This is a genomic window from Polaribacter sp. 20A6, from assembly GCF_011378915.1.
GTDB lineage: Bacteria > Bacteroidota > Bacteroidia > Flavobacteriales > Flavobacteriaceae > Polaribacter > Polaribacter sejongensis.
The window spans coordinates 57,672-173,014 of the sequence record NZ_WTPZ01000006.1 but is presented as its reverse complement, the minus strand read 5'-3'; the positions used below and the strand labels follow the sequence as shown (position 1 = coordinate 173,014).

Below are 115,343 nucleotides of genomic sequence, written 5' to 3'. Positions count from 1 at the left end.
AGTAAGCAAAAAGGAATTAAAAAAGTTAATTAAATTTTACGAAAATAAATAATGAAATACATTCTTTCCCTATTTTGTGTAGTGCTATTTTCTTCTTGTGAATTTTTTACAATGAAAGAAAAAGAAGTTAACACCTCAGAAGTTGTGGCTTCTGTTAATGCGGAAAAACTTTTTAAAGAAGACTTAGCAAATGTATTACCTAAAAATATAAGTAATGTAGATAGCTTAGTGTTGGTAAAAAGCTATATTCAAAATTGGGCAATTAAAAGACTCTTGTTAGAAAAAGCAAAGAATAATATTTCTTTAGAAACGGTAAACCAAATAGACAATCTAGTAAAAGATTATAAAGAAAGTCTATTAATTAATAACTTTAAAGAACAACTTGTAAAACAACAATTAGATACTGTTATTTCTGAAGAGGAATTAGCTGAATATTATATGTTGAATAAGGAGAATTTTAAACTAAATGAAGAGCTAGTTAAAATAAGGTACCTTCATGTAGATAATAATATTAAAGATAAAAAGAATATTTTAAAACTTTTTAAATCGGATGATATTACTGATTTAGAAAAATTAGAAAAACAAGAGTTGAGTTTTAAATCACATCAATTTAACGACTCTGTTTGGACGCAATTAGATAACATTTTGTTAAAACTTCCTTTTTCCAAGGATAAACTGTTAAAAAAAACAAAATTCATCGAAAAACAAGACTCAATAGGTTTATATTTGGTGGCTATAAACGACGTGTTAGAGCGTAATTCTATTGCGCCATTAAGTTATATTACACCAACCATAGAACAAATGATTTTACATAAACGTAAAATTGAATTATTAAGAGAGATAGAAAAAATAATAGTAAAAGATGCAACACAGAACAACAATTTTAAAATATATTAAATCATCAATTTTTGCATTATTCTTATGCTTTTTAGGACTGCAAACTTCGGCGCAAAAAGTAAAAATAGATGGTGTAGCCGTTGTTATTGGTAAAAACATTGTTTTAGATTCTGATATTGCTAAATTTAAGCAAGAAGTAGAAGTAAGAAGCGAAGGTAAAGTCCAAATTACAGATTGCGAAATGCTAGAAGAATTAATGCAACAGAAATTAATGGCACATCACGCAGTTGTAGATAGTGTTACCGTTTCAGATGCAGAAATTTCAGAAAAAGTAGAGAGAAGTATCCAGTATTTTACACAACAATACGGTGATGTAGATAAAGTAATTAAAGCGTATGGTTTTAATGATTTAGAAGATTTAAAAAAGGAATTAACAACGGTTCAAACAGAAAACCTTTTAATTGAAAAAGAGCAATTAAAGATTACTGAAAAAATAGATGTTACTCCAGAAGAAGTTCGTTTGTATTTTAATGGATTAAAAGAAAAAGAGGAATTACCTCAGTTTCCTGCAGAAATAGAATTAGCTCAAATAGTTTTAACAGCAGTGCCTACAAAACAAGAGGTAGAGAGAGTTATTAATAAACTTAATGAACTAAAAAAAGAAATAGAAGACGGTTCTAACTTTAGAATGAAAGCGATTATTAATTCTGATGATCCAGGAGTTACTACTAATGGTGGTGAATATTCGGTAACAAAAGAATCTGCTTTTATTAAAGAATTTAAAGAAATGGCTTTTACTTTAGATATTGGTCAAGTTTCTAAACCATTTAAGTCAGAATTTGGTTATCATATTATGCAATTGCATGCCGTTAAAGGAAATACAAGAGTTGCTTCTCATATTTTAATGCAACCAGAAGTTCCGGATTCTAAAATGAATGAACTTAAAGTAAAAGCAGATAGTATTGTTCAAAAAATTAGAGAAGGAGCTTTAACTTTTGAGGAAGCTGTTAAAAAATATTCTGATGACGAAGACACTAGAAATAGTGGTGGACTTATTATTAACCCATCTACAGGAGAATCTAAATTCGATTTAACAAGAATGGATCCTGCTTTTTATGCAAGAGTTAGTGATCTTAAAAAAGGTGAAATGACAGACCCTTTTTATGATGAAGAAAGATCTGGAGATAAAATGTTTAAATTCATTTTAATGAAAGGTAGAACAGATACGCATGTTGCAAATATTATTGATGATTACGTTAAAGTACAGCAATTAGCACTTCAGAAAAAGAAAGAAGAAACCATTACAAAATGGTCTAAAGAAAAAATAAAAGATACTTACATTAACATTGGGCCTACACATAGTAAATGTACGTTTGATAAGAATTGGAAAAAAGCAGTAAATAAATAATGTCTGACGTTAAAGCTGTAAAAGATTTAGTAGACAAATACAACGCGCTAAAAACAGAAATAGGTAAAGTAATTATTGGTCAGCATGAAGCTGTTAATTTTACTTTACTATCTATTTTATGCGGAGGTCACTCATTATTAGTTGGTGTACCTGGTTTGGCTAAAACTTTATTAGTAAATACAGTGTCAGATGCTTTAGGATTGGGGTTTAAAAGAATTCAGTTTACTCCAGATTTAATGCCTTCGGATATTTTAGGGAGTGAAATTTTAGACGAAAACAGGCATTTTAAGTTTATTAAAGGCCCTATTTTCTCTAACATTATTCTTGCTGATGAAATTAACAGAACTCCACCAAAAACACAGGCAGCTTTATTAGAAGCAATGCAAGAGCGTTCTGTAACGGTTTCTGGAAATCATTATAAATTAGATTTACCATTCTTTGTATTAGCAACGCAGAATCCAATAGAGCAAGAAGGAACTTATCCTTTACCAGAAGCTCAATTAGATCGATTTATGTTTTCTATTTATTTAGAATATCCTTCATTTGAAGAAGAAGTAGCAGTTGTAAAAAGTACAACAGGCAATAAAAATGCCACTATAAATCCATTATTTTCTGCGGAAGAAATTGTTGAAATTCAAAAACTAATACGTAAAATTCCTGTTGCAGATAATGTTATAGAATATGCAGTTGGTTTAGTTGGTAAAACAAGACCAAAATCTAAAGAAGCAACAGATTTAGTAAAATCTTACTTAGATTGGGGAGCAGGACCAAGAGCTTCTCAAAACTTAATCTTAGCAGCAAAAGCACATGCAGCTGTAAATGGAAAGTTTTCTCCGGATATAGAGAATGTGAAAGCAGTGGCAATCCCTATTTTATCGCACAGAATTGTAAAAAATTACAAAGCAGAGGCAGAGGGAATTACGGTTGCAGATATTATAAAGTCTCTTTTGTAGATATATTATATTTTTCAAACATAAAAAAACACGGCATTTTCCGTGTTTTTTTATGAGTAAAATTTTAATTGATGAGAATTATTCGTTTTCAAAGAAACTAAATACATTTCCTCCGTATCGCTTATCATAGCTGTGGTTTTCATGTTTAGAAAGGTCTGTATGTTTAGAGTGTTCAACAATTAAAACACCTTCTTCCTTTAGTAGTTTTCTAGTAAAAACTAAATCTACTATTTTTAAAAATTGTTCTTCTTCAAAATCGTAAGGTGGATCAGCAAAAATAACATCTGCTTGTAAAGAAGTCTTTTCTAAAAACTTGTAAACATCACTTTTAAAAGTATTTATTGGCAGTTCTAAAACTTTAGCTGTTTCGTTGATGTATTTTATACATCCAAAGTGTGCATCTATAGCGTAAATATCTTTTGTTCCTCTAGAACCAAATTCGTAGCTAATGTTTCCTGTACCAGAAAAAAGGTCTATTACAGCAATACTATCAAAGAAATACGTGTTGTTTAATATGTTAAACAACGATTCTTTTGCCATATCTGTTGTAGGGCGAACAGGTAAGTTCTTAGGCGCTGATAAACGTCTACTTTTGTGTTTTCCAGAAATTATTCTCATGAATTTAAAAGTATATAATTAGAATGTTTAGAAGCATCTAATTCATTAAAAATTTTGTTATTGCTTTCTAAAAAGGAAACATTTCTAATGTATTGATACGTTATTTTGTAAATTTCAGATTCTGGCTCAATATCTCCCGTAAAAAATAAACCTATTTTCTCTACATCTAACTTTAATTGTTCGAATGTAAATAAGATATAATAGATAAAATCTTCTTTTGTTTGAAAATTAAATGAATTTGAAAATTGCAATTGTTTATTTTCTAGTACAACAATGTCGTAATTTTCTTTAGAAACATTTACAAATACCTTTTTATCATCAGAATTATTAGCTGAAATTAATTTTTCAATTAAAATAGTTAAATGATGTTGGTATTCAAACTCTCCAAAATTTTGAAATAAGTAATTATTAATATTTACATAAGGCACATATACATTTTTTGCATTGATGCTTTCTATGTCATCATATGCAATAAAATCTGTAGCTAATGTTTTAATATTAAAGTTAAGATATTCAGAAAGTACGTCTTCAGAAAAATATTGATTAGGTACTAATGAAAATAAATTGTTTTGATGAATAACTAAAACAGAAGAAAAATCTTTTTGTAAGTGTATATCTGTTTTAAATATTTCTTCTATTTTCTTTAATAGGTTCTCTGGAGTTAATTGTTTTTCTTTAAAAACATATTCAGAAAAGTAATTAGTTTCTTTTGTAGTATTGTTTATGATACAAAAAGAAAATCCATCCAAATTAAATTGGATGGATAACTTTGTATCTTTTGAGTGTGTTACAGTATTTCTACTATTCTTCTTGATCACGATCTTTTTTATCATAAGCAGGAGGCCAGTTACCACCAGTTGAAACTTCGTCTAAAGAACCTACAGAAACATATTCTCCTTTAATTTGATCTGTAGCTACTTGCTCTAATTCTTGTTTTAAAAGAGATTCATTCATTCCTTTTAAAATGTCTTTTTTATCTGTTTTCACATAGAAAGTTGGTACCACCATTCCAGGTACTTTTTCTACTGTTCCTACTTCAATATCAAACTCTTTTCCGTCTACACCAGGTACTTTAAACATCTCTTTGTAGTTTTTACCTTTAAAGTATTTAGAAACTGGCTCGTAACCGATAGTATCTACTTTCTTTTTTTCTACATCAATGATAATTCCACCACCTCTATCTTCTTTTTCAACAACAGTTTTTGTTTCTGTTAAAGCTAATCTAGCAGTGTCAATAAATTTCAATAAAGCATTTTTGTCTTTAGTGTATGCTCCTGTTACTTCAAAATGTTTAACTTCTGCATCTCTAATTATTTTTAATTTATCAACAACTTTGCTGTACTTAACAACTTTGGTTTTGTTAAAAATAATTGGCTCCATAATACCGTAGTATATTTTAGAAACTAAAAAAGCGGTTAATGCCAAAAGTAATATAGAGGCAATCCACCTTAGTTTTAATGGTAAAAATTTAACTATAATAAAAGCTAGTAATATTGCAACTAAAACAGCTGCCAAAATCATTCCAAGTAATCCCATTGTTAAGTATTTTTTTTAATAGTCCTTAGGCAAATCTACAATTTTTTTTTTATGATAAAAACTTTTATTTACAAATCAATGTATCTTTGTTGTATTAATTTTTATATGATAAATAAAAGAGCCGATTTTTACGTAGAATTATTGAAAAAATTTCAATTTTCACCAACAACGAAGCAGAATAAATTATTAAATCTTTTAAGCGACTTTAGCTTTACGGAAGATACAGATGCGTTGTTTTTATTAAAGGGGTACGCTGGTACCGGTAAAACAACAAGTATTAGTGCTTATGTTAATAGTTTGGGAGCTATTGGCAAGAAAGCAGTTTTACTAGCGCCAACAGGACGAGCTGCAAAAGTAATTTCTGTATATTCTAAAAGACCTGCATTTACAATTCATAAAAAAATATATTTTCCTAAAAAACAGTCAAATGGAGGTGTAGGTTTTGTTTTGCAGCCCAATAAGCATAGAAATACTATTTTTATAGTGGATGAAGCTTCTATGATTCCAGATAGTAGACAAAACCAGCAATTATTTGATTCTGGTTCATTATTAGACGATTTAATTAGATATGTGTACTCTGGTCATCAGTGTAAATTGATATTTATAGGTGATACTGCTCAATTACCACCTGTAAAGTTAAATATTAGTCCTGCTTTAGAAGAAGATACTTTGGTGTATGATTATCATAAGAATGTAACAGAAATTGAATTAGATGAAGTTATGCGTCAGCATGAAGATTCTGGAATTCTTGCAAATGCTACCTTATTGAGGTTGATGATTCAGAATGATGCTATTAATTTTAAGTTTGATGTCGATTTTCCAGATATTGTTAGATTAGATGATGGTTATGATATAGAAGATGCATTGGTTACTGCTTATGAAAGTGATGGGGTAGAGGATACTGCGTTTATTGTGCGTTCTAATAAAAGAGCGAATGACTACAATCAACAAATTAGAATGAAAATTCGTGGTCAAGAAAATGAAATTTCTGCTGGTGATTATATAATGGTAGTAAAAAATAATTATTTCTGGTTAAAAGAAAATTCCACCGCAGGTTTTATTGCTAATGGAGATATTTGCGAGGTCTTAAAAATATTTTCTATTAAAGAATTGTATGGTTTCAAATTTGCAGAAGTAGAAGTAAGTATGATTGATTACCCAGAAATGCAGCCTTTTGAAACCGTTTTATTGTTAGATACTTTAACGAGTGAGACCCCTTCTTTAACTTATGAGGAATCTAATAAATTGTATCAGGCAGTAAAGGAAGATTACGCGCACTTAAAATCGAAGTCTAAACAGTTCTTAGAAATTAAAAAGAATTTGTTTTTTAATGCATTACAAGTTAAGTTCTCTTATGCTATGACCTGTCATAAATCTCAAGGAGGGCAGTGGAAAACAGTATTCATAGAACAACCTTATTTACCAGAAGGAGTGTCTAAAGAGTATTACAGGTGGTTGTATACGGCATTAACTAGAGCGCAAGAAAAATTGTATTTAATCGGTTTTAAAGATGAGTTTTTTAAGGAGTAGTTGCGAGCTCTTTTTTTTTGTTAATTGAAATTAGGCTATTTCAGTAGGTAATTAATTGCGATGCGACCGTATCTATGTCCATTTGTAAATCGTAAATCTTTAGATTTGCTTGTGTTGTAATGAAATGAGTATCCAAAGTTAAAGCGGTTTGCGGTAAATTTTAATCCTAATTCTAGGTGAAAGACAATTGGCTTTAAATCGTTGGTAATTGGGCTTGTTTTGTTTAGGAAACTTCCCTGTAAAGTTGCGTCATAAACTGCGTAACTCAACATTGGTTTTATGTAGAAAAAAGATTCAACTTCTCTAAAGTAATTAGTTTGTTCGTTATTTAGGTTTGTATCAAATGCAATTGAATTAGCTAATTTCTGAAGAGGTTTTAATCCAATTCTACTATAAACTCCTGTAGAAATATTTGTGTAGACAGAACCTAAATTTACATTGTTGGTCCAAGTGATGTCAAAAAGCTGGTTTTGGTTGTTTACAATCGTTTTTAAATACTCCGCATTAAAATTTAAAGCTAAAGCATTTTTTATTTGATATTCCCAACCTATTGCTTCTTTAAAGCCATAAACATTATGTATCAATTCTTGTAATTCTTCTGCGTAAGAATTACTGCCTATTACTCCAATTTGAGCAGTAGTGTTAAAAATTTGATTGTTCTTATAGATTCTTTTTATGCCGAAGCTCCCATATAGATAGCCCGCAAAAGGTCTGTCGTGATTGCTAGCGTTTTGAACTGTAGCTTTAAAAGGAGTATACATTTCTTGATTTATTTTCCATTCTAAAATTCGTTTATCCAAAGACTCTTTTTTATTTATAGAAAGATAGCTGTAGCTTAAGAAAATTCCACTTGTATAATATCGATCTCTAACGGTAGAAACGTATAAATCGTTATCTGTGATTAGGCTAATTTCTTTTGAGAATTTTTCTTGAGCAATAGTATATGACGATATAAAGACAACTAGACTAAGTATAAAGTATTTCATAAGTAACAAATATAAAATAACTTATTTAAAATGATTTTTTTTTAATGTATTTCTAAAAAAAAGTAGTTATTTTAGTCCGAGTAAATAGAATTTATGGAAATTAAAGAAGGATTAAGTTCAGAAGACTTTCAGAATGTTAAAAGCAATCAAGAGTTATTAGCACTTATAGGTGAAAAGAATGCTGCTTGTAAGAAAGTAAAGAAAACAATTATTTATAATGAAGAGCTAAGGTTACTTCAAATAGAGCTTGTTAAATTACAAAGATGGATTTCTAATAACAACAAGCGTGTTGCAATTATTTTTGAAGGAAGAGATGCCGCTGGTAAAGGTGGTAATATTCGTAGATTTATGGAGCACCTAAACCCACGTTCTAGTAGATTGGTGGCTTTAAACAAACCTACAGAAATAGAAAAAGGACAATGGTATTTTCAACGTTATATAAAGGAGTTGCCAAACCCAGGTGAAATTGTGTTTTTTGATAGAAGCTGGTATAATAGAGCGGTTGTGGAACCTGTAATGGGGTTTTGTTCAGACCAACAATATAAAGAGTTTTTAGTGCAAGTGCCCGAGTTTGAGCATATGATGTACGAAGACGGGGTTGTTATTATTAAATTTTGGTTATCAATTAGTAAAGATGAGCAACTAAAGCGTTTTGAAGGCAGAAAAGAAAATCCATTAAAAAGATGGAAATTTAGTCCTGTGGATAAGCAAGGTCAAATTCTTTGGGACAGATATACACATTATAAGGGTGAAATGTTCTCAAAAACTCATACCTCGTACAGTCCTTGGATGATGATAAAAACGAATGATAAAAAAGTAGCAAGGTTAGAAGCTATTAGGCACGTATTATCTCAGTTTGATTATGAGGATAAAGAAGCAAAAACAGTATTAACCCCAGATCCTAATGTTGTAATGCGTTATTATAGATCTAATACTAATATAGATTAAATTTAATATGGAAATATCACCTAAAAATTTAAAAAAACTAAATTCTAAGAAAGGTTTGTTAGCGCTTTTGTCTAAAGAACCTTTAAATATAGAAAGAGCCATTAGATATGTAGATTATCAAAGGAAGCTTGAGGACTTGCAAGTAGAATTGATTCGTTTACAAAAATGGGCCATTAATAATAATGAAAGGATAATTATTGTTTTTCAGGGTAGAGATGCTGCAGGTAAGGGAGGAGCAATCAGGAGATTAACAGAACGTATCAATCCGCGTCACATGCGTATTGTTGCGCTGCCCAAACCGTCGGAAGATGAGCAGTCTCAATGGTATTTTCAGAGATATGTAGAACAGTTTCCAAAAGCAGGGGAAATGGTGTTTTTTGATAGAAGTTGGTACAATAGAGCGGTTATAGAGCCTGTTAATGACTTTTGTACACAAGAGGAATATAAAATCTTTATGAATCAAGTAAATGATTTCGAAAGAATGATTTTAGAGTCGGGAATTCATTTGGTTAAAATATATATGTCTATTTCTAAGAAAGAACAAGCAAAACGTTTTGCAGACATAAAAAGTGATCCATTAAAGCAATGGAAAATGACTAAGTTAGATGAAAAGGCGCAATTGCTTTGGGACGATTATACAGAGTACAAAAAGGCAATGTTTGAGAAAACAAATACAGCTATTTCTCCTTGGAAGATAATTAGAGCAAATAGAAAAACAGAAGCGCGTGTAAATGTAATTAATCACATTTTAAATCGTATTCCTTATGATAAAGATTTAGAGGTTTAAAAACCTCTAAATCTTTTTTATTTTTTAAGCAAAAAAAAGACTTCATATTTTAATATGAAGTCTTTTGAGCGAAAGACCGGGTTCGAACCGGCGACATTCAGCTTGGAAGGCTGACGCTCTACCAACTGAGCTACTTTCGCATTATTGGTAAGCGGTTGCAAATATAATATGTTTTTTGAGTTCCGCAAGCTTTTTTTTTGAAAAAATTAATAAAATTTTTTATCGGCTCTTAATACCTTTAAAAAATGAAAGCCATAAATGTCGTATCCTTCATTATAATAGAATTTATGAGACTTCGTATTACCTGAGTAAGCATTTAATTCTATAGCTTCACAACCTTTGTTTTTAACATGGTTATCTATCCATTTAAAGAGTTGTTTACCAAGTCCTTGTCCGCGGATAGAGTCGTCTATAATTACATGATCTGGTTCTGCAGACTTCCCTATATAATGTCTGGTGGTGTACCAAAGTCCAGATATTCCCACTAATTTTTCATCAACATATAAGCCAATGCATTCGTAATTTGTGTTTTTTGAAGTTTCTACAACTCTCTCTTTTAATATTTCTAAAGGAGTTTTTGAATTTAATTTTGTTAAAAGCGGAATTATTGTCAAAATTTCTTCTGCTTCAATTACTTTTATTAGCGTATTCATGCTTTATAATTTAATGGTAAATGTATTGTTGGGTTTTATTTGTGGTTCAAATTTATCAATAAGATAGATTCCTGTCTATTGCTGAGTTTAATTTGTTTGTAAATAAAAAGCCTCAAACGAATGTTTGAGGTTCTTTATATGTCTTTAAATTGATTCGGTGTACAGTTTTTAAAAGTCTAAAATAAATAAACCTATAAACGTTCTTCAATCCAAGTTTTAAAGCTGTAAAAATTCTGAGGTGCAACTCCATGACCTACCGGATATTCTGAGTATGCGTTTTTAAAATCTAAATTATCTAAGAAAGGTTTGCTTTTTCGAGCCCATTCTATAGGTAAAACTTGGTCTACAGAACCATGAGAGCAATAGTAGTCTGTTTTAATCTCTTTAGGAATAGATGCAGGTAGTAGTTCTGTGTTAATGTAACCACTTAATGCAATTACATGCTGTACTTTATTTGGGTAGAAAAAACTTAAAGAATAACTTAATATAGCACCTTGACTAAAACCTAATAAAAAAGTTTTGTCTGAGGCTGTATTGTATTTTTCTTTTATCTCATCAATAAAAATGGCAATTTTATCTATAGATTCTTTTGCTTGTTTTAAATCTGAGAACTTACCATTTACATCATCAAAATTAATAGCGTACCAAGCATAACTACCGGCACCCAGTGTATTAGGTGCTTGTGCGCTGATAATTAAAAATTCATCTGGTAATTCTTCAGCAAAAGAGAATAAATCTTGTTCATTACTTCCGTAACCATGTAATAAAATTAATAATGGCGGGTTTTCAGCTATTGTTTTTGGTTGCCTAACTATGTATTGTAAATCGCTCATTTATATTCCTTTTTAATCTAATTATATGTTCTTAAACCATTCTTGAAACTGATCTCCAACTACAGGAATAATTTTTTCTTCACCTTTAACAGCTCCCATTAATGAAATAACCCATAAAACCAATAAAATAGTACTTACAATTATTCCTGCTGTATTTCCTAGGTAGTTATAGATAATCCATCCGTTTAAAAATTGAATTAAGTTTAAGCCTATCATTTGTCTGATGTAAAAATTAGCAAAAGAATTCTTTGTGCTGTTGTTCATGAAAAAAGCGATGATTAAACCTATAATCCAAAAATGACTTATAATTGCCATTGTTTTTCCTTCGTTTGCTGTTTGATTTTGCATGCTGTTTATTTTAATATTAATTGATTGTTAGCGTAAATTCCGTAGGCTTTTCCTTTTAATTTTTTATCTAAAAAAGCGCTGTTTTTAGAGGTTGATAAAATATCCTCTTTTGTAAAAGTGTAATTCTGTTCAGGATTGAATAAAGTAATTTCAGCTTTATTGTTTTCTTGAATAGTAAGGTTTTCTATACCAAAAATAGCTTTTGGTTTGCTTGTAATATTTTCTATGAAATCTTCTAAACCTAAAACTGAATTAATTGCACCAAAAGCACTTTCTAACCCAATGGTTCCGTCTTTTGCTTCACTAAATTCTAATTTTTTATGCTCTATGTCAATAGGATTGTGGTCTGAAGTGATAATATCGATAACTCCAGATTTAATTCCTTTTATTAGGCTTTTTAAATCGGTTTTAGTTCTCAAAGGAGGGTTAACCTTAAAGTTACTGTCAAAACCATGTAATTCGTCGTCAGATAAAGTTAAGTGATGTACAGAGACACTGCAGGTAACTTGCAATCCTTTCTTTTTAGCTTCTTTAATTAGCTCAACAGATTTTGTGGTAGAAATAGTTGGAATATGTAATTTTCCACCTGTATATTCTAATAAATATAAATCTCTTGCAATTTGTATGTGTTCAGCTAAAGCAGGACTTCCTTTTAATCCTAATCTGGTGCTATTAACGCCTTCATTTGCAATTCCTTCTCCTGCAATAGAGTTGTTTTTAGGAAAGCTAAAAATTAAGCCGTCAAAATTCTGAGCGTACAAAAGTGCAATTTTCATCAAATTATCTTTTGCGATTGGTTTGTTGTAATCTGCAAAAGCAATGGCGCCAGATTGTTGCATATCATACAATTCTGCCATATCAACTCCTTCGCTGTTTTGCGTTAGCGCTGCAATAGGGTAGAGGCTTGTGGCGAATCCGTTTGCTTTGTGTATTAAGTACTCAACAGCAGCCTTGTTATCTATTACCGGGTTTGAGTTTGCATTTACTGCTACAGCGGTAAAGCCACTTTTTGCAGCTACGTTTAGGCCGTTTTTAATATTTTCTCGTTCTTCATAGCCAGGTTCTCCAAAAGAAACACTCGTATCGAACCAACCACAAGAAACATGCAAGTTATCTAGCGTTACCACTTGATAATTGTTGTCATCTATAGAATCCTCAATTTTAGTAATGATTCCGTTGGTAATTAAAATATCTTTTTGTTGATGATGATATGGGCTTGAAGTGTCTATAATCGTTGCCGATTTTAAAAGCGTAGTCATGGTTTATAGAATTTTAAAATCAAAATTTCTAAAAGCAAAGATACAATTGCCAACGATAAAAACCATTTCCAAAGCCAATGAACTTCATTTTTTTTGTTGATTTTTTTAAAAACGTCTGCAACTGAATTAGAAACTGTAATATTTTGATTGGTTTCCTTTAGTTCATTTAAATCCAGAAAATTTAACAAACTTTCTTCCTTGGCATAATTGTATGCAATTTTTTGAATGGTATCTGTATTTTGTAGGATGCTATATATGCCAGATTTTAATGGTTGTTCTTTTGTAGTGATGCTTACTTTATTTTGAAATTTCTTTTGCAACGGAATAAAAGAATTTTCATGATTTGCAATTTTTAACACTTTGTCTTTTTCAATATTTGTTTCAATATCAATGGTGTTTTCTGATGCAATTCTATAGAATAATTTAGGGTGTTTAAAACTCATTTTTCCGAAGTTGTAAAACATAGGAACTATTAAAGGAGAATTTATAAAATTGCTGTTTTTTATATCAAGAGAACTCGAAATCCAGAAGGTGTTATTTTCTCCATTTTTAATTTGAGAAATAAAAGAACTTCCGTTCTCAAAAGCTACAATTGTACTTTTATTATTTGAAGAGAAAGGATAATAATGTTGCACTGTTGGGTATTGAAAATTTGTCACTTTTTTTGAAAATACATTTTGAAAAAATGGATGCTTGTAATTGATGTTTGTAATTTTTAAACTGTCTGTTTTTTTAGGTTGAATTTTCCCTAAACTTAAATTTTTAAACAGAGAATTGTAGGAGTTAATATTCAAGTTTTTATGTGGAATAATTACAAGACTTCCTCCGTTTTTAGAAAATTCAATAATTTTTTTAGATAGTATTTCAGATATATTTTCTACTTCATTTAGAATAATTAATTGCTGTTTTAAAATGGAATTGTAGTTGGTGTTTTGGACTATAGATTGTGTGAGGTTAAATTCGTTTTCTGTGTAAATTTTTGAAAGAAAATCTGCCTGAGATCCTATTGATAAAATATTGATTTTTTGGTCGTTTTTTAAGGTGAAATAAAACACATTATCAAAGGCAAAAGTATCGCTAAAATTAATGACTATTTTACCGTTAAATTCTGCTTGATTTTGGACTTTAAATTGAATGGTTTCTAAAGTGTCTTTTTTAAAAGAGGAGGAGAGTTTACTAATTAGTTTATTGTTGTTGTAAACAGCAACAGGAATGTTGTTTTTTGCTTCTCCTTGGTTTTTTACAAGAACATTGAGTGTGAAATTATTGCCGCTATAATCAGTAGCGAAAACACTGTCTATAGAAATGTTGTTTTTTATGGAAGATTCTAGATTTATTGCTGAAATAAGGGGTGTTACATTTGTAAACTCATTTTTATAAGTATTCTGAAAATCAGATATTAGTATTATTCTATTTAGAGTGTTGGTTTTACTTTTTGTTTTTGAGTCGAATTTTAGTAAAACAGTCGGTAAATCTAATTTTTTTGAAGTTTCTTTAACCTGTAATAGAACGTTTTTTAGTTCGGACTTTGTTATTCTGTCGTAGAAATTAGAATTTGTTTGCAGCGAATATACATCTTTTTCTGATACGTTTTCTATAATTTCTTGAGCTGCTATTTGTAATAAATTCCCTCTTTCTCCTTTTGTATTTGTACTTAAAGAATTGTCTAAATAGATGAAATTATGTTGTTTTTTGTTCGCTGTTTTGTTACTGAAATAAGGTTGTGAAAAAGCAAAAATAATGGCGGTAAATAAAAGCATTCTTGTACCTAGGATTAACCACTTTTTTATATGTGAACTTTTACGTGTTTGTTGTGCTAGTTTTTGTAAAAAAGCAACATTTGTAAAAGGCACTTTTACGAACCTTTGTAGTTGAAAAAGATGCACTATAATCGGTATGATTAACAGTGCTAAAAAGTATAATATTTCTGGGTTTTTAAATTGCATTTATCATGTTTAGATGTGATTCGAAAAAAGTTAAATTTAAAAAATAGATTTAGAAATGTGAAAGATAATCTTTTGAAATTAAAACGAAATAATAGCCTTTAATTTGAAAATAGAAATAGCAGCACAAGGGATGAAAAGGAACTTTAAATTAGGTGTGCTAAATTGCTTTATTTATCTTTTTTAAGAGTTTTAAGAGTTGTTAAAACTTTTCAAAAACACCTAAGCCAAACAAAGCAAAATCATATTTTACAGGATCATTTGGATCTAGTTTTCGCAAGTTTGTATCTAATTCAGAAAGTGCTTTCCAGTCATTTTGTTTCCTTAAAAGTAGTTTTAATTTACGTGCAACATTACCAGAATGTACATCTAATGGACATGATAAATTTGCTGGTTTGTGGGTTTTCCAAATGCCAAAATCTACCCCGGAATTATCGTTTCTAACCATCCATCTTAAGAACATATTTATCCTTTTTGCGGCCGAATTTTTTAATGGATCTGAGATGTGTTTTTGAGTTCTTTGCTGATGGTCAACTTCAAAAAAAACTTGTTTTAAATGATGAATTGCATGCTTATAATCTGTCTGTTTCTCATCAACTAATAACACGTTTTCTAATCCTTGATGATGTGTGTAAATGTGTTTTAAAGACTTTATAAATTGTTGTAAATCGATTGCATTAAAAGTTCTGTGCACGAAATTTTCAAGAGATTTTAAATCATTTTCTTGATGATTCATCACAAAATCAAAAGGAGAATGATCAAAATAATCCATCATTTTAGTGGCATTTTTAATAATCATGGTTCGGTTTCCCCAAGAAATAGTTGCCGTTAAAAAGCCTGAAATTTCAATATCTTCCTTTTTTGTGAACAAATGCGGAATCTGAATTGGGTCAGATTCAATAAAATTAGGGGTGTTATATAGAACTACCTTCTCGTCTAAAAACTCTTTTAATTCTGATTTCTTCATATCTATCTACTCAAATAAAAAACTTATTAAAAATAAAAAACCATTATAACTTCCATGAAGTAACATCGCCCATAATAAGCCAAATTTTACTCTTATATATCCAAAATAACCACCAACTAATAATTGTGGTAAGATTAATATAGGAGAGAGTAATAAAACGTTTGTGGTGATTTCAAAATTGCTAATATGTATGAAACCGAAAATTAGTGTAAAAATATAAAAAGAGTATTTAAACGATTTTGGTTTTACAAAAATAGTAATTGGTGCTCTAAAGAAGGTTTCTTCTAAAATAGGAGTAAGGACAGAACCCAATAATAGAATTTTAATAAAAGACATGTCTTTAAACATTTCTTCTAATTTATGCGTTTCAAAATCTACCAGTTGTAGTTCTTGAATTAAACTGAATAAAGGAGTGATTATAATGCTAGTTACTATGCTAATAATAAATAGGTGAAAGAGTATTTTAATGCGATACCCAGCATTTTTATTGGGATCTTCTCCTGGTATTGGGTTTTTTAAATAGCTAATTACATTGTTAAAGGTTTCTTTCATTATCTAGGTTTATTTATAAGTAGTATTAAACTTAGAAATGTTACACTATTCTATAATTTTACCGTCAATCATGGTTAATTTTCTATCTGCCATGTCTGCCAATTCTTCATTATGCGTAATAATTACAAAGGTTTGTCCAAATTCATCACGTAATTTAAAGAACAGCTCGTGTAAGTTTTTTGCAGACTCGCTATCTAGGTTTCCACTAGGTTCATCAGCTAAAATAACAGAAGGATTGTTAATTAATGCTCTGGCAACGGCAACTCTTTGTTGTTCTCCTCCAGAAAGTTCGTTGGGTTTGTGGCTTATTCTGTGCGATAATCCTAAAAAAGTAAGTATTTCTTTAGCTCTTGTCTCTGTTTCTAATTTCGATTTTTTAGCAATAAAAGCAGGAATACAAACATTTTCTAATGCTGTAAACTCTGGCAATAATTGATGAAATTGAAAAATAAAGCCAATATGTTGGTTTCTAAAGGAAGAAAGCTTTTTGTCTGCAAGGTTCTTTAATGAAACATTATTTAGTTTCAATTCGAAGTTTTCGTCCTTTTGAGGTTTGTCTAAAGTACCTAAAATTTGAAGTAAGGTTGTTTTTCCTGCTCCAGAAGGACCAACAATAGCAACAATTTCTCCTTTTTTTATGTGTAAATCTACTCCTTTTAAAACTTCTACATCCCCATAATATTTGTGAATGTTTTTACCAATTATCATACATATAACTTTGTTACGAATGTATAAAAAAGACTTTAATTTTACTCATAAAAAAACGGATATCCTTAGTTGTTAAGAATATCCGTTGTCTTTATAAGGTACGAAGTTTTAAAATATATTTTTCAATTTATTATAATCAATAAAATAAACGAGTCTTAAAGAAAATGTATGTCTTTGTGATTCCTCAAACAAGTTGTCTAGATTTTTGCTGAAATTTAAGTCTGCGTTTGTGTCTTCATTAAAAATTGCATTTCTGTAAAAAGCAATTAACTGACTTCCAGGAGCAAATTGCCAAATGTAACTCAAGTCTAAATTCCAGCTATTAAAGTTTACATTATCGCTATTATAGGTTGCGTTTGAGTTTAATCCTCCGTTTGTGTTAAGATTGTAGTAATCGTTATAGTTCACAGCGCCCCAATAATGTCTAAAACTAAGAGATAACGAAGAATTGGTGCTAAAACTATATTTACCAGCAATGGTGTTGGTGTAGTTTTTCCGATCTCTTTTACCGAAGATAATATTTGTATTTACTTCGTCTACAAAACCTAAATCGTTATTCGTTTTATTATAATCTAATTGATATTGTAAAGAAAACTGATTTGTAAATCTATAACGAGGTGCAATGCTAAAGCCGTAAGCTGCTTTGCTATAATTATTATAAGCAGAATAATAAACATCAGCATTTACTTCTAGTTTTTTTTGAGAGTTGGTAGAAATCCAAATATTTATATTTTTTCTTTCTGGTTGTAGAAAATAAATGCCACTTGTAGATCCTTGCCTAGGTTCAAAGAAGTCTTTTTCTTCTGTGTTGTAATTTAAGTTTCCTCCAAAAGTAAATCGATTCCTTGTTTGGGCTTCAATTCCTGCGCTAGCAGTAAAACCAGTATAAATGCCTGAATAATGTTGAAAATTAGCATTGTTGTAGTAGTAAATATTATACCAATTGTAATTTTTGGTTGGTTGTAAAGTTCGCCAACCTGCGCTACCATAAATAGATTGTTCGTTGTTGCTAAAAAGAATTCCTAAATCGTTCGGGTTAAAATCTTTGTTTTCAAAATTATAACCCAATTCCCAATTCCAGTGATCAGAATTATATCCGAAGCTATTATCAAATGTATACCCAGTGTTTGGGTTGTTAACATCGTCGGAAATGTTACTCATTTTAACAGAACCGTCCGCATTGTATTTACTATCTTTTGTTTCTATGTGCCAATCTAAAGCAGTTACATTCGCATCTCTAAACCTGCCATCTCTTGTAACATTTGTGTTGATTAATGTTACCGTAGAATTCTGATTAAACTGTTGGTCTAAAACTAAAATATTGTAGTTTGTAAAAGGGTCTATCACTTCCTTTCTTGAATCTCCAGTAGCATTATTTTTTATAGTTGCTTCTGTTTTTTCTGTAATGGCATTAAAAAATCCAATTCCCAGTCCGCCTTTTGTTCTTCCAGAAACCTTAATAGCATTTAACATGGTTACTTTACTAGGGTAATCTGTAATTTCTTCATCGGTAGATAAAGTGTTTTCTACATTAAATTGATCGATAGGTGAACTTCCAATTCTTCTGGAATAAAAAAGATTTGCTTTGTTAAATAATTCGGTTCCTTCTGTAAAAAATTGTCTTTGTTCTGTGAATTGTTGTTCAAAAGGACCTAAATTTAATTCAACATTATCAAAACCAACCTGACTAAAATCTGGAATTAGTGTCGCATCTAAGGTGAAATTTTCAGTTAAACCATATTTAATATCCATTCCAACACTCCAATCATATTTTGTATGTCCTTCAAAAGTATTGGCAGTTGCAGAAGCATATGGGTAAAGGTTTAATCTTGTTGGTGGTTTAATGTCCCTAAAATCTTCAATTAAACCATCGTATTGCGTCCATCTTCCAACAGCATTGTCAATGTGCGTCCAGGTATGTTGGGCGTTTAATTTTTCTAACCTTCGGTGGAAATTAAATCCCCAAGATTGTATAGGTCTGTTAGCAAAACGAATTGCTCTGTAGGGAATTTTCATTTCTACTGCCCAACCTTTATCATTAATTTTTGCAGCACTTTCCCAAACAGCACTCCAATTAAAGTCTTCATCTCCGTTAGAAACTTTAGCATCAGCTTGGTTTCCGGTAGTTTGTACTAGAAATTCAAAAGGATTCTGACCATCGTCGTTAGGGTTTATGGTAACCAAAAAGAAGTCTGAAATACTAAAATTATCTCTTGTTGCAAACTCTTGCGGAATGCCTTCTGGGTCTGGATCGTTCATTTGAGCAGAAATATAGATGGCATCATCATCATAAATAACTTTAACAGTTGTTTGATATTCTTCTGAAACCAATTTACCATTATTAGGTCTTAAGTCAACAAAGTCAGTACAAACTTCTGCCATTTCCCATACTACATCATTTAAAAGACCATCTATTTTAGGCGTCTTTTTAACCCTTGTGGTTTTAATAGTTTTTCTGTTTTTTTTATTTTGAGCAGATAGCTGAGCTATTGATAACACTGCAATAAGTAGTAAAATAATTCTTTTAAACATATAATTTTTGGTTGATTATCTGTACGTACAAAACCAATATCTTTTTTCTGTTTTAGATACATGAGTCTATTTTGCTCGTTATTATAAAGACGTGTATCGTGTTAAAATGTTACACTTATTTGTAATAAAATATCTCTAGAAAATTTAAGATAAATAGCATTAATAAATTTTTAATAGAAACTTTGCACCTTTTTATATATGAATTTGTATTTTTGATTCCGTTTTAAACATTTACAGATGAACTTACACGAATATCAAGGAAAAGAAATATTAAACAGTTTTGGCGTTAGAATACAACGTGGAATTGTTGCAAGTACTCCTGCTGAGGCAGTAGAAGTTGCGAAAAAGCTTACAGAAGAAACAGGAACTGGTTGGCATGTAATTAAAGCACAAGTTCACGCAGGTGGTCGTGGTAAAGGTGGTGGAGTTAAGTTGGCTAAAAACTTAGACGAAGTAAAAAGTATTTCTGATGATATTTTAGGAATGATGTTAGTTACTCCTCAAACTTCTGCAGAAGGAAAATTAGTGAATCAAGTTTTAATCTGTGAGGATGTATATTATCCTGGAGATTCTGAGCCAGATGAGTACTATATGTCTGTCTTATTAAACAGAGCAACTGGTAAAAACATGATTATGTATTCTACAGAAGGTGGAATGGATATTGAAACTGTTGCAGAAGAAACTCCGCACTTAATTTTTACTGAAGAAATTGATCCTTTATTAGGAATCATGCCTTTTCAAGCACGTAAAGTTGCTTTTAACTTAGGTTTATCTGGAGTTGCTTTTAAAGAAATGACAAAATTTGTTACCAATTTATACAAAGCGTATATTGGTTCAGATTCTGCTATGTTTGAAATTAATCCAGTTTTAAAAACATCTGATTCTAAAATTATGGCAGTTGATGCTAAAGTTTCTTTAGATGAAAATGCATTATACAGACATAAAGATTATGCAGCAATGCGTGATTTACGTGAAGAAAACCCAATTGAAGTTGAAGCAAAAGCTGCAGGTTTAAACTATGTAGATTTAGATGGAAACGTTGGTTGTATGGTAAACGGAGCTGGTTTAGCAATGGGAACTATGGATTTAATTAAAGAATCTGGAGGAGAGCCTGCTAACTTTTTAGACGTTGGTGGTACTGCAGATGCAGCTAGAGTTGAAACTGCTTTCGGTATTATCTTAAAAGACCCGAATGTAAAAGCAATTTTAGTAAACATTTTTGGAGGTATTGTACGTTGTGACAGAGTTGCACAAGGTGTTGTAGATGCTTACAAAAGTATGGGAGACAAAATTACTGTGCCAATTATTTGTAGATTACAAGGTACAAATGCTGTTGAAGCAAAAGAATTAATTGACAATTCTGGAATGGAAATTATTTCTGCTACAGAATTTCAAGAAGCTGCAGATAAAGTTGCTGAAGTTTTAGGAGCTTAATATTTAAAGTTTTATAAATATTTAAAACGCCTCATGTAAATGAGGCGTTTTTTTATGCTTAAAAAGTGTATCTTCATCCGATTATTTAAAATTAAAATATGAGAAAATTAGTGTTTCTATTATTGTTACCAATTCAATTATTAGCACAAGGTGTGCCAAATTCTGTAGTGTTTTGGGATGCTTTAACAACACATTGTGGCAAATCTTATGAAGGAGAAATTGTTGCAGGCGGAAAAGAAGGCGATGGTTTTACTGGTGAGAAATTAGTAATGCATGTGCGTTCTTGTGAAGAAAATACCATTAGAATTCCTTTTTTTGTGGGTGATGACAAATCTAGAACGTGGGTTTTTACAATGGATAAAGATAATTTGATTCAGTTAAAACACGATCATAGGCACAAAGATGGATCAGAATATAAAATTACACAATATGGAGGTATGAGTTCGAATGTTGGATTAGCGAATCTTCAAGTTTTTCCTGCGGATAAACTAACTGCAGATTTAATTCCGGCAGCAGCAACCAATGTTTGGTGGGTAACTATTGATAAAACAAGTTTTACATATAGTCTAAGAAGAATTGGTTCTGAAAGGTACTTTTCTGTAAAGTTTGATACCACAAAAGAAATTGAAACACCTTCTGCTCCTTGGGGTAGTGAAAACTAAACTTAATAGTAGAGACTATAAAAGTTAAGAAGTTTAAAGGTCTTTAAAAACGTCTCAAAGAAAATGAATTAAGTTTCATTTCTTTGAGACGTTTTTTTTGAAATAAAGTGAAGAATATAATCTTTAATCCCAATGCATTTTTTGCAATCTAACAGCGTTTAAAATTGCTAGTAAAGCAACACCTACATCAGCAAAGACAGCTTCCCACATGGTTGCCAAACCTCCAGCACCCAAAATCATTACAATTAATTTTACACCAAAAGCGAGTGCAATGTTCTGCCATACGATTTGTCGTGTAGAACGTCCTATTTTTATCGCTTTTATTACTTTAGAAGGTTGATCTGTCTGAATAATAACATCAGCTGTTTCAATGGCAACATCACTCCCTAAACCGCCCATGGCAATACCAACATCACTTGTAGCTAAAACGGGTGCGTCATTAATACCATCACCAATAAAAGCGATTTTATTTGCAGGATTTTGCTTTAAAAGCTCTACTTCGTGTAATTTGTCTTCTGGTAATAATCCGCCTTTGGCGATTTTAATACCTAATTCTGATGCTACTTTTTGAGTAATAGAATCTTTATCACCAGAAAGCATTATAATGTTTTCAATACCAATTTTATGTAGGTTGATAATGGTTTGTTTTGCATCGTTTTTTAATTCATCTGCAATTACTACATAACCAGCAAAGACTCCGTCAATAGCAACTAAAACGATCGATTCTACAATGGTTTTAACTTCTTGCGGAACTTCAATTTTATGAGTAGTCATTAAAGCTTTGTTTCCAACCAAAATATCTCTTTCATTAACGGTTCCTTTTAAACCTTTTCCTGCAATTTCCGAGACTTCAGTTGCTTTAAAATGTGGAGTATCTGCTTTATATTCTAAAATAGCTTTGGCAATTGGGTGTGTAGATTGTTCTTCTATGGCAAAGAGGTATTTCATAAATTCCTTTTCTTCCCAACCAATTGTTTTAATGTTTGTTATTTTAAAAACACCTTTTGTTACAGTTCCTGTTTTGTCTAAAACTAGCGTATTTATTTTAGTCATAGTATCTAGAAATGAAGCTCCTTTAAATAAGATTCCGTTTTTAGAAGCAGCCCCTAATCCGCCAAAATAACCTAACGGAATAGAAATAACCAAAGCACAAGGACAAGAAATTACTAGGAAGATTAAGGCTTTATATAACCAATCTGTAAACACATAATTAGCTACAAAAAAGTACGGTAAGAATGTTACGGCAATCGCTAAATACACTACAATTGGTGTGTAAATTCGTGCGAATTTTCTGATAAACAATTCCGTTTTAGATTTACGGGCTGTCGCATTTTGTACCAAATCTAAAATTCTAGCAATAGAACTGTCTTTAAATTCTTTGGTTACTTCAACTTCAATTACGTTTTCTAAATTAATACTTCCAGCAAATACAGTATCACCTTTTGTAAGGGTATTCGGTTTGCTTTCTCCAGTTAACGCTGCAGTATTTAAAGATGCTTTTGTTGAAGTTAAAATACCATCTAATGGAATTTTCTCACCAACTCTAACCTGAATTCTCTCTCCAATAGCTACTTCTTCAGGAGTTACGCTTTCTATTTTTTCGTTTCTAAAAACATTGGCTTCTTTAGGGCGGACATCTAACAATGCTTTGATGTTTCCTTTTGCGCTATTTACTGCGGCACTTTGAAACAATTCGCCAACTGCATAAAATAACATTACCGCAACACCTTCTGGATATTCGCCAATAACAAATGCTCCAACAGTTGCGATAGACATTAAGAAAAACTCGGTAAAAACAGCTCCTTTTTTAATACTTTCCCAACCTTCTTTAACTACGGGAAGTCCAACCGGTATATATGCGATTCCGTACCAAATAATTCTGACCCAATCTTTAAAAAAAGAAATATCAAAATAATCAAAGGTAATTCCAGTCATCAACATTGTAAAACTTACAATTGCCGGAATATAGGCTTTAAAACCACCTGTATCTCCATCGTGATTATGGCCGTCATCATCATGGTGGTGATGATGCTCTTTATCTGAACTTGGTTTTATATCTCTTAAATTGAGTTGCTTTTTTTTCATAATGCTTTTAATTATAACTCAAAGATGCTATAAAATTCAATGCAACGGAAGTGCATTTATTGTCCGCTACATTTATCACATATCCCTTTTACAACGAGGTTGATGTTTTCTGAAATAAAACCATCGGGTACTTTTACTTGAGGAATTTTATGATCTGTTAAGCAAACTGTTTCATTACAATGATTGCAATGAAAATGAAGGTGTAAATCGGTTTCAATTTCACAATTACATCCTTGTACACAAAGGGCGTATTTAGTAATCCCCGTTCCATCATCAATTTGATGTACAATTGTCTTTTCTTCAAAAGTTTTAATAGTTCTATATAAAGTTGTTCTGTCTGCTTTTTCAAAAGCATTTTCAATATCCGTTAAGGTAACAGCAACTTGCTTTTTTGCAAGAAACTTGTAAATAAGCAAGCGCATTGCTGTGACCCGAATATTGTTAGATTCTAAAAAATGTTCTATTGTTTGCGTCATTAATGTGAATGTTCTGCGTCTCCTTTTTTCATTTCTGCAATAAGGTAATACGCATTGTTATAAGCAAATTTTGTATTTGGGTTTATTTCATTCGGAAAAGTTATTGCCACCCAATCACCATCTTTTTGGCCTGGAATAACCTCTAAAGGTTTAAAACTCCAAGCATCATTTTCTTTTTCAACAGAAAAAACATAAAAACGATCTCCTTCTTTTGTAATAGCACTTTCTGGCAATGCCGTTGTTTCTGTGTTTTCTACCTGAATTCTTCCTTTAATATACATTCCCGGAATTAAATTTCCTTCTTTGTTTTCTATTTCTGCGTGTATGTGAATAGCTTTTGGATTTTCTTCAAAAGTTTTACCTACCGAATAAATTTCTGCAGTTAATTCTTGATTAGGAACCGATTGAACATCAAACGTTATCTTCTGGCCTTTCTTTATTTTGTAAACATCTTTTTCGAAAACCATTAAATCTGCATGCACGTGATGTATGTCTACAATTTCGAATAATTCTGTTTGTGGCTCTACATATTGTCCCATTTTTACTTGAACTTTTTGCACAAAACCTTCAATTGGAGTTCGCAATGCAATACGTTGAAAAATAGTACCATTTCTAACAGAAGAAGTATTTATATTTAACAGTTTTAATTGTGCAGCCATTCCATTAACTAATGCTTTTGATGCTTCATACTCAGCTGCTGCTTTTTGAAAATTAGCACCAGAACCAACGCCAGCCTTGTATAGTTTATCTTGACGCTCAAAACTTTTTTGTAGAAAATTACGATTGCTATAAGCATTTAAATATTCCGTTTGCATTTTTATAATATTTGGATGTGATAGATACGCCACAACCTGCCCTTTATTTATTTTATCTCCTTCAATCACTTTAATAGAAACCACATTTGCACCTACAACTGTAGTTATTGCTGCTTCATTTTGTGGTGGAACCTCCAAGGTTCCATTTGCTTCTACAAAACCACTCATTTGTCTTGTTGCTATAGTTGCTACTTTCATTTTTAAAGCATCAAATTGTTGTGCAGAAAGCATCGCTTCTTCAAGATGTTCTTCTTGCTTTACTTCTGTTTTAACTTCTATATCATGTGCGTGTGCATCTACTTTTTTATCACCGCATGAAGTTAGTAAAACTGAGAGAATTAATACTGCTAGAATGTTATATATTGTGTTTTTCATCGTCTTAATTTTTAAAATATTGTAATTCAAAAGTACTTTCTAAATAATTTATAAATGCATCTTGTGCGTCTAATTCAGACTGTATGGCTTCCTTTATAAGTTGTGTAAATGAGGTGTAATCAATCTCTCCTTCTTTGTAAGCAAATAAAGCACCTGTTTTTTGACTCTCTACAAGGGGTAAAACTTCTTCTTTATAAAACAACCAAGAAGTTTTCCATTTTTGATAATTTTCTTTTGTCTGAAATAATTTAGATTTAATTTCCTTTTGTTTGAATTTTAAATTTGCTTTGGCAATTTCTGTATCTATTTTTGCTGTCTTAATTAGTGCTTTTGTTTTACCTGATAAAAAGGGGATAGAAATACCTATTTGATAGTTGTAGAACCCAGAAATTCCTTGTACTTCCTGTAGGCCTCCTTGAAGATTTAGTTTAGGCAAGTTTTCTGCTTTTGCTACTTTATAGTTCGCCTCTGCTTCTGTTACTTGCAATTGAGAAAGACTGTATAATGGATGTAATTCTGGGTTAATCGTACTGATATCAATAGTATTTACGTCTTCAAATTTATCTGATACGGTAAACAGTTCATCAGAAACAAACCATAAATTGAATTGTTGTATTGCAATAATATACGCACTGTAGGCTTGTTTTGTTTTATTCTGAATTTGTAACTTTTGATTTCTAGCCGCTAAATATTCTAATTTAGAGATCGCTTCTACTTCATAATTTAACTTTACAGATTTTTCGAAATTAGTATAAATTGAGTCTAACTCTTTATATAAATAGTAGTTTTTCTTTGTCTGAAATACTTTTGACCAAGCTTTTTTAACTTCTAGCTCTAAATCTAACTCAGAAAGTTGATAGGCCTTTTCTGCCAATTGAATACGTTGTTTATTTAATTTTCGTTTAGATGAAATTCCAAAAACATCAATATTAGATTGACCTAAACCGATAGTTGTGTAAACACCAACACCATTGTTTAGTTCTTCTCCGCCTGTATAAATTTGAGTAGTACCAAAATCGAAAGCAGTACTTTTTAATAGTTGCTGTTTTTCAATTTCTAACTGTCCTTCTTTTAAACTAGGATAATTTTCTTTTGATAATTCTAGAGCATTTTGCATTGAAAGTATCGGTAGCTTATTTATAGACTCTTGGGCATTTCCTGCAATAGGTAATAAGAATATAAATACTAAAATAGCGGTATTCGTAATCAGTTTTTTATTCATCTTAAAATTAAAAGTTTTGTTTTCTACCCAATGATATAAAATAGGTAAAACGAATAGTGTTAATAGGGTAGAGGTCAATAAACCACCAATAACAACGGTTGCTAAAGGTCTTTGTACTTCTGCACCTGCAGATGCGGAAATTGCCATTGGTAAAAAACCTAAAACATCTGTAAGTGCAGTTAACATTATAGGTCTAATACGTCTTTTTGTACCTTCTATAACTCTGTCTTTTAAATTGGTAACACCTTCTTCTTTTAGTTCATTTAAACCACTAATCATTACTAGTCCGTTAAGAACAGCAACACCAAAGAGCACAATAAAACCAACACCTGCAGAAATACTAAAAGGCATGTCTCTAAGCCATAATGCTACAACACCACCAATGGTTGCCATGGGGATTGCTATGTAAATCATTAAGGTTTGTGGTAACGATTTTAATGCAAAATAAATCAATACAAAAATAAGTAACAAGGCAATGGGAACAACGGTTTGTAAACGATCACTAGCACGTTCTAGGTTTTCAAAAGCGCCGCCATAGCGGATAAAATAACCCGCAGGTAATTCTAGCTTCTCATCTAATTTTACTTTAATTTCTTCGACTAAAGATTTTACATCACGTCCTCTAACATTAATACCAACATAAGTTCTTCTATTGGTGTTGTCTCTACTTATTTGCATAGGACCTGATTTATAACTCACATCTGCAACTTCGCGAAGCGGAATTTGTATTCCAGAAGGCAAGTTGATAAATAAGTTTTGAACGTCTGAAATGTCTTTTCTATTTTCAGAATTTAAACGAACTACTAAGTCAAAACGTTTTTCACCTTCAAAAATAATACCTGCGGTTCCTCCTGAAAATGCAGATTGCACAATTTGGTTCAGCATGTTTATTTGCAAGCCGTATTGCGCTAGTTTACTTCTATTATATGTGATGGTTATTTGTGGTAAACCTGTGGTAGCTTCCGTTTTCATATCACCAATACCTTTTGTACCCGCAATAATTTTAGAAATTTCTTCCGCTTTTTGAGAAAGAATATCAATGTCTTCACCATAAATTTTTATAGCAATATCTTCACGAACACCTTCTAGCAATTCATTAAAACGCATTTCCATAGGTTGCGTGAATTCGTAATTTACTCCTGGAATAATTTCTACGGCTTCTTTTATTTTTTCAATTAATTCATCTTTAGAAGTTACAGTTGTCCATTCACTTTTAGGTTTCAGAATAACAAAAACATCAGCAAGATCCATTGGCATGGGATCTGTAGGTATTTCTGCAACCCCTATCTTACTAACAATTTTTTTAACTTCTGGAAACTTAGACATTACAATTTGCTCAACTCGAGTTGTCGTTTCAAGTGTTTCTGTAAGAGAACTACCAGGTTTTAGAATAGCGTGAAATGCAATATCTCCTTCATCTAGTTGTGGTATAAATTCTCCTCCCATTTTAGAGAACATAAATACAGTTATACCAAATAAAACGACCGAGATACCAACAATTAGCTTTCCATTTTTTAAAGCTTTCTCTAATATTGGTTGGTATTTTCGCTCTGTCCAAAGCACAAATTTATCACCATACGATTTTTTGTCAGATTTAGGTGCTCTTAAAATTAAGGCAGACATCATTGGTACATATGTTAAGCAAAGAATCATGGCACCAATCATGGCAAATATGAACGTTAAAGCCATTGGCTTAAACATTTTTCCTTCGATACCTTCTAACGCTAAAATGGGTAAAAACACAATTAAGATGATAAGTTGACCAAAAAAGGCAGCATTCATCATTTTTTTAGAAGCATTTGCTGCTACACCATCCCTTTCTTTTTGCGATAATTTCTTCTTTTTTAAGACTTGTGTCGCTATAATAAAAACAGTGCTTTCTACAATTATTACGGCACCATCAACAATAATTCCGAAATCTATGGCTCCTAAACTCATTAGGTTTGCCCAAACACCAAATGCATTCATTAAAATAAAAGCAAATAATAATGATAATGGAATTGTTGAAGCCACAATTAAGCCACCTCTCCAATTACCTAATAAAAAAATGAGGACAAAAATAACGATTAAAGCGCCTTCAGTTAGGTTTTTTGAAACTGTAGATGTTGTTTCTTTAATCAGTTTACTTCTGTCTAATAAAGGTTCTATACTAACACCTTCTGGTAAAGATTTTTCAATCTCAGCCATTCTTTCCTTTACATTTTTTATAACATCATTGGAGTTGGCGCCTTTAAGCATCATTACCGTTCCGCCAACAACCTCACCATTTCCATCTTGAGTCATAGCACCATACCGAACTGCAGCACCATATTGAACGGTTGCAATATCTCCAATGATAATTGGAATATTATTAGTGTTTTTAATAACAATTTGTCTAATATCGTCTAAACTTCTTGCCAATCCTTCTCCACGAATAAAGTTGGCTTGATGGTTTTTTTCGATGTAAGCACCTCCTGTATTTTGATTATTAGCTTCCAAAGCTTCAAAAACATCGGTAATGGTTAAGCCAATTGCTCTTAATTCATTCGGATCTAGGGCAACTTCATATTGCTTAATTTTTCCGCCTATGGCGTTTACTTCAACAACACCTTTTACCATGGCCATTTGACGTTGTACAATCCAATCTTGCATGGTTCGTAAATCGGTAATTGAGTATTTGTCTTTAAATGCTGGCTTTACTTTTAAGGTGTATTGATAAATTTCTCCTAAGCCAGAAGATATTGGTCCCATAGATGGTTCACCAAATCCTTCGGGAATTTGAGCTTTAATATCGTTTAGTTTTTCTGCTACTAATTGACGTGGCAAATACGTACCCATATCGTCATCAAAAACAACTGTAACCACAGACAGTCCGAAGCGAGAAATAGAACGAATTTCTTGAACATTAGGCAGATTACTCATGGCAATTTCTACAGGGTAGGTTACTATCTGCTCAATATCTTCTGTGCCCAAGTTTGGCGCTTGGGTAATTACTTGTACTTGGTTGTTGGTAATATCTGGCACAGCATCTATAGGTACTTTGGTCATACTCCAAATACCTGCTGCAATTATGGTAAGCGTAAGCAAACCAATAATAAACTTGTTATTGATTGAGAAATCAATGATTTTATTAATCATAAAAAAAGATTTAATTCAGTGAAACGTCTCGATATAATTCAATTATAATAATAGAATCATTCGAAATAAAAAGAACCTAAAAGATTCAAAATGGGATATAAGTATCCTGTAAAAGAATTAAATTATGCTATTGGAGGCTGTAAAATTGAAGAAGTATACTCTTTTTCTGAGCCGTTTAAAAAGAAAAAATCTTGTGTAGAAATTTCATAAACTTCAATTTTGATAAAAGTTAATTGAAGATCTGTTGCGTTTACGTGGCAACATTGACAAATACAAAAAGGCGAACATAGATCTGAGTCTTGATGTTGATGGTTGTCGGTAATTTGTGAAATTTCGGTTTGTACATGATCATTAGGCACAATAAAATCTGCACAAGGTGTTAAGTTGAGTGCAAAAATATAAATAGCTAATAAAAATATATAAAATTTCATTGATGCAAATATAGGAACTTATTGTTGCAATGGTATTGCAAATAGATGATCGAATTCAATATGCTTTAAATTGGTGTAAGATATCAGTGTTTTTCAATTTTATAAGACTAAAAAAGGTTGGTTCTTATTCCGTTCATATCAGAAGTTTTAGAAAGAGTTAAGGTTGTTTATATAAATATGGCTACTTTTTTTTACTCGGTTACATTTTCACTATAACTCATTCCGTATTTATTAAATACGTCACAAACTTCTTTTATACTGTGATCATTGTCTAATAATATAACAAGCGTATCGTTTGCTTCAATAACAGTTGCACCTCCTGGGCGTACAAATTTACCATCCCTTTTTATCATACTTATAAAGGCACAGGTTGGAAAGTGTAAATCTACAATTCGTTTATTAACAGCGGTACTGTCTGCCGGAATTTTTAATTCCTTCATAGCAGATTTTGGTAAATTCAAAATATAACGATCATTTTCTGCAACAGGGCTTAATTTTTCTGGCAGAGCAACATTTAACCATTTAGAAAAAAGAGATAATGTGGTACCTTGAATTAATACAGAGGTTACCGAGATAAAAAAGACAATATTAAAAATAACATTTGCTTTGTCTATTCCCGCTAAAAGCGGATAGGTAGCAAACACAATAGGTACAGCGCCACGTAAACCAACCCAAGAAATGTAGAGACGTCTACGAAGTTTCATTTTAAAAAATAGTAAACTAATAAAGACGCTTATTGGTCTCGCAATTAAAATTAAAAAGATAGAAATTAAGATTCCAACGCCCATATAAGGGATTATTTCTGAAGGAAAAACAAGCAATCCTAAGGTAAGGAACAATACAATTTGCATAAGCCACGCCATACCATCAAACATTTTTAGAATGGTAGATTTATGTATTAAATCATGATTTCCTAAATAAACAGCACAAATGTAAATTGCTAAAAAACCGTTTCCGCCCACAGCACCTGTAGCCGAAAAAGTAATAAACATAAGGGCAATGACTAAAACAGGATACAAACCTTCGAAGTCCAGTTTTATCTTATTGATGATAAATACGCTTAATTTTCCAAAACCAAAACCTGCAATTCCACCAAAAATCATTTGTTGAAAAAATGTTGGAATTATAGAAGCAATACTTAAATCTTGATTGATTACTAAAGTTAAAAAAGCCAAGGTTAATACATAAGCCATTGGGTCGTTACTACCACTTTCTAACTCTAAAGTTTGTCTTAAGTTATTTTTTAAAGCTAAATTTTTAGATCTTAAAATAGAAAAAACCGCTGCTGCATCTGTAGAGGAAACAATAGAGCCTAAAAGCAAACTTTCGTATATCGTAAAATCTGTAACAAACCAAACAAAAGTACCTAAGGAAAGTGCTGTAAGTAAAACACCTACGGTAGATAAAACAAGTCCTTCTTTAAGAATTGGTTTTATTGCTTTAAAATTGGTGTCTAAACCACCAGAAAACAAAATAAAGTTAAGCGAAACAATCCCTATAAATTGTGCCATTTTTGGATCATCGAAATTAATACCGCCAATCCCTTCCGAACCAGCCATCATTCCAATAGCTAAAAAAAGTATTAAAGTTGGTACTCCAAATTTATAGGAAGTTTTACCAACAATAATACTTATAAAAAGGAGTATAGATCCTACTAATAGTATGTTTTCAATGGTTAAATTCATTTATGTGATTTCTTAAGGTGGTTTTACACAAATTTAACTCATTATATAGTAAAATGTTTACAAAACTAGGCTTTATTGTAATATTTTTTCTTCAACCAAAAAGAAACACGTACTAATAGAATTAATGCAGGCACTTCTACTAAAGGTCCTATTACACCTGCAAAAGCTTGCCCGGAGTTTAAACCGAAAACAGCAATGGCAACTGCTATTGCTAATTCAAAATTATTACCCGCTGCTGTAAATGCTACGGCTGCAGTTTTATCATATTCGGCCCCTGATGCTTTGGTAAAGAAAAACCCGATAATGAACATCAATGTAAAGTAAATTAATAAAGGAACAGCGATGATTAATACATCCATCGGTATTTCTACAATTAATTCTCCTTTTAAAGAAAACATGACTACAATGGTGAATAACAGTGCAATCAAGGTTAACGGAGAAATAGTTGGAATAAATTTATTTGTGTACCATTCTTCTCCTTTTAATTTCACTAAAATCAATCTACTTAAAATTCCTAATAGAAACGGAACACCTAAGTAAATAGCCACACTTTCTGCAATGGTTGCAACAGAAATATCTACAATTGCACCTTCAAAACCAAAATAGGGTGGAAGCACGGTGATAAATAGCCACGCATAAAAACTGTATGCAAAAACTTGAAAGATACTGTTTAACGCTACTAATCCAGCTCCGTACTCAGCACTTCCTTCTGCTAAATCATTCCAAACTAAAACCATTGCAATACAACGAGCTAAACCAATTAAAATAAGTCCGACCATGTATTCTGGATAGTCACGTAAAAATGTAATTGCCAAAACAAACATTAAAACAGGACCAATAATCCAGTTTAAAATCAGTGAAATGGATAAGATTTTGGTGTTTTTAAAAACCTTAGGTAGAAGTGCGTAGTTTACTTTCGCCAATGGCGGATACATCATTAATATCAATCCAATTGCGATAGGAATATTAGTAGTTCCGCTGCTAAATGAATTTATAATGTTTGGAAAAGTTGGAATAAAATACCCTAAACTCACTCCAATTGCCATGGCAACAAATATCCATAAAGTTAAATAACTATCTAGAAAACTTAATTTTTTTGAAGCCATTTTTATAAATTTACTTGTGAGAAAACGTAAAATAATTCTGCTGCAATTTGCAAACTTCTTTCCTGATATTTTTCAGCCTGTTGAGGTGTATTATCAAAAGCCTTTGGATCTTCAAAAGTAATTGGAATGCGTTTTTCTGCACCAGCAATAAACGGACAAGCACCATCTGCTTGTGAGCAAGTCATAATTGCTGCAAACTCTGATTTCGGATTAAAATCATCATCTAACTTCTTAGAAAATCCAATTATAGGATGTGTATTCTCTCCGTATTTTATACTATAAACAGGGTTTTTACCCTCTGAAATTGTTTTAATCTGAAAACCTTGGTTTTTCAACGTTTCTGCAGCCATCGGAAAAAGTGCTGTAGCTTCTGTTCCTCCAGAATAGCAAAATACATTTTTAACATTAAAGTAGCTTGCCATTGCTTGTGCCCAAACTTGAGATAAATGGCTTCTTCTAGAATTGTGCGTACAAATAAAGTTGATTCTAATTTCTTGTTGATTAGAAACCTTTTCTTGAATAAAATTTGCTAACGGTTGTAAAACGGTTTTACGTTCTTCTGTAATAGTTGCGAAGTTTAAACCTTTAATTACGTTTTCTATTTCCGAAAATAGCGTAGTTTGTGTTGTGATCATTTTTTTCTTAGAGTTGATTTTTTTTTTTGTTTAACAACAACCGCCTCCAGGTGTACAAGTGTTTGCAACTGGTATGTCTGAAAATTGTAATTTTGGTTTTTCTTCCGGAATTCCGCATTGGTCTTTCGCTAAACAATCTGTTTGCTTAGAAGTCAATAAGAAATTTGTTCCGTCAAAATCTAATCCGAATTTACCAATGGTTTCTGCTTGGTATTCTACTTCAATTTCTAAATTTCCGATTCCTAAAACCTTTTCAGAAAGTTCTATAATGTTTAATAATTTTTCTGGATGCAATCTGTGATCATAATCATCGGCATTCCAAAGTTGAAAATTTACTACTTCTTCATTTCTTACGGTTCCGCCACAATCAATAAAATTTTTGGTAATTTTCCCTACTTCTGTTACATGAAAATGATTGGGTACTAATTCTCCATTTGGTAATTGAAAACCAATTGTTTTTAAAGCTTTTAAAGCTACTTTTACTTCTGATAGTTTCATATTATTATATTTGTTTATTGCAATTTTGCGATTAATATTTGTAAATTTTTTTAACAGCAATCTGTTTTTTGAGATAAATCTTGATCTAAAAACTCTGACATTACTGTTTTCATTGCAGTCCAGTTTTCTTTATGTATACAGTAACAAACGCGGGTTCCTTCTACGTTTCCTTTTATCAAACCTAAATGTTTCAATTCTTTTAAATGTTGAGAAATTGTTGGTTGCGCCAATCCTATTTCACTAACTAAGTCTCCACACACACAAGAATCTATTTTAAACAAATGCTGTAAAATAGAAACTCTTGCTGGATGACCAAAAACTTTTGCAAACAAGGCAATTTCATTTTGCTGATCGGTAAACATTTCCGTTTTTGCTAATCCCATATTTTTGCTTTATTTATTCATTGCAATATTACGATTAATATTTAATCCATCAAAATTATTTTATCAAAGTTGATAAAAAAAATGGTTTATAGCAATTTATTAAGTTGAAGAATTTGGTTAATTAAGAGGTTCAAACTATCTTTATTGATACAAATAAAATGATAAATATTTAAAGAATTATGAGTTTAAAAACGATATTATGTATCCTATTTATAGTGTTTTCTAACTTTATTAGAGCTACAGAACGTCCCTTTTTCGATAAAAAAAAAGATCTTTTAATTGCTCAGTTTGATAGCAAACCAGATCCAGATGATATTCATGCGCAAGCGGCTTTAGGTAGTTTATTATTACATAAAGATTTTAAAGGCGTTAAATATTATGCCGTTGCTGGAGCAGTTGGAATTCAGAAAGGAAAATTTATACCTTCTGATAAATTATTTAAGATTGCTTTTGGCAGTAAATGGACAAATGCACATACAGATTGGAAAGGTTCTGTAAAAAGAATTTCTAAAAAAGTGATTACTGTTTTAAATAAAGGAGGAAAGGTTTGGGTACAAGAAGCAGGACAATCTAATATTACGGCAGATTGGATTGCAGAAGTACTTATCTCCGTTTCTGATGAGGTTGTAAAAGCGAATGTAATTGTGGTGCAGCATAGCAAATGGAATGAAGACCATACGGCTGCTTTAGATTTGCAGTTTGTAAAAGATAAAGCAACTTATTTTGCTTTGGATGATGGTAATCAACCAAAAGATACAGCAGACGGAGATAGAGGCCCTTATTCTACTCCAGAATATAGAAGTAAAGACGCTACATGGATTGCTTTGGCTAAAACATCACCGAACAAAAAAGCAAGAAAATTATGGGTAGAGGCGGATGCAGTAATTACAAAAATGTTTCCTAATGGATTTCCGCATGAATGGTCTTACATTCATAATGACGGTGTCGATTATTCGGACTGTGTAGAAAATTGGTGGATTTTTAATTTAGGAGCAAAGGCTGATAGCAATTCTAAATTTTGGGAACGATATGTTTTAGATTAACAATTTTTGTTTTGTAAACTATTGAAATAAACTTAGAATGCCTCACATTTAGGAGGCATTTTAAATTCTACAAAACTTAAAGGTTATAGTATTAAAGTAAATAACCTATTCTAAACTTTGCACAAGGAGGAAACTTTATATAATTTACAAATCTAAATTCACCAAGGTTCTTCCTTTTAATTTTCCTTGTAACATTAAAGGAATCTTTTCGTTTAATTCTTTTAACGATATTTCTGCAGAAGCTTCGGTTAAACGATCATTTTTCCATTCGTTCGCTAATTTGTTCCATACTTTTTCTCTGTAGGTCATTGGGTAATTTTGAGAATCAATACCTATCAATGTAATTCCTCTTAAAATAAAAGGAAATACGGTTAAATCAAGTTTTGGAGAAGCTACATTTCCACAACACGTTATCACACCCATTGGTGCTGTTGCTTTTATAATATTTTCAAGAATCACGCCTCCAACAGTATCAATTCCTCCAGCAAAAAGAGGTTTTAAAAGAGGTCTTTTAGCCATTTCTTCAACATCTTTTCGCATCATAATTTCATCTGCACCAAGTTTCTTTAAAAAATCAATTTCAGATTCTTTTCCTGTAATGGCAATTGTTTTGTAACCTAGTTTTTTTAAGATAGCAATACTTGTAGATCCAACGCCACCTGTAGCTCCAGAAACAACGATAGCGCCATCTGTGGGTTTTACCATTTCGCTTAATCTAAATACCGACATTCCTGCAGTTAATCCTGCTGTTCCAATCGTCATTGCTTCTTTTGTAGAAAGATTTTCTGGTAACTTTACCACCCAATCTTCAGGAACTTTAACGTATTCTGCAAAGCCTCCGTCTGTATTCATTCCTAAATCGTAACTAGTGACAATAACATTGTCTGAGATTTTAAATTTAGTAGATTCTGAAGAAACCACTGTTCCGGCAGCATCAATTCCTGGGGTGTGAGGATAATTTCTGGTTACACCCTTATTTCCACTACTAGACAACGCATCTTTATAGTTTAAAGAACTGTAGTGTACTTTTATTAATATTTCACCTTGTTCTAATGCTGTAAAAGCAATTTCTTTAACCGAAGAAATAAAGTTTCCATCTTTCTCTTCAACTCTAAAAGCTTTGTAATTCGATTGCATATCCATAGTGCTATTTTGTGTATTATTCTTATTTTTACATCAAAGTTCGCTTAAATTAAACGGATAAACAAGAGCTTACAAATTGTTCCCTAACGAACATTTTGTGCTGTTTTGTCTGTTTATAAAGCGTGTAAGTCTAAAAATAAATGAAAAAAAGTTATTGCCCTATAGATACTTTTATAAATACCATTAAAGGAAAAAGAAAAGGCACCATTATTTTACATCTTTTTCAGGGTGATAAACGGTACAGTGAGTTGGTTCGGCTTATGCCGGATATTAGCGAACGCATGATGTCTAAACAACTAAAAGAGTTAGAAAATGATGGTTTAATTATTAGAACTGTTTTTCCGGAAGTTCCTCCTAGAGTAGAATATAGCTTAACACAATTAGGAATCGATATACGTCCTGTTTTAAAAGGAATGTATAAAGGAGGTTTGTTATTTGAAAAAAGTCTTTAGGATTTGTAAAAGTGATGTCTAATTAATTTATTGTTTATTTTTTATTAAGGTTTTATTTATGAAATATTTATTTGGTGTTACTATGATTTGGGCTTTTTCGTTTAGCTTAATTGGTGTATATCTTTCTGGTTATGTAGATGCATGGTTTTCTGTATTGATGCGTATTGGTATCGCTACAATGCTATTTTTACCTTTCTTAAGGTTAAAGAAGATTAAAGCAGACACAATTTTAAAACTTATCGGGATTGGATCGCTGCAATTGGGTTTAATGTATTGTTTTTACTTTCAATCGTTTCAATTTCTTACGGTGCCAGAAGTGTTACTTTTTAGTGTGCTGACACCAATTTACATTACTTTATTAAATGATATTTTAAGTAAGCGATTTCATAAAAGACATTTACTTACTGCTTTAATTGCTGTTTTAGGAGCAGCTTATATTCAATACTCAAGTATTAATGAAAATGTGTTTTTAGGTTTTATGATTACACAGGGAGCTAATCTTTGCTTTGCTGTTGGTCAAGTTGCTTACAAGCATTTATTAAAAGCTACGCCTGAATTAGAAAGTACCCCAAAGCATACTATTTTTGGATTGTTTTTTATTGGTGCGTTTATAGTAGCGCTTATTGCTTTTTTCATTTTTGGTTCAACAGAAAAGTTGCCAACTACATCCGTTCAGTGGGGAATACTAATATATTTGGGAGCTGTGGCTTCTGGTGTTGGTTATTTTTTTTGGAACAAAGGTGTTGTTATGGTAAATGCGGGCTCGTTAGCAATTATGAATAATGCATTAGTTCCAATAGGTTTAATTGTAAACCTTGTTATTTGGAATAAAGAGGCGGATATTCAAAAGATTTTAATTGGTGGAAGTCTTATTTTCGCTTCCCTTGCTCTTAATGAATATCTTAATAAAAGAAATGACAGTAAGTCTTTGTTGATTAAGAATAGAAAGGGGAATTAAGATTCGATTTTCTATACTTCGTTGTAAATTACAAACTTGATAGATTTCTAGCTTAACTATTATCGGTTATTTATTTTTATACTTATGCAACACATCCAAAGGAATGTGGCAATAAGAATGGTCATTCGGATGCAAGGTTAATCTATGTTGATGTTCGTCGTCACTTGGGATAAAATTAGTTAAAGGAAGCACTTCAATAACTATTATTTTTATGGTTTTATTTTTATGGTTTAGTTTTTCTTCTACTTTTTGAATACATTTTTTTGCCTTTAACAGGTGATTTTGATTATCGCTATAAATACCTGTGCGATATTTCTCTCCGATATCGTTTCCTTGTTGGTTGATGCTATAAGGATCAATAACTTCTAATAAGTGATGTATTAAATCGTCAATTGAAATAACCTTAGTATCAAAGGTGGTTTTAACACATTCAGCAAAACCATCATAGGGTGTTTTGGTAGATTTGGTAATGCCATTAGCTCTTCCAGCTTGGGTTTCAAGTATACCAGGGATGTATTTTAAGAACTCTTGTACTCCCCAAAGGCAACCGCCTGCAATGTATATCGTTTCTTCTGAGACTGTTTGTTCAGTTAAAGATTCTTTTTTTGTCATTTTTAATTGCTAGGTGTTCAGTAGGTAATTTAGTAAATAAAAACTGAATATAACTTTTTTGTAAATACTTGATTTTTAGTGATAAATAATTTGAGGTCTTGTACTAGCTTATTGTTCTATGGTTGTTAATTCGTTCAAGTACTTTTTAGTATATATTTCTCCGAAATTATCAATTGTAATAGCAAGAGCGAAATGTAATATAAGTGCCATAAAGATTCCGAAAAGCACAGATTTTGGATTTAAAAATGACATTCCTAAAATAAGAACAACAATCAAAATTCCGTAGGTTAATTTTAGCCAAAAGAAGGACTTCATTGCTTTTTCGGTAGCTGTAGTTTCTATTTTTATAAAATCTGATGTATTGTTTTCATAAACCGAAATTTTATCATCAACTTTTTGCTGGTATTTAAGATACGTCGGAAACATTACCGCCATTTCTAAAATGCCAATTACAATCATAGTTGCAGCAAAACTATTATGATTAGAAAATAGTAGAAAAAGGAACCCCACTATAACGGAAACAACACCGATTATTCCTGCCGAAAGGTATAATGTTTTTTCGCTGTTTAAAAAATCAAGCATTAATTCCATCATTAGAGGTTTTTTTTTCAAAATTTATATCTTTAATATTTGTTCTGCTTTCAGTAGGTAGTCCAAATATAAAGTTTTATTCATTTCTAACATATCCACAAACCCACCAACTTCAATCATTTCTAATAATGTAAGGTTGCATTTTTGAATTCTTGGATATTTTTCGCCATTGTCTACGCACTCAATTTCATAATGTCCTTTTGCATGTAAAACGATGTTTCCGTCTTGTACGTGTTGATAGATATAATTGAAACTTAATGAAGCTTTTTTATCATCAATTAGGTTAACAGTCATTTCAAAAGGTCGGTGAGAATGTCCCCATTCTTTATTTAGCTCATTAAAACTATTTTCAAAAGCTTCAATTCCAATAAGATTTCCACTAGGGCTTAACCATTCAAATCCATCTTTATAAAGTAATTCATTTACCAAAGAAAAATCTGTGTTTTTGCTTTCATACAATGAAAAGAAACGGTGCATCATTGCCTTAATTCTATATATTCTCTGTAGTTCTATTGCTTCCATATATTTTTGTGTTTATTCATGTGCAAAGAAAACTTTTTTTTAAGTTAACGGACTTGTCATTTGGCAATTAATACTATAAGGTTGAGGTTGATTTTCGTATTCTACTCAATGAAAAAGGAGTTATTCCTAAAAATGAAGCAATATGATTTAAAGGTACCCTTTGTAAAATTGAGGGATGGGTTTTTAAGAATTTTAAGTAAGATTCCTTTGCGTTAAGATTTAGTAAGCTTCTTTGAAAATTGATTTTATTTATTAATGTTTCATTAATTATTTTTTGAAATGAACTTTCCCATTCTGGTATGGTATCACAAAACAAATCCCAAGATGCCCTTGAAAACTGAACAACCTCACAATTTGTTTCTGCTTGTATAGAACCAGAACTTACAGAAAATTCAAAAAAGCTAGTGATGTTACAAACAAAATCATGTTCTTTCATAAAGTAAGACGTTACTTCATTTCCTTTATTATCAAAAAAACAAAAGCGAAATACACCATTTATTAGAAACGCTATTTGGTCACATTTATCTCCACTCTCAAGAAAAAAATCGGAAGTTTTATAGTTTTTTACTTCTGTATTTTTAATTAGTAATTCCGTGTGTTCTTTAGATAATTTGATGTAATTATTAAGGTGATGCACTAGGTTCTCTTTCATATAAATCAACGAATCTTTGTAATGTGAATAGCTATAAATGAATATGAAACATTTTATTGTTTTAAATTCATAATTCGCTAAATTAGTTTTTTAGCGTCGAAAAGTCAAGATTTAAAATTCTTCTTTTTATAAAAATGTCTGTTCAAACAATAACATTACCAGACATTTTAGGGCTACAATTAACATTGAAGTTTTTAGAAAGGTATTGTCTAAATATAGACGTTTAAGCAATGAAGTTCGTAAATAAGATACGAAAAGGGGAGTTTTCAACGAATCTTTAAGCGTATTAAAAAACAATAATTAAGTTTACAACTTAATGTAAAATAACAGTTTTACTCTGTAGGTTTATTTTGGAATTTAGTAAACCCAAAGACTTCAATTTGATTTTTATGAATTCTAAATACTATTGTGTAGCCTTTGTGTATTAAGTCCCTTATTGAGTCGTTTTCGAAATAAATTGACTTTCGGAAGGAATATGGAGATTTAGGAATATCTTTTATTCTTTGAATGAGTTCTTTTTTTAATTTTTGAGCAGAATTCGGACTATTTTTAGAGATGTATTTTAATTGCTTTTCTAACCTTTCGGTAAAAGTATCTTTATAAATAATATTCATAAGAAGGTTAGGCTATTTCGTTTAACCTATCTTCAAATTCTTGTTGAGAAATAAAATTAGCTTTTCCGCTTTCAATTTCATTTAATTCTTGTTGTAGATAATCTTTTGTAGCGGTAAAATCAGAACTTTCACTTTCACTTACAATTTCAACTTCGTCTTTATTGAACTTGCTTAACAACCAAATAAACTTGTCATAAACTTTTTCGCTGATTTTTAATTGTATCGTGTGCATAGTATATCCTTTTAAGCAAAAATACAAAAAAAGTTTCTATGCTTCTTATTTTCAAGGAAACACTACAACTTCTCCCTCAAAAACGCAATAATTTAGTGACTATGATAAATTTTATATTTTCGCTATTAGTCTTATTTCTTGTAACTATTAGGAATAGTTATCAATTTAATTCTAAAAGAAATGTATAAAGTTGGTTTGCCTTTTAAAAAAAGTATTGAGTAGTTGTAAAGTGGTTTATTTGGGTTTTTTATAAGGTTCGTTTTTTCTTTTAAAAGCATTTTTTTTATCCTTAAATTCTATTAATGAATCTTTCTTTTTTATGTAAATGTTATAGAAAATAAGATTGTTGTTTCATGAGAATTATCAGCTCTATCTATTGATAGAACACTACTTTTGTAGTAGAAAAATAATAGTATGATTAGACAATTATTCATAATACTCATGTGTCTTGCTCTAGGTGAGATAATCGTTTATTTCACCGGAATTAAAATCCCCTCAAGTATTATTGGTATGTTGTTATTAACAGCAGGACTTCATTTTAAAATCATTAAACTTAAATGGATACAGGACGTTGCTGATTTTCTTTTAGATAACATGGTCTTCTTTTTTATACCACCTGGCGTAGCTATTATGTGTTATCTAGATTTAATTTCAAAAGAATTAGTACCAATACTAGCAGCGATTCTGGGGAGTACTGTTTTAGTTTTACTAAGCACTAGTTTTACACATCAAGTGTTGAGAAAAATAAGATTGAAGAAACTAACAAAAGATAAAAAATGAAACTGATTTCAGAACCTTATATGTTATTAACCATAACTGTAGGTATTTATTGGTTGACAAAATATCTTCAAAATAAAACCAACTCAGTTCTTCTAAATCCTATATTAATAACAATAATTGCTGTAATAGGTATTTTAAAATTAGCAGGTATTTCTTATGAAACTTATCATGAGGCAGGTAAGTTTATTGAGTTTTTTCTAAAACCTTCAATTGTAGCATTAGGAGTACCTCTATATCTTCAAATAAGTAAAATTAAAAAACAAGTGATCCCTATTTTTATTTCACAATTAGTAGGTTCTATAGTAGGTATCATTTCGGGGGTTCTTATTGCTAAGTGGTTAGGAGCTTCAAATGATGTAATAATTTCGATAGCACCTAAGTCTGTTACGACTCCGCTTGCTATTGATATTTCCCAGTCAATAGGAGGGATTCCATCTCTTACTGCATCAATGGTTGTTATGGTAGGTATTTTTGGTTCGGTAGCAGGTTTTAAAATTTTACAACTATTTAAAGTGAGTAATCCAATGTCTAAAAGTCTTTCAATGGGTACCGCAAGTCATGGGCTTGGAACGGCCCAAGCGATGGCTATAAGTCAACGATTTGGAGCATATTCAAGTATGGGGCTTATTTTAAACGGATTGTTTACGGCCATATTTACTCCCATTATTCTAGCATTACTTGGCATTATATAAGAAAGTTGCTGTTGAGTTATTTAAATTTTAAAGTTTGAATTTTGGAATCGATTTATTCTTTATTAATTAATCTAAAAGCTATAGAGAGAAATCCTATTCTTTTTATCTATTAAGATTAGAAGTATGTTATGTTTTAAAAGGAGTATTTGTAGATGGTTTGCTATTTGAAAAAAAATATTGATATTGCTTAGAATGAGTTATTCTTTTATAATGTTATAAGAAAAATGACTTATTAAATTGATGTGTTTTGTAGCGGAGATAGATTTTAAAGGAAAGTATATTATTAGTTACTTTTTTATTCCGTCATTGTTTTTAAAATATTAGTGTAATAACTTGGATAGATTGAAAGAGCATCAATAAAAGCTATTTGATTAGCGGAAATTTGATCCATTAATAAATTTCGTTTTACTGAGTATTGAGGAAATTTTTTAGAGAGGTCAATTGCAATAACTCTATCTGCAAACCCTAATTCAAAAAATGAAATTGCTAGTTCGGACGGTAAACCATATTTTATTCTTTTTTGCAATATATTTATGGTTTTACTTAAACTTTTAATTTCAGCATCATCGTGATTTTTATTTAAGTTAATTATTTCCACTATCGAAGCCAATACTAAAGTTGTCTCATACGAAAAGCTCCCTTCACAAATATCAATTATATTTTCTTGGTTTAAATTCCTTGATTGGGTTCCAGCTGTGATTTTTGTACTTAATTCAGTTAAAGATTGATGAATATTAAAATAAGTAATTCCATCAATCCATTTTTCTAATAAAATAAAACTTGATTTGATAGGTGTTATATTTTTTAGTTTGGAATTATTTTTTTGATAAATTATTGACCAGATTACAGCTAATAATTTATCAAATGTTTCAGCCTGAAATAAATCTTGAGAATTTTCTTCTACCCATTTTTCAATGTCAATAATATCTTGAACCCCGAATAATGTCCTACTATATGATAGTCTTTTAATCGGGCTCTTTACTTTATCTTTAACATTGCCGCCAAGTAGTCTGAAAAGTTGAAGTAATTGTTCCTTCTGTTCTTTTGTTGAAATTGAATAAGCTAAAGTTTCTTTTGCGATGTTATCAATAGATTCTTCATTATCATTCAACTTATAGTTTTCCCAATTAGCCATTAAGAAGCTTTCAATGGATGAAATTATTTGAATTTTGTAATTAATTTGAAAGGAAAGTCCGTTCTTAGTAAAGTTTTGGTGTGCATGACTTTGAGAGAATTCTTGAGCTAATCCAATAATACTTATTGAACTATCCAAGTATGCTTCTACAAATTTCAAAGGACTAATATTAATGCTGTAATCTTTGTCATCACTTAACAATGGATCAAAGATTGATAATAAAGTACTACCACAAGGTTCCGAATTAGAAGGATCAAGCATTGCCTTAGCCATATTCCATTTCCAGTTTTGGCGAAAATCACTTTTTTTGTCATACAATTCTGTATCTGTAAATATTATGCTTCCTTCTGTATGAATTCCAGATCTACCAGCACGACCAATAAGGTTATGGAAATCTCTCGTTCTAATTTTTTGTCCTGCTTGATAAAATCCCGTTATTAATAAATACTTAATAGGGAGGTTAACTCCTTGAGCTAATGTAGATGTGCAAATAATAAATTTTATTTTACCAACTTGCATAGCGTATTCAATTGCTAATCTTAAACCTTGTGGAGTATGGCCACTATGAGTAAAAATACCTAGGCGTGCTGCCTTGACGATTTTACTTTCTTCGCCAAAATGTATAGATAGTAAATAAGATATTTTACCAACTTCATTAGAATCAGAAACCCTTAAAGGGGCACTAATATCGTAATTTCTTGATGCTATATCAACAGCATTTTCATATATAGTTTTAACAGTTAGTTTTGAACCACAAAAAATAGCTAGAGCACCTTTTTCGATTAACTTGATTGAAAGGTATAATGCGATACTTTTACCATCTTTTTTTTCAGGAAATCTTCTTAACTTTCTTTCTCGTCCTTTAAGTTCTAATTGTTTTTGTTCTAATACTCGAGGCACAAAATAATCATCATTATCAGGGTTTGAAGTACTGACAAATTGAAGTCTACCGAGTAGTGTTTTCCAGCTTGCAAAAGCAGTCGTTCTATATGTTGGTGTCAAATTTTGACCTTCAATAATTTCTTTATCATTTGGTATTAACCAATTTCCTATTGATGAAGCGTTACTTATTACTGCTGAAATCAAGATAATTTGAGTTTCAGACGAAACCATTTTTCTTAAAGATGAAAGGAGTAATTCATATGTTACTCCTCTAATTCCATTGTCAAATTGATGACCTTCATCATAAATTAGTAAACCAATTTTAGAAGCAAGTTCAGGTATACTTCTTAAAATATACATAAGTTTTTCTGGTGTAACAATTACAACTAATTTATTAGTTTTTAAATCAATATCATCAAAAGAAGTAAAGTCGTTTTGTAATGCATCAGAAGGTTCATCTATACTGACATTTTCTCCAACAAAAGCTAATTGTAAATCGTTTTTTATTTCTGAACAAAGAGCTCGAAACGGAGCAACTATTACAGCCATATTTGATTTGTCAGACATAAAACTGCTACGGATAATTATTTCAGTAGATTTAGTTTTTCCAGAACTTGTAGGCATTTGAATAACTGCCGATTTACCTTTGAATACACCATGTTCTCCTAGTAACTGTTGAGATGGCCAAAATTCTTTTATGAAATTAGGTTTAGAGATGATACTCTTCCATTCATCAATATTAATTAATGTATATCGGTTAAGACTATTCCATGTTGAATTGAATAATTGTTTTTTTAACACAGAAATAATAATATCTGATAATAGTAATTCTCTATCGCTACCGTTAAAATATATTTCTGATTTTAAAATTTCTAAGTCCTTTAAAATTTCATCATTATTATTACCTTGTTTGTAGAATTTTATTAAACCATTAGATATAGCTTCAATATAAGTTGATAAATTATTTTCTAAAATATTTAAAGGTTTTGAAGTTTCATTTTGTAATATCCAAACAAGTAAGTTTTCAAGTCCATTACCCGATAAATCTGTAATTGGATTATTAGTTCTGTTTACGAGTACTTTTGCACTACCGGGAAAGTCCGCCAAGTAATATGCAGCAGAACCTACCAATAATAAATAATCTATTAGCTCTGGAACTAGTCGTGAATCAGCATAAGCATCAAAAAATTGTGCTGAAAACAGTATTTCTTCTTTATGTTGTTTGATGAAATTTTCGCTTTCCTCAAAAGAGGAAATTTGACTATAATCGCCAATAATACCAATAGTTAAAGATAAGAGTTTGGAAGGATCTCTTGAAATTGATATATGATGTTCTGTAGGAACATTATATTCAAACATTTTAGCCTTAGACCTTGTTACACCTAATAAATCTGTGGATTTTTTTTCAGGCTTCATTTGCGGATAGGCTATATAAATGATTAACAACAGACATCAAATCACCTCCTTTAATAACAATTAAAAATAAATTATTTTTATAAGGATGCATTTGAGTTGAACTTTGTGTAATGGCTTCTTCGTTATATATATTATCGGAGAAAAGAGCTGCAGCACCATATTTTTCTGTATAAGGTTTATCAATGGGATTTTGATATCTTGAAATTTTTTGAGCATCTGAAAGATTACCTTTATCATAAAGTCGTTGTTTCATAGCATTCAATGATTCTGCTTTTCGTAATTCATCTTTTATTGAATCATTAATAGCGTCTTGTAATCTTGGTTTAGTCTTAGTCCCAGAGAATTGAGTTTTAACTTCAAACATGGTTAAAATATCTTGAATAGATTCAGTGTCATCAATTGTTTTAAACCCTATTAAATCAGAACCTTTTGTTGATTCATCTCTAATAGTTTTATTTCCATACCGTGTCCTAGGAACCCAATGATCTAATGTGTAAGCAAGATAGTCGGCAATCAAGATTTCACCAAAATCTCCAGCTCTAATACCTGGGCCAAAACCTCTAGTGGTTGTTGGAAACTTTGTATTAAGTAAAAAATCTTTTTTAGAAAGACCAGTTCCTTCTCTAAAAAAATCAATTTCTGTGTCAAAACAATAATGGTTTCTGAAATGTTTTGCCCATCTTGACATAGTTTCTGTATCATCAAAATTAGGATTGAACTCTAGTAATGTGACAGCTTTTCCATCTACAGTTGTTCGTTGATTAGGTATTTGAGTCAACCAAATATTATGTTCAGTAGTCCAAGGCATATTTTTTATTTAATCATGCTTAATAATGTTCTAACTTTCTTTTAATGATTGATATCAGAATCCATTTATTTACAAGTTAGTTGTTTTTACTTTAGAAACAATCTAAATTAACCTACAACTTCTCTCTCAAAACCGCAATTTCATCTCGCAGTTTAGCGGCAACAATAAAGTCTAATTCTTTTGCGGCAGCTTCCATGTGCTTGCGTTTTTCTCTAATACGTTTTTCTATTTCCTCTTTTGGTAAATACTGTAAATCTTGTTCTGCGGCAACCTGTTTTGCGTTATCATAATGATAACTAGAAACGGCAGATTTAGACAAAGTATCGTCAATTTTTTTGTTAATCTGAGTAGGAGTGATGCCATTCTTGGTATTGTAGGCAATTTGCTTTTCTCGTCTTCGTTCGGTCTCATCAATGGTTTTTTGCATGCTGTTGGTCATTTTATCAGCATATAAAATAGCCAAACCATTTACATTTCTTGCAGCTCTACCAACAGTTTGCGTTATAGATCGGTGCGAACGTAAAAAACCTTCTTTATCAGCATCTAAAATGGCAACCAAAGAAACTTCAGGTAAATCTAAACCTTCTCGCAAAAGGTTGACACCAATTAAAACATCAAACAAACCTTTACGCAAATCTTGCATAATTTCTACACGTTCAAGAGTGTCAACATCAGAATGAATATAACGACAACGAATATCTACTCTTGTTAAATATTTAGTCAATTCTTCTGCCATTCTTTTGGTAAGTGTAGTCACCAAAGTACGTTCGTCTTTTTCTACTCTTTGTTGTATTTCTTCAATTAAATCATCAATCTGATTTAAACTTGGTCTAATTTCAATTACCGGATCTAACAAACCTGTAGGTCTAATTACTTGCTCAACAAAAACACCTTCTGTTTTTTCGAGTTCGTAATCTGCAGGAGTTGCAGAAACATAAATTACCTGATTCTGAATTTCTTCAAACTCCTCAAATTTTAAAGGTCTATTATCCATCGCCGCAGGCAAACGGAATCCATATTCTACCAAGTTTTCTTTTCTACTTCTATCGCCACCATACATAGCGTGCGTTTGCGGAACAGTTACGTGGCTTTCATCAATGACCATTAAATAATCATCCGGAAAATAATCTAACAAACAGAACGGTCTTGTGCCAGGTTCTCGTCCGTCTAGATAACGAGAATAATTCTCGATACCAGAACAATAACCTAATTCACGAATCATTTCTAGGTCGAATTCTGTTCGCTCTTTTAAACGTTTTGCTTCTAAATGTTTGCCGATTTCTTTAAAATAATCGACCTGTTTCATCATATCTTCCTGTATTTGATGAATGGCATTTTGTAAAACATCTGGAGACGTTACAAACAAGTTTGCTGGATAAATGGTGAGTTCACTAAAACTTTCTAAAACGGTATTACTTTCTAAATCGAACGATTCTATTTCTTCAATTTCATCACCAAAAAAATGGACTCTATAGCCATTATCTCCGTAAGACGGATAAATGGTTACGACATCGCCTTTTACTTTGAAAGTTCCACTTTTTATTTCGTGTTCCGTTCTAGAATACAAACTTTGCACTAATTGATGCAAGAATTTTGTTCTTGCAATTTGCTGATCAACATGAATAGGAATAACGTTTTTCTTAAATTCAACTGGATTTCCGATACCGTACAAACAAGAAACGGAAGCAATTACAATAACATCTCGTCTACCAGAAAGTAGAGAAGAAGTAGTGCTTAAGCGCAAACGTTCTATATCATCATTAATAGATAAATCTTTTTCAATAAAAGTTCCGGTAACAGGAATGTATGCTTCCGGTTGATAATAATCGTAGTAAGAAACAAAATATTCTACGGCATTATCAGGAAAGAATTGTTTAAATTCAGAATACAATTGTGCTGCCAATGTTTTATTGTGTGCTAAAACCAATGTAGGCTTGTCTACGTTTTTTACCACGTTAGCAACGGTAAATGTTTTACCGGAACCAGTTACCCCTAAAAGCGTTTGATATTTTTCGCCATCATTAACACTTTGTGTAAGTTCTTTTATTGCTTGTGGTTGATCTCCCGTAGGAGAAAATTCTGATACCAATTTAAATTCCATGATGTAAAAATACGGATAGAAAAAAGATTATTACTTTCTTATTAAACTAAAATTTCCAGAAGCTTTAATTAATTGGTCGTTGTTGTCAATAATTTCAGATTGAAACCAATAATCGTTAGAAGGCAGCGGTTTACCATTATAGGTTCCGTCCCAACCTAGATTATTGAAATCTGTAATTTGGTAGACTGCTTTACCGTATCTATCAAAAATAAATATTTTAATAGATTTAAAGAAAGCGCTGTCTAATCCTTTTACATTCCAATAGTCGTTTTTATTATCATTGTTGGGAGTAAAAAACTTTCTATACCCAATTACTGAAACATCGGTTTGTGCAGGTGGCTCACAATTGTTAATGTCTCTTGTATAAATGGTTCTTAATCCTGGGGCAACATGTGTAAAAGTATGTGAAGTTCCACTGCCAAAAAAGGTGTTGTTGTCTAAAGAAAATTCATAGCTACTGTTACCTTCTAGGGTAATGTCTACAATATTATTGGCTTCATCTTCTGTGTTTACATTAATGTAATAAAACGTTGCTGATGGCGGATTAATTACTGTAAATTCTTTAGAATTGGTACAGGTTAACCCGTTTTCTGTTTTATAAACAGTTAAAGAGAAATCTCCAACAGCATTTAGCTTAAAGTCTATGTTTGTACTTATAATATTACCTGAACTATTTCTCCATTCATAAAAATCATTGCTAGCATCTGCTGTTAGTGTAATTGGGTTTACATTAGGGTTAAAACAAATGGTATAGCTGTCTTCTAACTCTATTTTAGGAGTGGTGTTCACTACTAAATTTATAGGTTCCATTCCGCCACAACCTAACTCGTTATCTACCCGAACATAAATAGTTGTAGATGGCGTAATAAATTTATTAGGAAGTTGATTTTCGGTAGTTTGTGCATCTAATAACGTTGGGTAAAAGCGAATGGTATTTTTTGAATCTAAACTAAATCGGTTTATAATCTCAGTGCTTTTTGCTTTTAAGTCGAAATAACCATTAGAGTCTCCGTTAATTTTATCAGAACTATCACAAGTGTAATATGTATCAATAGCTCCAAGAGAAACAAATTTAGTTTCAATAAAAAAGTTAGTAATGCTTCCACAGCCTTTTTCCGAAATAACCTTTACAAACAGTTCTTGAGGATTGCTTTCGTTTTCGAATTTTTTTGGATTTGTTATTCGATTTTCATCATTTTCGGCATCTATGCTGTTCTTGTAAAAAAGATATTCTTTGTTAAAGGCGTCTTCAACTATTTTATAGCCAATATCTGTTAAATCAAAAAAATCAATTCCATTATTATCAACATCACATTGTATTAATTTTTTGTCTGAATTTAAAATGGGTAAGGGATAAACGGTTACCTCTTTATAAAAAGGAATGTCAGTTCCATTAATAGTTACGGTGCAGGTTACCATGTATTTTCCTGCAGATGTATATTGGTAATCTGTAGTTAAACCTGTGGCAGAATTTCCATCGCCAAAATCCCATGTAGCAGCAGATATTGTGTTATAAGTGTCAAGTCTAAAATTGAAAGTATCTGTAATACATTCATTTTTAGTAACAATTCTATTTCTAAAATAAGATTGAATAAAATTAGGTAAACCTCTATAAGAAGTACCACTTTTTAAATTTATAGCTTCATGTTCGTAGTTTGCCAAAGCACCTATTTTATTAGGCTCATGTACAATACTAATAGTTTGGACAGGAAGTAGGTTATAACCTATTTTATAACCATTTTTATCATATAGATTTTCATAGGTTGATTGTGCAATATATATTTTTCCGTCTGTACCTAGGCTAATTGAAGATTGCAGTATGTCTAGTGGACCAGAGTATACGGGGGTTCCTCTATACCCCTCATCTGTATTGGCAACTTCTATCTGCATTATGTTGTAGGTTTGGCCACTATAACTTGCCGAATAATATAAAAATTTAGAATTTGGAGAAAAAGTAAGGCCGTAAGCAGCATAACCAGCACCACCAAATTCTGCTATTGTAACATATTTTAATTTAGATAAACTACCTGTAGTGCTATCAAAATTAAAAAAACGTATTAGACCATCATTGTATAAAGCGATGGTACTTCCGTCGGGAGAAATTTTCATTTCACCTTCATAACTAGTTTCATATTTTACATGCTCAAGTTCGGTTGTTGTAAAAGGTCTTTCTACACCATCTTCAGTAACTTTTATGGCATAAAAAATATTGTTTTCAGCTTCATAAGCATTACTTCCGTAAGTTATTACCCAAACATCTTTACCATTACTATGGTGAACAGCGGTAATTTTATTTGCTGTAGAGTGGGCTAGCGGCATGTTTTTATACTTAACCCAACCCAAGGGTTCTCTTGTAGAAAATTCTATTTCGGAATAATAAATATGAGGATAGGCTAATGGGTAACTCAATTCTGTTTTTCTAGTGTTAAAAACATAAAAAGTACTTGTGCTATTCGGTTTAGGAACAATAATAGTAGACTGTGTATTTTCTAACTCGCCTTGTAAGCCCTCTCCATTTGTCATTATTTGATGGTTTTTATTCCAGATGGTTTGTCCGTCGGTATAAAACAATAAGTTTCCTTGGTTATCCGAAATACTTGAAGATCCTTCAAGAACTGTCATTTTGCTGTCTTCTAAAACATCTACATTTCCTTTATTAAAATGAATGCCCGCTTTATTTCCAAAATACCAATGATCTGTTTCTCTTTGCGAGAAAGTATTGATACTAATAAGAATAAGCAATAAAAGTAGTTTTATTTTCAAATTGAGGGTTTTAAAAAATAAAAATAAAACTATTTATAGAGTCCTATCATTTTATTGTGTTAAAAAATAGTTGAAACTAAGAATAAGTGGTATTAAGTGTTTTGTTGAAGGTGTTATTCTTTAAAAAAGTATCAAAAAGTAGCTTTAAATTCATTAAAAATCTAAAAGTGTTTAATTTTTTGTAACAAATTATAATTCTCAGCTACATATATTTAGAAGTGATTTTGTTTTTATTTGAAAATTTTTAACGAAATTGCTTGTCTAATAATGTGTTCAACTAAAAAAAAATAAAATAACTATGTCTGATGATTTTGATTTACTAGAAACGAGTGCTAATAAAAAAACGGAAACAGTAGATGTTAATTGGGGGAAAGCGATTGACACCATGAAATCTAAATTGGCACAAGAAGATGACCCCGAATCTCGTCAGAAAATATTAAATGCAACCTTAGATGATGTTGTGCACATGGCAGAACAAGACAGAACCACGCTTTTAGATGCTATTAAAGACTTGACAGATTATCAGGAAGAAGTAGGTATTATGTTTGAGAAATTTTCAGCTTTAAATCCATCAGAACAAAAAGTGATTGACGATGCTCAAAAAGGATTAGAAAGAGCAAGAATCGAATTAGAAGACGCCCAAAATAAAGCAGATACTTGGTGGAACAATTTATGGGGGAGAAAATCGAAGATTAAAAAAGAAGAAATAGAGTTTGCAGCAGCAGAAAAACTACGTGCAGGTGCAGATAATCAAGCAAAAGCATTGTTTCAGCAACGAATAGAAAGTGCAGATATTCAAACTTTATTGAGTGAGCTTTCTTACAAGTCTCAAGCCGCCGTTACTCGTCTTAAAAATAGAGAAGTAGAAATTAAAGAGGTAGAAGAAAAGTTAAAAGATGCAATTGTAGAGGCTTCTAAAAACCATACAAAAGCATTAGCAAAAAAGAAAGAAGTAGAAGCAGAATTAGAGGCTCAATATGCATTGTTAAAGCAATCTCGTCAAGAATTAGAAGAAATCGCAGATAAGCAATCTACGGAATATTCAGAGGCGATTGGTAAAATGACAACTATTGAGCAAAAGGTAGAGGAATTAGAAGGACTTAAAAACGCCTACACAACCTTAGCAGCAAGTAAAGATAGCTTTGTGCACAAGCATAATTTAACCATTAAAGTATTGACTTCTTTACGTTCTAATTTACAAACACACAGAGCAAAACTAAAGTCAGATACCGAAGAAAGATTAAAGTATTATGATGGTTATGTAGTGGCTTTAAAGGCAAGAACAGATCAAGAATTTGCGGCAATTTTAGAGCATTTAGGTGTTAAAACCGACGAGCATATCGGAGAAACTTTAGCATCTATGCATTCCGCAAGTGCCAGAGCACGTCAAGAAATGATGGACAATATTCCGGTGCACGAAAAAGTAATGACAGGTGTGTATAGTACGTATGCAGAGGCTTTGCATGAAATTCGTAAAAAAGATGTAGACATTCAAAAGAACTTTGCAGACCGTTATGGTATAGATATGAAAGAGATTTTCGAAGACTATTACAAAGCAGATGCAACTGCACCAAAAGGTGATGATGCTCCGGCAGCAAAACCAAAAGCAGATACTTCAAACGACGATTTGTTGGGGTAAAATAGTATTCAGTTGCAATAAGAAGTTAGCTTTTGCCTGAAAATTGTTGTTAAGAAAAATAATTTGGGCGTTTCCTTCTTTTGAGAAAAGCAAAAGAAGGTCAGGCTTTTCGCTAAATCTTTTTTCTGAAAAAGAAAAAAGGATATCGCTTCAATCCTTAACGCGGGCATACTTGCTAACTTTTTGAATGTTAAAGAGGTTTTTACATTATCTATCGTGCTGAAAATAAAATGGTTAAGTTTAGTTTTTGTCGATATTTATAAATGTAATTCATAAATATAAATTATATTTGTAAAAAATAAATATAAAATGGCAACATTCACATCTTCTTTACCAGATAGTCTTTTAGAAAAATTATCTGTTTTAGCAAAAGAGTTACAACTTCCTAAAAATAGGCTCATAGAAAATGCTTTAGAACTGTATTTAGAGCAAGTAGAAAAAGCGAGTTATATAAAATCGTATCAACAAGCAGCTACAGATAAAGATATTTTAAAGGTTGCAGAAGAAGGAATGCAAGAGTATTTTACAGAACTTAACGATACAGATGCTAACTAAATGAAGCAAGGAGAAATTTGGGAACTGTATTTAAATCCTGTCAAAGGAAGTGAGCAAAGTGGCAGAAGACCCGCAGTTATTATTAGCGGAAATATGTTAAACAAACATTTACAAGTTGTAATTGTTTGTCCATTAACCACAAGTGTAAAAAATTATAAAGGAAATTTAATTATCAGCCCAAATGAAATAAACGGATTGACTAAAATTTCTGAAGTGTTAACGTTTCACGTTCGTTCGGTTTCAAAAACAAGATTGGATAAAAAAATAGGTAAAATTCCTTTGAAAGATATTGAAGTAATTAAAAAAACTTTAAACGATATTCTTAAATTTTAAAAATGATTACAACACCTTTAGATTCTGCACTTTTAGACTCAAAAGAACAATATGTTTTTTACCATAAAATGGTAGATTTTGTTTTGAAAGAACTCATTGTAAGTGTACAGCAAGAAAAATTATGCACGCACCAAGAGTTGTTACTTTTTAAACAATATTCAGATTTACTTTTATATTCTATAGAAGCCATGCGTATTAAATATATGTATGATGAAGAAGATAATATGAAGGTAGATTTAACAGATTCTGGGTTTCCAAATTATTTAGAATTTCGTTTTTTGTACAATGATTTGGAACTAAAAAACGATTATGTAGATAATTTAAAAGATGTAGAAACGCTAAAAGCAGAATTTTTAAATACCCTTTTACATCAAAAACAACCTATAAAAAGGTTAGATTTATTTAAAGCATCTTCTTTTGTTTATTATACTTCTGTAGAAAAAAAATACATTTTTAACAGATTTGTACAAGGTAAAATCATAACAGCAGAGGAAGGATCTAATTATCAATATATGACTAGTTGGAGTTTCTATGATGTAAGTCATAACCGACCTTTTATTTGTTATTTATACTTTGATTATGATGGTAAAATAGATAAAGATAAAATTTACGAAGTCTTAAAAGAAAGTGCAGATAGAGAAATGTCTTTAGACACAATGGCTTATAATATTGATCGAAAATTATCGGATATTAGACCAAAACATATCAAAAGAATAGATTTAGGGCCTTTTCATAATGTCTTTGCAAAAGATGAAAATGAAATAACCCACACTATTTTAGGTGGAATTGCTAAGAAAGAAATTCCTTTGGAATCGTATGCTTTATCGTTAAAAATAGACGAGGTTTTTTCTGGAGATACGTTTACAGAAGGAAGTTTTTTCTCGAAACAAACCATGCAAAAATGGAGTGAGGTAATTCAGCAAAAATATGTTTTAGCGCCTCACAGAATTATTCAATTATTGTATAATCAAACACCAAGAACTTTAGATAAATTGGCAAAACCGCCTATTGAATTGTCGAGTTTGAAAATTGAGGTGAAATAGAGTTTGATAATAAAAACAAGACCTCACAGGTTTTTAAAACCTGTGAGGTCTGAAAAATGAAAATTAGAAAAAGAAAAATAACCTGGTATAAGAAAAGCAGTGTTTACTGCCAACTGAATACTGCTTACCGAAGACTTAATCATGAATCATAACTCAACTTTTCCAATAAAACAAAACGAATTAGACATGCTTCGCGATGAAGCTTCTGGTTATTTAAAAAGTATTCAATGGGAACAAAGTGATAGAGCAAAAAATAAAGATAAAGACGCAAAAGAGGAATCGATTTTATTGTATTTGTCAAGAGCTAATTCTGGAAGTAATGTAGAGGTTACTTCAGTTTCTAAAACTATTTTAGCCTTAAAAAAGCGTTTATTACCAGATTCTATTGCAATTCCGGTATATCTAAATCAGACGTTGTATGCTGTGCAAGAAGGACTTACTTTAGGTATTTGGATTAAAGATAATTATTACGATTCGTCTGGGTTATCAAGTTTACACGAACGTAAATCAGCCTTAGATTCTCAAGGAAAAAGAGCGTTTGAAAGTAAGATGCAAACAGCAACAGCGTTTCAGTTATTTGCGACTTCCTATAAAATTTTACACGATTTAAAACCACATGCTTCAGATGATTTATCTGTGATGAAGCAAAAGTTTGCGGGTATTCCAGAAGTTTCGCTTTTATCACCTTTAAAAGGAATTGCGTGTTCTTTATTTTATTTTGATAAATATCTAGGACATCCAGAAATAGTAAAATCAGATAAAGATGTCATTGATTTCACTGTGGTTTTTTATGAAGCCTTAATTGATGAAATTCAGCTTAGAAAAAGCAGTTTAGAATACACTGAAACAATTGTAGACAGAACGTATAAATTAGAAAATTCTGATTTTGCTGTTTCAGGTTGGGGCAATGTTTTTTCTGGAACTGCAAAAAGTATTGTCTTTAATAAAATTCAGTTCGAGCAAATTGTAGGAAATAAAGACTCCAAACATTTTGCACGTAGATTAACAGAAAGAATGCTGAGTTACGATTTTGATGCAAAGAAAAATCCGTTTCAAGAATTAGGAGGTTTTATGCCTGTTTTTATGGGATATGGAATTCCAGGAACAGGAAAAAGTATGTTAATTGCAGCGATTGCAACCCGACTAAAAGAACATTCAGATAATTTAGACATTCCGTTTTTATTTCATCCAATGCCAGACACGTTGATTTCTACTTTTCAAGGAGGATCTGCAGAAAAAATGGTAGAATGGATGAAGCCAATGCAAGACCCAACAAAATTAATTTTTGCGCCCATTGATGATGCAGAAAATAATTTACAAGAAAGAACTACACAGGGAGTTTCTGCTGGAGTAAAAGAGGTAATTGGAGTTTTCTTACGATACACAGAAGGCGCTTATGCGGTAAATTATGGAAATTCTTCTATCGGATTATTTACCAATTTACCAGAAATGTTAGACAAAGCGGTAATTTCTCGTGTACAAGGAAGGTTTAAAATTGATGGAGCAAGAACAGAACACGACTTTTTAGACCAAGATTATATTTGGTGGAAGAAATTTGAAAAAACAATGCCCGATTTTGTGAACATGCAGGATCCTTCTAATTACCAGTTTTTAAAAGACCAAGGACTGACAAAAAGTATGGGGGAAATATTGGGTTCTATAGAAAAACCATCTGAAGGAAGGGTTTTAGAAGCTTATGACCGAGCAGAGAAAAACCATAGATCGAATGAGCATTTATTCTTTGCCATTTTATATAAAGAAATTCAGAAAATATTTCCGTTCTTTTCATCGAGAGATGTGCGTAATATTCAATCTGCAATTTCATTACGATTAACAGATTTTGATTTAGAACAAGATTGGTTTGAAAATCCTGAAATTTATTTCAAACAGAAATATGAAACCAAGTTTAACATGTTGCAAGAATTAATGAAAAGCAATATGAAAGGACTTAATTTTTCTGAAATTAGAAGACAAGAAGTGGTGCGTTATTTAGACAATGTTGCCACCATTGCAGATACAGATTTTAAGAGAAAAGTAGACGCGAGAGTCAACCAAATGAACATCGATTTACAAGCAAGAAAAACATTTGATCATGGAAAGTAGTCGAATAAAAGATATTGAAAAGACATTATTGTCTGATAATTATTACACTTTAAATAAATTTAAGTTTAAATATCAAATGTCCGACGGAAGTTGGGTAAACCAAATGCGTGAAGTGTATGAACGTGGTCATGGAGCAGGAATTTTGTTGTATAACACCGCAAAAAAAACGGTAGTTTTAATCAAACAATTCAGATTGCCTACTCTTTTACATGATAGCAAAGACGGATTCTTAATTGAAATTCCAGCTGGTTTATTAGATTTAGACAATCCGGAACAATGTGTAATTAGAGAAACTGAAGAAGAAGTCGGAATTCGTTTAAAATCTGTTAAAAAAGTTTATGAAGGATATTCATCACCAGGCGTATTAACAGAAAAAATGCACTTTTTTGTTGGTGAATATACAGACGATATGAAGGTGAGTGAAGGTGGAGGTTTAGAAAGTGAAACCGAAGATATCGAAGTTTTAGAAATTCCATTTACAGAAGCTGTAAGAATGCTAAATGAAGGTGAAATAGTAGATACAAGAACCATTGTGTTGTTGCAATATGCTATTATTCATAAATTGATAAATTAAAAATAATAACACAGAGATACACGGAGTTTTCAAATAGTATCACGGAGAATAATGTTGAAAAAACTCTGTGTATCTCTGTGAGTTCTCAGTGAAACTCAGTGTAATAATACTATGCAAAAACTAATAAAAGCTAATTTATATAGAAGCGAGTCCATTAATGTTAGCGGAAAACTGGTAGAACGTTATAATAAATGTCTCGTAAAACTTGGTTTTACAAAAACAAAATTAACTTCATTTTCTATTGATGGAGTTGGTTGGAGTCCGGAAATAGCAGAAGAAAAAGGAGTGTCTTTTTACCTTAATAACGGTGAAGCAAATACCTACGCTATAATTATTACTCCAAGACAAAAAGGATTACCTGTTTATAATCCGTTTAATTCTTTTGATAGAGAATTGATGAAAATGGTGTTTAAAAAACATGAAAAAACGATTAATGATATTACAAGAGATTCTGCTGTTTGCATTGAGTTTGATCAAAAAATAGATGTTTTTTATGAACCTTTAGATGTTTTAAGGTACAAAGACATCACAATTAAGTTTCATTTAATTGATAACTTAAACAAAGCCAAAGAAGAGCAATTACAATTAGTAGAATTATTTAACGCTGATAACAATTTTATTGATGAAGAGATTCACGAGAAATTGATAACATCAGCAAAAAAATATGGAGACTTAAGAGAAAGAAATTTAAATATAGAAGAAATTACTTTTACAACAGATTCTTTTTACACAAAGGCTTTTGGAGGTGTTTTTTTATTAAGAGATTTAGTAGTACCTGTATTAATTTTCGAAAATGAAGCAACTTATAAAGAAGCAATAAAAGATACAACGTATGATGTTTTAATGTATCATATTTCTCATAAAGAAATGATTGAAAAATTAATCAGTTATAATGTTCTGGAATTAGATTTAGAAGAAGAAACTACTAAGAAAAGGTACAGACGAATTCAGAAATTTATGTTTTCATCATATTTAAAAGACACGGCACATCCTGTAAAAGATATTTTAGAAGAAGGAATTTTATTTAAAAGTTATTTAAACAAAATTGATATTTCAGCAAGAAAAAAAATAATGGGTTTAGAGCTCTTTTTAGAAAAAAAGAAGGTTTCTAAAAATATAAATCCGCTAGATATTATTGATGAAGAAATGTATGTTGCGTTGCACAAACCACATTCATCTTTATTACCAAATCATCAAGATTTAATTTGGAGTTTATTAGTAAACATTGCGCCAAAAGATGTGTTATTTTTGTATTGGTATGACAAAGAACAATTTTACGAACTTTTTAGAATTTTAGAAGATTCAACCCAAGATTGGGTAATAGGAGCAGTGAAAAGCGGGTTTTAGGTCTGAAGAATGAAGTTTGAAGGTGGAAGTAGGAAGGAAGTAGGAACTAGGAAGTTTGAAGAGGAAGTGATAATTTAGTATATTTATATAAAGAAAAGGAAATGAGTTTTAAATTTGAAAATTTAATTATTTGGCAAAAATCTATGGATTTAGGCGAAGAAATGAATTTGCTTGTTAAGAATTTTCCGAAAGAAGAAATTTATAATTTATCTTCTCAATTAAGAAGAGCAGCCGATTCTGTTGCTTTAAATATTTCAGAAGGCTCTATTTTACAATCAAACGCCGAATACAGAAAATTTTTAGGATATTCAATTCGTTCTTTGGCAGAAGTAGTAACTTGTTTGCATAAAGCAATAAGAAGAAATTATCTGCCTAAAAAAAATTTTGACAGATATTATAAAGATTGTTTCGATTTAATGAACATGACAATTGCATACAGAAATAAAATAAAATAACAATAGTAAGTTGTATTTTTAAGTATGAGTATGAAACTCCATTCTTCAAACTTCCAACTTCCAACTTTTAAAAAACCATGACCATAGAAATCATCATATTTATCGCAGCAATTTTATTCGGAATTGTTATTTATTGGAGAGAATCAAGAGGGAATAAAATGTATTTATTCTTTAATAAATTAATGAATTCCGAAGAATTACAAATGAAGGATACAGACACTAAAGGATTTATATTCCAACAAAATTTTGTTTTAAGGTTTGTTTATATTGCTGTTTTGTTTCTTATAGGAATTTTAATTGTGCAATTTTTAATACCTATAAATTATGCAACAATTTCATTGTTTGCATCGATGATTTTCGGAACTTTGATTGGCACTTATATTGCGGGATTTATTTTTAAATCATCAGAAATTATTGAAGAACAAACAGAATATTTTGAAGATAAATTTGAAGATGTTATAGAAAAAGGAAAAGATTTTATGGAAGACCTCCAAGCAAAGGATGTTAAAGAAAAAGAGATTATAAAAGAAGCGCCTAAAGTAGCAGAGAAAAGTGCAAGAGAACGCTTAAAAGATAAAGGACTTTTATAAGTTTTCAGTGGCAGTTTTTAGTAAAAAAAAATAGTAAAGAAAATTAATTAGAATAAAATAGTAAGTATGAGTGAGAAACTTCCAGCTTCAAACTGCATACTTCAAACTTGTAATTATGATTAAAAATTATTGGAGTAAAGGAGCAAAACAAAAGAAAAGAGTCGTTATATTTTTTATAGTATTATTGGCTTTATTATTCTTTTTTAGAGATGATTATCAACCAGCATTAATACTTGTTAGAAGATTTATTTTTATAATTTTATTGTGCTTTTCACTGCTGTTTCTAGGTTTACGAGGTTTTAGAAAAGCGGTAGGTGTAGGTAAAAGAATCGGAATTTTATTTTTCTTATCAGTCTTTTTCGGAATATTATATTATGTAGGTTGGAATTTAAAATTCTACGATTACATGAAAACGTACTATGTTTTTAACGATTTAAATAAGATTGAAATTCACGAGTTGCCTTTAACTCAAAATGAAAGAATTCAGCCATTAAGAAACATATTTTCAATGGCAAACGAATCTGTTGGCGAAACGAAAGACGTTTCGCTGCCTCATTTGGTAAGAGTTGATGACAATAATCAATGGACAATGGCAATTCAGCCAACCGAAAAATATTACTGGCAAGGACTAAAAGATAATACAGAAGAAATTTTTTCAGTTTCTAGTACAACACCTTTTCCTCGTTTTTCATCAGAAAATAGAATTCCGGTTACATTTTCTATCGGAGAATCTTTAAAGTTTAGTAGAAATACTTACAATGCTGTTGTGCAACGATTAAACCCTTGGATGCTGTTTAACTACGAGCCAAGTGAAACTTTTTACATGAAAAATGATAAAGGAGCTTGGGTTGAGGTGGTGAGTTTAATAAAATGGAAAGGCTTCTTTTTTCCATATCCAAGTTTTGGAGGTGTAATGGTTATAGATAATGGAGAGCATGATATTGTAGATTATTTAGAAAGAATTACCATTGGTAAAGGAACTTATATTTCTCCCGATGAAATGAAAAATTACGCCTATTTAACCAAGCAAAACACCTTGGCAGAACGCGTATCTCGTTTACAAGCTGAGAGCTTAAAGTTTTTAGCAGGTTTTTCAGATCCATTACCTTGGAACATGGAAAGTGCTGTGAAAATTCCTACCGCGCCAAAAGATCAAAATGCACAACCTTATGTAACCGATTTCGATTTTTCAGACAGTAAAACAGACGCTTTTAGTGGTTTATATCACTGGTTTGGTTTAGAACCTGTCGGAGACGAAAGAACAAGTTTAAGTTATAGTGTTTTTGTTCCTGCAGACGGTACAAATAAGTTGTATTATTATGATCATGCATCAAAAAAACAAGGATATGCAGGGGTTTCTGCAATGCCTTTAAAAGTAAAAGAATCTAAAAAAGAGTATGATTGGAACTCAAATACTCCGGTAGAATTTAGACCTTATATTAAAAATATTGCAGGTAGAAAACGTATGTTTTTCTTGGGTACAGTTTCTACAATTAATTCAGAAAACCCAGAACAATTTGATGGTTCTGCAACGCCAGATTTGGCTTTGGTAGACAGTGAATATAGAGATGTAGTTTGGATTAACGCAAAAAAACCAAGTACTTGGAACGAAGAAATTTATAATCAATTAAATGAAGCTTGGAGAACCAGTGAAGGTAAAAATGTGTATTTCGAGAAAGAACAAACTACTTTAGAGAAAAACCAACAAGTTTTAGATTCTATAAAGTTAATTTCTAGTCAAGATAGAAATCAGCAAATATTAGATTCTATCAAGCTAATGTCTGTTCAAGATAAAAAACTTACAGAAATAGAAAAGCTTCAGAAAAAAATAGATTCTATAAAAAATAATCAGTAATTTTTGTAGCTATTTCCTGCTTTCGTTACTCGCTTTTTTTGTTAAAAAAACAAAAAAGAGCTCAAACAGGCCACTCAATCAGGGCTAAACATATTTGCCAACTTATATAAAAAATAGACAATGCTGTTTTTTTTAAGTTGGCTTTTTTTTTGATTCTAAAATCCTCTTTTTTAGGTGTTATTATAGTTTTAAATAATTCAAACAACTTTAGAAATTCTTTATATTTGTTATACCAAATGAATTTTAAAATGATTGATGATAAATTTGAATTATTATTTCTTAATATGAAATAGAAAATCTAATTATAGCCTTAGTTATGGTTCTATTTTATATTAAAATTTTAAGGAAAAAGAAACGAATTTAATGGATCATTTTGATGTTTGTTTGGTATTATTCCTAATAAATAAACAAAATCTATGATTTTTATTGATAATGAGGGCTGTACAGATCCTAAACTAAACTTAGCATTAGAAGAATACGCGTTAAGAAACTTTGATGCTTCAACAGATTATTTATTATTTTATATTAATGCACCTTCTATTATAATTGGTCGTAATCAAAATACTTTAGAAGAAATTAACCAAGAATATATCGATAACAAAGGTATAAAAGTGGTTAGGCGTATTTCTGGAGGAGGAGCAGTATATCATGATTTAGGAAATTTAAATTTCAGTTTTATTACCAATCACGATGGAAAAAGTATTAGTAATTTTAAAAAATTTACAGAACCTGTAATTCGTGTTTTAAATGAATTGGGAGTAAACGCTGAGTTAAAAGGTAGAAATGATATTTTAGTTGATGAAAAGAAAATCTCTGGAACAGCTCAATTCTCTACAGGAAAAAGAATGATTAGTCATGGTACTTTATTGTTCGATACAGATATGAGCGAAGTTGGGAAATCACTTCAAGTAAAAATGAGTAAAATTCAATCTAAAGGACATAAATCAGTTAGGAGTCGTGTTGCAAATATTAGTGAGTTTTTAAAAGAACCAATAACAATGGATCAGTTTAAAAAGCAATTACTAACTGGTTTGTTTGAAGCTAAGGAAGCGTTTGAAATTCATAAATTAACCGAAGCAGAATGGAAAGCTGTAAAAGAGTTAAAAGCGTCAAAATATGATTTGTGGGATTGGAATTTCGGAAACTCACCTAAGTTTAATATCCAACGTAATAAACGTTTCCCAATAGGAGAAATAGATGTGCGTATTTTTGTTGAAAAAGGACATATTTCTGACTTTAAAATTTATGGTGACTTTTTTGGTAGGCAACCTGTCACAGACCTTGAAAATTTATTAATTGGTGTTCCTTACGATAAAAATGAAATCAGTAAGAAGTTAGATCAAATAACTGTTGCTGATTATTTCGGGATATTAGAAAACTCAGAATTTGTAGATCTTGTATATGGAAATGATTAATTTTTATTAATTTATTTGGAGAATAAATCATATTCTTTTATTTAAAAAATATTCCCTTGGATTTATTTTCCTTGGTAAATAAATATTTATTTTGTAGTTTTGTCAAGAATTTAAAAACCATTCAAGATGAAGACTACAAAAATTATATATTATATTTCTACTGCATTATTAACTGTAATCATGCTTTTTTCTGCTGGTATGTATATATTTAATCATGAAGCAGTAGCAGCAATGTTTACCAATTTTGGGTATCCAACTTACATCATTTATCCCTATGCAATTGCTAAATTACTAGGTTTAGTAGCTTTATGGTTTTTATCAAATAAAACAATAAAAGAATGGGCTTATGCAGGATTTTTCTTTGCATTTATTTTTGCTTTTTTTGCACATATAATGATTGGAGACGGAGAACAAGGAGCTTCAATTGCAGCAATGATCTTTTTAATCACTTCTTATATTACCCATAAAAAAATAACAAATGTCAGAAGTTAAAAAATCTGAAGTAGTTTTAACAAACAAGAATTTTCTTGCAGAAGCAAAAACGAGAAATCATTATTTAACGATGGATCAATCTGTTGCTGCTGGAGGAGGAGATACTGGTGCAACTCCGGTTGAATATTTATTAACTGCAATCGGTGGTTGTGTTTCAATGACATTAAGAACCTATGCCGAAAGAAGAGGTTGGGATATAGGTGAAATATCAGTAAATGTTTCTCAGCTGAAAGATGAAAACGGCACTTATTTAACAGAAGAAATATCCTTTGAAAAAGAAATAACAGCAGAACAAAGAAAGAAGTTGTTAGTTTTTGCCGGTAAATGTCCGGTTGCAAAAATGGTGAAAGGAGAAACTAAAATTATAACTACAATTCAGTAAAATTAATTTGCAGTAAACAGTCACAGTTTTCAGTAAAAAAAAAACAAAAAAAATGAAAAAAATATTAGCATTTGCAGGTAGTACAAGTTCTACTTCTATCAATAAACAGTTAGCAACATTTGCAGCCGAAAATTTAGAAAACACTTCTTTTGACGTTGTAGATCTAAGAGATTTTAAATTACCAGTTTTTAGTGAAGATGAAGAAAAAAATGGTTTTCCAGAGGATGCAAAAAAGTTTTCTGCATTATTGGATAATTATGATGGGTTTATATTGTCTTTAGCAGAACATAATGGATCTTATACAGCTGCTTTTAAAAATATTTTCGATTGGGCATCTAGATTAGAGGTAAAGGTTTTTAGAGACAAACCCTTATTATTAATGGCTACTTCTCCAGGTAAAATGGGAGGTCAGTTTGTTTTAGCAGCAGGAGAACAACGTTTTCCTATACAAGGAGCAAAAGAATTATTAACTTTTTCTCTACCAAATTTCTATGATAATTTTAAAGAAAATAAAATTGTAGAAGCAGAATTTTCGGCACTATTAACAGTACAAGTAAATAAATTTGAAGCTTTAGTAAATCAATAAAAACATGAAAATAGTTTTATACGGAAGAGCAGGACACGCCTATACAGTCGCTTTTAAAAATTTTCTAAATTCAACCGATGTTCCTTATATATATAAAGATATTTCTAAAGATGCAGAAGCAAGAGAGCATAGCAAAGAATTGTATGGTGGCGTAGCAAAATATCCAACATTGTTTGTAGATGATAAAATTTATTTAACTCCAACTACGGAAGAATTTAATAAAATAATGCAAGATTTAAGTTTAAGGGCGTAGTTTTTTATTTTAGAGGCAAGAGGCAAGAGGCAAGAGGCAAGAGGCAAGAGACAAGACGAAAGTGGCTGGACTTAGGACTAAAAAAAAGGCATAAGATATAAGACTACAACTATGTTGCTATGTGGTCGTTTTTTTATGTTTAGGAACATATTATTGATTTCAAGAATCAATGAAGCTTAACAATGTCAGACTGAGCTTGTCGAAGTCCAATTAAAGAATTAACAGAAAGATTAAATCTTTTCAAAAGTTAATAAGTTTTAAAGTAAGTCTATCAATAGATTCTTGAACTATTTAATTTTCGAATACTGAATACTGAATACTGAATACTGAATACATGGGAGACATTTCTAAAGACATAAAATCTAAATTTGTAAGCAATAAATTAAAGGCTTTAATCAACATAAAATACACTGCAAATTGGTTAAGTAGTAAAGAAAATGAGTTTTTTAAACCTTACGGAATTTCGCCACAACAGTATAATATTTTAAGAATTTTACGAGGATCAAAAGGTCAAATTAAGGTGCAAGTTGTAAAAGATAGAATGATAGAAAGAGCACCTAATGCAACCCGCTTAATGGACAAATTATGCGAAAAAAACTTAATTGAAAGAGAGCGTTGTGAACATGATAGAAGGGTTGTATTTGTGAAAATTAATGAAAAAGGTTTAGAATTATTATCTAATATAGACGATAATAACAACCTTTTGTTTCTAGAAAAGTTAACAGAAGAAGAGGCGACAACTTTAAGTGATTTATTAGATAAAATGAGATAATTATGAAAAAAATAATTCATACTGCATCCACAAGAGGGCACGCAAATCATGGATGGTTAGAAGCAAATCATTCATTTAGTTTTGCTAATTTTTATGATCCTAAAAGATTACAGTTTGGTGCGTTAAGAGTTTTAAATGATGATTTAATTGCACCAAGCATGGGGTTTGGCACACATCCTCATAAGAACATGGAAATTATTACAATTCCGCTAAAAGGTGTTTTAAAACATAAAGACAACATGGCAAACGATTGGATTCCCGTCTTGCCAGGTGAAGTACAAGTAATGTCTGCCGGAAAAGGAGTGTATCATTCAGAAATAAATGGTTCTGCAAATGAACATTTAGGTTTATTTCAAATCTGGATAATGCCGGAAAAAAATGAAGTTACTCCAAGATATGACCAAAAGGAATTTGATATAAAAGACAGAAAAAATAAATTGCAGTTATTGGTAAATTCTTTTAATTCTGATGATGATAGCTTAAAAATACACCAAGACGCCCAGATTTATAGGATTGATTTAGATAGAAATCAAGATTTTAACTATCAGTTAAAAAGTAAGAACCGTGGAGTATATGTAATGAATATTTCTGGCGATTTTGAGATTGATTCAACAAAACTAGCTAGGAGAGATGCAATAGGTATTTATGAAACAGATAGTTTTGTGATTAAAAGCCTATCTAATTCTGAATTATTATTGATAGAAGTACCCATGTAAGTTAAATTCAGTATAAAAAAATTAGACCTCAAGGAATCATTTCTTTGAGGTTTTTTCTTTTCAAAAAATAAACATATCTTGCAAAGTGTTATGCGTGCATAATAAAATTAATTCCAAGAATATGAAATATAAACACATTTTTGAACCATTAGATTTAGGTTTTACAACTTTAAAAAATAGAATTTTAATGGGTTCTATGCATACAGGTTTAGAGGAGGAAAGAAACGGTTTAGAAAGAATCGCGGCTTATTATGCAGAGCGAGCAAGAGGTGGAGTTGGATTAATTGTTACCGGAGGGATTGCCCCAAATATACAAGGTTGGACAGCTCCATTATCAGCAAGAATGTCTACCAAAAAACACGCAAAAAAACATCAGAAAATAACAGCAGCAGTCCACAAAGAAGGTGGTAAAATTTGCATGCAAATACTACATTCAGGTCGTTATGGCTATCATCCGTTTAATGTTGCGCCTTCCAAAATAAAATCACCAATAACACCATTTAAACCTTTTAAGTTAACACAATCGGGAATTAATAGAACTATTAGAGATTTTGTAAACTCTGCAAAATTATCTAAAGAAGCAGGTTATGATGGTGTAGAAATTATGGGGTCTGAAGGTTATTTAATCAACCAGTTTATTGTAAAAAGAACCAATAAAAGAACTGATGATTACGGTGGAAGTTATGAAAATAGAATGCGTTTGCCTATTGAACTGGTAAAACAAACACGAGAAGCTGTCGGGTTAGAGTTTATAATTATCTACCGATTATCGATGTTAGATTTGGTAGAAAATGGCTCTTCTTGGGAAGAAGTCGTGCAATTAGGGAAAGAAATAGAAAAAGCAGGAGCAACGATTATTAATACAGGTATTGGTTGGCATGAAGCTAGAATACCAACTATTTCAACATCAGTTCCTAGAGCAGCTTTTACTTGGGTTACTAAAAAAATGAAAGAAGAATTATCGATTCCTTTAATCACTTCTAACAGAATAAATATGCCCGAAACGGCAGAAAAAATATTGGCAGAAAGAGATGCAGATATGATTTCTATGGCGCGTCCTTTTTTGGCTGATCCAGACTGGGTAAATAAAGCAGCTGAAGAAAAAGTAGATGAAATTAATACATGTATTGGTTGTAATCAAGCTTGCTTAGATCATGTATTTCAACAGAAGGTAGCAAGTTGCTTGGTAAACCCTAGAGCTTGTCATGAAACAGAATTGAATTATTATGAAACTGTACTTAAAAAGAAAATAGCAGTTGTAGGTGCAGGACCTGCAGGATTAGCAGCAGCTACAATTGCTGCAGAAAGAGGTCATTTTGTAACGTTGTTTGATGCTGATAAAGAAATTGGTGGTCAGTTTAATATTGCAAAACAAATTCCTGGTAAAGAGGAGTTTTACGAAACCTTGCGTTATTTCAACAAACAAATAGAATTGCATAATGTAACTGTAAAATTAAATACAAAAGTTACTGTAGAAGATTTAAAAGAATCAGATTTTGAAGAAATTATTGTTGCAACAGGAATTAAACCTAGAGCGTTAAAAATAGAAGGCATCAATCATCCAAAAGTTTTGAGTTATATTGATGTTTTAAAATTGAAAAAACCGGTAGGAAAACGAGTTGCAGTAATTGGTGCAGGTGGAATTGGTTTTGACGTTTCAGAATATTTAACACATGAAGGAGCATCTACATCCTTAAATATTAATGCTTGGTTAAAAGAATGGGGAATCGATAAAAACTTAGAGGCTAGAGCCGGAATTGAAAATGTAAAACCAGCATTTGAACCTTCACCAAGAGAAGTGTTTATGTTTAAAAGAAGCAAAGGGAAATTTGGTGGGAATTTAGGTAAAACAACTGGGTGGATTCATAGATCTACTTTAAAAAAGAAGAAAGTGCAGTTTATTGGTGAGGTTTCTTATACGAAAATTGATGATGAAGGGTTGCATTATGTTCAGAATGAAGAAGCTAAAATTTTAAAGGTAGATAACATTGTTATTTGTGCAGGTCAAGTTCCTTTTAAAGAATTGTATCAACCTTTGTTAGATGCTGGTAAAAAAGTACATGTTATTGGTGGTGCCGATTTTGCAAGTGAATTAGATGCAAAAAGAGCTATTAATCAAGGTGCACGATTGGCGGCAGATCTTTAAATTAAATACTATTTTAATAAATTATTATATTTTCAAAAAATAGAAGTAGCAGTTTTTTTAGTAGCTTGCACCTAAATAATAAATACAAATTTGATAATGAAGAAAATACTTTTTATTGCAATCCTTTTTTTAACCTTTAATATAGCAGCACAGCGTTCTAGAGGTGGAGGTGGCGGAAGACAACAATCACAGAACCCTGAATTGAATCAAACAAAAGAGGTTAAAAAACTGAGTGCAAAAGAAATTGCGGGTATTTTTTATTATGATGTTGATGAGGTGATAAAGAAAGTTAAGATTAAAGATGATGACAAAAAATATTCAGTAACCAAAGCATTAAGAAATTATAATTCTAAAGTAAAAGAAATTTTATTCTTAAATGCTGAAAAATTTACGGATTTAGATCTTTTAATGAACACAATGTCTAATGAAAGAGATAGTGAAAGTAATAAAAACATAAGAGAAAAGGTAAGAGAAGTCACTAGACCAATTAAAGAGAATGTTAATGAACATGAAAAAGAGCTCAATGAAATTCTAAGAGGTGTTTTATCAGAAAAACAAGACAAGAAGTGGTTAAAATATCAAAAGAGCATCATAGAAAGTTTACAGCCTAAAAAAGCAGAAAACAATAATCAAAATTCTAGACCTAGTAGAGGTAGCGGAATGAGAAGACAATAATTGAATTAAATCCTATGTTTATAGGATTTTTTTGTGTTAGTAAATATTATAGTACATTTAGAAAAAATTAAAAATAATCTATGAAATCATTTTCTGTAGAAGAAATAACATCACTTTTAAAAGGTGAACAAATTGGGCTTTGTAAAGATATAATATATGCGCCAGAACAAATTGAAAATGCTACAAAAGGGAATGTTACTTTTATAGGTAACTCTAAATATGCAAAATTATGGGAGAATTCTAACGCTAGTGTTGCAATTGTTTATGAAGGAATAACAATTTTACCAGAAGAAGGTAAAGCGTTTATCAAAGTTAAGAATCCAGATTTGGCGATGGCAGTTTTATTAGAAGCTTTTGAGCCAGAGTCGCCTTATTTTGAAACGGATATTCATCCGACGGCAGTAATAGATAAAACAGTAACATTAGGAAAAGGTTGTAAAGTAGGTGCAAATTCTTATGTTGGTAAAAATGTAGTACTGGGAGATAATGTAACCATTTATCCTAATGTATCCATTTTTGATGATACTACAATTGGCAACGAGACTGTAATTTGGTCTGGAACCGTTATTAGAGAACGTACTAAAATTGGTAGTCATTGTATTTTTCATGTAAATGTGAGTATTGGAGCTGATGGCTTTGGCTATAGACCAAGTCCTGATGGAAGAGGGTTAGTGAAAATTATTCATATAGGAAATGTAGTTATCGGAAATGCTGTTGAAATTGGAGCAAATTCATGTGTTGATCGTGGTAAATTTAGTTCTACTATTTTAGGAGATGGCTGTAAGATTGATAATTTGGTACAAATAGGGCATAATTCTGTTTTAGGAAGATGTTGTATTATGGCAGGACACAGTGGTTTAGCAGGTTCTGTAACTTTAGGAGATGGTGTAATTATTGGAGGAAGTGCTTCTATAAAAGACCATGTTACCATACATTCTGGGGCAAAAGTAGGTGCTGGTTCTGGTGTTATTGCAGATATTGCAGCTGGTAAATCTGTAGTTGGTTATCCTGCTTGTGATTCTAGAGAAAAAATGAAACAATGGGTAGCTCTGCGTAAACTTGGTAGAAGCTAGGTTTTTATTAATTACTACTTACTGAAACTCTAATTTTTAAAGGCTTTTACTGAAGCCTATTATTGGGCAATACCAAATAATTACCGATATTTGCCAATCAAACGAACTAATTACGAATTATGGGAATGAATAAAAATACAGTATTAGGCTTTGCTACGCTTATTATGATACTTGTTGGCTTAGGTTTAATAGCTTTAGGGGCTTTTAGATATAATGAAGTTGCCGGATGGGGATTTGCGGCAGTTGGTTTTGGTTTCTTTTGTATTGCATGGGTTTTTAATGCATTAAAAGGAAGAGTATAAAAGTCTACAGTTTTCACAGTAGCAATTTTCAAATTAAATTAAAAAAAACAAACAAATGAGCGACGATAAGAAAGTAATCTTTTCGATGAATAAGTTGTCTAAAACTTATAAATCAACAGGGAAACAAGTTTTAAAAGATATTTATTTAAGCTTCTTTTATGGAGCAAAAATTGGTATTCTTGGTTTAAATGGATCAGGAAAATCAACTTTATTAAAAATTATTGCAGGAGTAGAAAAGAATTTTCAAGGAGATGTTACTTTTGCTCCAGGTTATAAGGTTGGGTATTTAGAACAAGAGCCACAATTAGATCCAGAAAAAACAGTTTTAGAAGTTGTAAAAGAAGGAGTTGCAGAAACAGTTGCAATTTTAGAAGAGTACAATAAAATAAACGACATGTTTGGTTTAGAAGAAGTCTATTCTGATGCAGATAAGATGGATAAACTAATGGCACAACAAGCAGTTTTACAAGATAAAATTGACGCTGCTAATGCTTGGGAATTAGATACCAAATTAGAAATTGCAATGGATGCGTTAAGAACGCCAGATTCTGATAAGAAAATCGGAGTACTTTCTGGAGGTGAAAAAAGACGTGTTGCTTTATGTAGATTATTATTACAAGAACCAGAAATTTTATTATTAGATGAGCCTACCAATCACTTGGATGCAGAATCTGTACATTGGTTAGAGCACCATTTAGCACAATATAAAGGAACTGTTATTGCTGTAACGCATGATAGATATTTCTTAGATAATGTTGCTGGTTGGATTCTTGAATTGGATAGAGGTGAAGGAATTCCTTGGAAAGGGAATTATGCTGAGTGGTTAGACCAAAAGTCTAAGAGAATGGCACAAGAAAGTAAAACAGCTTCAAAACATCAAAAAACATTAGAAAGAGAATTAGATTGGGTTCGTCAAGGAGCAAAAGGTCGTCAAACAAAGCAAAAAGCTCGTTTGAAGAATTATGACAAGTTAATGAGTCAAGATCAAAAGCAAACAGACGAAAAGTTAGAAATCTATATTCCTAATGGACCACGTTTAGGTACCAATGTTATAGAAGCAACAGGTGTTTCTAAAGCATTTGGAGAAAAATTATTATATGATAATTTAGAGTTTAATCTTCCGCAGGCAGGAATTGTAGGTATTATTGGTCCCAATGGAGCTGGTAAAACTACTATTTTTAAAATGATTATGGGAGAAGAAAAACCTGATGGAGGAAGTTTTTCTGTAGGTGAAACTGCAAAAATTGCATATGTAGATCAAGCCCATTCAGACATTGACCCAGAAAAAACAATTTGGGAAAACTTTTCTGACGGACAAGATTTAGTAATGATGGGAGGTAAGCAAGTTAATTCTAGAGCTTATTTAAGTCGTTTTAATTTCTCTGGAAGTGAACAAAACAAAAAAGTAAATACACTTTCTGGTGGAGAGCGTAACCGTTTACATTTAGCAATGACGTTAAAAGAAGAAGGAAACGTTTTATTATTAGATGAGCCTACCAACGATTTAGATGTAAATACATTAAGAGCATTAGAAGAAGGTTTAGATAACTTTGCTGGTTGTGCGGTTGTAATTAGTCACGATAGATGGTTTTTAGATAGAGTTTGTACACATATTTTAGCTTTTGAAGGGAATAGTGAAGTGTATTTCTTTGAAGGTGGTTTCTCTGAATATGAAGAAAACAAAAAGAAACGTTTGGGTGGAGATTTAATGCCAAAACGAATTAAATACAGAAAGTTAATTAGATAATTTTCTAGAAATTATATTTTACAAAAAAGCAGCTAATTTTTATTAGCTGCTTTTTTTTATTTGTAATGGTTTTTTAGCTTTATTATCAAGTAGATTTATGTGTAATATTATTTACAAACTTTGTTTTTACATCTTGTACAGATTTAGATGAAAACTTAGAAAGGGAACCTGTAAAATTAGAGGTTTCTGCAACTGGAGGTGAAGATGAATATTTACCAGGTGATGATTATGAAACAGGTAATTAAAATTTTTTAAATCAAGAATTATAGTATTTTAGAGGAATGAAATTTAATGTTTTGTTCCTCCTACTTTTTACCTTTTTGTTTAATAATAAATTGTTTTCTTTTCAAGAAAAATCAACCAATATTACTTACGATAGTATTGCTAAAACGGTTGTTTTTTATAGTAAACAAAGAGATAATGAGAAGGCATTATTTTATTCTAAAAAAATGCTTCAAAAATCATTAAATAATAAAAATGAAAAACAAAAAGCAGAATCGTACTATAGAATTGCACAATTTCAAAGAAAATTAAGAGCTAATGATAGCGCTTTCTATTTTTATAATAAATCTAAAGAATTATACCGTCAACAAAATGATAGTATTCAAATAGCAAGATGTTTACGAGACATAGCTATTATAGAATCTTCTTACGGTAATTATATTAATAGTAACATATCTGCAATTAATGGATTAGAATATTTAAAGGGGAGGAGTGCAAGTGCTATAGCCTCCATTTACAATACTTTAGCAATAAATTCTAAAAAACAAAATTTATTTAAACAAGCTATTTATAATTATAAGCAAGCATTAACTTTTATTTCAAGTACAAGTGGCAATATTGTAATTAAAAATAATATGGCTAATGTATATAAAGAGCAAAAAGAGTATTCTAAATCAATTTCAATTTTAGAAGAATTATTAAAAGGTGACATTACTAGTCAAAAAACTAAAGCAAGAATTATTGATAATTTAGCTCATATTAAATGGTTAAATAATCCAAATATAAATATCTTAAAAGATTTATTACTGGCAAGATCTATCAGAATTAAGGAAAAAGATACTTACGGCTTAATTGCAAGTTATAGCCATTTGTCAGATTTTTTTTATAAAAAGAATAGAAGCAAATCATTATTTTATGCTGATAAAATGTATGAAGTATCAAAAAAAGAAAAAAGTCCGCAAGATCAAATAGAAGCTATAGATAAAATTATAGGACTTCAAACAGCTCAAAAAGCCATTAATTATTATAAAGAAAGTATTCGTTTAAGAGACAGTTTACAAGAAGTAGAGTCTAAACATCAATACAAGTTTGCTACTATTAAATACAATTATGAAGAAGAAGAGAAACAAAAACTGAAGTTTCAAACATTAGCAACAGAAAACATTTTAGTTGCTGAAAAAGAAAAAAGTCAGAAGAAAAATGTTTTAATTATTGGTTTTTTATCAATTTCTAGTTTATTATTTTTGATTTATAGAAGAAAAGAACAGCACAAAAAACGAATCTTACAAGAGAATTATAATACTGAAACAAGGATTGCGAAAAAATTACATGATGAATTAGGGAATGATATTTTTAATACCCTCACAAAAGTTCAAAATACTAAAATTAATACCGAAGAAATTATAAACGATTTAGATAAAATCTATTTACAAACACGAGCTATTTCTCACGAAAATGACTCTATTGAAACGGGATCTAATTTTGAAAATTATTTTAGAAATCTAGTAGCAAGTTATAATTCTGATACTTGTAAAATTATATTAAAAGATTTGTCTTCTTTAGATTTAAATAATTTAACCAAAGAGAAACAGATTGTTATGTATCGGGTTTTTAATGAGTTGTTTGTAAATATGAAAAAGCATAGTAAAGCGAGCTTAGTCGTTTTAGCATGCAAGAAAACAAATCATAATTTAGAAATAAGTTATGCAGATAATGGTGTAGGATTTAAGGATGATACTATTATTTTTAAAAATGGACTTAAAAATATGGAAACCCGTATAAAAACTATTAATGGAACTATTAACTTTGAAAATAAGCCGAACAAAGGTTTAAAAGTGTATATCCATTTTAAAAATTAAGAATGTTTAAAAAAGTTTTAGTTGTAGAAGATTTTGATGTAATTAATAGCGGAATAAAAATGGCGCTAGAGGGGTTAAACATAGAAGAAGTAGATTATATTTCTTATTGTGACGAAGCTTTTCTTAAAATTAAAAAAGCTTTTTTAGAAGGAGTACCTTATCAATTAATTATTTCTGATTTATCTTTTGAAAGTGATGGAACTCCACAAGAATTAAAATCGGGTGATGAACTTATAGAAAAAATTAGACAAGAATTTTCTGATTTGAAAATTATTGTTTTTTCAGTAGAAGATAAATCATATAGAATTCAAAATTTATACAAAAGTCTAAAAATTCAAGGGTATGTTTGGAAAAGTAGAAATGGATTAAAAGATTTAAGAAAAGCAATTGATGTTGTTTCTACATCAGATCAGTTTTATATTTCTCCGGATTTAAGCACTGCAATTCACCCTAAAAAAACGATTGAAATTACAGACTCAGACATTCTTTTAATAGAATATTTGTCTAAAGGGTTGCTGCAAGAAGCTATTAGTAAAGAATTAAAAGAAAAAGGGATATCACCTTCTAGTATTAGCGCAATAGAAAAAAGGTTAAGAATTTTAAAAGAACATTTTAATGCCAATAATCCTACGCATTTAGTAGCAATTGCTAAAGATTTAGGACTTATTTAGAGATACTTTATTCCTATTTGTAGATTTAAAACAAACATTTAATTATAAAAGCCTCATTTCTTTTAGGAAATGAGGCTTTTAACTTTTAATTTCCTTATCAGAACTAATTGGAAATTAGTTAACTGATTTGGTATTCAAGTAATTACACTGCAAATTTATAAAAATAGGTTAATTTAAAATTACGTATAAATACCTGTTTTTTAACTTCTTCTTTTTCTGTTATTTTCGTTTTTTGTTGTAGAATTCTGTTTTTTTGAATTTTCAGATCTTCTACTAGAACTGTTATCACTTCTTTTAACAGAGGTAGACGTTTCTCTAGTTACAGTTGTTGGTCTTCTAGAAGTGGTGCTGCTATTTCTTCGATCAATGGTTCCTCTTTTTTGTGTGTTTACAGTAGTAGGTCTTCTCGTTGTTGTATTTGTTCTTTTATCTACCACTGTTCTTCCATTGTTATTTATTGTAGTAGGTCTTCTATAAGTAGTATTGCTCCTTCTTGTAACTGGTACTGGTTTTCTTCTTCTTAAAATTTTACTTTTTTTACCAATTTTAGCATTCGGATTTGCTCTATAGTAATAGTAATTATGGTCTTCTCTAATTTTACTATATTGTCTAGAAAAATCTCTGTGAGAGAAATAAGAATTATTGTATTCAAATATATTTCCAATATTTAAATTAATTCTTAAACCATTATGATGATAGTAATTATCTTTTACATTTCCGTAAAATTTTGGATTTCCCCAATGATCATATCTTATTTTTAAATTACCTACATCGGTTAATTGTCCTCTATAGTACTTCATAAAAACGTTTCCAATTCTGGTTACATTTCCAGATCTATCATAGTTTATAAAAGAGTTTCCTATTCTTTCAATTCTACCTCTATAATCTCTAGCTATATATATGCCTCTTTGATTTCCATTGTCGTAATAATGAGTGTTAAAATCAAATTCACCATTGGTAAAAATAAAGAACTCAACATCTCGCTCTACAAAATTTATGGTATTTTCATATGAGTAATTAAACCCAAAATTGTTCAGGATTTCTTTATTATTTTCGGCTTTAGTAGTTGAAACAAGAAAGAACATTCCCATTAATATAAGTATACCTTTTTTCATAATTATGGTTTTAGGGTTTTGCCTACTCTAATTTACTTTTCAGCTTCCGTATTTGATTATCATATTTTCAAAGAACGTGCCAAAAAAAGAATTAGGTATTTATTGATCTTAATTATATTTCATTTACTGAGTGTTAAGTATTTGTTTTTAAGTGTTTTAAATCTATATTTGATTTTTATTAGAAAATATAGATAAGAACTCGTAAATTCATAAAAATTTTAACGACAAAAAAGAAAATTATTTTTTATGACTGAGGCTATTGAGAAAAACTTACAAAGGGGAATATGTTTATTAAATACAATTTCTAACGAACAATATTCAGACAGCTCTGTAGCCCCTTATTTCTCTAGCATAGGTTGCCATATGCGCCATATCTTAGATGTATTTTCTTGTGTTTTCGAAGGGATAGAAACAAAATCTATTTATTTAAATAAAAGAAATAGAAACGAATTATTAGAATTACATACGCAATTAGGAATTGAATATTTTAATGAAACAATTCAAAAATTAAAAGAAATTAATGCTTCAAGTTTAGAAAATACAATGCTTGTTACAGATGATTTAGGCTTAGGAGTAAAATCTGTAAATTATACTTTGGCGGCTATACTAATGCAAGCACACAGTCATGCAATTCATCATTTTGCAAGTATTGGTTATATTATTTATCAATTAGGAATAGAATTACCAGACGCAGATTTTGGGTTTAACCCAACTACGCCAAAAGTAAGTATAGAAAGAAGTTAGAATGTATTTTACGAGTTATTTTGTAAAATATACAACTTGTTGTTTTGCTTAATAATGGCTTCTTTACAATTTGTAGGATATATAAATTGATGCTCCTCTAAATAATTAAAACATTTTTTATCAATGCTAAAATCAGCATAAAAATCTTTTGTTCCTTTAGAGTCAAACCTTGATATGCTATATGTTTCAGTATTTATTTGTGCTTCAATTATAAACCAAGCACCACTTCCAATTCCGCCTAACCAAGTACCATTTTTTAGTTCAAAAATCGTTTTATTTGGCAGCTCTGTTCCAATTAAATTTGGTTCAATATCAAATTTATTAAAAAAAGAAGTTTTGTATTCTTTAAGAATCGATCTATTCTTGTAATCTTCAATTCTTTGTTTGTAAATACTATGAATAACGTTATTCGTACTTGCTTTAATTACGTTTCCAATAGGACTTGGTGTTAGTAAATTAGATCTTTTTAATTGCTCACCAATTTTTTTATTTGATGAAGATGCAATAATTGTATCGGTAACAAAACGTGCACAATTAGACCCATTTTTTATAAAAGCACCGTAAGGAATTTCTTTTTCATTTATTAATTGATGAATAAAATTATGTGCTTTTTCAAAATCAATCTCATTATGAATACTTGCAACCAATCTGCCGTCTCCATGTGTTTTTTCAGGATGCTTTTCTATCCAAAGTAAAATTTCTTTTATGTTTATTAATTTTGAGTTTTCAAATTTGGCATTTATAGAAACTCTAAGTTCTGGGTCTGTTTCTTTAGATCGAACACGCCCATTACTGTAACTTGTAATATACCTTCCAAAATCGAAATAATTAATTTCAGTTTCGTTTTTTTTAATCAATAATAAAGCAGCATGACCAGCTTGAACCCCATGTTTACTACCAATACCAATTAGAGGCCAAACCTTACTAGAAGGTTCCCAATAGGCAGGTCTTACAACGGTGTCTGGGTAAGAGAGAATTACTATAATTCCGTTAGTTTTGTCTATGCTCATTAATTATTAAAAATTGCTTTTAGCAGAACATTAAAAGTTTTAAAAGCAAAGTACATTGTAAATATAATTATTATTGCTGCAACAATTAAAATAAGATAAGAAATGTATTCTTGCGGAGTATTATCAAACTTTTTTAATGCTTTAAAGCCCATTGTAAGCGATATTGGTGAAGCTATAAAAAGAATAAGTAGAATACTTAAATTCCTTAAACCTTTACCTAATAAGTTATAATTAGTGCTCATTTTTATAGTTTTTAAGGGCATTTCTAACATTACCATATTTAAGTAGTAATGCACTTGCCTCGGTTTGGTCTATATTTAGTTCTAAAGCTAACATTTTTTGACCTCTTTCTACCAATTTTTTATTAGAAAGTTGCATATCAACCATTTTATTACCCTTAACTTTTCCTAACTGAATCATGGTTGCTGTAGAAAGCATGTTCAGTACTAATTTCTGAGCAGTTCCGGCTTTCATTCTAGAGCTTCCGGTTACAAACTCAGGTCCCACAACAACTTCAATAGGAAATTGAGCAACAATACCTAAAGGACTATTTTCATTACAAGCAATGCAACCTGTAACAATATTGTTTTTATTACACGCTTCTAAAGCAGAAATTACATAAGGCGTTGTGCCAGAAGCAGCAATACCAACAACCACATCTTTACTAGAAACTTGGTGTTCTTGCAAATCTAACCAACCTTGGTTTTTAGAATCTTCTGCAAACTCTACAGCGTTTCTTATAGCAATATCTCCTCCCGCAATAATACCTACTACTATTTCTTGCGAAACACCAAAAGTAGGTGGACATTCAGAGGCGTCTAAAACACCTAATCTGCCCGATGTACCTGCCCCTAAATAGAAAAGTCTTCCACCATCTTGTAATTTAGTTACAATTTGTGTCGTTAAACTTTCTATTTGCGGTAAAGCCTTTTCTACAGCTAAAGGCACCGTTTTATCTTCGTTATTTATGTTGCTTAATAGTTCTTTTACAGACATCTTTTCTAGATGATTGTAGTTAGAATCTTGCTCTGTTGTTTTAATAAAATTCATGGTCCAAAAGTACAGAATTCTTGTCTATTCTTATTTGTTTTTTGGGTGTTTTAACGGGCTTTCTGCTATATCTTTTTTATAAAAAATAAAAAAGGATAGAGCTTGTCTTGAGGGAAGTCGAAAGGCTTCAATTCCTAACTCAGTGCCAAGAACAATACTAATAAATTACTCTTTTTCAACTAAATTTATGTTGTATGTATCTGTTTCCGAAATATGAAAATAACCCAAAGGGAAATTAGCATCGTTAGTAGTATTTACAATATTTCCTAATAAAGATGATGGAATAGACTGAAAAGGCCCACCGCCACTTTCTCCACTCTGACTCGATAATATTGTAAAATAAGTGTAGTAATCTTTAGAGACTCCAGATAATTTAATAGCTATTTCTTTAGGAAGTTCAATGTTTTCGTCCTCATAGAAATAGGAAAAATTATAATCAGAGCCATTAAAATAAGTATCTTCTATATTAACAAAATTGTAGGTGTCAATATTAAAAACGTAATAGTTCTCTTCGTTTTCATCATCCGAAAATAATATCTTTAACTCAATTTGATCCTCAGAAAACAGTGTTTCATCACCTTGTGTAATACTATTGATAACGGTAGATTTTACTTTAGTAGCTTTCCCTTGGTAAATATCGTTATCATAGATTACGGTTAATTGATATTCGGTGTCATCGGCAGGAATAAAAGAATTTATGGGTGTAAAATTCCCATCGGAATTAAGATCTTCAAAAGGAATTACAATATTGTCTAATAAGTCGGTTAAAGTAACAACTGCATTGGTAACTGGCGGAATTTCATCATCAAAATAATCTGCAGATAAACTAAGTTTTACAGTGGTATTTGCCACTACAGGACTTTCATCAAAAAAGACTTCAAAAGAAGCGTCTATAATTAATTTTGGTTCAATAGAAGGAACATCAATATCTACCACTTTTTCACAGTTTGAAAAAAAGATGATGATTAGAACGATAATAATTTTTATATTTTTCATAAGAATAATACTTAACAACCTTTAAGAGGGTTTAGAATTTAAAATTATAAGTAACAGAAGGGACTAAGCCAAAAATAGACGTTTGTATCGCTTCGTTTCTGTAGGTTTCACTATTCTGTGTAAAGTTAATAGAAGCTGCATTTTGGCGTCCATAAACATTATATATCCCAAAAACCCATTCTCCTTGCCATTTTCTAAACTTGTTTTTTTTTGGAGTTAAAGTAGCAGAAATATCTAGTCTGTGATACGCAGGTAATCTATCTGCGTTTCTTCTGTTATCATCATAAATTGGCACATTTAAACCTTGGTATTCGTATTGACCAACGGGGTAATTTGTAGGCTGTCCTGTTTGAAAAACAAAATTTGCATTGAATTTCCATTTTTCGTTAAAGTCGTAACTTCCGTTTATAGAAAAATCATGGGTTTTATCATAAGCAGTATTGTACCATTCTCCGCTATTAATACCAGGTTCTGCAGCCGTTCTACCTGGTGTTTGTTGTTCAGATTTAGATAGGGTGTAAGAAAACCAACCTTTAAATTTACCTGCGTTTTTTTTAAGTAACAATTCTAAACCGTAAGCTCTTGCTTTTCCATTTAAAATGACTGTTTCAATTTCATTATTGGCAACTAAATTTGCACCATTTATATAATCGATTCTATTTTGAATGTCTTTATAAAAAACTTCTGTTTCTATCGAGTAATCACCATTTTTTAAAGATTTAAAATACCCAACAGCATATTGATCTAAGAGTTGTGGTTTTATATATTTTCCACTAGGTGCCCAAACATCTAATGGAGTAGGAGAAGAGGTGTTAGATAATAAATGTAAGTATTGTGCCATTCTATTATAGCTTCCTTTTATAGAAGTATTATCGTCTAAAATATAAGACATAGAAACTCTTGGTTCAAAGTTATTGAAACTGCTTATTACATCACTTCTTTTAAATGATTCTATGTCAATAGCATCTGCAGATTCATACTTTTTAAACTCACTATTATAAAGTACAGGTTGGTTATTTGTGTAGACATTTAGTTCATCTTGCCCTAATCTTGTAAAGTTGCTGAAACGAAGTCCGTATTGCAATCTTAATTTCTCACTAACTTTATGCTCTGCATCTATGTAAATAGCAAATTCGTTGGCGTATTTATCAATTAATTTTTCAGCTAAAATTCCAGAATCTTCTCTATTTGGTAAAATTTCACCCGGATTAAATTTGTTGTAAATGTTGTTGATACCATAGCTCAACTTAAATTTATTATTGACGTAATGGTTAAAATCATATTTAAGATTATAGTTTGTAATACCAGAATCCCATTCGAAACCAACAAAATCTAAGGTTAACCCGTAAAAGTAATCAGAATAAATTACAGATAGGTTAGAGAAAAGTTTATCAGAAAAAAGATGATTCCAACGTAAATTGGCAACTTTATTTCCATAAGTATTTACAAAACTATCGCTAATTCCAAAAACGTCTTTTCCAAAATAACCAGAAAAGAATACGCTATTTCTGTCATCAATTCTATAATTTACTTTGGTGTTTAAATCATAAAAGTATGCGGTGTTATCCATATCAAATAATGGCAAGAATAAATGTGCATAAGAAGATCTACCGCCAACTAAGAAAGATATTTTTTCTTTTTTGATTGGACCTTCAATTAATAATCGAGACGAAACCAAACCAATTCCTCCGGTAACTTTAAATTCTTTACTATTTCCTTCCTTTTGATAAATATCTAAAACAGAGGATAATCGTCCTCCGTAATTTGCAGGAATTCCTCCTTTATATAATTTTACGTCCTTTATTACATCCGGATTAAATACCGAAAAGAATCCGAATAAATGCGAAGAATTAAAAACGATGGCTTCATCTAACAAAATTAAATTCTGATCTGCAGCGCCACCTCTCACGTTAAAGCCAGATGCGCCTTCTCCTGCACTTGTAACTCCGGGTAATAAGATTAAAGATTTTATAATATCTGCTTCTCCTAAGACTACAGGTATTTGTTTAATAGTAGCAGATGTAAGTCTGTTAACGCTCATTTGAGGCGTTTTAACATTTAGGTTTTCTACATTTCCTTCTATAATAATTTCGTCTAAACTTTCTGACTCTTCTTTTAGTTTGAAGTTTTTTGTCACTTTTTCATTGAGGTCAACGGTTTCAATGGTGGTAGCATATCCTAAGTAACTGACTTGTATTTTGTAACTGCCTTCTGGAAGCGTAATGGAGTAGAACCCATATTGATTGGTAGTAGTACCAGAATTTAATTCTGGAAAATATACAGAAACTCCAATCAAAGTTTCGTTATTACTATCGTCATAAATAGTACCACTAATGGTGTGTCTTTCTTGACTAAAAGCTGTAAAACTTACTAAGAGTATAAGAAAGAGTATTTTTTTTAAATGAAACATTTTGTTTAATGATTTAATTTAAATTATAAACAAAAATACAAATCTAATTTTTATTATAATGTAAAAACTATTTTTTTTATATAAGAATTATAAACAACAAAAGCCGATGTAAAACATCGGCTTTTGTTTAAAAATATGTTATTTAGAAATCTAAATAGCGTTTAAAATAATATTTAAAGTAGCATTAGGTCTCATTGCAGCATCTGCTAAATTTTCGTTTGGTAAATAATAACCACCCATTTCTACAGCGTTTCCTTGAATCTCGTTTAATTCAGCAACAATTTTAGACTCGTTGTCTTTTAATTCTGCAGCAACCTTAGTAAAAGCAGCTTTTAATTCAGCATCTTTATCTTGTGCAGCTAAACCTTGTGCCCAGTAATAAGCTAGGTAAAAATGACTTCCTCTGTTGTCTATTTCACCAACCTTTCTAGAAGGAGATTTATCATTCTCTAAGAATTTATCTGTAGCTTCATCTAACGTTTCAGCTAAAATTAAGGCTTTAGAGTTGTTGTTTGCTGTTCCTAAATGTTCTAAAGAAACTGCTAAAGCTAAAAATTCACCTAAAGAATCCCAACGTAAGTGGTTTTCTTCAACAAATTGCTGTACATGTTTTGGAGCAGAACCACCAGCACCAGTTTCAAACAATCCACCACCATTCATTAACGGAACAATAGATAACATTTTAGCAGAAGTACCAACTTCTAAAATTGGAAATAAATCTGTTAAATAATCACGTAAAACGTTACCAGAAACAGAAATAGTATCTTCTCCTTTTATAAGTCTTTCGCAAGTAAATTCAGTTGCTTTTATTGGTGATAAAATTCTAATATCTAAACCTTCAGTGTTATGTTCTGGTAAATATTTTTTTACTTTTTTAATAATTTCTGCATCATGAGCTCTGTTTTTGTCTAACCAAAAAACAGCAGGAGTTTCAGAAGCTCTTGCTCTTGTTACTGCTAATTTAATCCAATCTTGAATTGGTAAATCTTTTGCTTGACACATTCTCCAGATATCACCTTCTTCAACTTTATGCTCTAAAAGTTTTTTTCCAGAAGCATCAATTATAGCTACTTTACCTGCAGCAGCAATTTCAAAAGTTTTATCATGAGAACCATATTCTTCTGCTTTTTGAGCCATTAAACCAACGTTAGGAACAGTTCCCATAGTTGTAGGGTCGAAAGCACCATGTTTTTTACAGAAATCTATTGTTGCAGAGTAAATACCTGCATAAGCACTATCAGGGATAATTGCTTTCGTATCTTGTAATTTTCCATCAGCATTCCACATACGTCCAGAAGTTCTAATCATAGCTGGCATAGAAGCATCTATAATAACATCAGAAGGTACATGTAAGTTTGTAACTCCTTTGTCAGAGTTTACCATTGCTAATTCCGGACCATGATCTATAGCGTATCTTATTTCTTGTCTAATTTCATCACGTTTTTCTTTTGGTAATTCACTTAGTTTAGAAAGTAAATTTCCTAATCCGTTGTTTACATCTGCACCAATCTTCTTAAACGTTTTTCCATGCTTTTTAAATAAATCTGAAAAATAAACACGAACTGCATGACCAAAAATGATAGGATCACTCACCTTCATCATCGTTGCTTTCATATGTAAAGAAAACAATACGTTTTTGTCTAAAGAATCTTCATACTGCTCTTCTAAAAAAGAAATTAATGCTTTTTTACTCATTATAGTAGCATCTATAATTTCACCATCTAAAAGATCTAAATTTTCTTTTAAAATAGTTTTAGCTCCTTTTTCTGAGGTATGAACAATACTTACTGATGTTGCATCTTTTACAGTTAAAGATTTTTCATTATTTGCAAAATCACCTTCAGTCATTGTTGCAACATGCGTTTTAGAATCTGAAGACCATGCACCCATAGAATGTGGATTCTTACGAGCGTAATTTTTTATTGCTTTAGGAGCTCTCCTGTCTGAGTTTCCTTCACGTAAAACAGGGTTTACAGCAGAACCTTTTACTTTATTATATAATGCTAAAACAGCTTTATCTTCGTCTGTTTTAATTTCATCTGGATAATTAGGAAGGGCAAAACCTTTTTCTTGTAACTCAGAGATTGCTTCTTTTAATTGAGGTACAGAGGCACTAATATTTGGTAATTTAATAATGTTAGCTTCTGGATTTTTTGCAAAATCACCTAAAAAAGCTAAAGCATCTTCTACTTGTTGGTCTGGTTTTAAATAATCTGAGAAATTAGCAAGTATCCTTGAAGATAAAGAGATATCTTTTACTTCAATTTCTATATTAGAAGATTTTGTAAAAGCTTTTACGATAGGTAAGAATGAACGTGTTGCTAAAGCGGGAGCTTCATCAGTTTTTGTGTAAACAATTTTAGCTATTTTACTCATATTGAGATATGTTTTTATATGTTATTTTGTTTTCTACGAAATGCATTTCGTGAAAAAAAGTGGAACAAATTTATGAATTAATAATGATACTTTTGTTGATTAATTATTATTAATTATGTTGTTTTTGTGTGTTTTTAATAATAAATTAAGGCTATTGGTAAGAATGTGGGTTTAAAACAAAATAAAAGCCATATCATACAATTTCTTGTTATGATATGGCTTCTTCGAAATAGTGTTTTAGTACTGTCTGTATTACTACAATATCAAATAAAAGTTTCCTTTTATATCTCTATAGAAAAGAGATTACCTACTGCTATTTCAGTTTTTGAAACATCCTTAATTTTAATCAAGCATTCTACTTTTTTAAAATTTTTATTAATGTTTCAATTGTAACCATCAAAAATAAATCTTTTTAGATTTAAGAACTATTTACACAATGAATAAAATGAATAAATCTAGTTTACGTTTCTTTTTATTCTTTCAAATAAATAGAAGTTTCAATTTAGTTTTTCTGATTAACAATATTTTATAAAGAACGTTACTTTATGTATTTACACGTTATTTAATAATTAACTTGTAAATTATGTCATAAATATACGATTTATTTATAGATATATTTCTTTTTTAACATTTTTGTTGTTAACAATCTATTAACCATAGTTGTTAACAATTGTGTACTAAAAAAGCGTTGTGATTTCTCACAACGCTTTTTTTAAATCTAAGTAAAAAGAGATTATTTTCTTCTTTTTTCAGTAATTCTAGCTTTTTTACCAGTAAGACCTCTAAAGTAGAAAATACGAGCTCTACGTACTTTACCTCTTTTGTTAACTTCAATTTTTTGAATAGAAGGTAAGTTTACAGGAAAAATTCTTTCTACACCTATAGTACCAGACATTTTTCTGATTGTAAATGTTTCAGAAGCTGCAACTCCTTTTCTTTGAATAACTACACCTCTAAAAAACTGAGTACGTACTTTTTCTCCCTCTTTAATTTCGTAATAAACAGTGATTGTATCACCTGCTGCAAATTCTGCAAATTCTTTTCTTGCTACAAATTCGTCTTGTACAAATTTTACTAAAGATTCCATATCTTTTAATTTAATTGGTTTTGTAAAACAACGTTCACGATTTTTTCGTCAGAGGTTAATTTAGCGGTTGCAAAAGTAGTCATTATTTTTTGTTCAGAAAATAAAAACTAATTATTTTTTAACCTGATAATTAGCACAATAGTAAAGCTAAAAAATTATATACGCTCCGTTATTAATTTTAATAAGAGATTGTAGTTTTTATAGCTAAACATTCTTTTGATAATACTTCTTTAAGAGGTTTTATCAAGTAAATCTGGTCTTATTTCTTCTGTTCTTTTATAAGCTTGGTCGCTTCTCCAGTCATCAATTTTAGGGAAATTTCCAGACAATAAAACTTCAGGAACCTTCATCCCTTCAAATTCCGAAGGTCTTGTATATACTGGTGGCGATAATAAATTGTCTTGAAAAGAATCTGTAAGTGCAGATTGCTCATCTCCAATAACACCAGGAATTAAACGAACAACAGCATCTACTAGTACAGCAGCGGCTAATTCACCTCCTGTTAAGACATAATCTCCAATAGAAATTTCTTTGGTAATGTATTTATCCCGAATTCTTTGATCTACACCTTTATAATGACCTGTTAAAATAAGTATATTCTCTTTTAAAGAAAGTGTATTTGCGGTAGATTGATTTAATGTTTTTGCATCTGGAGTCATATAAATCACTTCATCGTACGCTCTTTCTGCTTGCAATTTTTTAATACAATTTGCAATCGGTTCAATCATCATAACCATACCAGCGCCACCACCAAATTGGGTGTCGTCTATTTGTTTGTAATTTCCCAAACCATATTCACGTAAATCGTGAATTATAATTTCTGCCAAACCTTTGTCTTTTGCACGTTTAATAATTGAGTGATTAAACGGACTTTCTAATAAATTTGGGGCTACTGAAATAATATCTATACGCATGCCGCAAATGTACTATTTTTGTTGGATTTTTAAATACCTGTTTTAGTAATAAAATAGTGCTTCATTTTTTATTAGATGTTCATTATTTCTTAAATTTGTTAGCTATATGGAAGAACTAACTTTAACAACACCGGCGCTTTTATTTTCTGCAATATCTTTAATCATGCTTGCGTATACAAATCGATTTTTGGCATATGCAGCGGTGATAAGGAATTTACATGATATTTATTTAGAGAAGAAAGATACTTCATTATTAAGGCAAATTAAGAATTTAAAGTTGCGTTTAAACTTAACAAGATGGATGCAAATATTCGGGATTTCTAGTTTGTTATTTTGCGTGGTAACTATGTTTTTAATATACATAGGTTTAAGTATAGTGGCAGCTTGGGTATTTGGATTTGCATTAATTTTATTAATTATTTCTCTTGGGTTATTGATAAAGGAATTACAGATTTCTATTCAAGCTTTACAGCACCATATAGAAGATATTGAAGAGCATTTAGAAAAATAAAAGAGATCACTTTAATTTACTTTCCTCCAAACTTGAGAAGTATTTTTGCTAAACGTTTTTTTGTTTTAAATATTCGTGTAGACATTCTATTTGTTGGGTAGCTTCTGTTTTTAGTCATGTTGTTAAAAATTAAAGCTGTAATCAATAGTATTAAAACACCACTTAAAACAGGAGATAGTAGATAAAAATATCCTAAAGAAGTAATTTTTTCTGTTCCTATAATAGGTATTAAGGCAGTTTCTCCTCCTGGTGGATGCAATGTTTTTGTGTATTGCATGAGTATAATTGATGTTGAAACAGCCAACGGAGCCGAGATCCAAATAATATCAGGACAAAATTTTAAAACGCTAATACCAACAAAGGCAGATAATAGATGTCCACCGATAAGATTTCTAGGTTGTGAATAAGGGCTTTGTATTGCCCCATAAATTAATACACTTGAGGCACCAAAAGAACCAATTAAAAAGATGTTCTCTACTTTGGTGAATGATAGAGATTGTATAAAAGCAATTATTCCGATACCAATAAAGGCACCAACAAACGACCAAAATTTCTCCTTATAATCTATCAAAGTTTCTTTGTAGATTATATATTTAGTAAGCCTGTAAGTTCTTTTTATTTTTTTTTGTACCATCTATTTTTTCTTTTCAGTTTTGTAGATAAACAGCGGACGAAGTTATGGCAAAAAGAGTGGATAATAAAGTTGATTAAAATATTTACGAATAACCAAAAAGAATGATACTTAAATAGATTTTAATTGTCAAATTATAGGTGACACGTTTATTTTTTGAAAAAAATAAAACGTTCTTGTCGGTTTATTACTAATCTTTAAATACTATACTTTTTTGTCCATTTGAGAACCAATAAATGCAGTTCTTGGTGCTAGAAAATAACCTGTTAAACTAGCAAATAGAATAGGTATAAAATAAGAGAAACCTGTTAATGTAGCTAGTAATATTGTGGTACTCATTGGTGTTCTTGTTACGCATGCATTTATACCTGCCATGCAACAAATAATTGCTAAGGAAACATTTATAGATGGAAAAAAATGATGTATTATCAATCCTAATGTTGTGCCTACAAAAAACAATGGTATTATAAAACCACCTCGCCAACCAGAAGTTACGGTTACAGAAATAGCTAAAATTTTAAAAATGAGTATTAAAAATAAAGCATTAATAGTGAAGTCGTTGTTTAATAAAGAGTTAATTTCTTCATGTCCAAAATATCTTGTTAAAGGAAAATAATAAGAAATTAGACCAAGTAGTATTCCGCCAATTAAGGTTTTAATATAAATAGCTGTTTTGATTTTTTTGAAAACAGATTTTAAAAACTTTGTACAATAGATAAAAATCCAACCTACAATTGTTGCAATGATTGCTAATAAAACGGCAATACCAAAATCAAAGGTTCCAGAAAATTGATAAGTAGGCAAAGTCCAAGTAGCACCTAGGCCTAAATGTATAATTAATGAAAAAACAATATAACTAAAACAACTAGCAACCAAAGCAGGCATAATTGCTTTGTAGTATTCTACTGCGTGTTTGTGGTGTAATATTTCTAAAGAAAATAAACTTCCTCCTAAAGGCGCTCCAAACAAAGCGGTAAAACCAGAAGCCATACCAGCAATACTTAATGAGCGTAGTTCTTCTCCTTTTAATCTAAATATTTTTCCTAACCATGTACCTGTAGAACCTGTTACTTGTACTAAAGGTGCTTCCGGTCCAAGACTTCCTCCAGAAGCTACACAAAGTAGAGAGGAAAGTACCATTGAAGGATTGTTTTTAGGAGTTAACTTTCCTTTGTTAAAACGAATATTATCTACAATTAAGTCAATCTCTCCTGGGTCTCCAATAAAATGTATAACTAACCCTGCTAACAAACCACAAATAGCCATGGTAGGGATTACCAACCAACCATCAAAAAAAGCTATTTTATGAATTAAAAACTCTAAAACAACCCAATAGGTTCCTGCAATTACACCACCAATTAATCCTACGAGTGCCCAAAGTAAAAAGGTACGATTAAAAACAAATGGATTAAATTTTATGGGTTGGTCTAGTAGGTTAGAATATGAAATTAATTTTCTCTTAATTTTCATTTTGAGTATCGATTTGTAGGTCTAAAAATAGGTGGCGAAATTAGATGAAAATAGTATAGAAACAAAAAATCTCAAGTGAAAGCTTGAGATTTTAAGTTTTATTAAAAAGAAAAACAATTTACATTGCTCCCCATTCTTTTAAAGATTCAGTATTCATTTTAATGTAACCAGCATTTTCTGCTTTTTCAGCAAGTTTTAAAGATTCTTTTGCTGCTTTTATTGCGCTTTCTTTGTTTCCTGCTTTTGCATGAATTAAAGCCTGTCTTCTTAATACCCAAAATTTAGGGGAATCAGACATCATTTCTACCGATTTATCAATCCAAGTTTGTGCTTTTTTAATGTCTTTTCCATTTTCTAAATAATAAACGGCAGCTGCATAATAATCGTTAGCAGAAGGTCCGTTCATAACAGTTGTAATTTGCTTTGTAACCATTTCTTCTACTGGTGCTTCAATTTTAAAACCTACGTAGGTGTTTTCCCACATAATTCCTAAAACAGCACTATTAGTAGTCATATCATCAAAACTAATTGTAAAAGTTTCAATTACCATTGGTATATTTTGAGTTGGAACATTCATTTTAGCAACAATTTTGGTTTCATCCAATTTTTTTGGAGTACCACTTTTTGTTTCTTCATATATTACGATATCCCAAGATTTCTCTGTAGGTACTGAAAAAATAGTATAGCTTCCTTTTTCAATTTTATTTCCTTCTATAGTAACATCAGTAGAAAATGTAATTTTTGTATTGCCATTTGCTCCAGTTCTCCAAACTTCATTAAATGGTACTAAATCTCCAAAAATTGTTCTTCCTTTTACTCCTGGTCTAGAATATTCTACAGAAACATCTGTTAAACCAACAATTTGTTCAATTTTTTGTAATGGACTTGGTTGCGGTGTAGTAATTTGTGCGTTTACAGTTAATGTAAACACTGCGACAAATAATGATAAAATAATTCTATTCATAATTAGTGGTTTTTTAGTGATTTTATTGATACTCAAAATTACAACTTCAAATAAATAGAATTGTTAACAAAACCTTAAAAAGGGATTGTATCTTTGTTATTATTATAGTGTTAAAAGTAGTTTTTTATGAGAAATGTAAGTGTTTTAGGTTGTGGTTGGTTAGGGAAGTCTTTAGCGATTTCTTTGTTAGATGAAGGGTATGCTGTAAAAGGTTCTACCACGAGCGAAGAGAAGCTAGAGCTTTTAGAAATGAATCATATAGAACCTTATATTGTAAATATTTCTGAATTTGAAGAGTTTGATGATTTCTTGCATACAGATATTTTAATCATTGCCATAACTTCTAAAGATGTGGATGGTTTTGAAAACTTAATTTCTCAAATAGAAAATTCTCCGATTCAAAAAGTAATCTTCATTAGTTCTACTTCTGTGTATGGAAGATTGAATAAAGTAATGACAGAAGAGGATGCCGTTTTAAATATGCCTTTAACTGAAATTGAAAATTTATTTAGAGAAAATACTTTTTTTGAAACCACAATAATTCGTTTTGCTGGTTTATTTGGTGATGTTAGACAACCTTATAATTGGTTTAAAAATGGACGAAAAATTCCGCAACCAAAAGGGTTTGTAAATATGATTCATAAAGACGATTGCATTGAGATTATTCAGGAAATTATAGCACAAGATTGTTGGAATGAAACTTTTAATGCCTGTTCTAATCATCACCCAACAAGAAGAGAATTTTATACACTGGCAAAATTAAGCAACGATTTTGAAATGCCAGAATTTGAAGATAATGAAGTCTATGAATGGAAAATTATCAGCTCTAAAAAAGTACAAGAAGTTTTAGGGTATACTTTTATTCATGATGATTTGTTAGATATTTAAGAGTCTAGTGTCATTTTTAAATACTTTTTTTCACAATTGAGAAGTCTTTTTAATTAGCTAATTGTTGTGAGATTTCTCCTCATTCTTCGTTCGAAATGACAGTGCGTTTGTGGAGGTGAGTGATTTTTTTTTTTTTTTTGAGAAAACTGTATCGAGAAGTTATTAGATCACTCAAGTGTGATTCCAAATATTCACTTCGAAGTAATGAGAAGTCTCATAAGAGTGATAAGGCAAGGCAGAACAACTTTATGAGGTTTCTCTGTAGTTTATCTTGAGCGTAGTCGAAAGACTAAAAAACGCTCATTTCGAAATGAAAGTCGTTATATAATAAGTATTCCGGTGTCAAAAAAAACTCAGCGTATCTCTGCGTTTTTCCTCTGTGAATCTCTGTGTTACAACCTACTATACTTCCTCTTTCTCAAATAATTAAAAACAAATCCGAAAGCAAATAAAAGGATCAATGGTAGAATAACATTCAAAAACTGCCAAAAAGTACGTTCTTTAAACGCTTTTTGTTTGTCTAATGTTCTAATTTGTAAAGTTTTGTTTCTAAGCTGAATTAAGCCTGCATCATCTAATAAATAATCAACAGTATTTAACAGGAAATCTTTATTACCAAATTGTTGATTTGTCCATTTATCTCTATTTAAATCGAACGGTTGCTTTTTTAAAATCTGATTTTTTCCAATATCACCATCAGAAATTACGACCATTTTATTGTTGGTCGCATGCTCTTTAAAAAGAGGTGTTTCAAATGGTTTTACTCTGTCTTTATAAGCCGATTTAAAATTACCTTCTAGTAAAACTGCAACTAACTGATTTCCTCCTCTGTACTCATTTTCAATTACTTCATCAGCAATAGATTGTAGCTCAATAAAACTAGGAGTTCCAATTCTTTTCGTTAAAGTAGAACTTAATAATAAAGGTGTTTTTTTAATGTTATTTTTTAAAGTATCTATCTGGTTTGCAAATTGCAATCTAACAGGAGAAACATTTTTTGTAATTGGGTGATTTGGATTTCCGCCAACCAAAGGATGGAAAAACCAATCTAAATTTTTAAACTGCGTTTGATTCCCAACTTTACCCGTTGCTAAAGGGATTTGAGCAGCAAATAAGTCTTTAATCAGAGTGGTGTTAATTCTAATTCCGTAAGAAAATAATAGGTCTGTTAAGTTTAAATCTCTTGGATACGCTAACATTTTTCCAGAATTGAACAAACTATCTTGATCTGCTTGCACATTATCTAGCATCCACAATGTTTTTCCGCCATTGGCGATGAATTGATCTAAAGTCAGTTTTTCTTTCTCTGTAAATTTCTCAGTTGGTTTTGCAATAATAGCCAAATCTAAAGAAGTTAAATCTTTAAGAGTTTGCTGTGGGTTGATTTCTACAGAGTCTAATGTAAATTTTGCTAATTTATATTTCTTAGCAACTTCACTTAAAAAACTATATTGATAAATGTCTTGTAATTCTCCGTTTCCATTAATTACAGCCACACTTTTTTGTTTATTTTGGGTAACAGAATTAATCGCATTAGAAAAACTATATTCCAAGTTTTCAATGGCTTTTTGCAGTTGTTCGTCTTGAGATGCTACAATAGCATTTGGCAATAAAGAAACAACGGTAGATTTTTTACCGTATGCTACTTCTGCAAACGGAAAAATAATAGCTTCAGATAATTTACCATCTTCTTCAACGGTTAACTGGCTAGGTAGCATGCCTCTTTTAATCAATTCTTCTCGTTGATTATCTGGGTTTTCAAAATTAATTCTTATGTTAGAATTAGTAGTGGCTAACTCTTCTAAATACTGTCGTGTTTCTGCTTGTAACCTTTTAAATTCTGACGGAAAATCTCCTTCTAAATAAACGGTAACAAATAAAGGATTGTCTACTTTAGAAAGTATGTTTTTTGTGGTTTCGGAAAGTGTGTAACGATTATCTGCGGTTAAATCAAAACGTTTGTAAAATGATTGGTTGATCACATTTAAGAGAATCAATCCAACAATTATAAGGATGCTATTTTTTATATTTTTATTCATTATCTAAACGTGTTTTAGTGATGAATAAAAAGAATACAGTTACACTTAAAAAGTACAGAATATCTCGTGTGTCAATTACACCTCTAGAAATACTTTTAAAATGTTCGTTTAATCCCAATTTTTTAAGAGTTAAATTATTACCGATAGAATCGGAAATTACATCAAATCCGTAAAATAAAAAGAAGGTGATAAAAACACCTAAAATAAAGGCTACTATTTGGTTTTTAGAAAGTGTAGATGTAAATAAACCAATAGCAGTATACGTTGCGGCTAAGAATAATAAGCCAAGGTAAGAGCCAATTGTACTACCAAAATCGATGTTTCCGGCGGGATTTCCTAATTGATAAATCGTGTAAATGTAAGTTAGTGTTGGTATTAAGGCAACAATAACTAATAGGAGGGAAGCCGAGAATTTACCAAGTACAATTTGCCAATCGGAAATTGGTTTTGTTTTTAAGAGTTCTATGGTTCCGTTGCTAAACTCATCAGCAAAACTTTTCATGGTAATTGCCGGAATCAAAAATAAAAACACCCAAGGAGCCAAAAAGAAAAACGAAGTTAAATCTGCAAAACCTGCGTTTAAAATATTAAAATCGCCTTTAAAAACCCACAGAAACAAACCGTTTAACAATAAGAAAACACCAATAACTAAATAGGCAATTGGGCTTGCAAAAAATGAGTTGAATTCCTTCTTTAAGATCGCTATCAATGTAAAATGTTTATGCGTTTACTTGGTTCTTTTTATTTCTAATTATGTTGATAGAAATACTATTATGTTAATTCGAAATGACAATGAATCTATAAAATATCAGTCTAAGCTTGTAGCAGACTAATTTTATTAATCAAAAGCATCTCGACAAGTTCAGTGTGACATTGTTTTTTTAATTGTTCTTAGTTTTTAAGATGTTACTAAATTAATTTCAATAACCAATTAATATTTCTGATGTCAGTCTGAGCTTGTCGAAGCCTCTTTATTTTGATTTCTATTTTTCTAACTTATAAATTCTATTGTCTTCAAAACCTTCATCTGTTCTGTCTACTTGCAAATCAAAATCTAGTTTATGTAACAACGTAATAGAAGCAAGATTATTTTTGTGTGTAAAAGCTTCTATAGTTTTTAATTCCATTTTTTCAAAAGCATACTCTAATACTTCTTCAAAAGCTTCAGTCATATAACCTCTTTCTTGGTAGTCTGGGTGAATTTCGTATCCAATTTCTGCATAATTCTCTGCAACATCAAAATTACGTAAACCAATTGTACCTAATAATTCTGCACTGTTTTTAGATTCAATAACCCAAAAAATCCCTTTGTTGTCTGCTACTAAATTAGTGGCTTGGTCTATAAAAGCTCTAGCTTCAGAAAGATTTTTAAGAGACTCACGTTGTATATATTTGTTAACTTCTTTGTTTGCTCTTAAACCAAAAACTGCTTTTGCATCTTCTAAGTTTATTGCTCTTAATGTTAATCTGTCTGTTTCTAAAACAGGAAAAGTAGTAAAATCGAAATCCATTATTTATTTATATTTGTCTTAATTTTTTATTGTAAGCTCACTTTTTTATCAACGCTCCATGCAAGTGGTTTATCGTTAAAAAACACCTTTGTTTTTGCCCAAACATCTTTAAAAAGAGCTGAGTTTCTGTAATTTTCTAAATCTTCTTCTTGTTCCCAATAAGAGTAGGTGAAAAAGATTTCTGGGTTTGTTTTGTCTTGATATAATTCTAATAAGTTACAACCTTTAGAAGCTCTAATGAATGCTTTTTTTTCTTTAAACATTAATAAAAATTCTTCGATGTGTTTGGTATGAAAACTTAATTTTACAATTCGAACAAACATGTTTTTAGGTTAAGTGAGTGAAATCTGGTTTTATGTCATCGATAAAATCGATAATTATAGCATCTCTATAGCCTAAACCAAGCAGAGTTGATGCGCCACCAACGGTGTCTAAATTACTTCTGTAAATTGCAATTTCTAAATAACCAGCAGAATTAAAAATAGCTAATTTATGACCTTCATATTGCTGGTTGCTGTAAGATTCATTGCTTACTACTTCATTATATTTACTAAATATTTTTGTAAAAGAATGTTTTCTTGCATGCACAATATAATTTCTTCCTTTGCCAATTTCTTTAAACATTTTTTTACTGATATTGGTAATTACATTTCCGTAATTGTCAATATAAATAATACCTCCAGAAATTTGATTTTGCTGTTGATTTGTCTTTGGCTGAATTTCAACAATCTTTTTAAATTCAGGAATTTCTTTACCAATAACCGTTAAGTTTCCTCCTCTAGCAATAAAACATGCTACTTGTACAAATACATCTAAAACAGGAAAACTACTTTCTATTCTATCATGAATATTGATTTCTACAATTTTACTTGGTTGAATTTCCGAAGCAATCATAGAGATTAAACCGTTATCTGGGCAAACAAAAAAATGACCATCTAACTCTATCGCAATGTGTTTGTTTTCATCACTTAATTCTGAATCTACGCCCACAATATGTATGGTTCCTTTAGGGAAACTTTTGTAAGAGTTTTTTAAAATATAAGCCGTTTCGGTAATACTAAAAGGAGATACTTCATGTGTAATATCTACAATTTTAGCATCTGGCAATTCAGAATAAATAGCTCCTTTTACAGCGCCAACAAAGTGGTCTTTTGTTCCAAAATCTGTGGTTAAAGTGATTATAGACATTAAAAATTGGGCTGTTAATTAATTGTGTAAAAGTTGTTAATTATTTTACGCAAATCTAATCATTTTAAAAAATTTATTGGTTATTTTTAGTTGAAATATAAATGTAATTTATTAATAAAAATTAATCATTTGAACGAACGCACTATAGAGCTTACAGAAATTAGTCCTAAAGATTTTTTCGGAGCACAAAACAGTACTATTGAACAATTAAAGAGATACTTTCCAAAAATTAAAATCGTTGCTAGGGGCTCTAAATTAAAAATTTATGGAGAACCGGAAATTTTAGATGAGTTTGAAACTCGTTTAGAGCGATTGATAAAGTATTATAATAAGTACAATAAGTTAGATGAAAACAGCATTGAACAGATTTTAACATCTAACGGAAATGAAGAAAAAACAACTGCGGCTAAAAATGCTAAAGAAGTTTTGGTACATGGAGTTAGCGGAAGGTTGATAAAACCACAAACCGAAAACCAGCGTAAAATGGTTACTTTAATGGCAAAGAATGATATGTTGTTTGCTGTTGGTCCTGCCGGAACAGGAAAAACCTATACAGCGGTTGCTTTGGCGGTAAAAGCTTTAAAAGAAAAAGAGGTCAGAAAAATTATTTTAACAAGACCGGCTGTAGAATCTGGTGAAAATTTGGGTTTCCTTCCGGGAGATTTAAAGGAAAAATTAGATCCGTATATGCAACCTTTATATGATGCATTAAGAGATATGATTCCGCATGAACGCTTAGAATCTTATATAGAAAAAGGCGTGATACAAATTGCACCTTTGGCTTTTATGCGTGGTAGAACTTTAGACAATGCATTTGTAATTTTAGATGAAGCGCAGAATACAACCCATAATCAAATGAAGATGTTTTTAACCAGAATGGGGAAAAGCGCAAAGTTTATTATTACGGGAGATCCTGGTCAGATAGATTTACCAAGAAAGCAAGTTTCTGGTTTAAAAGAGTCTTTATTAGCATTAAAAGATATTGAAGGAATTGCTCAGGTATATTTAGACGATAAAGATGTGGTAAGACACCGATTGGTGAGGAAAATAATTAGTGCTTATAAGAGTATAGAAACAGAATAAAACTTTAGTTGTTAATAACTAGTCTTTAGCTTATTTTTGCGGCCACAACAACATAACATATAATGAATACAATTAACAATACTAATTTCAAATTTCCTAACCAGAAGTCTGTATATATAGGTAAAGTAAGGGAAGTTTATAATATAAATGACGATCTTTTGGTGATGATTGCAACAGATAGATTGTCTGCTTTCGACGTTGTTTTACCACGTCAAATTCCGTTTAAAGGTCAGATTTTAAATCAGATTGCAACAAAAATGATGAATGATACCGCAGATATTGTTCCGAATTGGTTGCTTGCAAATCCAGATGAAAACGTTGCCGTAGGTCATTTATGCGATCCATTTAAAGTAGAAATGGTAATTCGTGGTTATATGTCTGGTCATGCAGCGCGTGAATACAAATTAGGGAAAAGAAGTTTGTGTGGTGTTGCCATGGCAGAAGGCTTAAAGGAGAACGATAAATTTCCGGAAGCTTTAATTACGCCGTCTACAAAAGCAGATAATGGAGAACATGACGAAGATATTTCTCGTGAAGACATTTTATCAAAAGGAATTGTATCCGAAGAAGATTACATCGTTTTAGAAAATTATACAAGAGCTTTATTTGCAAGAGGAACAGAAATTGCTGCAAAAAGAGGTTTAATCTTAGTAGATACTAAATACGAATTCGGGAAAACGAAAGAAGGGAAAATTGTATTGATTGATGAAATTCATACACCAGATTCTTCTCGTTATTTTTATGCGGATGGATATCAAGAAAGACAAGATAAAGGAGAAGCTCAAAAACAATTATCTAAAGAATTTGTACGTCAGTGGTTAATTGAAAACGGTTTTCAAGGAAAAGACGGACAAGCAATACCTGCAATGACAGATGATAAAGTCATCGAAATCTCTAACAGATATATAGAATTATATGAACAAATTACTGGAGAAACTTTTATAAAAGCTTCCACAGAGAATGTATTAAATAGAATTGAGGAGAATGTAAATTCTTTTTTAGCACAGAAATAAAAATAAACTAATTAGATTAGACCTCACAGGTTTTAAAACCTGTGAGGTCTTTATTAGTAGTAAAAAACCAACAACCATGATTATAGAACCAAGAACAAGAGGATTTATCTGTTTAACATCGCACCCAACGGGTTGTGAGCAAAACGTGATCAATCAAATAGAATATGTAAAATCGAAAGGAAAAATAGACGGAGCTAAAAAAGTACTAGTAATTGGTGCTTCTACAGGATTCGGATTGGCTTCAAGAATATCTAGCGCATTTGGTTCTGATGCTGCTACAATTGGTGTTTTCTTTGACAAACCAGCAACAGAAGGAAGACCAGGTTCGCCAGGTTTTTACAATACAGCCGCTTTTGAAAAACAAGCAACTGCTGCTGGTTTATATGCAAAAAGTATTAATGGAGATGCATTTTCTAATGAAATAAAAGAACAAGTTGTAAACTTAATCAAAGAAGATTTAGGTCAGATTGATTTAGTAATTTACAGTTTAGCATCACCAGTAAGAACACATCCAACAACAGGAACAAGATATAAATCTGTTTTAAAACCAATTGGAGATGTTTTTTCTAATAAAACAGTAGATTTCCATACTGGTAAAGTTTCAGAAATTTCTATCAATCCTGCAGAAGGAGAAGATGTAGAAAATACGATAAATGTAATGGGTGGTGAAGATTGGAAAATGTGGATGGACGCATTACAATCTGAAAACTTATTAGCAGAAGGCGCTACCACAGTTGCTTATTCTTATATTGGCCCAGAAGTAACAAAGCCAGTATATAGAAACGGAACTATTGGAGCTGCAAAAGATCATTTAGAAGCAACTGCTTTTACAATTACAGACGATTTAAAATCGATTGGAGGAAAAGCGTATGTTTCTGTAAATAAAGCCTTAGTTACACAAGCGAGTTCTGCAATTCCTGTAATTCCATTGTACATTTCTTTATTATATAAAGTGATGAAGGCAAAAGGAATTCATGAAGGTTGTATTGAGCAAATTCAGCGTTTGTACAGCGAGCGTTTATTTGGAGGCGATTTAGCTTTGGATGAAAAAGGAAGAATTAGAGTTGACGATTGGGAAATGAGAGAAGATGTACAAGCAGAAGTGAATAAACTTTGGGAAACTGCGACTACAGAAAACTTATCTGAAATTGGAGATTTAGAAGGGTATAGCAACGATTTTTACAACCTTTTTGGTTTTAAAGTAGCTGGTGTAGATTATGAAGCTGATGTAAATGAAGTAGTAAACGTACCAAGTATTCAGTAAGATTATTATCCCGCGATAGCGGAAACTTAAATACAAACCTCACAGTTAATGCTGCATTTATTTCGGCAACTATTGTGAGGTTTTTTTTATCTTGTAAAAAATTAAAGTTGATGAAAGCAGTTACCTTAAAACAATTAAAAGACGAACTTTCTCATAAGTCTGCCAATGAGCTGAAAGAGTTGTGTTTGCATTTATCAAAATTTAAAAAAGAGAATAAAGAATTACTAACGTATTTGTTATTCGAATCTCATGATGAAGAACAATATATACAAAGTGTAAAAGATCAAATGGATGTGCTTTTTTCTGAGATTAATACCAAGAGTTATTTCTATATTAGAAAAAGTGTAAGAAAGATTTTAACCCTTACAAAAAAGTTTATTCGGTATTCTAAGAAGAAGGAAACCGAGGTAGCTTTATTACTTTATTTTTGTGTAAAATTAAAGGCATTTAAACCTTCTATAAAAAAGAGTCCAAGGTTAACAAATACTTTTGATAGGCAAGTTGTTCTAATAAAAAAAGCAATTGCAACGTTGCATGAAGATTTACAATATGATTATCAATTAGAATTAGATCAATTATTAGATGAATAAAAAAGAGAGACCAGTATTAACGGATTTAGTGAATGAAGGAACTTCTGAAATGGAAAAATTTCAAAATGAAGTTTTAAGACCTGTAATAAAAATGCAGCACAGTTTGTTGATTAGTTCATTTAAGCACCATCTTATAAAAAGAAAAGTAGATTTTACAGATTTAACCGATAAGAAAAGAAGAAGTAAAATTACTGCTGTTTTTAAAACGGATAATAATTATAAGAACTTTACTTTAGGGATAATTATTGGTCATTTTTCTTCGGATGATTTTACTTTTTATGCTGATAATGCATCAGAAATTAATAGGAGAATTTTGCAGATTGTTACACAAAGATTAAAGGATAGTATTTTGGAATTAATATAGGTGTTTAATAGTATTAAAAAAACCTAGTTGAAAATAGAGGTATTGGGAGTTATATGTAATTTATGAAAACCGTATAAAATGAATGAATTGAAAATTGAACCATATTATAATCAACCTAATGAAAATTCCTTCTTATACAGATATTTAACAATTGACAAACTATTAGACTTACTATTGAGTGAAAGAATTTCTCTTGTTAGACTTAATCTGTTTGATGATAAATTAGAAGGTAGTTCTTTAAAACATTTGCGCTTAAATCATTTTAGTGAACTCGCTAAAAAAGATATGCAAAAACAAGGTGGAACTTTTGCTAGTATTTCTCTAACGGTTAATCCAACAGAAAGGAATAAACGAAGTCGACAAAGAGAACTTTTTCAAGACACGAACTACGCAAGTTGTTGGTATATTGATAATTATGAGTCTGTTGCAATGTGGCAATTATATTCAAAACCTGATAGTGTCGCTATAAAAATTCCTTATAAGGTTTTAAATAAAGAATTATTGGAGGGGAATTTTGAAATTAATGGTAAATATGAAAAATTAAAATTCGTTGCCATTTCTTATCATAGATTTAAAAATATAGCTAACGTTGAAAAGAATAATATAGAAACTGACATTCAAGGTTTTATTAAAGATTCAAGTTTTGATCACGAAAGAGAATTTCGAATAATGGTTGAAAATAAAGATTCTGAAAAAAAATATTTAGAGAATCGAGGAGTATTGTTAGACGAAGATGTAGATAAATTAAATAATTTTAATGAAATAAAAGTAAAATATTTAAAATTTAATAATTTCAAGAAACTACCTTTTGAAATTATTTATCATCCAGAATGTCAAGAGTGGCATAAAAAAAATATTGAGAAGATAATTAGTCAATTCAATATAAAATTTGAAATTCATGATTCTGAATTAAAGAACATATTTAAGTGAAAACGACTAAACTACAGTGTGTTATGTTTTTTGTTGCTTCGATTTTTCTTCAAAAAAGAGGTTCAGATAACACACGTAATCTCCAAGAACATAAACACATTAGCAATAATTATGAATAAAGCATTATACATAATAACAGTCATTCTTTTAGTCAGTTCTTGTAAAAAAGAAAAAAGAACGATTGAGCAAATTGATTTTACAACAGAATATAAATTTTCTAATGAAATAGAGACTAAAGTAGCAAAAGACACTATAGCTTGGAAATATCAAATTTCGGCTTCAGATTATGCAACAAAAGGAGATTACAAAAATGCTTTAATCCAATGGGATTTGGCTATGGGAACAAAGGATCGAAAATTTACAGAAAATCAAGTAGATTCTATAAACCAAAAGTATTCTAAAGTTAAAGCTACAGATTATATTTTTGAACTTGCAAAGAAGAATCAAGTGATAATTATAAATGAAGCGCATCATAATTCTTATCATCGAGTATTTACAAAATCACTTCTTCAGGGACTATACGATAATGGATATAAAAATTTAGGTTTAGAAGCATTAGGGAATGGAAAGTACTTAGATACATTACTTAATAATAGAAAATATCCTATTCTTAAAACAGGTCATTATATTAAAGATCCGCAATTTGGGAATTTGGTTAGAGATGCTTTAGAGATTGGGTATAATTTATTCGCATATGAAAGTGTAGAAGATGTAAATGGAAAACTTAGAGAAATTGAACAAGCAAAAAATATTGAAAAAGTAATAAATGCGAAGCCGAATGAGAAATTTTTAATTCATTGTGGTTTTGATCATGCTTCAGAAGGAATACATAGCTACTGGGAGAAAGCGATGGCAGGAAGACTTGCAGAATACACAAACATAGATCCTGTAACTATTAATCAGGTCGTTTATAGTGAGAAAAGTAAAAGGGAGTTTAATAATCCTTTGTTAAAGGCTTTAAACATTAAAGAATCGTCTGTTTTAATTGATAAAGATAATAATCCGTTTAGATATGAAAGAGGAGAAACATGGACTGATATTGCTGTTTTTCATCCGAATACAAAATACGTTGATAATAGACCTGGTTGGTTGTTTAAAAATGGTAATGAAAATGTTTCAATTGATTTAACAGATATAAAAATTGAATTTCCTGTGATGGTTTTAGCTTTTAAGAAAGGAGAAAATATAGATGTAGCTGTTCCGGTTGACATAACCGAAATTCAAGAAAAAAAGCAAAACTGTAATCTCGGTTTAAAAAAAGGAATTTATGACATTGTAGTAACAAATGGAAAAGAGTCATTTAAGTTTGAACAAAACGTAAAATAATTAGATTTAACTCAGAGTATAAAAGACGCAATTTTCTAGAATAGAAACACATTAACAATAGTTACCAAATGAATCACGCCCTAAAAATAACATCTCTATTATTTATTCTGATATTTATTTCTTGTGGATATCAAAAAACGGAGGAAGATAAACATCCCGAAATTCCAGTTTTTCCAGAGCATACAAACAAAAAGATATCTATAAAACAATTCAACACTAATTTAATAGACATTAAATACAATGAGAAAAATTTATTTGCTAATACTGAAAAAGGTGATTTGATAATTTTAGATAGAAAATTTAATAAAATAAAAGAATTAAACGTCCCTAATAATTACATTAGTAAAGATGGAACTATCTATTTTATGCAACCTAATGAAAAGTCTGAGTTAATTGAGGTTTATAAAATGTCTATTGATAATAATTTCAAGAAAGAAAAATTAAATAATTTTATTATAAATTCTAGAGAACCATTTACGATCAGAGATTCTTTAAATGTAGTTTATAAGCGTAAAATAAATGATAAAGACAATATTAAAATTAAGAGTGATATAGATAGTTTGGTTTATGTTCTTTATCAAAAAGAAAATAATTTAACTTCTGATAAAATAAAAAAACTAAAACCAAATCTAGTTTCAATTTATCCATTATCAAATTCAGTAAGTGTTTTAAAATTCAAGGAGAAAGAATTTGCGTTATATACAAGATACGATCATACGAGTGAATTTAAAGACGAGTTAGAAAAAACACGCCTTAATGGATTAAAACCTATATGGAATTTAGAAAAAAGTCCAAAATCTTTTGACAAAGTTGTTTTAAGTAATTCACTTTCAGGAAATCATTATGTAGGTGGTTTTACTTCTTACGGTTACAATTATGTTGCTCTTTCTCTACATAACGAAACAACTAAGTTTAAAGCAAAAAATGCAAACAACGGAAATGGTGTAAATATTTTATATGAAAGCAAAGACACAATTATCTTAAAAGATTTTGAAAAATTGTATCACATAACATTAAAAAAATAACGACTACCAACACTGTTTAAATCTTATTTTTGTTTTTATTCACTCAGCAATTTATGCTTTCTTTGAAAATGTGAATTTGAAAATGAGTTGACTAATAATTTAAAAAACACGAAACACTGCATAAATGAAAAGTCCTATATACTTCCTATTTTTTATAATTTCCTTTCTTGTTTGTCAAACTTCTTTTTCGCAAGAGAACTTCGAAAAAACGAAGATTGTAACCAATGTATTTAAAGCGCTAAAAAAACAGAAAGTAAAAATATTTTTAAAGAGTTTGCCTACTAAAGATGATATTTCTTACCTCATTAATATAGAGCACGTTGCGCAACCGGACAAAGAGATTCCTGATGTAAATACCATAATTTCAAACTTTAAAACAGATGCCTCTGAAAATTTTAGAAAAGTAATTAAAAAAGGAAATGATTTTGGTATTGAATGGAAAGATATTATTATACAGAAAGTGCGCTATGATGCCAATCCAGACTCAGGTATAGAAATAGAGAGAGGAGATATTACTTTGGTTTGCAAAAGCAATGATAAAAAATTTCTAATAGTAATAAGAAAAACTTACAAAATACGAGACACTTGGCGATTGATGAATAGAATGAAACTCACATTATTATAGTGAGGTACTATATCATTTATCAACATTAATAATTGTTTTAACTAATTTTTTGAGTCTAATCGGGTTTATAATCCAACCAAATAGTATTGAGACGATAGGTTATTATATTTCAACGCAATCTCTTTGAACATAAACGGTCTCAACCACAACTAAATAAAAATGACAGAATTTCCAGTAATAGCCTCAACAATTTCAGCAAAAGAATTGGGTGAGTTTGCAAAAGAAAAATACGGATTACATAAAAACTTCGATTGCAAATTATTTAGAACAGGAATGAATCACACGTATTTTCTTTCTGATAACGAAACAAAGTATGTGTTAAGAGTTTATAGTCATAATTGGAGGTCAAAATCTGAAATTAATGAAGAAATTGAACTTTTAAATTTATTAAGTGAAAATAACTTAGGGGGTTCTTTTCCTATTAAAGATATAAATGGAGAATTTATTCAAGAAATAAAAGCACCAGAAGGAATTAGATCTGTTGTGCTTTTTTCGTTTGCAAAAGGGAATAAGGTTAGATTTTTGGATACTGAAACATGTTCATTAATTGGAGAATTAATGGCTAAAATTCATAATCTTACAGCTAACAAAACTATAGATCGAATTTCTTATGATAAAAAATCACTGTTAAAATTACCGTATACATATTTAAAAGAATTCTTTTCGGAAGAGTTACCAGAAATGGAATTTATAAAAGGAATTGATGGATTCTTTGAGAAAACCGATTTTGAAAATTGTAAAAAAGGAGTTGTTCATTTAGATATTTGGTACGATAATATGGCTGTGTCTGATGAAAAAGAAATTACTATTTATGATTTTGATTTTTGTGGAAATGGAAAACCAGTTTTAGATGTTGGCTATTTTTGTAACCAGTTATTTCATATTGAAACCGATAAGAAAGAGTACGAAATAAAAAAGAAATATTTTTTAGATGGCTACCAAAGTATGAGACAATTATCTGAAAAAGAATTGAAAATGATTCCTAAAGCAGGTTTAGCAGTTTTTGTTTTCTATCTTGGTTTACAGGCACAAAGGTTTGATTGGTCTAATATCTTTTTATCTGAAAATTATCTAAAAATGTTCTATGTAGCAAGACTAAAATCTTGGATTGAATATAATAACATCGAAAAAAGAACAGACTAATTTTATTACAAACACGTTATGTACTACATGTTTTTATATGAAAAATTGCTTAATATTCTAAAAAATGACATTACCTGAAAAAATAAAAGAAGTATCAATATATTCAGAAGTAGAGATTGGTGTATATCCGCCAAATGGATTTTTACAATTTACAGAAGCAAGTTTAGGAAATGGAGATAATTTTGGTTTTTATTGGGAGTTTGGAAAAGAAAATAAAGAACCTATAATTTGTGAAATGATTCATGATGAAGGAATTATTGTTCCGAGATTTTCTAATCTTGACAAGTTTTTAGATTGGTATAAGTTAAATGATTTTGATTGGGGAGAAGAAGAGGTTGAGGACCAAAAATTTGTTTTTAGTTTATTACATAAAGGAAATGAATATTTGAAACAAAATGATCCTAAAAAAGCAATTGAATTTTATAAAGAAAGTACCGAGAGTTTTGGAGAGTTAAGTGAAAACTGGTTTAAATTGGCTTCTCAATATAAAAGAATTGGAAATGAATTAGAGTTTCAAAAAAGTATAATTAATTCAATTATTTCAAATTGGGCAATTGAGTTTCCTTCTCAAAATGCGATAAGAATGTTTAAGAATTTAAATCCCGTTGAGGAATTAAAAAACCATCCATTAATTAAAAATAGAAAGAATCTTGAATTTAACTTTGGAGGTCAAAAAGAGAATAAAGACTATTTAATAATTCGAGAAATTATAGAAGAACTAAACCTAAATGGAGACATTAACAAAGCATTAATAATGGAGCAGAATTATGCCTTAAAAATGTATTGGGAAACGTCTTCTTTTCAAGAGAGAAATAATTTTAAACTTGAAGAATGGCAAAAGGAGTTTAAAGAAAAAACGATTAATCGATTAAAAATAAACATTGGGTAATATATCAAATGGGAAAAAGAGTATTATATCAATTAATAAAAATTAGATAATAAATGAATTCAAATTTTTTTGATTTAAAAACTTATTTTATTGACGAAAAAGTTAATATTTTTAAGTTTAAAAATTGTTATAAAGTATTTAATGATAAAGGAAATGAGGTTGGTTCTGTAAATCAAAAACTAACTTCAGGAGAAAAAGCGATTAGATTATTATTAAACAAAACGATGTTGCCTTTTCATTTAGAAATAAATGATGCGTCAGGAAATTTACAAGCATCGATATCTAGAGGTTGGACTTTCTTTATGTCTACAATTCGTATTGACGATTCTAAAGGCAATACTATTGGTAGCATAAAACAAAAATTTAAACTATTAAAACCAACTTTTAAAATTTATAACAAATCCGAAGAACTTGTTGCTGTAATTACTGGAGATATGAAAGCTTGGAACTTTCAAATAAATGATGCTTCTGATAAAGAAATAGGAACCATAACTAAAAAATGGAATGGAGCTTTAAAAGAAGTTTTTACCACAGCAGACAAATATAAAGTAGATTTAAATGCAGGTTTTACTGATGAATCCAATAAAATAGTAATTCTAGCTAGTGCAATAACAATAGATATGGTTTGGAGAGAAAGTAGATAATTTAGTACAGAAATTAAATAAAGACATAAAAAAAAGTCGTTGTAAATACATACAACGACTTTTTTAAACTCTATAATTAAGACTTATTTTTTAGCTTTTGCTAATAAGTTCTTCTGATATTTTCCTTGTACAACATCAACAATAATTAAAATTGCCAATACAAAATAGAAGGTTGTTTTACTCATTGGTACAATTTCTTCTCCAAAAAGTTTAATGTGTGCTAAATGTCCGCCTTCTGTAACTAGCATAATTCCAACTATAAAAAGGATAAACAGACCAAGTACTTCATACATTCTGTTTTTAGATAAGAAAGTAGAAATTCTATCTGCCATTATAAGCATTAATAAACCACTAATTACAATAGCTATTGCCATTACAATAAAAGCTGTTGTAGCGTTCTCTATTTCGCTTGTAAGACCAATTGCAGCTAAAATAGAATCGAAAGAAAAAACTAAGTTCATAATTACAATACTTGTAATAACTGCATTTGCAGATTTAGATTTTTTTTCTGTAGCCATATCATCTACATCCAAACCTTTGGTAGAAATCATGTGCCAAATTTCTTTAATTGCAGTATAGATAATAAAACCACCACCTAAAAGTACAATAATACTATGTCCGTTAAAAGCAAAATGAACAATGTCTTCTATTCCTCCGGATAAAAAAGAAAAAGGTTCTTTAAAAAAGTCGATGATAGAAACCAATACAAAAAGCAATACAATTCTTAATACAATGGCTATTAAAATTCCTACTTTTCTAACTCTTTTTTGATCTGCTTCTGGCGCTTTTTTAGATTCTAACGAAATATAAAGTAGGTTGTCGAATCCTAAAACGGCTTGTAAAAGCACTAACATTAATAAGGTAAAAATAATTCCTAACATTTAATTTTTTTTGATTTGTTAATTTAAGAATTCAAATATATTTAAAAACCCGAACAAATGATTTTTAAAAAGGAAGATATTTTAATAAAATCCTGATACTCACAAAAGCAATTAAAATAGCCGTTGCTTTTTTAAGCTGAATAGGTGTAAAATAATTATTGCTAATTCTACTACCTATTTGTCCGCCAATAAAAACGGTAATTAATAGTATAGAAGTTAAATGCCAATCGATAATAAAATCTGGGTTAGAGTATTGCCCCAATACACCAGCTATAGAATTTACAAGAATAAAAACACTTGCTGTGGCTGCAATTTTTTTAGGAGTGTCCCAATTTGTAAGGTGTAATAATGGCGCTAAAAAAATACCACCACCAATACCAACCATTCCAGAAATGAAACCTATAATTCCGCCAAAAAATCCACTTTTAATCGGTTTAGAATTGTTGTTTTTTTCATCCGAAGAAATTATTCTTTTAGAAATCCACATAGTAATTGCAGCAAAAAGTAATGTAACGCCTAATAATATAAAAAAGAATTGCTGACTTATTTTTAATTTTCCTCCTATAAATGCAAGAGGAACACTAAGTAAAACAACTGGCATTATTTTTTTTAAGTTCAATTTTTTCTGTTGTAGAAAAAAGAATACATTTCCAGAAACAACCACAATATTACACAATAAAGCAGTGGCTCTAATTTGGGTAAAAACGATGCCTGTTAGTGCTAAAATTGCTAAATAACTAGAACCTCCGCCAAAACCAACGGAAGAATAAAGGATTGCAACAGTAAAGAAAAGTAAAATAATATGCCAATAATTGGACAGTAAGTCTATAATCAATTTTTAAATTTAAGGTGTTTTCTAAAACAAAATAAAGGTAAAGTAAAAATCGATTAAAAATTAAGAATGAACAGATTTTTTAAATTGTTGAGGTGTCATCATTTCCATTTTTTTAAACTGTCTGTTAAAATAACTTGTGTTATTAAAACCAGCTTTAAAAGCAATTTCTGCCATTCTAAAATTTCTATATTGTTTAATTAACTTCTTAGAAAATTTAATCTTTTCAGAATTTATATAATCAATAGGAGAAATACCTAAAGTGTTTTTAAATTGTTTGTGAAAGTGAGAACTACTCATGTGTGCTTTTTTTGCCAAAACATCTACACTAATATCTTTGTTGGTTAAGTTTTCTTTTATAAATTTAATAACAGTTCCAATTCTGGTATCGCTAAAAGCATTATTTTCATTAGAAATAATTAAAGACTTTGCTTTGGTTTGTAACAATCTAACAATTAATTCTTGAATCATTAAATCTACCAATACATCTTTAGATTTGTTGTTGTTTGTAAAAGTATACGTTAGCCTTTTTATCAAATGGTTTACATCTGTGTTGTTTATTAAGTGTGAAGAGGTTTCATCTAAATTCCATTGATTGTTTTTGTTTTCTATGGCAACATGCTGATTAAATTTTTCTACAACTTCATTAATCTTAAAAGCATCAATACCTAAAGCCAAACATTGTGTTGGATCATTTTTTGTAGCGATAGGAAAATCGATAATCATTTCTTTATTGGCAGGCATAACTACAGATTCTCCAGGAAAAAAATCAAAGGCTTCAAAGCCATCAATATGCATAATTTTCTTTCCGGTAAGCATGCTTGCTATAATTGGGAATTGAAACGTTAATGATACTTTTTCTGCATAAGAATGGGTTTCAAAAATGTTAAGTTCTGCGTAATCAGTATTATAAGTGGTTCTATTTTCTACTAAAGTAGTTATTTTTCTGTTTTTTTTGTGAATATCTAATAAGTAGCTCATAAACAGTTGGGTATATTTTAACAGTGTTTTGTTCGGAATAATAGAATTGTTCTACAATATAATAAATATGTTCAATTTATAGTGAATGTAATAAAATAACTTTACATAAATTGATAATGTATTATAATTTAACCGATAATATTATCAATATACTAATTAATAGTTCTCTTGTATAAAGAGGCTGAACCATATATAAAAACACTAAATTATGAGTTATTCTAAACCTAAGTTTAAAGACAAGTATCACAATTTTATCAATGGAAAATTTGTAGCGCCAATAGGCGGACAGTATTTTGATAATACTTCACCAATAGATAATAGTTTTATAGCACAATATCCTCGTTCTCAAAAAGAAGATGTAGAATTGGCTTTAGATGCAGCCAATGCAGCAAAAGAAGCTTGGGGAAATACTTCTGCAACTGAAAGAGCAACAATGCTAAACAAAGTGGCAGATATTATTGAAGCTAATTTAGAAGAGTTTGCTTTGGTAGAAACGTGCGATAACGGAAAACCAATAAGAGAAACTTTAAATGCAGATATTCCTTTAGCAGTAGATCATTGGCGCTACTTTGCAGCTTGTATTCGTTCGGAAGAAGGAGGCGCTTCAGAGTTAGATCAGCATACTTTATCATTAACCATTAAAGAACCTTTAGGAGTTGTTGGGCAAATTATTCCTTGGAATTTTCCTTTATTAATGTTGTCTTGGAAATTACCTCCAGCGCTAGTAACCGGCAATTGTGTGGTTTTAAAACCAGCAGAACAAACTCCGTCTACAGCTACTTTGTTAATGGAGAAAATTGCAGAAGTATTTCCGCCAGGTGTTATAAATATTGTACATGGTTTTGGTCCGGAAGCAGGAAAACCATTGGCATCAAGCTCTAGAGTAGATAAAGTAGCTTTTACCGGAGAAACTACAACGGGACAATTGATAATGCAATATGCATCTAAAAACTTAAATCCGGTAACGATGGAATTAGGAGGTAAATCGCCAAACGTATTTTTTAATTCGGTTATGGATCATGATGATGCGTATTTAGACAAAGCGATTGAAGGTGCTGTTTTATTTGCTTTTAATCAAGGAGAAGTTTGTACAGCTCCGTCTAGAATTTTAGTACAAGAAGATATTTACGACGCGTTTATGAAACGTGTTGTAGAAAGAACAAATGCTATTGTTCAAGACAATCCGTATGATGTAAATACTATGGTGGGGGCGCAAGCATCTAAAGATCAATACGAAAAAATACAATCGTACATAGAAATTGGTAAAGAAGAAGGAGCAAAAGTGCTAACAGGTGGTTTTGCCAATGCATTAGAAGGTAATTTAGCGAACGGATTTTACATTAAACCAACTATTTTAGAAGGTCATAATAAAATGCGAGTCTTCCAAGAAGAAATTTTTGGTCCCGTAGTTTGTGTTACAAAGTTTAAAGACGAAGCAGAAGCTTTAGAAATTGCAAACGATACACTTTATGGTTTAGGAGCCGGAGTTTGGACACGAGATGCGCATCAGTTATATCAAATTCCTAGAGCAATAAAAGCCGGTAGAGTTTGGGTAAACTGTTACCATGCATATCCTGCACATGCACCTTTCGGTGGATATAAAAAATCTGGTTTTGGTAGAGAAAATCACGTGATGATGTTAAACTATTATCGTCAAACTAAAAATATGTTAATCTCTTATGATAAAAATAAGTTAGGTTTCTTTTAGTAGTTAGTCAATAACCTTAAAGACTGAATTATTAATTTAATTCAGTCTTTTTAATACCAAGAAATTATGGAAAGAGTAACAATAACAAAAAAAGCAACTAAAATTTTAGAATTATTAAAAGAGAAACATGGCGAATTAATTTTCCATCAAAGTGGTGGTTGTTGTGATGGTTCTGCTCCGATGGTTTTTGAAAAAGGAGATATGTATTTAGACGAAAGTGATATTCTTTTAGGAACTCTAAACGGTGTAAATTTTTACATGAATCAAGATCAATTTGAATATTGGAAACACACACATTTAACAGTTGATATTACAGAAGGCAGAGGAGCCAGTTTTTCTTTAGAAATTCCTTTAGGACTTCGGTTTTTTATTCACTCTAGATTATTCACGAAAGAGGAAGCCTCCTTTTTTGGAAATTAACAACAGAATACAGTAGTCTTTAGATTTTCATTTTAATAATATAAGCTTTAAAATTAGTGTTATTCACTTTTTTAAAGCTTTTTTTATGAGTAATTATTTGTTTTTTAACAAGTTGAATGAGTTTTTATTGCTAAATTAGTATATTTATGCTAAATTAATATATATGACTATAGATTTATGTCCAAATTGCAGTTCAGATAGCTACATTAAAAGTGGTATTGTTAACAATAGACAGCGTTATAAATGTAAAAAATGCAATTACTTTTTTACGGTAAATAAGATTGGTAAGAAAATAGATGATTATTATGTAAACAAATCTTTACAGCTATATTTAGAAGGATTGACCTATCGAGAGATAGAACGCATCTTAGGAGTCTCTCATGTAAGTATTATGAATTGGGTAAAAAAATACAACATAAAAAGACCGTATAATTCTAAATATCATTCTACGTATAAAATTTTAAATGCTACAGAACTAGGTGTTTATTTCAGTAATTCAGAAAATATAAAAGGAGCAGGAGTTGTGGTTACAGAGTTAGGGGATAAGTTTATGTTGATTAAATGGGAGCGTTTTAAGGATTAGTATATCTAATTAACAAATAAATATAGTAGTTTTTTGTTAATTAATTGTTTTTCCGAGTTTAGCAGTGCACACAAAATCAATTATTTACTAGCTAAACAACTACATTTATGAAAAACAAAAAATTACTACAACTAGTTTTTTTTCTGTCCTCTTTTCAGTTTCTTGTTGCACAAGGCTCTCCAGACTATAATGGCGGACTAAAAATTAAATTCGACGAAGACGGTAAAAAATACCTTCGTTTAATTTCTTGGGCGCAAGTACAAGCAACTTATAATAATGATGCACCTGCAACTTCCAGCAAAACAAGTTTTAATTTAAGAAGAGCACGTATAATGCTATTCTCTCAAATTACCGATAAGTTTTTAATCTTAACTCATTTTGGTCTCAATAGTTTAAATGCAGGTACACTTTCACCAACCGGTAAAGGAGATGGTTCTCAACTTTTTTTACACGATGCTTGGGTGCAATACAGTTTAAGTGATGCCCATGCTATTGGAGCAGGTTTGCATTATTTTAACGGTATTTCTAGATTGAATAACCAAAGCACTTTAAATATGATGACGCTTGATAATAATCGTCAGTCTTGGGCTACTATAGGTTTGTCAGATCAATTTGCAAGACATGTTGGTGTTTTTATGAAAGGAAAATTTGGTAAACTACAATATCGAATCGCTATTAATGATGCCATTACAAATGGATTAGATGCTAGACCTGCTCTAAGCGGACAAACAGTCTATGGAGGCGCAAATTTATTAGGAACTAAAGATGCAGGAAAAACTTTTGCAGGATATTTTGAATATAACCTATTAGATCAAGAATCTAACTTTTTACCTTTTAAAGTAGGAACTTATCTTGGAGGAAAAAAAGTGTTTAATATAGGGGCTGGTTTTTTCGTGCATCCTAATGGAACTGTAAAACTAGAAAGTGGTAATCCTGTAGGAGAAGATGTCTCCATTTTTGCTATCGATGCTTTTTATGATACTCCTCTAGGAGATGATGGAAGTGCACTTACTGCCTATGCAACCTATCAATCTAACAACTACGGAGAAAATTATCTATACAGCGCTTACGGTACCGGAAATATGATTTATAGTCATGTAGGTTATGTGTTTGCAGGAGATAAAACTAAAACAAGATTTCAACCTTATCTTTCTTATGGAAGTAATAGTTATGATGCCACTACAAGCAATAGAAATGTTTTAGGTGTAGGTATGAACGCTTTTATGAGTGGGCATAATTCCAAATTAACATTAGAGTATCAACATCAAGATTATGGTACTTCAACAAGTGCTGTAACCTTACAAGCAATGATTTATTTATAAAAACGAAAAACATGAGTGATAAACAAGAAAACGCTTCTGCGTATTGGAAAGAGAATATTAAGTATTTAACAATACTACTTATAATATGGTTTGTAGTGTCCTTCGGGTGCGGAATTTTATTCCGAGAAGCCTTAGATACAATTAGACTTGGAGGTTTTAAACTAGGATTCTGGTTTGCCCAACAAGGATCTATTTATGTGTTCGTAATTCTAATTTTCGTCTACATAAGATTAATGAATAAACTAGATAAAAAATACGGTTTCGACGAGTAATCCTAATCCTTAACTAAATATAAAATAAAAAATTATGAGTGTACAAACTTGGACCTGGATATTAGTAGGGATTTCTTTTACCCTATATTTTGGAATCGCAATTTGGGCTAGAGCAGGCTCTACAAAAGAATTTTATGTGGCTGGTGGAGGTGTTTCTCCTTTAGCAAATGGTATGGCAACCGCTGCCGATTGGATGAGTGCTGCCTCATTTATTAGTATGGCAGGTATTATTTCCTTTGCAGGGTATGATGGCTCTGTTTATCTAATGGGATGGACTGGTGGTTATGTGTTGTTAGCATTATTATTAGCCCCCTATTTACGTAAGTTTGGGAAATTTACAGTACCCGATTTTATTGGAGACAGATATTACTCTAACACCGCAAGAACAGTGGCTGTAATTTGTGCCTTAATTGTGTCTTTTACATATGTAGCAGGACAAATGAGAGGTGTAGGAATTGTTTTTTCTCAATTTTTACAAGTTGATATTGTGTATGGAGTTTTAATTGGTATGACGGTAGTTTTGGTTTTTGCCCTTTTAGGCGGAATGAAAGGAATTACTTATACGCAAGTAGCACAATATTGTGTATTGATTTTTGCTTTTATGGTACCTGCATTTTTTATATCAGTACAAATGACCGGGAATTTAATTCCGCAAATAGGAATGGGAGGCACTGTAGAAGACGGAACTTTTCTATTAGATAAATTAGATACTTTACATACACAATTAGGGTTTAAAGAATATACTTCTGGTTCTAAATCTACTTGGGATGTTTTTGCAATTACGTTAGCCTTAATGGCGGGAACTGCAGGATTACCACATGTTATTGTCCGTTTCTTTACAGTACCTAAAGTAAAAGATGCACGTAAATCTGCAGGGTATGCGTTGCTTTTAATCGCTATTTTATATACTACAGCGCCAGCAATTGCCGTTTTTTCTAGAACTAATTTAATTGAAACAGTAAGTGAAAAAGAATATTCAGATATTCCTGTTTGGTTTAAGAATTGGGAAGATACAGGCTTA

The 115,343-nt window shown here is 30.6% G+C and carries 113 protein-coding genes and 1 tRNA gene (2 of these 114 cut by a window edge); 59 read left to right on the top strand and 55 right to left on the bottom strand.

The annotated features are described in order from the left end of the window. The 4 genes in view from GQS57_RS14975 to GQS57_RS14960 are tightly spaced (at most 59 nt apart) and all read left to right on the top strand, a layout consistent with a single transcriptional unit that may run on beyond the window. A protein-coding gene (locus tag GQS57_RS14975) for a peptidylprolyl isomerase (protein WP_165733677.1) crosses the window boundary here: on the top strand, positions 1–52 show its final stretch. The gene continues 1,583 nt to the left of window position 1, outside the view; only the last 52 of its 1,635 coding nucleotides appear in the window; the start codon falls outside the window, past its left edge; it ends in the stop codon at positions 50–52. Between the two features lie 59 nt (positions 53–111). After that, positions 112–897, top strand: coding sequence for a hypothetical protein (locus GQS57_RS14970; RefSeq protein WP_240915495.1), 786 nt, complete (start codon positions 112–114; stop codon positions 895–897). Continuing rightward, positions 863–2,245: a peptidylprolyl isomerase gene (locus GQS57_RS14965; RefSeq protein WP_165733675.1), complete on the top strand. Its 1,383-nt coding sequence runs from the start codon at positions 863–865 to the stop codon at positions 2,243–2,245. Before GQS57_RS14970 ends, GQS57_RS14965 begins: the two co-directional genes overlap by 35 nt. Continuing rightward, the gene (locus GQS57_RS14960; protein ID WP_165733674.1) at positions 2,245–3,198 is read left to right on the top strand and encodes a MoxR family ATPase; all 954 of its coding nucleotides are present in this window, start codon (positions 2,245–2,247) and stop codon (positions 3,196–3,198) included. Before GQS57_RS14965 ends, GQS57_RS14960 begins: the two co-directional genes overlap by 1 nt. A gap of 78 nt (positions 3,199–3,276) precedes the next feature. Here GQS57_RS14960 and GQS57_RS14955 read toward each other — a convergent pair whose 3' ends face one another. Genes GQS57_RS14955 through GQS57_RS14945 form a run of 3 tightly spaced genes read right to left on the bottom strand, consistent with a single transcriptional unit; the run spans position 3,277 to position 5,352 of the window. Next, positions 3,277–3,816, bottom strand: a complete 540-nt coding sequence (locus tag GQS57_RS14955) for an RsmD family RNA methyltransferase (RefSeq protein ID WP_165733673.1) — start codon at positions 3,814–3,816, stop codon at positions 3,277–3,279. After that, entirely contained in the window at positions 3,813–4,649 is an 837-nt protein-coding gene (locus GQS57_RS14950) for a DUF3822 family protein (protein ID WP_205860278.1), read from the bottom strand. Before GQS57_RS14950 ends, GQS57_RS14955 begins: the two co-directional genes overlap by 4 nt. Beyond that, positions 4,618–5,352 carry a hypothetical protein gene (locus GQS57_RS14945; protein ID WP_165733672.1) on the bottom strand — a complete coding sequence of 245 codons (735 nt, stop codon included), beginning with the start codon at positions 5,350–5,352 and terminating at the stop codon, positions 4,618–4,620. Before GQS57_RS14945 ends, GQS57_RS14950 begins: the two co-directional genes overlap by 32 nt. Before the next feature lie 105 nt (positions 5,353–5,457). Between GQS57_RS14945 and GQS57_RS14940 the strand changes: the two genes are divergently transcribed. After that, positions 5,458–6,882 carry an ATP-dependent RecD-like DNA helicase gene (locus GQS57_RS14940; RefSeq protein WP_165733671.1) on the top strand — a complete coding sequence of 475 codons (1,425 nt, stop codon included), beginning with the start codon at positions 5,458–5,460 and terminating at the stop codon, positions 6,880–6,882. A 35-nt stretch (positions 6,883–6,917) separates the two neighbouring features. On the opposite strand, the gene GQS57_RS14935 is transcribed toward GQS57_RS14940, so the two are convergent. Further along, positions 6,918–7,868 carry a lipid A deacylase LpxR family protein gene (locus tag GQS57_RS14935; protein WP_165733670.1) on the bottom strand — a complete coding sequence of 317 codons (951 nt, stop codon included), beginning with the start codon at positions 7,866–7,868 and terminating at the stop codon, positions 6,918–6,920. Positions 7,869–7,961: 93 nt separating this feature from the next. Here GQS57_RS14935 and ppk2 (GQS57_RS14930) point away from each other — a divergent pair, with 93 nt between their 5' ends. Both ppk2 (GQS57_RS14930) and ppk2 (GQS57_RS14925) read left to right on the top strand, forming a co-directional pair. After that, entirely contained in the window at positions 7,962–8,816 is an 855-nt protein-coding gene (gene ppk2 / locus GQS57_RS14930; RefSeq protein WP_165733669.1) for a polyphosphate kinase 2, read from the top strand. A 7-nt stretch (positions 8,817–8,823) separates the two neighbouring features. Continuing rightward, complete coding sequence (ppk2, locus tag GQS57_RS14925) at positions 8,824–9,603, top strand: polyphosphate kinase 2 (protein WP_165733668.1); 780 nt, start codon at positions 8,824–8,826, stop codon at positions 9,601–9,603. Between the two features lie 67 nt (positions 9,604–9,670). Here ppk2 (GQS57_RS14925) and GQS57_RS14920 read toward each other — a convergent pair. The 10 genes from GQS57_RS14920 to GQS57_RS14875 all read right to left on the bottom strand — a co-directional run bounded on the left by GQS57_RS14920 (position 9,671) and on the right by GQS57_RS14875 (position 19,398). Beyond that, positions 9,671–9,743: transfer RNA gene (locus GQS57_RS14920), tRNA-Gly, on the bottom strand. Positions 9,744–9,809: 66 nt separating this feature from the next. Further along, positions 9,810–10,256 (bottom strand): GNAT family N-acetyltransferase, encoded by a 447-nt coding sequence (locus tag GQS57_RS14915; RefSeq protein WP_165733667.1) that lies wholly within the window; start codon positions 10,254–10,256, stop codon positions 9,810–9,812. A 191-nt stretch (positions 10,257–10,447) separates the two neighbouring features. Next, positions 10,448–11,089: an alpha/beta hydrolase gene (locus GQS57_RS14910; protein WP_165733666.1), complete on the bottom strand. Its 642-nt coding sequence runs from the start codon at positions 11,087–11,089 to the stop codon at positions 10,448–10,450. 21 nt (positions 11,090–11,110) lie between these two features. After that, the gene (locus GQS57_RS14905) at positions 11,111–11,437 is read right to left on the bottom strand and encodes a hypothetical protein (RefSeq protein WP_165733665.1); all 327 of its coding nucleotides are present in this window, start codon (positions 11,435–11,437) and stop codon (positions 11,111–11,113) included. A gap of 5 nt (positions 11,438–11,442) precedes the next feature. After that, positions 11,443–12,696 (bottom strand): dihydroorotase family protein, encoded by a 1,254-nt coding sequence (locus GQS57_RS14900; protein ID WP_165733664.1) that lies wholly within the window; start codon positions 12,694–12,696, stop codon positions 11,443–11,445. Then, positions 12,693–14,642 (bottom strand): BatA domain-containing protein, encoded by a 1,950-nt coding sequence (locus GQS57_RS14895; protein ID WP_165733663.1) that lies wholly within the window; start codon positions 14,640–14,642, stop codon positions 12,693–12,695. Before GQS57_RS14895 ends, GQS57_RS14900 begins: the two co-directional genes overlap by 4 nt. A 199-nt stretch (positions 14,643–14,841) precedes the next feature. Continuing rightward, positions 14,842–15,606: a TIGR02757 family protein gene (locus tag GQS57_RS14890; protein ID WP_165733662.1), complete on the bottom strand. Its 765-nt coding sequence runs from the start codon at positions 15,604–15,606 to the stop codon at positions 14,842–14,844. Between the two features lie 6 nt (positions 15,607–15,612). Continuing rightward, positions 15,613–16,158: a CPBP family intramembrane glutamic endopeptidase gene (locus GQS57_RS14885; RefSeq protein WP_165733661.1), complete on the bottom strand. Its 546-nt coding sequence runs from the start codon at positions 16,156–16,158 to the stop codon at positions 15,613–15,615. 45 nt (positions 16,159–16,203) lie between these two features. Further along, positions 16,204–16,866: an ABC transporter ATP-binding protein gene (locus tag GQS57_RS14880; RefSeq protein ID WP_165733660.1), complete on the bottom strand. Its 663-nt coding sequence runs from the start codon at positions 16,864–16,866 to the stop codon at positions 16,204–16,206. Positions 16,867–16,974: 108 nt separating this feature from the next. Next, positions 16,975–19,398 carry a DUF5916 domain-containing protein gene (locus GQS57_RS14875; RefSeq protein ID WP_165733659.1) on the bottom strand — a complete coding sequence of 808 codons (2,424 nt, stop codon included), beginning with the start codon at positions 19,396–19,398 and terminating at the stop codon, positions 16,975–16,977. 237 nt (positions 19,399–19,635) lie between these two features. Here GQS57_RS14875 and sucC point away from each other — a divergent pair, with 237 nt between their 5' ends. Next, complete coding sequence (sucC, locus tag GQS57_RS14870) at positions 19,636–20,832, top strand: ADP-forming succinate--CoA ligase subunit beta (protein ID WP_165733658.1); 1,197 nt, start codon at positions 19,636–19,638, stop codon at positions 20,830–20,832. A 98-nt stretch (positions 20,833–20,930) separates the two neighbouring features. Continuing rightward, positions 20,931–21,494 carry a hypothetical protein gene (locus tag GQS57_RS14865; RefSeq protein WP_165733657.1) on the top strand — a complete coding sequence of 188 codons (564 nt, stop codon included), beginning with the start codon at positions 20,931–20,933 and terminating at the stop codon, positions 21,492–21,494. A gap of 123 nt (positions 21,495–21,617) precedes the next feature. Here the strand turns inward: GQS57_RS14865 and GQS57_RS14860 are convergent, their stop codons facing one another. The 10 genes from GQS57_RS14860 to GQS57_RS14815 form a co-directional block, all read right to left on the bottom strand. Beyond that, the gene (locus GQS57_RS14860) at positions 21,618–23,579 is read right to left on the bottom strand and encodes a heavy metal translocating P-type ATPase (protein ID WP_165733656.1); all 1,962 of its coding nucleotides are present in this window, start codon (positions 23,577–23,579) and stop codon (positions 21,618–21,620) included. Between the two features lie 56 nt (positions 23,580–23,635). Next, entirely contained in the window at positions 23,636–24,055 is a 420-nt protein-coding gene (locus tag GQS57_RS14855; RefSeq protein ID WP_165733655.1) for a Fur family transcriptional regulator, read from the bottom strand. Further along, positions 24,055–25,245, bottom strand: a complete 1,191-nt coding sequence (locus tag GQS57_RS14850; protein ID WP_165733654.1) for an efflux RND transporter periplasmic adaptor subunit — start codon at positions 25,243–25,245, stop codon at positions 24,055–24,057. Before GQS57_RS14850 ends, GQS57_RS14855 begins: the two co-directional genes overlap by 1 nt. Before the next feature lie 4 nt (positions 25,246–25,249). Then, positions 25,250–29,584, bottom strand: a complete 4,335-nt coding sequence (locus GQS57_RS14845) for a CusA/CzcA family heavy metal efflux RND transporter (RefSeq protein WP_165733653.1) — start codon at positions 29,582–29,584, stop codon at positions 25,250–25,252. Between the two features lie 122 nt (positions 29,585–29,706). Then, positions 29,707–30,015: a DUF6660 family protein gene (locus GQS57_RS14840; protein WP_165733652.1), complete on the bottom strand. Its 309-nt coding sequence runs from the start codon at positions 30,013–30,015 to the stop codon at positions 29,707–29,709. 191 nt (positions 30,016–30,206) lie between these two features. Then, positions 30,207–31,700, bottom strand: coding sequence for a potassium/proton antiporter (locus tag GQS57_RS14835; RefSeq protein WP_165733651.1), 1,494 nt, complete (start codon positions 31,698–31,700; stop codon positions 30,207–30,209). 65 nt (positions 31,701–31,765) lie between these two features. Further along, positions 31,766–32,806 (bottom strand): ACR3 family arsenite efflux transporter, encoded by a 1,041-nt coding sequence (gene arsB, locus GQS57_RS14830; protein ID WP_165733650.1) that lies wholly within the window; start codon positions 32,804–32,806, stop codon positions 31,766–31,768. A 2-nt stretch (positions 32,807–32,808) separates the two neighbouring features. Then, positions 32,809–33,441, bottom strand: coding sequence for a low molecular weight phosphatase family protein (locus tag GQS57_RS14825; protein ID WP_165733649.1), 633 nt, complete (start codon positions 33,439–33,441; stop codon positions 32,809–32,811). Positions 33,442–33,471: 30 nt separating this feature from the next. Further along, positions 33,472–33,939 carry a DUF6428 family protein gene (locus GQS57_RS14820; protein ID WP_165733648.1) on the bottom strand — a complete coding sequence of 156 codons (468 nt, stop codon included), beginning with the start codon at positions 33,937–33,939 and terminating at the stop codon, positions 33,472–33,474. Between the two features lie 50 nt (positions 33,940–33,989). Continuing rightward, positions 33,990–34,322: a helix-turn-helix transcriptional regulator gene (locus GQS57_RS14815; RefSeq protein WP_165733647.1), complete on the bottom strand. Its 333-nt coding sequence runs from the start codon at positions 34,320–34,322 to the stop codon at positions 33,990–33,992. Positions 34,323–34,501: 179 nt separating this feature from the next. On the opposite strand from GQS57_RS14815, the gene GQS57_RS14810 reads away from it, so the two are divergent. After that, positions 34,502–35,365, top strand: a complete 864-nt coding sequence (locus GQS57_RS14810; RefSeq protein WP_165733646.1) for a hypothetical protein — start codon at positions 34,502–34,504, stop codon at positions 35,363–35,365. A 144-nt stretch (positions 35,366–35,509) separates the two neighbouring features. On the opposite strand, the gene GQS57_RS14805 is transcribed toward GQS57_RS14810, so the two are convergent. Beyond that, complete coding sequence (locus GQS57_RS14805; RefSeq protein WP_165733645.1) at positions 35,510–36,508, bottom strand: YhdH/YhfP family quinone oxidoreductase; 999 nt, start codon at positions 36,506–36,508, stop codon at positions 35,510–35,512. Positions 36,509–36,648: 140 nt separating this feature from the next. Between GQS57_RS14805 and GQS57_RS14800 the strand changes: the two genes are divergently transcribed. Both GQS57_RS14800 and GQS57_RS14795 read left to right on the top strand, forming a co-directional pair. Then, positions 36,649–36,960: a helix-turn-helix domain-containing protein gene (locus GQS57_RS14800; protein ID WP_165733644.1), complete on the top strand. Its 312-nt coding sequence runs from the start codon at positions 36,649–36,651 to the stop codon at positions 36,958–36,960. 58 nt (positions 36,961–37,018) lie between these two features. Beyond that, a complete protein-coding gene (locus GQS57_RS14795; RefSeq protein ID WP_165733643.1) occupies positions 37,019–37,918 on the top strand; it encodes an EamA family transporter in 900 nt (299 codons plus the stop codon). A gap of 66 nt (positions 37,919–37,984) precedes the next feature. On the opposite strand, the gene GQS57_RS14790 is transcribed toward GQS57_RS14795, so the two are convergent. The 6 genes from GQS57_RS14790 to GQS57_RS14765 all read right to left on the bottom strand — a co-directional run bounded on the left by GQS57_RS14790 (position 37,985) and on the right by GQS57_RS14765 (position 41,141). After that, complete coding sequence (locus tag GQS57_RS14790; RefSeq protein ID WP_165733642.1) at positions 37,985–38,530, bottom strand: peptide-methionine (S)-S-oxide reductase; 546 nt, start codon at positions 38,528–38,530, stop codon at positions 37,985–37,987. Positions 38,531–38,638: 108 nt separating this feature from the next. After that, entirely contained in the window at positions 38,639–39,142 is a 504-nt protein-coding gene (locus GQS57_RS14785) for a hypothetical protein (RefSeq protein WP_165733641.1), read from the bottom strand. Between the two features lie 3 nt (positions 39,143–39,145). Beyond that, complete coding sequence (locus GQS57_RS14780) at positions 39,146–39,643, bottom strand: nuclear transport factor 2 family protein (protein WP_165733640.1); 498 nt, start codon at positions 39,641–39,643, stop codon at positions 39,146–39,148. 73 nt (positions 39,644–39,716) lie between these two features. Continuing rightward, entirely contained in the window at positions 39,717–40,295 is a 579-nt protein-coding gene (locus GQS57_RS14775) for a Crp/Fnr family transcriptional regulator (protein ID WP_165733639.1), read from the bottom strand. 332 nt (positions 40,296–40,627) lie between these two features. Further along, the gene (locus tag GQS57_RS19220; protein ID WP_165733638.1) at positions 40,628–40,909 is read right to left on the bottom strand and encodes a type II toxin-antitoxin system RelE/ParE family toxin; all 282 of its coding nucleotides are present in this window, start codon (positions 40,907–40,909) and stop codon (positions 40,628–40,630) included. Between the two features lie 7 nt (positions 40,910–40,916). Then, entirely contained in the window at positions 40,917–41,141 is a 225-nt protein-coding gene (locus GQS57_RS14765) for a tRNA pseudouridine synthase A (protein ID WP_165733637.1), read from the bottom strand. 414 nt (positions 41,142–41,555) lie between these two features. Here GQS57_RS14765 and GQS57_RS14760 point away from each other — a divergent pair, with 414 nt between their 5' ends. Both GQS57_RS14760 and GQS57_RS14755 read left to right on the top strand, forming a co-directional pair. Next, the gene (locus GQS57_RS14760) at positions 41,556–41,921 is read left to right on the top strand and encodes a CidA/LrgA family protein (protein ID WP_165733636.1); all 366 of its coding nucleotides are present in this window, start codon (positions 41,556–41,558) and stop codon (positions 41,919–41,921) included. After that, on the top strand, positions 41,918–42,613 hold the full coding sequence (locus GQS57_RS14755) for an LrgB family protein (RefSeq protein WP_165733635.1): 696 nt from the start codon (positions 41,918–41,920) through the stop codon (positions 42,611–42,613). The genes GQS57_RS14760 and GQS57_RS14755 overlap by 4 nt, the downstream gene beginning before the upstream one ends. A 295-nt stretch (positions 42,614–42,908) precedes the next feature. On the opposite strand, the gene GQS57_RS14750 is transcribed toward GQS57_RS14755, so the two are convergent. From GQS57_RS14750 to GQS57_RS14735, 4 genes are all read right to left on the bottom strand, one after another. Next, the gene (locus GQS57_RS14750; protein WP_165733634.1) at positions 42,909–46,046 is read right to left on the bottom strand and encodes a DEAD/DEAH box helicase; all 3,138 of its coding nucleotides are present in this window, start codon (positions 46,044–46,046) and stop codon (positions 42,909–42,911) included. Beyond that, on the bottom strand, positions 46,036–46,854 hold the full coding sequence (locus GQS57_RS14745) for a Hachiman antiphage defense system protein HamA (protein WP_165733633.1): 819 nt from the start codon (positions 46,852–46,854) through the stop codon (positions 46,036–46,038). The genes GQS57_RS14750 and GQS57_RS14745 overlap by 11 nt, the downstream gene beginning before the upstream one ends. Positions 46,855–46,966: 112 nt before the next feature. Continuing rightward, positions 46,967–48,955, bottom strand: a complete 1,989-nt coding sequence (gene uvrB / locus GQS57_RS14740; protein WP_165733632.1) for an excinuclease ABC subunit UvrB — start codon at positions 48,953–48,955, stop codon at positions 46,967–46,969. Between the two features lie 30 nt (positions 48,956–48,985). Next, positions 48,986–51,718 carry a T9SS type B sorting domain-containing protein gene (locus GQS57_RS14735; protein WP_165733631.1) on the bottom strand — a complete coding sequence of 911 codons (2,733 nt, stop codon included), beginning with the start codon at positions 51,716–51,718 and terminating at the stop codon, positions 48,986–48,988. Positions 51,719–52,016: 298 nt separating this feature from the next. Between GQS57_RS14735 and GQS57_RS14730 the strand changes: the two genes are divergently transcribed. The 24 genes from GQS57_RS14730 to GQS57_RS14615 all read left to right on the top strand — a co-directional run bounded on the left by GQS57_RS14730 (position 52,017) and on the right by GQS57_RS14615 (position 75,523). After that, entirely contained in the window at positions 52,017–53,357 is a 1,341-nt protein-coding gene (locus GQS57_RS14730; protein WP_165733630.1) for a microtubule-binding protein, read from the top strand. 309 nt (positions 53,358–53,666) lie between these two features. Next, complete coding sequence (locus GQS57_RS14725; protein WP_165733629.1) at positions 53,667–53,912, top strand: ribbon-helix-helix domain-containing protein; 246 nt, start codon at positions 53,667–53,669, stop codon at positions 53,910–53,912. After that, complete coding sequence (locus GQS57_RS14720) at positions 53,913–54,245, top strand: type II toxin-antitoxin system PemK/MazF family toxin (protein WP_165733628.1); 333 nt, start codon at positions 53,913–53,915, stop codon at positions 54,243–54,245. It begins immediately after the preceding gene. Positions 54,246–54,247: 2 nt separating this feature from the next. Further along, positions 54,248–55,288 (top strand): hypothetical protein, encoded by a 1,041-nt coding sequence (locus GQS57_RS14715; protein WP_165733627.1) that lies wholly within the window; start codon positions 54,248–54,250, stop codon positions 55,286–55,288. A 141-nt stretch (positions 55,289–55,429) separates the two neighbouring features. Continuing rightward, positions 55,430–57,391: an AAA family ATPase gene (locus tag GQS57_RS14710; protein WP_165733626.1), complete on the top strand. Its 1,962-nt coding sequence runs from the start codon at positions 55,430–55,432 to the stop codon at positions 57,389–57,391. Then, on the top strand, positions 57,381–57,965 hold the full coding sequence (locus GQS57_RS14705) for an NUDIX domain-containing protein (RefSeq protein ID WP_165733625.1): 585 nt from the start codon (positions 57,381–57,383) through the stop codon (positions 57,963–57,965). The genes GQS57_RS14710 and GQS57_RS14705 overlap by 11 nt, the downstream gene beginning before the upstream one ends. A 111-nt stretch (positions 57,966–58,076) precedes the next feature. Beyond that, on the top strand, positions 58,077–59,312 hold the full coding sequence (locus GQS57_RS14700; RefSeq protein ID WP_165733624.1) for a DUF6638 family protein: 1,236 nt from the start codon (positions 58,077–58,079) through the stop codon (positions 59,310–59,312). A 101-nt stretch (positions 59,313–59,413) separates the two neighbouring features. Continuing rightward, positions 59,414–59,767 carry a four helix bundle protein gene (locus tag GQS57_RS14695; protein WP_165733623.1) on the top strand — a complete coding sequence of 118 codons (354 nt, stop codon included), beginning with the start codon at positions 59,414–59,416 and terminating at the stop codon, positions 59,765–59,767. 77 nt (positions 59,768–59,844) lie between these two features. Further along, on the top strand, positions 59,845–60,357 hold the full coding sequence (locus tag GQS57_RS14690) for a hypothetical protein (RefSeq protein WP_165733622.1): 513 nt from the start codon (positions 59,845–59,847) through the stop codon (positions 60,355–60,357). Positions 60,358–60,472: 115 nt separating this feature from the next. After that, entirely contained in the window at positions 60,473–62,212 is a 1,740-nt protein-coding gene (locus tag GQS57_RS14685; protein ID WP_165733621.1) for a hypothetical protein, read from the top strand. A gap of 416 nt (positions 62,213–62,628) precedes the next feature. Beyond that, complete coding sequence (locus GQS57_RS14680; RefSeq protein WP_165733620.1) at positions 62,629–63,627, top strand: lipoate--protein ligase; 999 nt, start codon at positions 62,629–62,631, stop codon at positions 63,625–63,627. A 126-nt stretch (positions 63,628–63,753) separates the two neighbouring features. Then, complete coding sequence (locus GQS57_RS14675; protein WP_165733619.1) at positions 63,754–64,119, top strand: DoxX family protein; 366 nt, start codon at positions 63,754–63,756, stop codon at positions 64,117–64,119. After that, the gene (locus GQS57_RS14670) at positions 64,106–64,501 is read left to right on the top strand and encodes an OsmC family protein (protein ID WP_165733618.1); all 396 of its coding nucleotides are present in this window, start codon (positions 64,106–64,108) and stop codon (positions 64,499–64,501) included. The genes GQS57_RS14675 and GQS57_RS14670 overlap by 14 nt, the downstream gene beginning before the upstream one ends. A 52-nt stretch (positions 64,502–64,553) precedes the next feature. Further along, on the top strand, positions 64,554–65,087 hold the full coding sequence (locus GQS57_RS14665; RefSeq protein ID WP_165733617.1) for an NADPH-dependent FMN reductase: 534 nt from the start codon (positions 64,554–64,556) through the stop codon (positions 65,085–65,087). Between the two features lie 4 nt (positions 65,088–65,091). Beyond that, on the top strand, positions 65,092–65,340 hold the full coding sequence (locus GQS57_RS14660) for a glutaredoxin domain-containing protein (protein WP_165733616.1): 249 nt from the start codon (positions 65,092–65,094) through the stop codon (positions 65,338–65,340). Between the two features lie 334 nt (positions 65,341–65,674). Further along, on the top strand, positions 65,675–66,112 hold the full coding sequence (locus GQS57_RS14655; RefSeq protein ID WP_165733615.1) for a MarR family winged helix-turn-helix transcriptional regulator: 438 nt from the start codon (positions 65,675–65,677) through the stop codon (positions 66,110–66,112). 2 nt (positions 66,113–66,114) lie between these two features. Continuing rightward, positions 66,115–66,828 (top strand): pirin family protein, encoded by a 714-nt coding sequence (locus GQS57_RS14650; protein WP_165733614.1) that lies wholly within the window; start codon positions 66,115–66,117, stop codon positions 66,826–66,828. A gap of 121 nt (positions 66,829–66,949) precedes the next feature. Beyond that, positions 66,950–68,974, top strand: a complete 2,025-nt coding sequence (locus tag GQS57_RS14645; RefSeq protein ID WP_165733613.1) for an NADPH-dependent 2,4-dienoyl-CoA reductase — start codon at positions 66,950–66,952, stop codon at positions 68,972–68,974. A 96-nt stretch (positions 68,975–69,070) separates the two neighbouring features. Beyond that, entirely contained in the window at positions 69,071–69,649 is a 579-nt protein-coding gene (locus tag GQS57_RS14640) for a hypothetical protein (RefSeq protein ID WP_165733612.1), read from the top strand. A gap of 80 nt (positions 69,650–69,729) precedes the next feature. Then, complete coding sequence (gene lpxD / locus GQS57_RS14635; RefSeq protein WP_165733611.1) at positions 69,730–70,722, top strand: UDP-3-O-(3-hydroxymyristoyl)glucosamine N-acyltransferase; 993 nt, start codon at positions 69,730–69,732, stop codon at positions 70,720–70,722. Between the two features lie 125 nt (positions 70,723–70,847). After that, positions 70,848–71,024 carry a CAL67264 family membrane protein gene (locus tag GQS57_RS14630; RefSeq protein ID WP_240914557.1) on the top strand — a complete coding sequence of 59 codons (177 nt, stop codon included), beginning with the start codon at positions 70,848–70,850 and terminating at the stop codon, positions 71,022–71,024. Between the two features lie 55 nt (positions 71,025–71,079). Further along, on the top strand, positions 71,080–72,771 hold the full coding sequence (gene ettA / locus GQS57_RS14625) for an energy-dependent translational throttle protein EttA (RefSeq protein ID WP_165733609.1): 1,692 nt from the start codon (positions 71,080–71,082) through the stop codon (positions 72,769–72,771). A 320-nt stretch (positions 72,772–73,091) separates the two neighbouring features. Beyond that, positions 73,092–74,852 (top strand): sensor histidine kinase, encoded by a 1,761-nt coding sequence (locus GQS57_RS14620; RefSeq protein ID WP_165733608.1) that lies wholly within the window; start codon positions 73,092–73,094, stop codon positions 74,850–74,852. A 2-nt stretch (positions 74,853–74,854) separates the two neighbouring features. Further along, the gene (locus tag GQS57_RS14615) at positions 74,855–75,523 is read left to right on the top strand and encodes a response regulator (RefSeq protein ID WP_165733607.1); all 669 of its coding nucleotides are present in this window, start codon (positions 74,855–74,857) and stop codon (positions 75,521–75,523) included. A gap of 200 nt (positions 75,524–75,723) precedes the next feature. Here the strand turns inward: GQS57_RS14615 and GQS57_RS14610 are convergent, their stop codons facing one another. After that, complete coding sequence (locus tag GQS57_RS14610) at positions 75,724–76,638, bottom strand: hypothetical protein (protein WP_165733606.1); 915 nt, start codon at positions 76,636–76,638, stop codon at positions 75,724–75,726. Positions 76,639–76,884: 246 nt separating this feature from the next. On the opposite strand from GQS57_RS14610, the gene GQS57_RS14605 reads away from it, so the two are divergent. Beyond that, positions 76,885–77,382, top strand: a complete 498-nt coding sequence (locus tag GQS57_RS14605; protein WP_165733605.1) for a DinB family protein — start codon at positions 76,885–76,887, stop codon at positions 77,380–77,382. Between the two features lie 8 nt (positions 77,383–77,390). On the opposite strand, the gene GQS57_RS14600 is transcribed toward GQS57_RS14605, so the two are convergent. From GQS57_RS14600 to trmD, 8 genes are all read right to left on the bottom strand, one after another. Beyond that, on the bottom strand, positions 77,391–78,392 hold the full coding sequence (locus GQS57_RS14600; protein ID WP_165733604.1) for a DUF6695 family protein: 1,002 nt from the start codon (positions 78,390–78,392) through the stop codon (positions 77,391–77,393). Further along, positions 78,392–78,634: a DUF6095 family protein gene (locus tag GQS57_RS14595; protein WP_165733603.1), complete on the bottom strand. Its 243-nt coding sequence runs from the start codon at positions 78,632–78,634 to the stop codon at positions 78,392–78,394. Before GQS57_RS14595 ends, GQS57_RS14600 begins: the two co-directional genes overlap by 1 nt. Then, positions 78,624–79,442, bottom strand: a complete 819-nt coding sequence (murQ, locus tag GQS57_RS14590) for an N-acetylmuramic acid 6-phosphate etherase (RefSeq protein ID WP_165733602.1) — start codon at positions 79,440–79,442, stop codon at positions 78,624–78,626. Before murQ ends, GQS57_RS14595 begins: the two co-directional genes overlap by 11 nt. A gap of 165 nt (positions 79,443–79,607) precedes the next feature. Next, the gene (locus GQS57_RS14585) at positions 79,608–80,438 is read right to left on the bottom strand and encodes a DUF4249 family protein (RefSeq protein ID WP_165733601.1); all 831 of its coding nucleotides are present in this window, start codon (positions 80,436–80,438) and stop codon (positions 79,608–79,610) included. Between the two features lie 31 nt (positions 80,439–80,469). Next, on the bottom strand, positions 80,470–82,848 hold the full coding sequence (locus GQS57_RS14580; protein ID WP_165733600.1) for a TonB-dependent receptor: 2,379 nt from the start codon (positions 82,846–82,848) through the stop codon (positions 80,470–80,472). Between the two features lie 150 nt (positions 82,849–82,998). Beyond that, entirely contained in the window at positions 82,999–85,224 is a 2,226-nt protein-coding gene (locus tag GQS57_RS14575; RefSeq protein ID WP_165733599.1) for an NADP-dependent isocitrate dehydrogenase, read from the bottom strand. 733 nt (positions 85,225–85,957) lie between these two features. Next, entirely contained in the window at positions 85,958–86,311 is a 354-nt protein-coding gene (gene rplS / locus GQS57_RS14570) for a 50S ribosomal protein L19 (protein ID WP_068450019.1), read from the bottom strand. 230 nt (positions 86,312–86,541) lie between these two features. Then, the gene (gene trmD / locus GQS57_RS14565) at positions 86,542–87,225 is read right to left on the bottom strand and encodes a tRNA (guanosine(37)-N1)-methyltransferase TrmD (protein ID WP_165733598.1); all 684 of its coding nucleotides are present in this window, start codon (positions 87,223–87,225) and stop codon (positions 86,542–86,544) included. A 106-nt stretch (positions 87,226–87,331) separates the two neighbouring features. Here trmD and GQS57_RS14560 point away from each other — a divergent pair, with 106 nt between their 5' ends. Then, positions 87,332–87,736 carry a DUF2721 domain-containing protein gene (locus GQS57_RS14560; protein WP_165733597.1) on the top strand — a complete coding sequence of 135 codons (405 nt, stop codon included), beginning with the start codon at positions 87,332–87,334 and terminating at the stop codon, positions 87,734–87,736. 16 nt (positions 87,737–87,752) lie between these two features. Here the strand turns inward: GQS57_RS14560 and GQS57_RS14555 are convergent, their stop codons facing one another. From GQS57_RS14555 to GQS57_RS14545, 3 genes are all read right to left on the bottom strand, one after another. Beyond that, positions 87,753–88,370 carry an HPP family protein gene (locus GQS57_RS14555; protein ID WP_165733596.1) on the bottom strand — a complete coding sequence of 206 codons (618 nt, stop codon included), beginning with the start codon at positions 88,368–88,370 and terminating at the stop codon, positions 87,753–87,755. A 201-nt stretch (positions 88,371–88,571) separates the two neighbouring features. Further along, on the bottom strand, positions 88,572–89,837 hold the full coding sequence (locus GQS57_RS14550; RefSeq protein ID WP_165733595.1) for a chloride channel protein: 1,266 nt from the start codon (positions 89,835–89,837) through the stop codon (positions 88,572–88,574). A gap of 118 nt (positions 89,838–89,955) precedes the next feature. Further along, the gene (locus GQS57_RS14545) at positions 89,956–90,801 is read right to left on the bottom strand and encodes a DUF2911 domain-containing protein (protein WP_165733594.1); all 846 of its coding nucleotides are present in this window, start codon (positions 90,799–90,801) and stop codon (positions 89,956–89,958) included. Positions 90,802–90,927: 126 nt separating this feature from the next. On the opposite strand from GQS57_RS14545, the gene GQS57_RS14540 reads away from it, so the two are divergent. Further along, positions 90,928–91,689, top strand: a complete 762-nt coding sequence (locus GQS57_RS14540) for an NAD(P)-binding domain-containing protein (protein WP_165733593.1) — start codon at positions 90,928–90,930, stop codon at positions 91,687–91,689. Between the two features lie 392 nt (positions 91,690–92,081). Here the strand turns inward: GQS57_RS14540 and gldG are convergent, their stop codons facing one another. The 5 genes from gldG to GQS57_RS14515 all read right to left on the bottom strand — a co-directional run bounded on the left by gldG (position 92,082) and on the right by GQS57_RS14515 (position 96,427). Beyond that, complete coding sequence (gldG, locus tag GQS57_RS14535) at positions 92,082–93,728, bottom strand: gliding motility-associated ABC transporter substrate-binding protein GldG (protein WP_165733592.1); 1,647 nt, start codon at positions 93,726–93,728, stop codon at positions 92,082–92,084. Beyond that, a complete protein-coding gene (gene gldF / locus GQS57_RS14530; protein WP_165733591.1) occupies positions 93,721–94,437 on the bottom strand; it encodes a gliding motility-associated ABC transporter permease subunit GldF in 717 nt (238 codons plus the stop codon). Before gldF ends, gldG begins: the two co-directional genes overlap by 8 nt. Before the next feature lie 274 nt (positions 94,438–94,711). Then, positions 94,712–95,239 carry a GNAT family N-acetyltransferase gene (locus GQS57_RS14525; protein ID WP_165733590.1) on the bottom strand — a complete coding sequence of 176 codons (528 nt, stop codon included), beginning with the start codon at positions 95,237–95,239 and terminating at the stop codon, positions 94,712–94,714. A gap of 26 nt (positions 95,240–95,265) precedes the next feature. Then, on the bottom strand, positions 95,266–95,562 hold the full coding sequence (locus GQS57_RS14520; RefSeq protein ID WP_165733589.1) for an antibiotic biosynthesis monooxygenase family protein: 297 nt from the start codon (positions 95,560–95,562) through the stop codon (positions 95,266–95,268). 4 nt (positions 95,563–95,566) lie between these two features. Continuing rightward, the gene (locus GQS57_RS14515; protein WP_165733588.1) at positions 95,567–96,427 is read right to left on the bottom strand and encodes an S-adenosyl-l-methionine hydroxide adenosyltransferase family protein; all 861 of its coding nucleotides are present in this window, start codon (positions 96,425–96,427) and stop codon (positions 95,567–95,569) included. 129 nt (positions 96,428–96,556) lie between these two features. Between GQS57_RS14515 and GQS57_RS14510 the strand changes: the two genes are divergently transcribed. From GQS57_RS14510 to GQS57_RS14455, 12 genes are all read left to right on the top strand, one after another. Further along, positions 96,557–97,510 carry a PhoH family protein gene (locus GQS57_RS14510; RefSeq protein ID WP_165733587.1) on the top strand — a complete coding sequence of 318 codons (954 nt, stop codon included), beginning with the start codon at positions 96,557–96,559 and terminating at the stop codon, positions 97,508–97,510. Between the two features lie 62 nt (positions 97,511–97,572). Further along, positions 97,573–98,523: a phosphoribosylaminoimidazolesuccinocarboxamide synthase gene (locus GQS57_RS14505; protein WP_165733586.1), complete on the top strand. Its 951-nt coding sequence runs from the start codon at positions 97,573–97,575 to the stop codon at positions 98,521–98,523. A gap of 76 nt (positions 98,524–98,599) precedes the next feature. Beyond that, positions 98,600–99,787 (top strand): enoyl-ACP reductase FabV, encoded by a 1,188-nt coding sequence (gene fabV / locus GQS57_RS14500; protein WP_165733585.1) that lies wholly within the window; start codon positions 98,600–98,602, stop codon positions 99,785–99,787. 110 nt (positions 99,788–99,897) lie between these two features. Next, positions 99,898–100,377 (top strand): hypothetical protein, encoded by a 480-nt coding sequence (locus tag GQS57_RS14495; protein ID WP_165733584.1) that lies wholly within the window; start codon positions 99,898–99,900, stop codon positions 100,375–100,377. Next, the gene (locus GQS57_RS14490) at positions 100,370–100,741 is read left to right on the top strand and encodes a glyoxalase (RefSeq protein ID WP_165733583.1); all 372 of its coding nucleotides are present in this window, start codon (positions 100,370–100,372) and stop codon (positions 100,739–100,741) included. The genes GQS57_RS14495 and GQS57_RS14490 overlap by 8 nt, the downstream gene beginning before the upstream one ends. Before the next feature lie 78 nt (positions 100,742–100,819). Continuing rightward, entirely contained in the window at positions 100,820–101,671 is an 852-nt protein-coding gene (locus GQS57_RS14485) for a hypothetical protein (RefSeq protein ID WP_165733582.1), read from the top strand. Positions 101,672–101,782: 111 nt separating this feature from the next. Further along, on the top strand, positions 101,783–102,997 hold the full coding sequence (locus GQS57_RS14480; protein ID WP_165733581.1) for a hypothetical protein: 1,215 nt from the start codon (positions 101,783–101,785) through the stop codon (positions 102,995–102,997). A gap of 68 nt (positions 102,998–103,065) precedes the next feature. Beyond that, the gene (locus GQS57_RS14475; RefSeq protein WP_165733580.1) at positions 103,066–104,022 is read left to right on the top strand and encodes a hypothetical protein; all 957 of its coding nucleotides are present in this window, start codon (positions 103,066–103,068) and stop codon (positions 104,020–104,022) included. A gap of 124 nt (positions 104,023–104,146) precedes the next feature. Continuing rightward, positions 104,147–104,647 carry a hypothetical protein gene (locus tag GQS57_RS14470; protein WP_165733579.1) on the top strand — a complete coding sequence of 167 codons (501 nt, stop codon included), beginning with the start codon at positions 104,147–104,149 and terminating at the stop codon, positions 104,645–104,647. A 159-nt stretch (positions 104,648–104,806) separates the two neighbouring features. Next, positions 104,807–105,790 carry a phosphotransferase gene (locus GQS57_RS14465; RefSeq protein ID WP_165733578.1) on the top strand — a complete coding sequence of 328 codons (984 nt, stop codon included), beginning with the start codon at positions 104,807–104,809 and terminating at the stop codon, positions 105,788–105,790. A 64-nt stretch (positions 105,791–105,854) separates the two neighbouring features. Beyond that, positions 105,855–106,679, top strand: coding sequence for a hypothetical protein (locus tag GQS57_RS14460; protein WP_165733577.1), 825 nt, complete (start codon positions 105,855–105,857; stop codon positions 106,677–106,679). A gap of 53 nt (positions 106,680–106,732) precedes the next feature. Continuing rightward, positions 106,733–107,323 carry an LURP-one-related/scramblase family protein gene (locus GQS57_RS14455; protein WP_165733576.1) on the top strand — a complete coding sequence of 197 codons (591 nt, stop codon included), beginning with the start codon at positions 106,733–106,735 and terminating at the stop codon, positions 107,321–107,323. Positions 107,324–107,406: 83 nt separating this feature from the next. On the opposite strand, the gene GQS57_RS14450 is transcribed toward GQS57_RS14455, so the two are convergent. The 3 genes from GQS57_RS14450 to GQS57_RS14440 form a co-directional block, all read right to left on the bottom strand. Continuing rightward, complete coding sequence (locus GQS57_RS14450) at positions 107,407–108,204, bottom strand: TerC family protein (protein WP_165733575.1); 798 nt, start codon at positions 108,202–108,204, stop codon at positions 107,407–107,409. 64 nt (positions 108,205–108,268) lie between these two features. Continuing rightward, positions 108,269–109,039 (bottom strand): sulfite exporter TauE/SafE family protein, encoded by a 771-nt coding sequence (locus tag GQS57_RS14445; RefSeq protein WP_165733574.1) that lies wholly within the window; start codon positions 109,037–109,039, stop codon positions 108,269–108,271. Between the two features lie 60 nt (positions 109,040–109,099). Beyond that, complete coding sequence (locus tag GQS57_RS14440; protein WP_165733573.1) at positions 109,100–110,017, bottom strand: AraC family transcriptional regulator; 918 nt, start codon at positions 110,015–110,017, stop codon at positions 109,100–109,102. A gap of 208 nt (positions 110,018–110,225) precedes the next feature. Here GQS57_RS14440 and GQS57_RS14435 point away from each other — a divergent pair, with 208 nt between their 5' ends. The 6 genes from GQS57_RS14435 to GQS57_RS14410 all read left to right on the top strand — a co-directional run. Further along, on the top strand, positions 110,226–111,725 hold the full coding sequence (locus tag GQS57_RS14435; protein ID WP_165733572.1) for an aldehyde dehydrogenase family protein: 1,500 nt from the start codon (positions 110,226–110,228) through the stop codon (positions 111,723–111,725). Between the two features lie 66 nt (positions 111,726–111,791). Continuing rightward, on the top strand, positions 111,792–112,145 hold the full coding sequence (locus GQS57_RS14430; protein ID WP_165733571.1) for a DUF779 domain-containing protein: 354 nt from the start codon (positions 111,792–111,794) through the stop codon (positions 112,143–112,145). Between the two features lie 163 nt (positions 112,146–112,308). Then, on the top strand, positions 112,309–112,728 hold the full coding sequence (locus tag GQS57_RS14425) for a helix-turn-helix domain-containing protein (protein ID WP_165733570.1): 420 nt from the start codon (positions 112,309–112,311) through the stop codon (positions 112,726–112,728). Positions 112,729–112,835: 107 nt separating this feature from the next. Further along, on the top strand, positions 112,836–114,050 hold the full coding sequence (locus GQS57_RS14420; protein WP_165733569.1) for a hypothetical protein: 1,215 nt from the start codon (positions 112,836–112,838) through the stop codon (positions 114,048–114,050). A gap of 11 nt (positions 114,051–114,061) precedes the next feature. Beyond that, the gene (locus GQS57_RS14415; RefSeq protein WP_165733568.1) at positions 114,062–114,322 is read left to right on the top strand and encodes a DUF4212 domain-containing protein; all 261 of its coding nucleotides are present in this window, start codon (positions 114,062–114,064) and stop codon (positions 114,320–114,322) included. Positions 114,323–114,356: 34 nt separating this feature from the next. Continuing rightward, positions 114,357–115,343, top strand: partial view of a sodium:solute symporter family protein gene (locus tag GQS57_RS14410; RefSeq protein WP_165733567.1) — the 5' portion only. Its footprint extends 783 nt past the window's final position; 987 of the gene's 1,770 nt are visible here — the first part of the coding sequence; the start codon lies at positions 114,357–114,359; its stop codon lies off the right edge, out of view.

Coding starts and splice junctions, on each gene's coding strand:
- GQS57_RS14750 (WP_165733634.1), bottom strand. CDS start 46,046: ATGAAGCCTGAAAAAAAATCCACAGATTTATTAGGTGTAACAAGGTCT.
- GQS57_RS14815 (WP_165733647.1), bottom strand. CDS start 34,322: ATGGGATTAGCAAAAACGGAAATGTTTACCGATCAGCAAAATGAAATT.
- GQS57_RS14440 (WP_165733573.1), bottom strand. CDS start 110,017: ATGAGCTACTTATTAGATATTCACAAAAAAAACAGAAAAATAACTACT.
- GQS57_RS14955 (WP_165733673.1), bottom strand. CDS start 3,816: ATGAGAATAATTTCTGGAAAACACAAAAGTAGACGTTTATCAGCGCCT.
- GQS57_RS14580 (WP_165733600.1), bottom strand. CDS start 82,848: ATGTTTCATTTAAAAAAAATACTCTTTCTTATACTCTTAGTAAGTTTT.
- uvrB (WP_165733632.1), bottom strand. CDS start 48,955: ATGGAATTTAAATTGGTATCAGAATTTTCTCCTACGGGAGATCAACCA.
- GQS57_RS14720 (WP_165733628.1), top strand. CDS start 53,913: ATGAAGCAAGGAGAAATTTGGGAACTGTATTTAAATCCTGTCAAAGGA.
- GQS57_RS14895 (WP_165733663.1), bottom strand. CDS start 14,642: ATGCAATTTAAAAACCCAGAAATATTATACTTTTTAGCACTGTTAATC.
- GQS57_RS14550 (WP_165733595.1), bottom strand. CDS start 89,837: ATGAAAATTAAGAGAAAATTAATTTCATATTCTAACCTACTAGACCAA.
- GQS57_RS14465 (WP_165733578.1), top strand. CDS start 104,807: ATGACAGAATTTCCAGTAATAGCCTCAACAATTTCAGCAAAAGAATTG.
- GQS57_RS14835 (WP_165733651.1), bottom strand. CDS start 31,700: ATGAATTTAACCATTGAAAACATACTATTAGTAGGATCTATACTCCTT.
- GQS57_RS14630 (WP_240914557.1), top strand. CDS start 70,848: ATGAATAAAAATACAGTATTAGGCTTTGCTACGCTTATTATGATACTT.
- GQS57_RS14800 (WP_165733644.1), top strand. CDS start 36,649: ATGAAAAAAAGTTATTGCCCTATAGATACTTTTATAAATACCATTAAA.
- gldG (WP_165733592.1), bottom strand. CDS start 93,728: ATGAATAAAAATATAAAAAATAGCATCCTTATAATTGTTGGATTGATT.
- GQS57_RS14725 (WP_165733629.1), top strand. CDS start 53,667: ATGGCAACATTCACATCTTCTTTACCAGATAGTCTTTTAGAAAAATTA.
- GQS57_RS14700 (WP_165733624.1), top strand. CDS start 58,077: ATGCAAAAACTAATAAAAGCTAATTTATATAGAAGCGAGTCCATTAAT.
- GQS57_RS14605 (WP_165733605.1), top strand. CDS start 76,885: ATGACTGAGGCTATTGAGAAAAACTTACAAAGGGGAATATGTTTATTA.
- GQS57_RS14645 (WP_165733613.1), top strand. CDS start 66,950: ATGAAATATAAACACATTTTTGAACCATTAGATTTAGGTTTTACAACT.
- GQS57_RS14875 (WP_165733659.1), bottom strand. CDS start 19,398: ATGTTTAAAAGAATTATTTTACTACTTATTGCAGTGTTATCAATAGCT.
- GQS57_RS14610 (WP_165733606.1), bottom strand. CDS start 76,638: ATGAAAAAAGGTATACTTATATTAATGGGAATGTTCTTTCTTGTTTCA.
- GQS57_RS14650 (WP_165733614.1), top strand. CDS start 66,115: ATGAAAAAAATAATTCATACTGCATCCACAAGAGGGCACGCAAATCAT.
- GQS57_RS14665 (WP_165733617.1), top strand. CDS start 64,554: ATGAAAAAAATATTAGCATTTGCAGGTAGTACAAGTTCTACTTCTATC.
- GQS57_RS14655 (WP_165733615.1), top strand. CDS start 65,675: ATGGGAGACATTTCTAAAGACATAAAATCTAAATTTGTAAGCAATAAA.
- GQS57_RS14495 (WP_165733584.1), top strand. CDS start 99,898: ATGAAAGCAGTTACCTTAAAACAATTAAAAGACGAACTTTCTCATAAG.
- GQS57_RS14910 (WP_165733666.1), bottom strand. CDS start 11,089: ATGAGCGATTTACAATACATAGTTAGGCAACCAAAAACAATAGCTGAA.
- GQS57_RS14795 (WP_165733643.1), top strand. CDS start 37,019: ATGAAATATTTATTTGGTGTTACTATGATTTGGGCTTTTTCGTTTAGC.
- GQS57_RS14435 (WP_165733572.1), top strand. CDS start 110,226: ATGAGTTATTCTAAACCTAAGTTTAAAGACAAGTATCACAATTTTATC.
- GQS57_RS19220 (WP_165733638.1), bottom strand. CDS start 40,909: ATGAATATTATTTATAAAGATACTTTTACCGAAAGGTTAGAAAAGCAA.
- GQS57_RS14760 (WP_165733636.1), top strand. CDS start 41,556: ATGATTAGACAATTATTCATAATACTCATGTGTCTTGCTCTAGGTGAG.
- GQS57_RS14660 (WP_165733616.1), top strand. CDS start 65,092: ATGAAAATAGTTTTATACGGAAGAGCAGGACACGCCTATACAGTCGCT.
- ppk2 (WP_165733669.1), top strand. CDS start 7,962: ATGGAAATTAAAGAAGGATTAAGTTCAGAAGACTTTCAGAATGTTAAA.
- GQS57_RS14840 (WP_165733652.1), bottom strand. CDS start 30,015: ATGAAATTTTATATATTTTTATTAGCTATTTATATTTTTGCACTCAAC.
- GQS57_RS14855 (WP_165733655.1), bottom strand. CDS start 24,055: ATGACGCAAACAATAGAACATTTTTTAGAATCTAACAATATTCGGGTC.
- GQS57_RS14545 (WP_165733594.1), bottom strand. CDS start 90,801: ATGAATAGAATTATTTTATCATTATTTGTCGCAGTGTTTACATTAACT.
- GQS57_RS14670 (WP_165733618.1), top strand. CDS start 64,106: ATGTCAGAAGTTAAAAAATCTGAAGTAGTTTTAACAAACAAGAATTTT.
- GQS57_RS14745 (WP_165733633.1), bottom strand. CDS start 46,854: ATGCCTTGGACTACTGAACATAATATTTGGTTGACTCAAATACCTAAT.
- GQS57_RS14850 (WP_165733654.1), bottom strand. CDS start 25,245: ATGAAAAACACAATATATAACATTCTAGCAGTATTAATTCTCTCAGTT.
- murQ (WP_165733602.1), bottom strand. CDS start 79,442: ATGAATTTTATTAAAACAACAGAGCAAGATTCTAACTACAATCATCTA.
- GQS57_RS14780 (WP_165733640.1), bottom strand. CDS start 39,643: ATGGAAGCAATAGAACTACAGAGAATATATAGAATTAAGGCAATGATG.
- GQS57_RS14810 (WP_165733646.1), top strand. CDS start 34,502: ATGAGTTTAAAAACGATATTATGTATCCTATTTATAGTGTTTTCTAAC.
- GQS57_RS14470 (WP_165733579.1), top strand. CDS start 104,147: ATGAAAAGTCCTATATACTTCCTATTTTTTATAATTTCCTTTCTTGTT.
- GQS57_RS14705 (WP_165733625.1), top strand. CDS start 57,381: ATGGAAAGTAGTCGAATAAAAGATATTGAAAAGACATTATTGTCTGAT.
- GQS57_RS14950 (WP_205860278.1), bottom strand. CDS start 4,649: ATGATAAAAAAGATCGTGATCAAGAAGAATAGTAGAAATACTGTAACA.
- GQS57_RS14505 (WP_165733586.1), top strand. CDS start 97,573: ATGAATACAATTAACAATACTAATTTCAAATTTCCTAACCAGAAGTCT.
- GQS57_RS14820 (WP_165733648.1), bottom strand. CDS start 33,939: ATGAAACTATCAGAAGTAAAAGTAGCTTTAAAAGCTTTAAAAACAATT.
- GQS57_RS14515 (WP_165733588.1), bottom strand. CDS start 96,427: ATGTCTATAATCACTTTAACCACAGATTTTGGAACAAAAGACCACTTT.
- GQS57_RS14755 (WP_165733635.1), top strand. CDS start 41,918: ATGAAACTGATTTCAGAACCTTATATGTTATTAACCATAACTGTAGGT.
- GQS57_RS14560 (WP_165733597.1), top strand. CDS start 87,332: ATGGAAGAACTAACTTTAACAACACCGGCGCTTTTATTTTCTGCAATA.
- GQS57_RS14540 (WP_165733593.1), top strand. CDS start 90,928: ATGAGAAATGTAAGTGTTTTAGGTTGTGGTTGGTTAGGGAAGTCTTTA.
- GQS57_RS14730 (WP_165733630.1), top strand. CDS start 52,017: ATGTCTGATGATTTTGATTTACTAGAAACGAGTGCTAATAAAAAAACG.
- GQS57_RS14455 (WP_165733576.1), top strand. CDS start 106,733: ATGAATTCAAATTTTTTTGATTTAAAAACTTATTTTATTGACGAAAAA.
- ettA (WP_165733609.1), top strand. CDS start 71,080: ATGAGCGACGATAAGAAAGTAATCTTTTCGATGAATAAGTTGTCTAAA.
- GQS57_RS14695 (WP_165733623.1), top strand. CDS start 59,414: ATGAGTTTTAAATTTGAAAATTTAATTATTTGGCAAAAATCTATGGAT.
- GQS57_RS14490 (WP_165733583.1), top strand. CDS start 100,370: ATGAATAAAAAAGAGAGACCAGTATTAACGGATTTAGTGAATGAAGGA.
- sucC (WP_165733658.1), top strand. CDS start 19,636: ATGAACTTACACGAATATCAAGGAAAAGAAATATTAAACAGTTTTGGC.
- lpxD (WP_165733611.1), top strand. CDS start 69,730: ATGAAATCATTTTCTGTAGAAGAAATAACATCACTTTTAAAAGGTGAA.
- GQS57_RS14585 (WP_165733601.1), bottom strand. CDS start 80,438: ATGAAAAATATAAAAATTATTATCGTTCTAATCATCATCTTTTTTTCA.
- GQS57_RS14430 (WP_165733571.1), top strand. CDS start 111,792: ATGGAAAGAGTAACAATAACAAAAAAAGCAACTAAAATTTTAGAATTA.
- GQS57_RS14775 (WP_165733639.1), bottom strand. CDS start 40,295: ATGAAAGAGAACCTAGTGCATCACCTTAATAATTACATCAAATTATCT.
- GQS57_RS14485 (WP_165733582.1), top strand. CDS start 100,820: ATGAATGAATTGAAAATTGAACCATATTATAATCAACCTAATGAAAAT.
- GQS57_RS14915 (WP_165733667.1), bottom strand. CDS start 10,256: ATGAATACGCTAATAAAAGTAATTGAAGCAGAAGAAATTTTGACAATA.
- GQS57_RS14880 (WP_165733660.1), bottom strand. CDS start 16,866: ATGATAATTGGTAAAAACATTCACAAATATTATGGGGATGTAGAAGTT.
- GQS57_RS14575 (WP_165733599.1), bottom strand. CDS start 85,224: ATGAGTAAAATAGCTAAAATTGTTTACACAAAAACTGATGAAGCTCCC.
- arsB (WP_165733650.1), bottom strand. CDS start 32,806: ATGGCTTCAAAAAAATTAAGTTTTCTAGATAGTTATTTAACTTTATGG.
- GQS57_RS14420 (WP_165733569.1), top strand. CDS start 112,836: ATGAAAAACAAAAAATTACTACAACTAGTTTTTTTTCTGTCCTCTTTT.
- GQS57_RS14460 (WP_165733577.1), top strand. CDS start 105,855: ATGACATTACCTGAAAAAATAAAAGAAGTATCAATATATTCAGAAGTA.
- GQS57_RS14710 (WP_165733626.1), top strand. CDS start 55,430: ATGAATCATAACTCAACTTTTCCAATAAAACAAAACGAATTAGACATG.
- GQS57_RS14680 (WP_165733620.1), top strand. CDS start 62,629: ATGATTTTTATTGATAATGAGGGCTGTACAGATCCTAAACTAAACTTA.
- GQS57_RS14860 (WP_165733656.1), bottom strand. CDS start 23,579: ATGAAAAAAAAGCAACTCAATTTAAGAGATATAAAACCAAGTTCAGAT.
- GQS57_RS14595 (WP_165733603.1), bottom strand. CDS start 78,634: ATGAGCACTAATTATAACTTATTAGGTAAAGGTTTAAGGAATTTAAGT.
- GQS57_RS14715 (WP_165733627.1), top strand. CDS start 54,248: ATGATTACAACACCTTTAGATTCTGCACTTTTAGACTCAAAAGAACAA.
- GQS57_RS14685 (WP_165733621.1), top strand. CDS start 60,473: ATGATTAAAAATTATTGGAGTAAAGGAGCAAAACAAAAGAAAAGAGTC.
- GQS57_RS14845 (WP_165733653.1), bottom strand. CDS start 29,584: ATGATTAATAAAATCATTGATTTCTCAATCAATAACAAGTTTATTATT.
- GQS57_RS14905 (WP_165733665.1), bottom strand. CDS start 11,437: ATGCAAAATCAAACAGCAAACGAAGGAAAAACAATGGCAATTATAAGT.
- GQS57_RS14555 (WP_165733596.1), bottom strand. CDS start 88,370: ATGGTACAAAAAAAAATAAAAAGAACTTACAGGCTTACTAAATATATA.
- GQS57_RS14615 (WP_165733607.1), top strand. CDS start 74,855: ATGTTTAAAAAAGTTTTAGTTGTAGAAGATTTTGATGTAATTAATAGC.
- GQS57_RS14480 (WP_165733581.1), top strand. CDS start 101,783: ATGAATAAAGCATTATACATAATAACAGTCATTCTTTTAGTCAGTTCT.
- GQS57_RS14965 (WP_165733675.1), top strand. CDS start 863: ATGCAACACAGAACAACAATTTTAAAATATATTAAATCATCAATTTTT.
- rplS (WP_068450019.1), bottom strand. CDS start 86,311: ATGGAATCTTTAGTAAAATTTGTACAAGACGAATTTGTAGCAAGAAAA.
- GQS57_RS14865 (WP_165733657.1), top strand. CDS start 20,931: ATGAGAAAATTAGTGTTTCTATTATTGTTACCAATTCAATTATTAGCA.
- GQS57_RS14885 (WP_165733661.1), bottom strand. CDS start 16,158: ATGAAAGAAACCTTTAACAATGTAATTAGCTATTTAAAAAACCCAATA.
- GQS57_RS14805 (WP_165733645.1), bottom strand. CDS start 36,508: ATGGATATGCAATCGAATTACAAAGCTTTTAGAGTTGAAGAGAAAGAT.
- GQS57_RS14970 (WP_240915495.1), top strand. CDS start 112: ATGAAAGAAAAAGAAGTTAACACCTCAGAAGTTGTGGCTTCTGTTAAT.
- GQS57_RS14525 (WP_165733590.1), bottom strand. CDS start 95,239: ATGGATTTCGATTTTACTACTTTTCCTGTTTTAGAAACAGACAGATTA.
- GQS57_RS14945 (WP_165733672.1), bottom strand. CDS start 5,352: ATGGGATTACTTGGAATGATTTTGGCAGCTGTTTTAGTTGCAATATTA.
- GQS57_RS14900 (WP_165733664.1), bottom strand. CDS start 12,696: ATGACTACGCTTTTAAAATCGGCAACGATTATAGACACTTCAAGCCCA.
- GQS57_RS14935 (WP_165733670.1), bottom strand. CDS start 7,868: ATGAAATACTTTATACTTAGTCTAGTTGTCTTTATATCGTCATATACT.
- GQS57_RS14890 (WP_165733662.1), bottom strand. CDS start 15,606: ATGAAGAAATCAGAATTAAAAGAGTTTTTAGACGAGAAGGTAGTTCTA.
- GQS57_RS14960 (WP_165733674.1), top strand. CDS start 2,245: ATGTCTGACGTTAAAGCTGTAAAAGATTTAGTAGACAAATACAACGCG.
- fabV (WP_165733585.1), top strand. CDS start 98,600: ATGATTATAGAACCAAGAACAAGAGGATTTATCTGTTTAACATCGCAC.
- GQS57_RS14475 (WP_165733580.1), top strand. CDS start 103,066: ATGAATCACGCCCTAAAAATAACATCTCTATTATTTATTCTGATATTT.
- GQS57_RS14940 (WP_165733671.1), top strand. CDS start 5,458: ATGATAAATAAAAGAGCCGATTTTTACGTAGAATTATTGAAAAAATTT.
- GQS57_RS14765 (WP_165733637.1), bottom strand. CDS start 41,141: ATGCACACGATACAATTAAAAATCAGCGAAAAAGTTTATGACAAGTTT.
- GQS57_RS14640 (WP_165733612.1), top strand. CDS start 69,071: ATGAAGAAAATACTTTTTATTGCAATCCTTTTTTTAACCTTTAATATA.
- GQS57_RS14790 (WP_165733642.1), bottom strand. CDS start 38,530: ATGACAAAAAAAGAATCTTTAACTGAACAAACAGTCTCAGAAGAAACG.
- GQS57_RS14825 (WP_165733649.1), bottom strand. CDS start 33,441: ATGATCACAACACAAACTACGCTATTTTCGGAAATAGAAAACGTAATT.
- trmD (WP_165733598.1), bottom strand. CDS start 87,225: ATGCGTATAGATATTATTTCAGTAGCCCCAAATTTATTAGAAAGTCCG.
- GQS57_RS14415 (WP_165733568.1), top strand. CDS start 114,062: ATGAGTGATAAACAAGAAAACGCTTCTGCGTATTGGAAAGAGAATATT.
- ppk2 (WP_165733668.1), top strand. CDS start 8,824: ATGGAAATATCACCTAAAAATTTAAAAAAACTAAATTCTAAGAAAGGT.
- GQS57_RS14690 (WP_165733622.1), top strand. CDS start 59,845: ATGACCATAGAAATCATCATATTTATCGCAGCAATTTTATTCGGAATT.
- GQS57_RS14675 (WP_165733619.1), top strand. CDS start 63,754: ATGAAGACTACAAAAATTATATATTATATTTCTACTGCATTATTAACT.
- GQS57_RS14520 (WP_165733589.1), bottom strand. CDS start 95,562: ATGTTTGTTCGAATTGTAAAATTAAGTTTTCATACCAAACACATCGAA.
- GQS57_RS14600 (WP_165733604.1), bottom strand. CDS start 78,392: ATGAGCATAGACAAAACTAACGGAATTATAGTAATTCTCTCTTACCCA.
- GQS57_RS14450 (WP_165733575.1), bottom strand. CDS start 108,204: ATGTTAGGAATTATTTTTACCTTATTAATGTTAGTGCTTTTACAAGCC.
- GQS57_RS14425 (WP_165733570.1), top strand. CDS start 112,309: ATGACTATAGATTTATGTCCAAATTGCAGTTCAGATAGCTACATTAAA.